Below are 115343 nucleotides of genomic sequence, written 5' to 3' on the forward strand. Positions count from 1 at the left end.
GGTGATATTTACGGCCAGATCGACACAATGGGCCACATCAATCATGCGGTGCTTGCCCAAGGTTACTCTCGCGGTGCCGAATATGTGGTGGATACCGTGAGCTTAAATGGACACCACCGCCTTGCCGGCATCTGGGCCTATGGCAAACCTGAGGCCGATTACGACACCATCGGCCTGATCAGCACCAAAGAATTGCTCAGCGCCGACAGCCCACTGGCAGAGCGTTTGTTTGCTTTTGCCGCTCAGGTGCTGGATGCCTTGGGCATTATGCATGGGGCGGGCCATTGCGAAATCATTATCGATCAGCACGGGCCGGTTCTGGTTGAAGCCGCATCCCGGCTGCACGGTGGCCCGGCCGCGCACCGCATGAGCCTTGAAGCCATGGGTTTCAGCCAGATGGATCTTCTTGTGCAATCCTGTTTACAGCCCGATCAATTTTTGGCCGATCTTCATCACCGCTATCATCTGCCGGGTGGAGCCGTGATGGCCTTGCTGCGTGATAAATCCCTCCAAGGCATGATCGAGACTTTGCCATCCGCCCGCACGGTCGGCTGGAATGATGAGGCCGACACCACACCCCACGCGGTTTTGGGGCTTGCCACCTTGATCCACCCGGAGCGCGCGGTGGTGGTAGCTGACCTCAACATCATCACCTGCGGTTACGACATTCTCAAAACCCGTGCCGCGGTTGAAACCCTTGCGCCTGAATGGCATGCACTTCTGCGCCGCTCCAATTGTAACCGCGCCTTTGGCAGTCCCGCCTGGTATCTTGCCGCACTCGACGCCCAGCCGCACATATCGCCGTTGGTGATAACGGCCTATCGCAACAATGCCCTTGTTGGGGTGCTTGCTCTTGTCGAGGACAGGCAGCTCTGCCGCTTTGCCACAAACCTCAGCGATTATAATGATGCTGTGGTCTCGGCTGGCGACCATGCCACCGTTCAGGGCCTGTTGCTCTATGCCAAACGGAATCTACCCCGGCTTGAGCTTGAGTTTGATTGCGTGAGAGCGGATGCCGCTCTTGCCGGGACTGCATCCTTGATTGACCCCACAACAGTCTGCCCGTTTGCGGATATCTCCAAGGGCTATCAAGTCTGGCTAGAAACGCGCAGCAGAGGTTTTCGCTCAACGCTGAAGGCTGCGGAAAAGCGGGCAGCAGCCAACGGCTTGTTTGTCGAAAGGCTTGACCCCTCCCGCCATGGTCATCTGGACTTGCCAGACCTGTTTATCGAATTTCACCGTGAGCGCTTTGGCGTAGCCAGCCTGTTTACCCACACGCCCTCGGCGGCGGCTTTTGTTAAAAATGCCCTGCCACGCCTCTTTCAAGCCGGGGATGCCATGGTTTTTGGCCTTTGGGCACAGGATCAACTGATCGGCCTTAACCTCTGCATGGTCGGCGCAACCAGTCTCGGCTATTGGAATGCCGGGTTCAAATCGGCCTTTGCACAATTTTCGCCGGGCACGCTGATGATCCATGCGGCTCTTCGCGAAGCTGCGGCCTGTGGCTTTGCGGAATTTGACTTCTTGCGCGGCCCGGAGGCCTATAAGATGAAATGGACAACGGACACCCGCACAATCGGGCGGTTATCATGACCAAAGTGGACTTGCCCAAAGATCCGTGGTCAATCAGTATCTATACGGGAGAAAGCCCCCTGTCACTCTCGCCGCACCCGGATATTGCCCATCCCGCTCTGGGTCGCGCACAGGTCAATGACGTTCCCGCCAGTTTCATTGCCGATCCCTTTTTTCTTCATCACGGCAATGCGTGGCATCTATTTTTCGAAATCTTGAACCATGATCGTGGGCTGGGTGAAATTGGCTATGCGTCAAGCCCGGATGTCTTGCACTGGACCTATCAGGGCGTGGTGCTGCGCGAGGCCTTTCATCTGTCCTACCCTTTGGTTTTTGAACACGCAGGCGAGATCTATATGGTGCCCGAAACACTGGGAGCCGGTGCCGTGCGTCTTTATCGCGCCGAGCCTTTCCCCATGCATTGGGTGCATGTTGCGGATCTTTTGAGCGGCACACTTGCCGACCCGACACCCTTTCACTTTAGTGGTCGCTGGTGGATGTTCGGCTGTGACACGCCACACACCCACGATCATTTGAGCCTGTTTCATGCCGATCACCTCTTCGGACCATGGCATCCGCACCCGGCAAATCCCATTGTTGCGCGCGACAACCGCCGTGCCCGTCCGGCTGGCCGAGTGGTGAGCATAAATGGGGTGCTTCATCGCTTTGCGCAGGACTGTGGGCAGCGTTACGGCGGTGCGGTGCGCGCCTTTGCCATCAGCCAACTGACGGCCGATACCTATCGTGAGCAGGAATGCCCAAACAATCCCGTTCTCAGTGCTGCGGGCGCTGGATGGAATGGCAAGGGCATGCACCATGTGGATGCGCAGCAACAATCCTCAAGCCGCTGGATTGCCGTGGTCGACGGCATATGCCACGCATAAGTCTGGTAGCAATGGTCTTGCGCAAACCTCGCAGTTTCAATAGTAAATTTTTACCAATTTATTCCTGACTATGGCGTGATGCTGTAGAATGTCAAAGGGGCAGCCCATGGTCACACTGCGCGAAATCGCCAAAGCCGTTGGTGTTTCCTCCGGCACCGTGTCGCGTGTGTTGAATTACGATCAGACTTTGTCGATCTCGGAAAGCAAACGGCAGGCGATCATCGAGACCGCAGAAGCCCTGAACTATGAAACGCCGCGCAATCGCAACCGCCGAAACAGCGCTTATGCATCACCCATTGCCGGTCCTGCTCTCAACGCTTCCATTGCTATTTTGCATTTTCTGGGACCGGACGAAGAGCTGAGCGACCCCTATTATGTTGGCGTTCGATTGGGCATTGAGGGGCGCTGCCGTGAGCAAAAACTGGAAATTTCCAAAATTCTCAACGCTTACGAGGTCAAGGATTCGCCTAATTTACAGGCGGCGTCCGGTATTATTGTGATTGGCAAACACCCGCCCGCCATTTTGAGCGACTTAACCCAGATGGCAAAACCCGTGGTTTTTGCCGATTTCAACCCAAAACTGGATGATTTTGACTGCGTTCTGGCCGATCTTGGCAATGCCACGAGGCGTATTCTCGATGGCCTCTCATCCTCTGGCTATCAACGCATCGGCTTTGTAGGCGGCTATGAACTAATGGACGACCAGGCCGTGATGTACGGCGAACAGCGCTGCAAGGCCTATGTCGAGTGGCACCAGAGTCGCAACCTGTTTGATCCGACCTTGATTGCTTTGGGACAAGGAGAAACCTGCGCCCGCAACTTGCGGCTGGAAACCGGTTATGAACAGGCCAAACAACTGCTTCTGATGCCAAACCGGCCCGATGCCATTCTCTGCGCCAATGACAATATGGCCATTGGGGCCTATCGCGCCATTCAGGAAGCGGGGCTTTCCATTCCAGCCGACATTGCCGTTGCCTCTTTCAACGATATTCCCGTGACGCAATTTCTCAATCCGCCGCTTTCCACCATGCAGATCCCCGGCGAACAGATTGGCGAGACCGCCGTTGACCTTCTGGTCGAGCGCTTGATTGGCCGCGATTATGCCAAGCACATCATTATCCCCACCAAAATGCGCTGGCGGGGCAGCTGCCGCGCGCCGCACACTGCGTAAGCACTATCCCTTTTTCGCACTCGCACAAAATATTTAGTAAAATTTTTCTTGCGCTTTTTCATTCCCTCAGGAATAGTCACAACACGGCAGCAGAGGACTGCCTCGGCGTTCATTTGGGAGGATGGAATGCAAAAAACTTTGCGCTGGAAAGCGGCAACATCTTTGGCGTTGGTGGGCGGGAGCCTGTTTGCCGCAAGCGCTGCCATGGCTGGCGAAATCATCGTCTGGTGCTGGGATCCCAATTTCAACGTCGCCATCATGAAGGAAGCGGGTGCGCTTTACACCGCAAAGCACCCCGGCACCACCATCAATGTGGTGGATTTTGCCAAGACCGACGTTGAGCAAAAGCTGCAAACCGGCCTTGCCTCGGGCGCATCAGATACGCTGCCAGACGTTGTGCTGATTGAAGATTATGGCGCGCAGAAATATTTGCAATCCTTTCCCGGCGCTTTCGCGCCCATGTCCGGCAAAGTCGATTATTCTGGTTTTGCGCCTTACAAAGTCAGCTTGATGACCGTGGATGGCAAGGTCTACGGCATGCCCTTTGACGCAGGCGTCACCGGATTTTACTATCGCAAGGATTACATTGAACAGGCAGGCTTCAAGCCTGAAGACATGCAAAACATCAGCTGGGACCGGTTCATCGAAATCGGCAAGCAGGTGCTGGCCAAGACCGGCAAGCGGATGTTGGCGCTGGACGCCAATGACGGCGGCATGACCCGCATTATCATGCAATCCGGCGGCACATGGTATTTCAACAAGGATGGCACCCTCAACATTGAAAACAACGCCCCCCTGAAAGCCGCTTTGGAAATTCAGGCCAAGCTCCTCAAGGAAGGCATTGCCAAGCCCACCAGCGGCTGGACTGACGGCGTCAATGCTTTCACCTCTGGCGATGTGGCCTCTGTTGTCACCGGTGTATGGATTACCGGCACCATCAAGGCGCAAAAAGATCAGGCTGGAAAATGGGGTGTTGCCCCCATTCCAAAGCTCGACCTGAAGGGGGCGGTGGCCAGCTCCAACCTTGGAGGTTCCAGCTGGTATGTGCTGGAAAATTCCAAGGAAAAAGACGAGGCCATTGATTTCCTCAATGAAATCTACGCCAAGAACATCGATTTCTACCAGAAAATTCTCACTGAGCGCGGTGCTGTTGGCACGCTGATGGCAGCCCGCACGGGTGCCGCCTATAATGCACTTGATGCCTATTTCGGTGGTGAAAAAGTCTGGCAGAGCTTTTCCGACTGGCTGGCCAAGGTGCCAGCGGTCAATTACGGCGTTTTCACCAATGAAGTTGACACCGCCGTCACCGCCAATCTGCCTGCTCTGATCAATGGGGCACCAGCGGATGATGTGTTGAAAGCCATCGCCGAGCAGGCCAAGGGCCAGATACAATAAGCCTTCCTCCCGGGCGGTCGTGCGCCACACTGGTGCGCGGCCGCTTTACCGTTATTGACCTCATCCCACTCCTTATACGAAGTGATTGCATTGATGGCAGCTGAAAAACGTGGCGGAATTGGCCGATATTACGATGTCAACGGCTGGCTGTTTGTGGCCCCGGCGTTGGGGCTGATTTCGCTGTTCATGCTTTATCCGATTGCCCGCTCCCTGTTCCTGTCGCTATATTCAGGCCGCGGGATGATGATGAATTTTGTCGGCCTCGGGAATATTGCCCGGCTGGTGAATGATCCGGTGTTTCTCACGGCCCTCACCAATACAATGACATTTTTCATCATTCAGGTGCCGATCATGCTCACATTGGCGCTGCTGCTGGCGGTGTCTCTCAACAATCCGAAATTGCGCTATTCAGGCCTGTTTCGCACGCTGATCTTCTTGCCCTGTATTTCGTCGCTGGTCGCCTATTCCATTCTGTTCAAAAGCATGTTTGCGGTCGATGGCGTGGTCAACAACACGCTGATCATGATCGGCGTCATGGAAGCACCAATCAATTGGCTGACAGATCCTTTCTGGGCCAAGGTGTTGATCATCATCGCCATCACCTGGCGCTGGACCGGTTACAACATGATCTTTTATCTGGCGGCGCTGCAAAATATTGACCGCTCGGTTTATGAAGCGGCCCGCATTGATGGCGTGCCGCCTTGGCGGCAGTTTATTCACCTCACCGTGCCCATGCTGAAACCCGTGATCCTGTTTACCACCATCACCTCCACCATTGGTACGCTACAACTGTTTGATGAGGTCTATAGTTTGACGGCAGGCACGGGCGGGCCGGCCAATGCCACGCTGACGCTCTCGCTTTATATTTACAACCTCACCTTCCGCTTCATGCCCAATTTTGGCTATGCCGCAACCGTGTCCTACGTAATTGTGCTGATGGTGGCGCTGCTCTCTTTCGTGCAATTCTATGCTGCAAAGGAGCGCCCATGAGCCGCCGCTTTGGAATGCTTTTGCAATATGGCTTTCTATCGCTAGCCGCCTTTCTCTCGGTTTTCCCGTTCATCTGGATGGTGATCGGGGCCACAAACACCACATCCGATATTATTCGCGGCAAGCTGTCGCTCGGTGCGGAATTCAGCGCCAACCTGACCAGCTTTTTCACCAAGGTCGATGTGCCGCTGATCATGTGGAACTCCGTCAAAATCGCGGTGTTCGGAACGCTGATCACACTGCTGATCTCCTCGCTTGCCGGTTATGGTTTTGAAATGTTTCGATCACGCTTGCGCGACCGCATTTACACGGTGGTTTTGCTAACGCTGATGGTGCCGTTTGCCGCCTTGATGATCCCGTTGTTCTTGCTGATGTCGAAAATGGGGTTGATCAACACCCATATTGCCATTGTACTGCCAAGCCTCGCCTCCGCCTTTATCATTTTCTACTTCCGCCAGGCCTCAAAAGCCTTTCCATCAGCGCTGCGCGATGCAGCAAAAGTCGATGGCTTGAAGGAATGGCAAATCTTTTTCTACATCTACTTACCCGTGATGCGCTCAACCTTTGCAGCCGCCTTTGTCATCGTGTTCATGCTGAACTGGAACAACTATCTCTGGCCGCTGATTGTGCTGCAATCCAACGACACCAAGACGATCACCCTCGTCGTGTCATCCTTTGCCTCGGCCTATTATCCTGAATATGGCACCGTGATGATCGGTACCATCCTTGCCACTCTTCCCACATTGCTTGTGTTTTTCGCCATGCAGCGCCAATTTGTGCAAGGCATGCTTGGCTCAGTCAAATAGGGTTTTACCATGCGTCGTTATGAAAATTTCAATGCCAACTGGACCTTTGTGGAAGGGTTTGAACCCGCTTGGGTCAACACCCTCCAGAGCGGAGAAACCGTGCGCCTGCCGCACACCGCAGTTGAGCTGCCCTATAATTACTTTGATGAAAAGCTCTATCAAAAAGCCTTCACCTATCAGAAGGTCATTGCCTGGGAACCGGGCTTTGAGGGGCGCGAAGTTTCCATCGTGTTTGATGCCGCCATGGCGGATTCGGTGGTCACGCTGAACAGCCATGAGATTATTGCCCACAAGGATGGCTACACACCGTTTGAAGCCCGCCTCACGCCGCATTTGAAGCAAGGCGATAATCTTCTGACCGTGAAAATCGATGGCTCGGAAAACCCGGAAATCCCGCCCTTTGGCGGGCAAATTGATTATCTCACCTATGCCGGGATTTACCGCGATGTCTGGCTGAAAGTGACCGATAAGGTCTCAATCAAGAACATCAAAATTGAAACGCCAAATGCCTTGGCGGACAGCAAGGTTGTCACCGCCAAAATCATCCTCGCAAACCCCGAAACGCTGGATGCCTCCGGCTCGGTGCACGTCACCATCACCGACAAAGACGGCGCAACCATTGCGCAGGTTGAGACCCCTCTCACCGGCGCGGAAACACTGGTGACACTCACAGGCATCAAGGCAGCAATCTGGGATCTCGACAATCCGGTGCTTTACACGCTGACCGCCGAGATCAGTACCGCCAATGGCAAGGACAGTCTCTCCAGCCGCTTTGGCTTCCGCACCGCCGAATATCGCGCCGATGGTTTTTTCCTCAACGGCAAAAACATCAAGCTCCGCGGACTGAACCGCCATCAGGCATGGCCGCATCTGGGCTATGCCGTGGGGCGGCGGAGTCAGGAAAAGGACGCTGATCTTTTGAAATTCGATCTGCGCTGCAATATTGTCCGCACCTCTCACTATCCGCAATCCAAGTGGTTTCTGGATCGCTGCGATGAAATTGGCCTGCTGGTGTTTGAGGAAATTCCCGGCTGGCAGCATATTGGCGGGCTGGAATGGCAGCAGGAATCCATCAAAAACGTTCGGCGGATGATTGAGCGCGACTGGAACCACCCCTCGATCATCATCTGGGGCGTGCGCATCAATGAATCGCAGGATAGCCATGATTTTTATGCGGAAACCAACCGGCTGGCACGAGAGTTGGACAGCACCCGCCAGACCGGTGGCGTGCGCTACATCACCAACAGCGAAATGCTGGAAGACGTTTACACCATGAACGACTTCATTCTCGGCATGGAGGAAATGCCGGGCAACAATCGTGGCCGCGTGGTGATCCGCGAGCAGGCCGAAACGACCGGGCTTCAAGCCAAAGTGCCTTATATGATCACCGAATATAACGGCCATATGTATCCCACTAAGCGCTGGGATCAGGAACAGCGGCAGGCCGAACACGTCACACGCCACCTTTTAATGTTGAATGCGGTGGCAGGCGAACCCTCCATTTCTGGCTGCACCGGCTGGTGCATGTTTGATTATAACACCCATAAGGATTTCGGCTCCGGCGACCGCATCTGCTATCATGGCGTCATGGACATGTATCGCGAGCCCAAGCTTGCAGCCTCGGTTTATGCCTCGCAAGGCGATGCGGACGGCGGCGTGGTGTTACAGCCTGTGACCTTCTGGGCGCGTGGTGAGCGCAACATTGGCGGCGTACTACCACTGATCATTCTGACCAATTGCGATTATATCGAGCTGACACTGGGTGAAGCCGAAGACAAACCATTGACGAAGCGCGTTTATCCCGACCGGGATACCTATCCGCATCTGCCGCATCCGCCTGTCATTATCGATCAGCGCAGCATGACCAAGGAGGAATTTGGCAGCTGGGGCCTGACCTGGATGGGCGGCACCATCACCGGCTATCTTGATGGCAAAGCGGTCAAGACCGTTGAAATGCCAGCCGATCCGCTGCCGACAACCTTTGAGATTGCGCCGGACTCGACCGCGCTGCGCTCTGGCGAGAAAGACACCGTGCGTGTCATCATCCGCGCACTCGATCAAGGCGGCAACGTCCTGCCGTTCTTTGATGATCCGGTTTCTCTCACGCTCAGTGGCCCCGGCCGACTGATCGGGCCGGAACTCTCCAGCTTCAAGGGCGGCGTCACCGGCCTGTGGATCGAGGCGGGCGACACAGCAGGCACCATCACCCTGACCGCGACCTGCCGCCCGTTTGGCAGCCAGTCTGTCACCTTTACCGTGGAGTGAAGCAAGCCTCTGGCGCATGTCTTCCTTGCTGCGATCCGCAAAATCTGTGGTGCCCTTGACGTGATCAAGGGCATCAATTTCGAGGTCAAATCCGGTGAGTTCGTGGGTCTTGTAAACTGACCGCCTTGAACGCAACATCTGCGCGTGAAGCTGCGCGATTTGGTGCCATGCTTGCATGGCAGCTGTTCGAAGATCTCAATGGTGATTGCTTGGAATATCGTGGTGGAGAATGTGAAAAAGGTTGGTGGTCGGGTCATGGATGGAAACGAAACGCTGAAGATGTCGTGTTGACTTGAAGCGCTTCATAATCCTCTCCCGTCGTCGGACGGGCTGATGAGAGTTTTCCGCCTGATTGTTCAATCCCTTGTGAGAACGATACTCAACGCCGCACCAAAGCCGGTGTTTCCTTCCACCGATGGCGATGACAACCTCATCAAAATGCCATTTCGGCGGGAAATCGGCGGCGACGATAAAAGGGATCACGGCTAGATCTGGTCATGAAGCCAGATCCTACATTTTGATCGATGTCTGGTTAACGTTACGATGCCCTGTGCCCCTTTCATGTTCAGGGGCCGTTGACTGGCAAATTTGCCGCAGCAAGCGCATCACTTTCACTCTCGAACAACTGTCGTGTCCGTGTGCTGAAGATCGTTCTCTATAATAACGGCGGTGCGCTCATAATGTTGTTGAAGCAAGTCAACTGCTTCAGCCACATCGCGATCCAGCACAGCTTTCAGGATGCGCGTGTGCTCATCGTTGACCTTGCGTTCGCGAAAGGCCTTGCGAATGGACAGGGCGCGGTAGCGGTAAAGACGATCCGCAAGCTGTTCACAAAAGCTGATCAGTGGGCGCGAACCGCAACCGCCGATCAGCAGCGCATGAAACGCCCGGTGAAGCCGTTCCCATTGCGGGTTATCCTCGAAGTGATCGGGATGGAGCGAACGCGGCATGCGTTCCAGCCGGTGATGGGCAATGACCAAAGACTCTTCCCATTGCGGTGAGCTATTCGCCATGGATTCACGCAGTGCCAGCCCTTCCACCCAACAGCGGGTCTTGGTCAGTTCGCGCAATTCTTCCAGACTGATCGGTTTCACGAAGAAACCACGTTGTTCCTTGCCGATCACAAGATCTTCGGTGGAGAGCCGATTGAGCGCCTCCCGCAAAGGGGTTTGCCCAGCCTCATAGTGCTGCATCAGAAAGCGCAATTGCAACTTGCGCCCAGGCTCAAGTGCGGTGGAAAGAATATCCGCCTTCAGCCGCTCGTAAACATTGGTGGCAAGCGTTGCCGGGCTTTCTGCCCCTTTGTTGATAAAATCGACGTTCATGAAAATCCCGATGATCGCAGTCGCTTATTTATATACACACTCACACAACAAATAAAATTTATAAATTTCGTCTTTACGAGGCGAATTTTGTATATTACGACTCTGCTCCAGTGATGGAGGATGTGATGGCTGAAACAGGGAGAATGCCGCGCCTTTACCGGCGAGGCTGCGGATGCACGGGCATAGACGTTCACTGCCATGTGGTACCGTCCAGCTTTCCGGCCGCACCCGGTGGCAAAACATTGAAGGGCTGGCCATCAATGACAGCCGTGGTCGATTGCCATGCCACCGTGGTGATCGATGACAAGCCTTACCGCACCATCAATGATGCCTGCTGGGTGGCAGAACGCCGCATTGAAGACATGGACAAGGCTGGCATCCAGATTCAGGCGCTTTCGCCCATGCCAGAGCTGTTCGGTTATTGGATCGACGCTGATGCCGCCGATCACCTGACCCGCCATGTCAATGACGTGATTGCAGCTTTGATGAGTGAGGGTAAAGGACGTTTTGTGGGTCTCGGCGGCGTTCCACTTCAGGATATTGACCGCTCGATTGTTGAACTGCATCGCATCATGGAACTTGGCTTCCAAGGTGTTGAAATCGGCAGCAATATCAATGGCATTCCGATTGGCGATCCGCGTTTTCATCCATTTTTCGCCGAAGCCGAAAAGCTGGGTGCGGCCATTTTTGTCCACGCCGTTCGGCCTGCGGGCATGGACCGTCTGGTTGGCCCCGCTCCTTTGCAGCAGGTGCTTGCCTATCCCACCGATGTGGGTCTGGCGGCAGCATCGGTGATTACCGGCAATCTTTTGTCGCTGTTTCCGCACCTGCGCATCGCTTTCAGCCACGGCGGTGGTACGCTGGCATCGCTTCTTCCCCGGCTGGAGCAGGGATATTCCACCTTTCCGGCCCTCAAGGAGGCGCTGGTTGAACCGCCTTCCGTGCAGGCGCGCCGTCTCTATGCCGATACGCTGGTGTTTGATGCAGACACGTTGCGCCGGGTTGTCTCGGTGTTCGGCGAGGACAAGGTGATGCTGGGCACTGATTATCCCTTTAATTTTCGAGATAAAACACCCTTGGCAAGCGTTGAAGCCGCCTTTGCCGATGACGCGACACGGGAGCGTCTGACATTCGCCAATGCCCTGACGTTCATGGCTGTTGAGGAGACGACAAATGCATAATTTTCCTGTCAGCGCCCTGCGCAGCGTTGAGCTGTCCACACCTGATCTGAGCGGATCGGTTGATTTTTACACCCGGGTCTGGGGCCTGAGCGTCGCCGCTGAAACCGGCGGCAAAGTGTATCTCGCGGCCTCCGGCGATGATTTTCATGTGCTGGAATTGAAGGCGGGTGACAAGGCCGAGCTTCGCAAGGTCACGTTTCGGGCTACATCTCCAGACCATCTCACGGCGCTTTTTAAAAAATGTGAAGCCGCTGGCTGCACTGTCATGCGCCCACTTGGTCCGGCCGACGCCCCCTCTGGGGGGCAGAGGTTTGTGGTGCGTGAGCCACAAGGGTCTGTGATTGAATTCGTGCATGGTGATCTGCGCAAAGAGGGCAAAGCCATTGCCAATCAGGTGCAGCGCCTGGCGCATGTGAACATCAACAGCAGCCAGATCGAAGCGCTCTCATCCTTCTATCAGAATGTTCTGGGTTTCCAGCTCACAGATCGCTCGAAAATGATGGCTTTCCTGCGCTGCAATGATGATCACCATGCCGTGGTGCTGGCCGAAGCGCCTGTGAATGGCCTCAACCACATTGCCTTTTTGATGCCAGACCTTGAATCCGTCATGCGTGCCTCGGGTCGGGTGGTGGATCACGGCCATTCGATTGGCTGGGGCGTTGGGCGGCACGGTCCCGGCGATAATGTCTTTGCCTATTTTGTCGATCCGACCGGCGTGGTGGTGGAATACACCGCCGAGGTTTTGCAGGTGGATGACAATTACCGCTTCAAAGGCCCGGATGAATGGGTCTGGCCACCAGGCCGTACCGATCACTGGGGCATTGCTCCGCCCAAGAGCGAGGCCTGCAAAAAAGCCCAGCTTTCCATCGGCTTTACTGGTGCGTGATCCTTATCCATTGCAGAGGCATTTTTCCGTGAACACCAAACACGAAATCACAAACCGTTATGATGTGCTGATTGTCGGCTTTGGTCCGGCTGGCGCGGTTGCGGCCAGCATGTTTGGCCAGCGCGGCCATTCCACGCTGGTGATTGACCGCATGACCGGCATTTATGAAAAACCCCGCGCCATTGCCGTGGACCACGAAATTCTGCGGCATTTCGACAATATGGGCATTGCCGATGATGTTTTGCCCTTCGTGGCACCCTTCACCGCCTCTCAGCATTATGGCGCGCAAGGCCAGTTGATCCGCCGCATTGATATGGTGCCGGAACCTTACCCGCTCGGCTATACGCCCAGCATGGTCTTTACCCAGCCGCCGGTGGAACAGGTATTGCGCCGCCATGCTGCCAGCCTGGACACTGTGACCATTGAGCTTGGCACCGAATTAATAGACCTCACCGACACCGGCGATGAGGTTGTTGCCACCTTGCGCAGCAGTGATGGTACCGTGCGCAATGTGGCCGCCAAATATGCCATTGGCTGTGATGGTGCCTCCAGCACCGTGCGCCAGCTTGCCGGCATCGTGCTGGAAGATCTGGTGTTTGACGAGCCGTGGCTGGTGGTGGATGTGCAGGTCCATGACGAAGCCCTTGCAAAACTGCCGCAAACCTCAGTGCAATTTTGCAATCCAGCCCGTCCGACCAGCTTTATCATTGGCCCGAACAATCATCGCCGCTGGGAAATCATGCTGCTACCGGGCGAAGAGGGGCGCGAGATGGAAAAGCCGGAGAATGTCTGGCGGCTTCTCTCGCCATGGCTTTCACCGGACGATGGCGATTTGTGGCGCGCTGCCTCCTACCGTTTCCATGCCTTGGTGGCCGATGACTGGCGACGCGGGCGGGTGATCATTGCAGGCGATGCCGCCCATCAGCAACCACCCTTCATCGGTCAAGGCATGTGTCAGGGGCTTCGGGATGTGTCCAACCTTGTCTGGAAGCTGGACCGGGTTCTGAAAGGGCAATCTTCGGACACGCTTCTGGAAAGCTACACCGTTGAGCGCAAACGCCATGTTCGCACCTTGACCGGCAAGATCAAGGCCATCGGCCAGGTGATCTGCGAGCGCGACCCAACCGCCGCCGCCGAGCGTGATGCTCGCATTATTGCCGAGGGTGGCGGCCAGCCGCTGACGATCACCCGTCAGGAAATTGTACCGCCGATTGAGGAAGGCTTGATTGGCGCAGACGGCACACCGGGGCGTGGCCTTTTGTTTCCGCAACCAGCCATCGTCACCAATGGCGAAACGGTTCTAATGGACCGCCTGATTGGCAATGACTGGCGGTTGTTGCTCGATGGCCGGAAAATCTCCATTGAAGAGGTTCGCACGCTGGCGCAGGAAGCACACGGCATCACGGTTTGCGCCATTGTGCCTGCTGGCTCCCCCTTGGTGATTAACGGTGCTCTGGAGGAAAAGGATGGCATTCTGGCCCACTGGTTCGATCGCCATGGCGTGATCGCCGCCCTTGTTCGGCCCGACCACTACGTCTTTGCGGGAGCCGCCGACATTGCCGCCCTTCGCCAACAGTTAGACGACCTGCAAACGCGCCTCGCCTGACCGGCGCGCTCCATTCCACAATTTTCATTTCATCGGTTCTGGGAGGAAATCATGACCGAAACAACACCGGGCACTTTGAGACCTTATATGGTCCTGCTGATGCTTTTTCTGTTCCAGACGTTGAATTTTTTCGACAAATTGGTCTTTGGTCTCTCCGCCGTGCCGATGATGACAGAATTGGGAATTAGCCCCCAGCAATTCGGCCTGATTGGCAGCAGCTTCTTTCTGCTGTTTTCCATTTCCGGTGTGCTTGTCGGGCTGTTTGTGATTGGCCGCATTCCGGTGAAATGGATTTTGGTGATTCTTGCGCTCATCTGGTCGGTTTCGCAGATTCCGATTTTCTTCAGCAGTTCCATCACGGTTTTGATCGGCTGCCGCATTCTGCTGGGTCTCGGCGAAGGCCCCGGCCTGCCAACCGCGCTGCACGCCTGCCAAAACTGGTTTCATCCGCAAAGGCGCAGCGTGCCAAGCGCCATTGTGGTGCAGGGCATCAGCGTCGGCCTTTTGGCGGGCGGACCGATCCTCACCTATATCATCGTCAATCATGGCTGGCGGTCTGGCTTCCTGTTTTGCGGCGTGATTGGTCTGGTGTGGATTGCCTGCTGGTTGATGGTGGGTGGCGAAGGCCCGTATGCCAAAGAAGATCACAAGGCCGATCACAAGGCTGATCACAAGGGGGCCGTTGTCAGTGATCAAGCGCCTGTGCCCGCCCGTAATCTGTGGCTTGATCCCACCGTCATCGGCGTGATCATCATGTCCACCATGTCCTATTGGATTGTCGGCATGTCAGCCACATGGCTGCCGCCCTTCCTGCAACAGGGGCTTGGTTATTCCCAAGGCCAAACCGGCTCAATCATCTCTGCCGTCTATGTTTTCCAGTCACCGCTTCTGCTGCTTGGTTCATGGGTTGCGCAGCGCATGTTGCAAAAAGGCGTCAGCAAGCGCACCACCCTTGGCAGTGCCTCCGGCTATGCCCTTCTGATCGCGGGGTTGGCGCTGGTTGGTTCCGTCTATACCAGCGGTGCTTTGCAGCTGGCGCTGGTGGCCATTGCCTTCGCAGCCCCGAGCCTGACAACGATTTACGGGCCAATCACGCTTGGCGCTATTGCCCCCGCCGTTCAGCGTGGCCGGTTGATTGTCGTAATCTACTCCGCCAACGCCATTTCCGGCCTCGCCTCCAATGCCGTAACCGGCATGATTGTGCAGGCCGCAGGTCCCGATCATCTCACCCAAGGCTATGATAACGCCATGCTGTTTACCGCAGGCATTCTGCTGATCGGTGCTGTCTCGGCCTTTGCCCTTATTTTCCCCGAGCGCACCATCGCGCGCTTTGGCCAGATCACCCGCTTTTCCACACGAACACAGGAAGCCTAGAGTCCTTTGTTTGAGTTTGTCTTTTCGGGAAAACCGAATTCCACTTTTCCCTGACAAACTCTAAGGGCTTCCACCCCTCTCATGACAGGAGACGCATTATGAGATTATCCACAGTGTCCATTGCCGGAAAGACGACGTGGGGCGTCGTCAAGGGCGATGAATTTCTGGATGTCGGCACGGTTCTCAAAGCCCGCTATGCTGACCTCAAGGCCGCCGTAAGCGCAAATTTTGACGGCGTGACCGACGCCATTGCCTCTGCGGTGGCAACGCCATTGAGCGCCGTGACATGGTTGCCGGTCATTGGCAATCCGGACAAAATCCTCTGCGTCGGGCTGAACTATGAAACCCACCGCAAGGAAACCGGACGCACGGAAGTGGAAAATCCCACCATTTTCGCCCGCTACGCCAACAGCCAGACGGGCCATCTCCAGCCGATCATCCGGCCAAAAGTGTCCACGGACCTTGATTATGAAGGCGAGTTGGCCGTGATTATCGGCAAACCCGGACGCTATATTTCAAGGGAAGACGCGATGAGCCATGTGGCCGGCTATGCCTGCTACAATGACGGCAGTATTCGTGACTTTCAGCGCCATACCCACCAGTTCACACCGGGCAAGAATTTCCCCGACACGGGTGCCTTCGGGCCTTGGATGATGACACCGGACGAAATCGGACCGCTGGATGATCTGCGCCTGCAAACGCGCCTGAACGGCACTGTGGTGCAGGACGCTACTTTTGGCCAGATGATTTTCGACATCGCCCGCCAGATCGAATATTGCTCCAGCTTCACTCGGCTCGAAGCCGGAGACGTTATCGTCAGCGGCACTCCCGGCGGCGTTGGTGCCAAGCGCACTCCACCCCTATGGATGAAGCCCGGCGATGTTGTTGAAGTAGAAATCGACAAGCTCGGAATCCTGCGCAATCCGATTGTGGATGAGGCCGCTTAACGCTGGCCCTGCGCTTTCCGTCCGTTACGAGTTCGGGTTTCAGTCTTTGACTGAAACCCGATGAAACCCAAGAATACAGTGCAGAAAGGTTCGCTATAATATGACCACGCCGTGGTTTTTTCAAACACACGGCGCGGCCAAAACGAACCTGATCGAGAGTCTGTCTGGTTTAATATGAGCCTGACAGACTCTAGACAAACATGTTTCGAGCCATCGCGCCATTGCAGGCCAAGATGAAATGTCGATACCGGCGATTGGAATGAGATGCATGACTGCGGCGACATTGAGATCAGCCACGGTAAAACGCTCGCCAAGCATAAACTGCCTGTCCTGAAGATGCCCGTCTTGAAGATGTTTGTCCTAAAGATGCTTGTCCAGCTCGCTCAATGGGCGCGAAAATTTACGAAGAGCGATGTCCAATTCTTCAGAGCTTTCAACGCGGGGCTGGAAAAGATGGAGAATGGCCGACGTATAATGAGAACCTGAGACGGTGCAGTGATATGACGGTCTGGGTGAGCGATGCGCCTCTTTCTGAGTGGTCGGCGTCGCTGAGGGCGTCGCGTGGTGGTCAGCCGAAATATTCAAGCATGGCAATTGCCATGTGTCTCGACGTGCGTACTGTTTACGATCTGCCTTTGCGCCAAACCCAGGGCCTGATGCGCAGTATCGCGGCGCTGATGGGCGTTGAAATAGCCGTTCCAGCTTTCTCGGCCCTGTCGCGCCGGGATAGAGGTTGGTATTGCCCTCAATGAGGCCAGGAACCAGAGCATCGGGGCCGGTTCATCTGGTGGAGGACAGCACCGGCTTGAGAGTCTTTGGTGCGGGTGCGTGGCTGCAAAACAAACGCAAAATCAAGGTGTGACGATGCCACAGAGCTATCAGCTTCGCGGCTTAACAAGCTGGCATACTGCAAACCTTTTATTGAAGACCCCAACTTGCGAAAAGTTGGGATCGTTCGTTGTCACGGTCTATCGGTAGCGCGCATCTTTTCGGACCGGCTTCATGCTGCCATTACCAGCTATATTTGAGCGAAGCCTTTGCGCCGATGGCTGTCGAGGCCGAGGAGAAGGAACCCTTTAGTTCGCCCGAAAGTGACAGGCCACTCTTCGAGGCAAAGGTCAAGCCAAGGCGCAGGTCTGCGCTGTCCTCAGCGGCGCGAGGTCCGGACATTGTAAAAGCATTCGCCGGGATAGCGGCAAGAGATGCTGTCATGTCACGGGCTGGTTTGAACTCGTGCACATAGGCGGCGGAGGCCGTAGGTGCAACAGTCCAAGAATCGTCAAGGCTGAAACTTCCCGATGTGCGCAATCCGACCGAGACTGGCAGAGAAATTGTTGTCCTGTCGGCAAAGCTCAGAACAAAGGCGCTGGAGGGCGCAGAGCTGCGCTCCGAATAGCCGTTCGTCCGATAGGACGCATATTCGACTGCGGCAAACGGCGTCAAGGTGAGGTTGCGTTCCACGTCGAAAGAATGTCCACCTTCGACACGCGTGCGCCATTCGCTGGAGGCAAAGGATGCCGAGAGATGTTCCGAGCCCAAAAGCCCGAAGCCTTCGACGCCACGTGACGTGTCGTTGTCGAAGTGGCTGAAGGTCTCAGACAAGGTGATATAGGATCGATCAAACCGCAGCGACGAATAAGCAGCGATATGCAGACCCGTTGCATCACCCGAGGCACCGACTCCATCCGCATGGGAACGAGACGACGTTTCGCCCACAGCCGCACCGATCAGCACATTGGGAGAAACCTGATAATCGATGCCGCCAAGCCCTCCACCGAAAGAGCCGTTCGCATGGGGTGCTCCCGAGGTATCGTCGGCGTAACGATTGACGCCGCCCCCGAGGGCCGAGATCCAGGCGCGACCGGTCGGCGCAAGGGTGGATTGGCCCTGTGAAGCTTTCACAATCGAGGGAAATGGATCGGTTTTCTTTGTCTCCTCGGCATAGCCGAGCACGGGGGTGACCGGTGCTGCATCGCGATCCTCATCGGTTGCGACCCAATTTGCTGAATTGTCGCTGGCAAGCGCGGAGATGGTTGAAGTCGTATTGATATTGCTGGTAACCTCTGCGCCAGAACCTGCCCCGGATATCATCGCCAGTGCCGCTTGGGATTGTTGCGCCGTCAATTGGTTGAAGGCTGACAGCAGCAGTGCCCCATTTGGGCTGGTTGCGCCACGGGATGCCGCATCAAGTGCAAGGCCGACAGCACGCTGATTTCCGTTTGTGCCAAAGGTTGAATAGGACACGTCATTGCGATTGAGGTTCAGATAGGCATTTTTGGCGTCATAGCTCAGGTAGGGCGTCAAAAAGGCCAGATTGGTCAAAGCCTGGTCAAAGCGCCCTGACAGGCTGTTGCCGGTCACAATGGTATAGCGGGTCGCGCGATCGAACACGCCGTTGCCAGCGGCCACGGAGACCGTGCCACCCCCGAGTGTGACCGCCCCCGTTGCCACCACGCGGTCGTTGGCTGCAGACATGGCGCGAATGGACAGAGTTGAACCTGAGGCCATCGAAAGCGTACCATTGACCGTCATGGTTCCAACAGCGGTGGTTGCTCCCGGTGCAAGCGTACCGCCGGAGGCGACCGTCACAGTTCCGACCTTGCCTGTACCGGCCAGCATTCCGCCGGCGTTGACGGTTGTCGCAGAGGTCATGGAGCCCGCAATTTCCAATTTGCCACCATTGATGGTCGTTGGGCCGGCATAGGTGTCGTTGCCGGTCAGCGTCAGATGACCAGTGCCGTTCAGCGTTAGGCCACCTGCACCGGAAATGTCGTTTTTCCAGCTGTCCGCGGCATTATACCCCCCCTTGGACGCATTCATCGTAATGGAAACGTCATGTGTAAAGGCCCCATAACCATCGGCGGCGGCATAGAGGTTCAAACGATCATAACCGGCAAATTGCGGATCCGTTACACCATCCATCGGCCCTCCGGAGGCAATTTCGGTCGAAGCCAGCACGTCACGCCGCTGGGTGGCATTCAGATATGGAAACCGTGTTGCCAGAAGGACTTCGGCACCCGTTGGGACGACCGGCGCGAGATGTGTTGAACCAACGGCGGGAAGGCCGTAGGTGAGGCGAAAGGTGAAATCCGCCTTGTTTTGCGCCGCATTGCCGAAGCGATAGGTTGGGTCGGCATTATCCGCCTCAATGCAGTTGCTGATTGCTCCTCCGCATTCGCTGGCAAGGGCAGCGCGCAGTTGCCCAGTTGCCGACGTTGCAAGGCCAGCAAAATCCGAAACCGGCGCACCACTCGATACTCCCGATAAACCGAGGACTTCCGGGTTGTTATTGAGCAGCGTGACGAGTTCATAAAGTCCGCTGATACGCCCGGCGATAACATCGATCGGTGAGTGCAGACCCAGAACGATACGGGCATTGGCGAGTTCCGAGCCGCGGGTAATCATTTCCTGGAAGCGCTCAGGCACCATGATTCCCATCAAGGTCGATGTTGCGACAGCGTAGCGTGTGTGGCCACTTGGGAAGGATGGGCTCTTGTAGGCATCAGCCCACAGTTTCTGGCTTGTCATCGGATTGCCATAATAATCGACGCCGCTGAATGCCTTGTAGCTGTTGGGAGCGTCAATAAAAGGCCTTGAATTACCATTGGGACTTGGATTGGCAGGATTGTAGAACTTGTCATAGAGATCGAAAACGCCGCCATACGGCAAAGAAACGTCTGTGATAGGCTTGCCACCACGGGTTCCTGTTGCGAAGAAGCTCTTGGTATCGGCCACCAGACCATAATTATACTCAAACAGATTCCTCATATCTGTTGAGAAATACCCCGAACTGCCGTCTCTATTGTCCGGGTTCAGCTTTTTGTAGGCAGCGCCAAGCCGCGTTCCGAGCCCATCGGCAAGATTTGTGCCGTTGGAATAGGGTGTCGCGTCATAAATCGCCTGCTGTGCTTGCGCCTGGCTCACAGCATTGTTGATGGCGATGCCAGTTTGCAAATTTGCCGTTAGCGCTGCCCTCCCTTCGGCTGTGTTGCCCAGCACCGAAAATTGCTCAAGGACCCGAAGTTGATTGCTATACCATAGCGGCGTCGGCGCTGACTGTGCGTGAGCCTTAGGCGAAACAAGCATTGTTGTCGCCAAAAGCGAAAAATGAAGTATAGATTTAAATGAAAATTCATATTTCATTTAAAAAACTCCATTTTCTAAATCGCATTTCATTATTATTAATAATATTTCATTTTTATAATTTATATTTCCACTCATTGCAATCAGCTCCTTTGGTAATGATTCAAGTTTGCTGATTGCATTTCGATATAAAGGATTTGTGACGTGATTTTTTTAAAATTTATGAAGAATAACTATCTATGTATATTTATGCGTGTAAAAAATTTATTTTTTTACTTGTAAATCGGCGCGGTAGACATCTTCTGGATGAGCGCGTTCGACTGCTCCAGCCCCCTCGCTTTCGGGGTAACCTCAATCAGGCTATGGAAAATCAGCCAATTGGGTGCTTTTCAGTCAATGGCATGATGCCTCATTCCGCTCCGAGATGTGATGCATAAATATCACGTGTCGTTTTTTGTTGATATCGATGACATTTTTTTGCCAGCAGGAACAAAAGGCGTTGGTGCCAATTTTCGTTCTGGTTGAATTGATACGCATGAGCACATCAATTATCATGCAGAATGGCGCTCTGTGAGGTTCTCATCGGCAGGGTTTGGCGGCACCAGAGCCTTTAATTGCCGCTTGTCTGCCTCAAGATTTGAAATCATGAAATATCATAATTACTTTCTTAGTTGACATCGATATCATTTTAATTCTTACTAAAGATGGAGTAAGAGGAGGCAATGCGGTGGGAGAATTCGTTCGCCTTCACGGCGTGAGTAAACGTTTCGGGAATATTCACACAGCGGTCAATTCCGTTGACCTCTGTGTCAAAAAAGGTGAGTTTATTGCTCTGCTGGGCCCGTCCGGCTGCGGCAAGACCACGCTCTTGCGTATGATCGCAGGCCTGGAGCCAATTTCAGCTGGAAGCCTCGTCATAGATGGCGAAGCAATGCAGGATAAGCATCCGCGTGATCGTGACATTGCCATGGTCTTTCAAAATTATGCGCTCTATCCGCACATGACTGTTCGGGCCAATCTTGAATATCCACTGAAGCTGCGCGGTATTGGGCGCGAGGCAAGGGCCAAACGGGCCGACGAGATCGCCGCGCTTCTTGAACTTGGCACCCTTCTGGAGCGAAAGCCTGCCGCCTTGTCGGGTGGTCAGCGCCAGCGCGTTGCCATGGGACGCGCATTGATGCGCAATCCGAAAATCTTTCTGATGGACGAGCCTTTGTCCAATCTCGATGCCCGGCTGCGCATGCATATGCGCGTTGAAATCGCCGGTCTACAGCGGCGACTGGGAATCACCACTCTCTATGTCACCCACGACCAGATCGAGGCGATGACAATGGCCGACCGGGTGGTGATCATGAACGCCGGGCGGGTTCAACAGATCGGGCCGCCGCAGGAGGTCTATGATCGACCGGCCAATCTCTTCGTTGCCACATTCATCGGCGCACCGCCGATGAATGTGTTCAGGGCCGTTGATCTGCCTGCCTCAGTCTGCTCGTTACGGCCGGATGTTGTCCATGTTGGCGTGCGGCCAGAAGATATTGTTTTCGATGCCGAAGGCGATAGGCCAGGGTTCCAGTTCGATTGCACAGTTTCGCTCGTCGAAACCCTTGGCGCAGATTCCATCCTTCACCTGAGAGCTTCGACAGGACATGGTGAGCCAGAATTGTCGATCATCGCGAGAAAGCGCGACAACGCGCGCGCGCTTGAAGGGCAACGCCTTGGGATCTGGCTACCGTTGTCTCGCATACACCTGTTTGATCAATCGGGATCGCGTATAGAGCCCGCGCTGCAAGAACCATAAGAGGTTCCATAGGCGCCATGCACTTTTGGGGAGGAAACATCGTGCATATCAGAAAACTTGCAGCCTTCACGCTTTCACTCGCCGCCTCATGCGCCTCTTGGGCGGTTGCGGCAGATAAGACGGTGATCAACGTATGGACATGGGCACCGCCTGCGCCGGTTGTTGACAAGATGGTTTCAGCCTTCGAGAAGGCGAACCCGAATATAGACGTCAAGCTGACGTTCCTGGAATCGACTGCCTATCAGAAGCGCCTGCCGCTGGCACTATCCTCGGGTGATCCGGTAGATGTTGCGGCAGTACAGACGAGCAGCATGGTCGCGCAGGTCAAGGATTATCTCGAGCCGCTGCCTGAGCTTTACAACCAATATGGCTCGGCTCCGATCGATAGGCAATTGACGGCCAAGACGATTGATCAGGCAAAGCGTCTGTCTGGAGATGGAAAGTTGTACATCGCGCCGATGGGTACGCTTGGATCGGTCGTCGCCTACTACAACCTCGATCTGATGAAGGAACTTGGCTTGACGGTTCCCAAGGACCGGGCCGAGCTGGCGGCCTTCGTCAAGACAGTCAAGGAAAAGCGGCCCGATCTCGTCCCGGTGGCCTTCACCGGCGCGAACTGGTTCCTTGACGAGATCTGCGACACCATCATCGAGCAAGGCTCGCAAGGTTGGTTCAATAAGCTGCGCTACAACAAAGGCGGCAGATTCGACTCGACTGAAGCCAAAGCCGGTTTTGATGCGACAGTGAGCCTTTTCAAGGATGGCATTTTCGGCAAAGACATGCTCGATCTGGATTACGGTCGGTCCGTGGAACTCTTCCAGCAAGGCAAGGCAGTGATGTTCCTTCAGGGCACGTGGGAAATGGGCACTCTATCCGCCCCCTTCCGCAAGGCAAACGGCGTAAAACTCGACAATGTCACCGTATCGCCGCTGCCGGTCATGCTGGAAGGTGGCAAACCTGCCATTCGCAGCTTCATCGAAGTCGGACTCGCCGTGCCGAAGAATTCCAAGCACAAGGCCGAGGCGATAAAGTTCCTTCAGTTCATGACATCAGGCGAAGGCGTATCACAGTGGGACGACACCTTGTTCGTGGTGCCATCCAAGCAGGCTTATGTGCTGCCGAAGAGCATTTTCTCGAATGATCAGACCGCCAAGGATTATAGTGTCGTGGCCGATCTGCTGCTCAATGCTTCGAGCGACCGGAACAATGTCTCGGATTTCTCGAATGTCGTCGGAGATGCGCTGATCAAGTCAATCACATCAGGCACACCGTCTCAAGAACAGCTGAAATATTTACAGGGTGAATGGGAAAGCGGACGCTATTCAAACGCCATGTGATGCCAGATGCCCCGACGCCGCCACTGGCAAGGGGCAATTTTTCCGAGGACCATCATGTCTAAGCAGAAGTCGATCATACACAGGCTTCGACCTCTTGAAGCTGTGTTGTTTTTTGGCCCGCTCGCACTTGTCTTTGCGGTCTACTACGTGTTCTCTACAGGTTTTCTGCTTTATACCAGCTTGCAGCGGATCTCGTTGGCGCTTGTCAATGGCAAGTGGGTCGGTATGCAGAACTTCGAGCTTCTGTTGAGCGATCCGCGCTTTCTGAAGGCCTTTCTCAACAATATCATCTTTGCCTGCGTCAGCGTGGGCGCGGCCTTGACCATCGGCTTTTTCATCGCCGTAACGCTTTCAGCGACTTGGCGGGCGAGAACCCTGCTGTATACGATCTTCCTGTTACCGGCGCTGATGCCCCTGTCTCTGGTTGCCTCGGTCTTCCGCACCATCCTGGAAACCCGTTTCGGCTTGGTCAACGTGCTCCTGTCCGATATCGGACTGGGCTGGATGGCGCAGAACTGGCTGATCGACCCGACACTCGCCTATGGTGTTGTCATCATCCTTTTCGTTTACATTATTGGCCTGCCGGTGCTCTACTACACGGCAAATCTCAGCACGATCAACACGTCGCTGATTGAATCAGCTGTCATTGATGGTGCGGGTACGTGGCGTCTCTTCGTGGAAATCCTGTTTCCCATCATGAAGGGAACCCACAGGACGATCATCGTCTCAACCATGCTCACCAGCTTTCGCGCCTTCGATATCGTGTTTTTCTCCACGGGTGGTGGGCCAGCCGGAGCGACTGAGATCACCGGCACCTATGTCTACACCTTCTCCACGTCCGGCGCGAACGTCGGATATGGCTCGGCAGCGGCGGTCGCCACGCTTTTGATCACGCTGATCCTGTCTGGCCTGCATTCGCAGTTTTCACGCAAGGATCAGCACCAATGAACGCAAGCCATGACATGCTCTATCGCCGCCGCCATGAAAAGTTTGCAATGACAGCCTTTCTTGTCGTGTTGGCAATACTCTGGGCACTGCCCCTCATCGCTGCGGTTTCACGCGGCTTCGCGTTCAATGGTTTGCAAAACTTCATCGACGTGCTGACACAGGATATCGGTGGCGTGTCGCTGTTGCGCACATACATGAACTCCTTTGCCATAGCCTTGATGCATGCTCTTGTGGTCGTCACCATTTCGGCACTGGCCGGCTACGGGTTTACCTTCTTTGAGTTCCGCGGTCGTGAATTTCTATACCAATGCGTTCTCATCTTCATGGCTGTGCCGCTGACCTCCATTCTGATCCCGTTGTTTTTCATTACGAGGGAAGCCAACCTGCGCGATACGCTGATTGGCGTGGCGCTGCCGGAAGCAGCCATGACCTTGCCGTTTGGCGTGCTGCTGGTGCGAAACTACGCCGAAAGTCTTCCGCGCACGCTGATCGAAGCGGCGCTGATGGACGGAGCTTCACATTTCCGCGTCTTCGTGGACATCTTCGTGCCGCTCAGCAAGCCCGCATTGGTCAATCTGGGTGCCTTGTCGATCATGTGGTCGTTGCAAGATTTTTTGCTACCCTCGCTCTTCCTCTCCGATGTCCACCAAACCACAGCAGCCCAGGCCGTACTGCGGTTCAAGGAGGTTCTTGGGGCAACCCCAACCGGCATCGGGCGCTACAATGCAAGCCTGGTGATGCTTGCTGTTCCTGCCCTTCTGGTCGTGCTGTTCGGTCTGCGTTTCATCACGCAAGGGTTGACCACGGGCGGCGTCAAGGAGTGAATGGATGCAGAGCGAAATCAAGCTTTCCAACCATCGGCGATCCCTCGACGATGAGTTTCACATATTGCGGTATAATGCGCCGGGGCGCAATTTCAACGAGGCTCTGCCCCTGGGCAACGGTCGGCTCGGCGCGATGATCAGCGGCGGTACGGGTGAGGATGTCATTTGCCTTAACGATGACAGGTTCTGGGCAGGGCGCGAAGCCCCAGCTCCAGCGGTCATGGGTCCTGTCGTCCTGGCCGAGGTGCGTCGCCGCCTGTTTGACAACGATGTTGCGGGTGCCGAAGCGCTGGTGGAGCAGAAGCTCCTGACCGACTTCAACCAGCCCTATCTTCCTGCCGCAGATCTCACAATCGATTGGAAACATCAGACGGTCTGCGATTATGCCCGCCGGCTTGATCTGCGCACCGCCGTGGCTGAGGTCGAGTATCGTGCGGCGCATCTCGGCCAGGTCCACCGTCGCGCGTTTTCCTCGTTCGCGGATCAGGTTTTCGTGCTGCGGGCCGAATTCGAGGCTCCCGATATGGCGGCGACCGCTCTTTCGCTATCGTCCAAGACGCGCCATACGCAACAGCAGATCGGTCGTGACCTCATCGTCGTCGCCGATGCGCCTTCGATGGTCGACTGGCCCGGGGTCGACGACCGTGTCCGCTGCAGTGAAAACATCTTCTATGAAGAGGAGCCGCCTTTGCGGTGTCTTACCGCCGTGCGCGTGGTTCAAGGAGACCTGCGTACGGACGATTACGGTTTGGCTGTGACTGGCGATTTCTCACTGCTGGTTGCGACCGCCGTCGGCAACGACGTCGAGGCCCTCGTGCTGGATTGCCAAAAAAGGCTTGAAAGTGCAGAACAAAAGGGCTTCCCGGCGCTTTTGGAACGGCATATCGATGCCCATAGGGCACTGTATGATCGGGCATCTCTCAAGCTTGAAAGCGATCCGGAGCGCGCCAGACTGCCAACCGACGAGCGATTGCGCCGCAAGACCGATGGAGACCACGATCCGGGGTTGGAAGCCCTGCTCTTCAACTATGGGCGCTACCTGATGATTTCCGCCAGCCGGCCCGGTGCGCGCGCGATCAACCTGCAAGGCATTTGGAACGACCGCGTGCAGCCGCCCTGGTGGTCGAACTACACGATCAATATCAATCTTCAGATGAATTACTGGCCGGCTGAACCTTGCAATCTGGCGGAATGTCACTTGCCGCTTTTTGATTTCATTACAAATCTCAGCATTGCCGGACAGCGCACCGCTACCATACACTATGGCATGCACGGCTGGGTGGCGCATCACCAGGTGGATGGGCGCTACCAGACCACGCCAATCGGCGCATTGAACGGGCGGGCCTATGACTTTCCCATCCGCTACGGGATGTGGAACATGGGCGGGGCATGGCTATGCCAGCATTTCTGGCAGCATTATCTGTATGGTGCCGACGAGCAGTTTCTACGCGATACCGCCTGGCCAGTCCTGCGTAGCGCTGCAGAATTCTACCTCGACTGGGTCATCGCATTGCCCGACGGCAGCTTGACAACAGCGCCATCGACATCGCCCGAAAACAGCTATTTCCTGGCCGACGGACGGCGACATGCGCTGAGCATTGGTGCAACAATGGATATCGCGATCCTGAGAGAATTTTTCTCAACGATCGTACAAGCGGCAGCTGTGCTGGGTCTGTCACAAGACCCGGTTACGGTGGCAGCCGCAGCCGCCCTACCGAGATTGCCAGCCTACGGCATCGCCAAAGACGGGCAGCTTCTCGAATGGCGCGAAGACTTGCCACAGGCAGAACATCCACATCGCCATGTATCGCATCTTTACGGTGTCTTTCCCGGCAGCGAGATTTCTCCTGAGAAAACGCCACAGTTGGCCGATGCCGCCGCAAGAGTGCTTGAGGAGCGAGGCGATACCGGCACAGGCTGGTCGTTTGCGTGGAAAATTGCTCTCTGGGCGCGGTTGGGCCGGGCCGATATGGCGTACAGAAATATTGGCCACCTCTTCAACTCCGTCGATCCTGCGATCGAGTTGCAGGCCGATATGGGCGGTGGCCTTTATCCAAACCTTCTCACCGCGTGCCCACCATTCAACATCGACGCAAACTTTGGTTATACCGGGGCTGTCGTTGAAATGCTGGTGCAAAGCCAATCTGACGAAATCGTTCTGTTGCCCGCCCTGCCACCAGCTTGGAAAGCTGGTGAGATTCGTGGTTTAAGATGCCGTGGGCAGATTGAGATCGACATGCAATGGCATAACGGCGTGCTTGAAGAGTTGCGCATTAGAAGTGAAATCGGGCAAACTCGTCAGTTCAGGCTGCAAGGTGAATTGCTCCTGTTGAGCCTTAAGGCTAACGAAGAGACGCATATTGTCAGGGCTTCAGACGGCCGCGTGAAGGAGAAAGATACTGATGCCAAAGGCTGAGTCCGGTCTAAAGCCGGAGCGGCAACGTAAGCCGACGATCCACGATGTGGCGCATACGGCAGATGTCGCGGTTGGAACGGTCTCACGTTTCCTCAACGGCAGGCCAATCCGCATGTCTAGCCAGACCCGCATCGAAACTGCCATTGAAGAGTTGGGATTTGTCAAGAATGTTGCGGCGGCGACCATCCGCAAAGAGGCAAGCCGCATGATTGGCTTTTTAGTGTCCTCATATGATGAGTTGCAGATCACCATTCTGGCGGGGTTAACGGCTCGGATGCAATCGCGTGGGCGTACCGTCTTGCCACTCACCCATGATGGTAGTTCTGAAACCATGGTCCAAGCACTCAAATTTTTTGAGGAGCACCGCATTGAGGCACTGGTCGCCTCAGGCGATTTTACCGCCATGCAGGGGTCTCCGCTTCTAAAGGGCCTCGATACGCATATCATTCTCTTCAACAACGACATACCGGAACTCGCCTGTGACAGAGTCCTGTTCAATGATGCCATTGGCATGCAAAAGGCAGTCGATCACTTGCTAGGCCTTGGTCATACCCGAATTGGTTTAATCGCTGGTCGGCCAGACCATAGCTCCGGCGAAGGCCGACTTGAGGGCTATATGCGCGCCATGCGCGACGGACCCGGCGTCGATGAAACACTTGTCGTTGGCCATGAATGGTCCCGCCAGACCGGCTATTTCGCTGGCATGGAGTTGCTGGATGGAGAGGATCCTCCAACGGCAATCGTCTGCGCCTCCTATCTCAGTGCCCTCGGTCTGCTCGATCTGGTGCGCGAACGCGGTATTGTTGTACCTCGTGAGCTCTCGATAATCAGTTTCGGAGATTGCGATACGTTTGGGCTGGTTGGCCCTGGTATCGATGCGCTCAGCATGCCAGCGAAGCGGATCGTCGATCACATCGACCACCTTTATGTGAATCGCGCAAAGCTCCGCAGCCCAACGCGCGCCTTCGTTGACGTGGAACTGATCATCCGTGGTTCATCTGCACCACCAATCCAGCGATCCGGTTGAACATTTTGATAGGTTGGAAAGCCCGTTCGTGCAGTAGGCCTCGGTAAAGCGCATCAGGATAGCGGGATTGACATAGGTGCCGGCGGACAGAATGATTTCACCAGCGACCCTTTCATGACCGGTTTCCAGCCGAATACCTGTCGCATCTAGCCCGTGACCAGTTCAGTCAGGAGCCATGTCTCGAAATCCTTTGCGATGGGTTGCGTTTGCTTGGTGTCAGGCCGCACGATATAATAAGCGTTCTCAGTGGAAATCGGCAGATCAGCGACGAGCGCCAGTGTGCCGGATGCAAGTTCCTCTTCGATCAGGTAGGTCGGCAGCAGCGCCACTCCAAGTCCCGCTATTGCTGCAGATGTCAGCATTGAGAACTGGTCGAAACGCAAACCTTCAAAAGCGTGCGGCAGAACAATTTTATGGTGTAGCGACCAATCGGACCACAGTTTCGGGCGGGTGTTGAGGTGCAAAAGCGGAGCGCGCTCAAACACATCCAGTGCTGGTTGCGTTGCGTAATTTTTCAAGTGTCCAGGGCTTGCTACTGGCACCACGGTTTCATTGCAAAGGAAACTGCATGTTGCATTAGCCCAAGCGGGTTGTCCGAAATGGATTGCGAGGTCGAAATTTTCCTCAGCGAAGCTAAAAGGGCTCGAACGCGATTCAATCGACAGCGCGACATCGGCGTGGCTGTGCAAAAAACGGCCAAGCCTTGGCACCAGCCATTTTGCGCCAAAGGTTGGAAGGGTGGCAATACGCAGGTTTGCGTTCATGCGCCCCGTCGCGACAGCGCCAATCATCAGTCGTTCCGACTGTATGAGCAGCTGCTTCACCTCAGGCAAAAGCCGCTGGCCTGCTTCTGATAGGACCACCCGCTGGCGTATCCGCTCAAACAGCTTGAGGCCCGTCTGAGTTTCCAACTCAGCGACTTGTCGGCTTATTGCACTTTGCGTCAGATGCAGCTCTTCAGCGGCTCTTGAAAAATTTTGGTGGCGTGCGGCGCATTCAAACGCTTGCAGATTGACGAAATCGGGGATCAGGCTTCGGCGCATAGTTATTCCGTTTCCGCATCAACTTAGCTAAATTCTTCACAACATAAGCCAGTTGATCTCGACTATAGTGCGTGTTTAGAATGATATTGCATGATTTCGAGAAAGTAACCACCATGTCGAACAAGATTTCTCCCGATGACATTCGCGCCCGGTTTTCCAGCGCTATGTCTGCAATGTATCGTGATGAAGTGCCTGCCTATGGCACGCTCATGGAGCTCGTGGCGAGGATCAATGATGAAACACTGGCCGAACAGCCGCAGCTGAAGGCAAGACTCGATGCCACCGACACGCTGGAGCGTATCTCCGAAGAGCGCCACGGGGCTATCCGTTTGGGAACGGCCGAAGAACTGGCCATGATGCGCCGCATCTTTGCTGTCATGGGCATGTATCCGGTTGGCTATTATGATCTGTCCGAGGCGGGCGTGCCTGTGCATTCCACTGCCTTTCGCCCCGTTGGCGAGGCGGCGTTGAAGCGCAATCCCTTCCGGGTCTTTACCTCGCTGCTGCGTCTTGATCTCATTGCAGATGAAGCACTTCGGACTGAAGCTGCCGCTATTCTTGCTCACCGCCAGATCTTTACAGACGGCGCGATTGCGCTGGCCGAAAAGGCAGAGGCAGACGATGGATTGCAAGAACAGGACGCCGCCCGCTTCGTTTCGGAAGTGTTGGAAACCTTCCGTTGGCACGACAAGGCGAATGTTGAGCTTTCGATGTATCATCGCCTGCATGACGCGCATCGGCTGATTGCCGATGTGGTGTCGTTCAAGGGTCCGCATATCAACCATTTGACACCCCGCACGCTCGACATCGATAAAGTGCAGGCGAAGATGCCCGATTACGGCATTGCGCCAAAGGCCGTGGTTGAAGGCCCGCCGACGCGCAAATGTCCGATCCTGTTGCGCCAGACCTCGTTCAAGGCGCTGGAGGAGCGGGTCTCCTTCAAGGATGGCCAGGGCGGCTGGCAAACGGGCACCCACACGGCCCGTTTCGGCGAGATCGAGCAGCGCGGTGTGGCGCTGACGCCGAAGGGCCGAGCGCTTTATGACACGCTGCTGAATGATACGCGCAAGATCGTGCGGCCTGCCGCCGATGGCTCCAATGCGGATGCCTATGAAGCGGCGCTTTTGGATGTGTTCCAGGCCTTCCCGGATGATTGGGCCGCAATCCGCGCAGAAGGGCTTGGCTATTTCAGCTACTACCTGACAGACAAGGCATCAAAAGACTTACCAGCCTCGCTTGATGCGGAACAGCTTATTGCAGACGGCTATATCGGCTTTGATCCAATTGTTTACGAAGACTTTCTGCCAGTCAGTGCGGCTGGTATCTTCCAATCCAATCTGGGTGATGGCGCACAGCAGGATTTTGTCGCAAGCCCCAATCAACAGCGCTTCGAGACCGATCTCGGCGCGAAGGTGCTAAACGAATTTGATCACTATGCTGGCATTGAACAGGCATCGCTGGATGCCTGCCTTGCCGCCTTTTCCCGGCAGACCGCCGCCGAATAACGGACACTTTTTGGAGACCATTTTATGACCATCGCAGCAAAGCCCGCATCCATCACCGCTGAAGCGGTTGCCATTCTGGACCGTCTCGGTGTGGACAAGGCTGCCTATACCGGCGGCGATCTCAAGTCGTTTTCCCCCATCACCGGCGAGCAAGTTGCAAGTCTGAAAAGCGTTTCGGCATCGGAGGCAACAGCAATCATTGACCGCGCCGATGTGGCCTTTCGTGAATGGCGGCTGACGCCTGCGCCAAAGCGCGGCGAGTTGGTACGCCTGTTTGGCGAGGAACTGCGCGCCGCCAAGGCGGATCTTGGCCGTCTTGTGTCCATCGAAGCGGGCAAGATTCCGTCCGAAGGCTTGGGCGAAGTGCAGGAAATGATCGACATTTGCGATTTCGCAGTTGGCCTTTCCCGCCAGCTTTACGGCCTGACCATAGCTACTGAGCGCCCCGGACACCGCATGATGGAAACCTGGCATCCGCTGGGCGTGATTGGCGTCATCTCTGCCTTCAACTTTCCCGTGGCCGTTTGGGCGTGGAATACGGCGCTGGCATTGGTGTGCGGCAATAGCGTTGTGTGGAAACCGTCTGAAAAGACGCCCCTGACGGCGCTGGCGGCTCAGGCCGTGATGAACCGCGCCATCAAGCGTTTTGGTGATGCGCCAGAAGCGCTGACACAGGTGTTGATTGGCGACCGCATGATTGGCGAAGTGCTGGTGGACCATGCCAAGGTGGCATTGGTTTCTGCCACAGGTTCCACCCGCATGGGCCGCGAGGTTGGACCACGTCTTGCCAAGCGTTTTGCCCGCGCGATTCTGGAACTGGGCGGCAACAATGGCGGCATCGTTTGCCCCTCTGCCGATCTTGATATGGCACTGCGCGCCATTGCCTTTGGTGCCATGGGCACAGCTGGTCAGCGCTGCACCACGCTGCGCCGTCTTTTTGTGCATGACAGCGTTTATGATCAGCTCTTGCCGCGTTTGAAAAAGGCCTATGCCAGCGTTTCCGTTGGCAATCCTTTGGAAGGCAAAGCGCTGGTTGGTCCGCTGATCGACAAAATAGCGTTTGATGCCATGCAAAAGGCGCTGAGTGAAGCCAAGACCCATGGTGGCACCGTGCATGGTGGTGAGCGGGTGGATACAGGCAGCGCTGACGCCTATTACGTCAAACCGGCGCTGGTCGAAATGCCTGACCACACAGGCCCGGTTTTGGAAGAAACCTTTGCGCCCATTCTGTACGTGTTGAAATACAGCGATTTCGACGCTGTTCTGGCTGATCACAATGCGGTTGGGGCTGGTCTCTCCTCCTCCATCTTCACGCTGAATATGCGTGAGGCTGAGCGCTTCCTCTCAGCAGATGGCTCGGATTGCGGTATCGCCAATGTTAACATCGGCACATCCGGTGCGGAAATTGGCGGTGCCTTTGGCGGCGAAAAGGAAACCGGTGGCGGTCGTGAATCCGGCTCCGATGCCTGGAAGGCCTATATGCGTCGCGCCACCAACACGGTGAACTATTCCACCTCCCTGCCGCTGGCGCAGGGCGTGTCCTTTGATATCGAATAAGGCAAAAGAGCCATGACCATCACGGTAAAAGTGGAAGAGGCGGGTTTTCGGCCCGCCTCACGGATCGCCTCTGTTGGTGTGTCCAAGATCCTGCAAATTGGGGCCAAGGCCGCTTTGATGAAGCGCGAAGGCCTGCCGGTGATTATCCTCGGCGCTGGCGAGCCCGATTTCGACACGCCAGACCACATCAAACAGGCGGCGAAAGCCGCTATCGATGCCGGTGAAACCAAATATACCGCGCTGGATGGCTCGCCTGCGTTGAAACAGGCAATCTCTGCCAAATTTGCCCGCGAAAACGGCGTGGATTACGCTGTGGATGAAATCACCGTTGGCACGGGCGCAAAGCAGATCCTGTTCAACGCCTTCATGGCCACCATTGATGCAGGCGATGAGGTGATCATCCCCACGCCCTATTGGACCTCCTATTCCGATATTGTCGAAGTGTGCGGCGGCACATCGGTTCTGGTGCCCTGCTCTGCCGAGGCTGGCTTTCGTCTTCAGGCCGAACAGCTCGAAAAAGCGATCACGTCGAAAACTCGCTGGGTGCTGCTGAATTCTCCCTCCAATCCATCGGGTGCCGCCTATAGCGCCGCCGATTATCAGCCGTTGATTGAGGTGTTGTTGCGCCATCCGCATGTCTGGCTGATGGTGGATGATATGTATGAGCATATCATCTATGACGGCTTTGATTTCGTCACCCCGGCAGCATTGGAACCACGCCTGAAAAGCCGCACACTCACCATCAATGGTGTGTCGAAAGCCTATGCCATGACCGGCTGGCGCATTGGTTATGCCGGTGGCCCGAAGGCACTCATCAAAGCCATGGCGGTTATTCAAAGTCAGGCAACGTCCTGCCCCTGTTCTGTCAGCCAAGCGGCAGCGATTACGGCTTTGAACGGCCCTCAGGACTTTTTGAAGGACAGGCAAGAGAGCTTCAAGCGCCGCCGTGATCTGGTGGTAAGCCGCCTGAATGCCATTACCGGCCTCGATTGCCGCACGCCAGAAGGAGCGTTCTACACTTTTTCCGGCTGTGCAGGTGTGTTGAACAAGGTGACGCCCAAGGGCAAAACCTTGCTGAGCGATGCAGATTTTACCGATTATCTGCTGGAAGAGGCGCATGTTGCCGTGGTTCCCGGCTCGGCATTTGGTCTTTCGCCCTTCTTTCGCATTTCCTATGCCACTTCCGAGGCGGAACTGATACAGGCATTGGACCGCATTGAAAAAGCCTGTGCGGACCTGAAATAACAGACTGTTGCACCATGATCCCACGCCTTGAACGCCGTCAATCCTTGGTAGAGCCCTCGATCCGGTTCTTTGATCGCCTGATCGAGGCAGGTTTTCAGGGCGATCTTGAGCGCAAGACATCAACGCGCACCGTCTATGCCACCGATAATTCCATCTATCAGGTGGAGCCGCAGGCCGTGGTTTTTCCGCGTCATGCGGGCGACATGCAAATTCTGGCCCGAATTTTATCCGAGCCGGAATTTCAAAACATTGTCATTGCGCCGCGCGGCGGCGGCACAGGCACCAATGGCCAATCACTGACCGATGGCGTGGTGGTCGATTGCTCGCGCCATATGAACCGTATTCTGGACATAGATCCGGTGCGGCGGGTGGCAAAGGTTGAAGCGGGTGTGGTCAAGGATCAGCTCAATCGCGCCTTAAAGCCGCACGGGCTGTTTTTTGCGCCTGAACTTTCCACCTCCAACCGCGCCACAATTGGCGGCATGGTCTCCACTGACGCTTGCGGGCAAGGCTCTTGCCTCTATGGCAAGACCTCCAATCATGTGCTGGGGCTGCGTGTGGTGCTGATGGATGGCAGTGATTTTTGGTCACGCCCCTTAAGCCCTGCCGCCCTCGAAGAGACCATGCAGCGCAAGGACCGGATCGGCGATATTCACCGCGTGGTGGACCGGATTACCCGGGAAAAGCAAGAGCGTATCGGGCAGGTTTTTCCCAATCTCAATCGCTATATGACCGGCTATGATCTGGCCCATGTGCAGCGCGACAATGACATGTTTGATCTCAACGCCATTTTGTGCGGATCCGAAGGCACACTGGCGCTGATTGCCGAGGCGGAATTGAACCTGCTGCCGCTGCCTGCCGAAGTCGCACTGATCAACATCCGCTACAATGACTTCAATGCAGCACTTGAAGATGCCCGCAATCTCACCACCCTCAAAGTCGCCTCCGTTGAGACGGTGGATGAGAAAGTGCTTGGCCTTGCCAAAGGCGATATCGTCTGGACGGCGATCAATGCGTTTTTTCCCGATGATGCCGGCAAAGCCGCCAATGGCATCAACATTGTTGAGGTGCTGGCTGAGACAAAGGCGGATCTGGAGCAAAAGCTGGACGCGGTGATTGCCGCCCTTGATACCGTTGCAAATCCAAACCGCCTTGGTCTGACGGTGGCGCGCGGCCATAAGGATGCGGAAGCCATCTGGACCATGCGCAAACGCGCCGTTGGCCTTCTGGGCAATGTCGACGGCCCGGTCAGGCCCGTGGCCTTTGTGGAAGATACGGCCGTGCCACCGGAAAATCTGGCCGCCTATATCCGCGAATTTCGTGCTCTTCTCGATAAGGCTGGCGTGGCCTATGGCATGTTCGGCCACGTCGATGCAGGTGTTTTGCATGTGCGTCCAGCGCTTGATCTGGCAAGGCCAGACCATGTGCCGCTGGTGCGAGAGATCAGCGATGCGGTGGTGGCACTGACGCGCAAATATGGCGGTGTGCTGTGGGGCGAGCACGGCAAGGGTGTGCGCTCGGAATATGTGCCCGAATTTTTCGGTGATCTCTACCCTTGCCTGCAAGAGATCAAGCACGCTTTTGATCCGAACAATCGCCTCAACCCCGGCAAGATTGCCAGTCCAAGTGACAAGCCGCTGCTCAAGATCGATGCCGTTCCTCTCAGAGGTGACGCGGATCGGGTGATTGGCAACGACATCCGCGCTGCCTTTGACAACGCGCCCTATTGCAACGGCAATGGTGCCTGTTTCGACTTTGATGAAACAAGCCCCATGTGTCCTTCTTATAAGGCAAGCCGTGACCGTCGCCTCTCGCCCAAGGGCCGGGCATCCTTGATGCGCGAATGGCTGAGGCTCCTAGCCGAGAGAGGAGTGGACCCGCGCCGTGAGAGACGAAAGCAAAGCGGCTTTACAGTGGTGCGCCGCGTCCTGAACACCTTGAACCCGAGAAACCGCACGGATTTTTCCCACGAGGTCAAGGTAGCCATGGATAGCTGTCTGTCTTGCAAGGCCTGTGCGGGGCAATGTCCGGTCAAGGTCAGCGTTCCGGCCTTTCGCTCGAAATTTCTCGATGTCTATCATGGGCGCTATCTGCGCCCGTTGAAAGATCCGCTGGTGGCTTCGATTGAAAGCCTTTTACCGTTAATGGCAAAATTCAGCCCGCTTTATAATCTGACGGTAGAGACAACAGCAGGCAAGGCAATGATGCGGCTGGTGGGGCTGACGGCCCTGCCCCGTCTTGCCGATCATTCGCTTGAAAACCACGCTCGGCGTCTCAATGTTCCGATTGCCGATGTGGCGTCTTTGGCAAGGCTGACACCGGAGCAAAGAAAGGCCATCGTTGTCTTTGTGGTCGATGCCTTTACCGCCTATTTTGATCCTGCGGTTGCGGTTGCCGCCATCAGCCTTGCTTGCAAGATTGGTTTGAAGCCAATGCTGGCCCCCCATATCAATGGCAAGGCACTGCATGTCCATGGCTATTCTGCACGCTTTGAAAAAGCAGCCCGAAAAACCGGAGCCTATCTGCAAAGCCTTGCCGATCTTGGTATTCCGCTGGTTGGGCTTGATCCGTCCATGACAATCACGTTTCGCAGCGAATACAAGGCGCTGAGTGGAAATCCGCTCAAAACCACAATTGCCTTGCCGCAGGAATGGCTGGTGAGCGCCGCATTGCCGAACATTGCCGATGCACCCGAGGGCGGTAAGCTAACCCTGATGGTTCACTGCACGGAACGCTCCAATGCGGCAGCTTCCCTTGGTCAGTGGAAGGTGGTGTTCAAGGCATTTGGGCTGACGCTGGACATTGCCGATACCGGCTGCTGCGGCATGGCGGGCACATTTGGCCATGAGACCCGCAATCGGCCTATGGCGGAGCAGCTTTACGCCATGAGCTGGGCGGATATTGTCAAGCGTCAAGGGCTTACGGACATTTTGATGGTCACCGGCTATTCCTGCCGTTCGCAGGTCAAAATCATGAATGGTCGTCGCCTGCCGCATCCGCTTCAGGTTCTAGACCAGCTTTTGACAGCTACTCATCAAAAAGAGCAGAACATCTCCTCTAGTCATCCTCGGGTTTGACCCGAGGATGACGCAGAAGTGCGAGGATAGGTTTGTCAGTCGTCTGAGGGCAGCGTATGACGCTGCCCTCATCTCGTTTGATCGGTTTGCCGCTCAGACGGCTTCTTTCAGCCGTAGCGCTTCGGGATTATAGGCGCGGCCAAAGCGGTTGTTCAGCACATCATCAAGGGTAATTTCTTCCTGTCGCACGAAGCCCTTTTGCGGAAGCTTGCCGTCTGCCAGAAGATCGAGAACCGTCGCGATGCCTGCTGCTGTGGTAATCTGGATGGCGCTCATCTTCTTGCCTGCCACAACACCAGCATAGACTTTGTTGGCATAGGTTTCCTGCAAGTAACGCCCGTCTTTCCAACCACAGACGGTGACAAAAATCACCACCACATCCTGCATGGTGGCAGGAAGCGCATTTTCAAACAGATCTTTCAGCACATCGCGGCGGTTCTTGAGGTTGAGATCATTCAACAGCGCCTTGATGATGGCTTGATGGCCGGGATAGCGGATGGTGCGGTAATTCATGGTTCGCACCTTACCGTCCAGTGTCTTGGCCAGTGTGCCAAGCCCGCCTGAGGTGTTGAAAGCCTCATAGGTCACGCCATCCAGCGAGAATTCTTCACGCTCTTCCATGGCCGGAACGGTGATCAACTTGCCTTCGACAATGGCTTCGCAAGGCTCGATATATTCATTGATCAGACCGTCTGTGCTCCAGGTGAGGTTATAGTTCAGCGCGTTAGACGGATATTGCGGCAGAGCGCCGACGCGCATACGGACGCTGTCCAGGCTGTCGAAATGCTTTGCCAGATCATTGGCAACAATTGAAATGAAGCCCGGTGCCAAGCCGCATTGCGGAATGAAGGCGACATCCGCACCTTTTGCCAATTGCTCAACCTTTTTGGTCGTCGCGACATCTTCGGTCAGATCAAGATAATGCACGCCTGCGGACTTTGCGGCTTCGGCGATCAGACCTGTCAGGTTGAAGGGAGCGGCAGAGAGAACAGCAAATTTGCCCGAGAGCGTTTTGACCAGTTGAGCCTGATCGGCAATGTCGAGCTGGGAGGTGGAAATTGCTGGATGCTTGTCGACCTTGGCAAGCTGCTCGGCACTGCGATCTGTCACCGTGACCTTGTAATCGCCAGTATCGGCCAGCATAAGCGCAATAGCACCGCCAATCTTGCCTGCGCCAATAACGATAATGTCCTTCATGATATTCCCCTTTAAATGCTTTTCTGACCACCATTTTGCGCCGTCTGACTGTTGATTCACAGTGTTGAAGTGAGCATAATAAAGGGCAATTTTCGACAATATGCCGATCAAAATAGACAAAGTGACACACCATGCTGAATGACAAGGACCGTGAACTGCTGGCCCTTCTGAGCGAAAACAGCCGGATGCCGGTGGCAACGCTCGCCAAGAAGCTTGGCCTGTCGCGCACCACTGTGCAGGCACGGATTGAGCGGCTGGAGGCGCAAGGCGTGATTGCCGGTTATGGCGTGCGGCTGTCAGATCGCTATGCCTCGTCACTAATCCGCGCTCATATTCTAATCACCATCGCGCCAAAGGCGCTTTCACAAGTGGTGGGTGCGCTTGAGCGGCTGAAACCCGTCACCGCGCTGCACTCGGTCAGCGGCAATTTTGATCTGATTGCCCTTCTCGCGGCCCCATCAATTACCGAGCTAGATCAAACCATTGACGAAATCGGCACCATTGATGGGGTGGAGAGAACCTTGTCATCGATTATCCTGTCGACACGGATTTCCAGATAAAAAAGCGCCAGCATTGCTGCCAGCGCTTCAGTTTTTGTCGGTTGCAAAAGAGATCAGAAGTACCGTACTTCCTCGGCTTCCACGCTAAGCGGGTCTTTGCCACGCTTGGTCAGCCAAGAATAGACCGGCGGAACGCGGTCAGCAATCGATTCCACATGGATATCAATCAGGCATGGCCCGTCTTTATAGGCAAAAGCTTCTGCCAGAGCCGCATCCAGTTCTTTGGCATTCTTGGCTGTCCATGCTTTGACATCAAAGGCTTCGGCGATTGCCTGACCTTTTGGCGGCATAAAATCCACGCCAAAGCACTGGTTATGACCTTTCAGCCGGTGCAAACCTTTGATCCAGCCAAACGTGCCGTTGTTGAACAGCAGCAGAATGGCTGGAACCTGAAGCCGCACCAGCGTTTCCAGCTCACCAACGCTCATGCCAAATGAGCCATCGCCAAACATGCCAATAGGGCGGCGTTGCTTGTCGGCAAACCATGCACCAACCGTCGCAGGCAAGGCGGAACCAAGACCACCAAAAGCACGCGGAATGGCAAAGCGCGTGCTCCGGTCTTTAAGCTTCAAAAAGCGCGTCATATGCGGTGTCGGCGTTCCCGCATCAGAATAGATATGGGCGGGCTTGCCATAGGCTTCCAAGGCTTCGTTAAAGCAACGCACCGCACGCTCTGGACGCAGCGGCGTGGCATCAGAATTAAGCAGCGCTTCCGCATTTTCCCAAAAACGGCCACGCAAGTCATTGAGTTCATCGACCCAGGATTGCGTGCGGCTGGCATCATTATTGGCTGGAGCCATAGCGATCAATTGCTCCAGCACCAGTCGTGCATCGCCTTGAACCGACACCACATTCTCGTAATTGTTGGCCATGATTTCGGGATCGATATCAATTTGCGCCACGCGCTTGTTCAGCGTGATTTTTGGGAATGTCCAGCCGATGGTGACGACACTTCCCATGCGCGAGCCAACAAAGAGAACGAAATCGGCGTGTTCCAGTGCCCAATTGGCGTGGGGGTGGAAGCCGTTATCGCCAATCACCCCCACCGCAAGACGGTGGTCATCTGGCATGGTGCCCTGTCCGGTCATGGTGGTGCAAACCGGAATGTTGAGCTTTTCCGCAAGGGCTGTAACCTCCGGACCTGCGCAGGAGCGATTTACGCCGCCGCCAGACACGATCAATGGCTTCTTGGACGAGGTCAGCAGCGCAAGGACATTTTCCAGCTTTCCGGGTGCCGGAAGGGTTGGATAGGCCGGGAATTGTTGGCATTCGGTTTCGACATGCAGCGAAACACGGGCGGGATCGACCTCGGCCAGCAGCATGTCTTCCGGGATTTGCAAATGTACAGCACCCGGCTTGCCGGAGCAGGCGACGCGGAAGGCGCGGCGGATGATTTCGGGCAGCTTTTCCGGGCTCTTTACCTGCACGGACATTTTGGTAATCGGCTCGAACAGGCGGGCGCAATCGAGTTCTGTTAACACACCACGGCCTTCTCCCGGCAGCGGAATGTCAATTGTCAGCAAGATCACCGGAACCGAAGAGGAGTTTGATTCCGCCACTGGCGGCAGGGAATACATGGCACCTGCACCCGACGGGCACTCGAACACGCCCGGCTTGCTGGTGAAACGGCCATAGGCATCGGCCATATAGCCAGCGGATCGCTCATCGCGGGCCATGACATGCCGGATTTTTCCCTCACGCTCCTGCAATGCTTCGTAAAAGGGAACATTGGTATCGCCTGGAACGCCGAAAATGACTTCGACGCCATAGCCTATAAGCATTTCGACAAGTATGTCTGCACCGCGCACGGCAATCTCCTGAGTTAAATGATACGGGTATGTCACATGCAGTGACGATGAGTTCGGCAGCACTTCTGATGTTCGGACAGGGTGAAACCTCTCACCCGGGTCCGCCATCCAAAACGATCAGAAGCGCTGCGGTGAAAAGGGTTTGAGATCACGCTCTGGCGGTTTGCCGCTGACAAGATCGGCGGCCAGCCGCCCGCTGATAGGACCGCTGGCAAAGCCCACATGCCCGTGACCGAAGGCATAGATCACCTGCTCACAGCGCGATGCCTTGCCGATGACGGGCAGACCATCAGGCGTCGAGGGGCGGTGCCCCATCCATCGATCAACGGCAATCTCACCAGCCTGTGGCAGACCGGAGTAGGTTTTGCGCGCGTGATCGAGTAGAATATCGACCCGCTTCCAGTTGGGCGGCGTATCCACGGTGGCCAGTTCCACCTGTCCGGATAGGCGAAGGCCTTGTACCGTGGGCGTGTTGGCCATTTTACCATCGCTTGGCATAACAGGATGCGCAGGTCCGCTCACCGGTGCGCTGATCACACCGTGATAGCCGCGCTCAGACTCCAAAGGAATCCGATCTCCGACCATCCGCGCAAGCGCCTTCGACCAGACACCGGCTGTGATGACTGTCCGATCACAGGCAATATCACCCCTGTCTGTTTTCACGGCCTGAAGATTGCCGCCTTGCATGGAAAAACCTGTTGCCTTGGCTTTGATGACCCGGGCACCCCGCGCCACCGCTTCTGCAACAAGGCTGGCCACATAATGGCTGGGATCAATGCAATGCGCGCCAGCTTCCGCGAGAATGCCGAAACGATAATGGCTGGAAAGCGCTGGTTCACGATTTTTGATGCCGAGTTCATCCAGCTCCTGCCAGCGAAGGCCGGTTAGCTGACGTAAATGCCAGGCAAGCTTTTCCCTCTCAAAAGCGGAACGGTCCGGGTAAGCGTAAAGAAGGCCTTCGCGCCGAATAAGCTCTGGTTGCTCAATGCTCTGAGCGAGCGCAATATGTCGCTCCGGGCTGTCTTTCAGCAAAGTGGACAGAGCTTTTGCTGTTCGCTCAACCTTTGCCAAAGTGGAGCCAGCCATTAAAAAGCGGGTCAGCCATGGCAAAAGCTTGAAAATATGCTGCCAGCGGATCACCAGCGGGCCGTCAGGATTGAGCAAATAGCCCGGGACCTGTTTCCAGAGACCGGGTGTTGACATGGGCACCACGGAGGCCGGGCTGATCCAGCATCCATGCCCATAGCTTGCGGCCTGTCTTCCGCCCGGCTCGCCCGCCTCGATAATTGTGACCTCATGGCCGTCACGCAGCAATTCCAGAGCGGTGCAGGCTCCAACAATTCCAGCGCCAATGACAATAACTTTCATTTTCGGCCCCTTATAAAGTGCCATTTCATTCTTGAAGCAAGGCAAGCCTTCACCTTCGCGCTTTCCAAAGAAAGAACGGAGCAGAGAGCAAACCGGGGTTCGTATCACTGGGAGACGGACGAGATCGTCGCGCCCCTGAGCGCATCGGACCGAAAATCGGAATCGTCACGATGCTCTCAGTTTTTTTCCGCATCGGATTTAACTGAAAACCGGTTCCCACGTTTCAGCCGATGCTTTCGTTTGTCGTGTCAGGTCAAAGCACCATGAAAATGAGCAAGAAAGGCCTGCGTGGCTGGCTCTTTCGGGCTGCCAATCACTTGCCGCGCCTCGCCCTCCTCCACCACGCTTCCGTCACGCATGAAGATAACCCGGTCGGCCACATCTCGGGCAAAGGCCATTTCATGCGTGACCAAAAGCATGGTCATGCCTTCTGCGGCCAGTGAGCGGATTACCGAGAGAACCTCTCCAACCAGTTCCGGGTCGAGCGCGGATGTTGCCTCATCAAACAGCATGACTTCAGGCTTCATGGCCAGGGCTCGCGCAATGGCAACACGCTGCTTCTGTCCCCCAGAAAGGCTTTCAGGATGCGCGGTTGCCTTGTCGGCAAGGCCCACTTTGGCCAGTAAATCATGCGCCAGCGCTTTTGCCTCCGCCTTTGGCATCTTGAGAACAGTCACCGGCCCTTCCATCACATTTTGCTCAACACTCATGTGGGGGAACAGGTTGAAGCTCTGGAAAACCATGCCGGTGCGAGCGCGAAAGGCTGCCAGCGCCTTATCGCCGGGCAGACTTTTTGCAGTGGAAAAGTCAATGGTCTGGCTTCCAACCCGGATCACACCCTTTTCCGGCGTGGTCAGCAGGTTCACGCTGCGCAACAGGGTTGACTTGCCCGAGCCGCTGGGGCCAATCAGCGCGACGACATCGCCTCTTTTCACGTTCAGCGTAATATCCTTCAGCACCATCAAGTTCCCGAAGGACTTTTGGACACCAATCAGTTCAATCATGACATCAGTGGTCATATCCATACCTTTCACCTGCCTCAGTGGCTTTTGCGCGCTTCAAGCCGATGAGCGAAGCGCGTGAGGGGGAAGAGAAGAATAAAATAGATCACCGCGATCATCGTGTAGGTTTCCAGCGGCCGATAGCTTGCCGAAGTGATCAACTGCCCCTGGTAAAGCAGATCAGGAACCGCCAGAACTGATAGCAAAGAGGTGTTCTTCAATTGCAAAACGGTCTGGTTCATCAGCGGGGGAATCATTCTGCGAAAAGCCTGTGGCAAGATGATCCGTGCCATCAACTGGTGACGTTGCATTCCCAGCGCGCGGCCCGCATCCCACTGTCCGAGATCAACGGATATGATGCCGCCACGAATGATTTCGCCAAAAAAGGAGCCGCCATAGAGCGTCAGGGTGACAAATGCCGCCGTTCCTGCTGACATTTCGATCCCTGTCAACATCGGGAGCGCGTAATAACACCAGACCAATTGCACCAGAACAGGCGTACAACGGAAGATTTCCGTAAAGCCGATAATGACAGAACCGAGGAAGCGGATGGTGGACAGCCGCGCCAGCGCAATCACGCACCCAAGCACAAGACCCGAAAGGGCCGTGCCGATCGTAAAGCCAATGGTGTAAAGAACGCCCGTCCAGATCAGGCTTTTATATTGGATAAGGAACCCGAAGTCCCATTGATACTGCATCTTTGAACCCCTTTTATAATTTGGTGTCTGACATCAAGCGGCTGTCTGGCTGGAATACAGCCACTTGCCGAGCGTCAGAATATCGAAGACAGGAAGCCCGAAGCGTTGCGAAATGAGCGATGAGAATGGCGGCAGGTTGGTGCATTCAAAAACCAGCGCCCCGACATCAGGATGCTGCTGAATCAGCGTTTTGACGGTCAGCACCATTTCATCGGCCATCGCAGATGCATCGTAGGGCGTTCCTCCTTCGATCAGTCCATGAAAGGCACCACCTTTTGGCAGCCCCTCAATGGGTGGAATGTCGCAGACACCGACCTCTTCGAAATGCCGATGGGTGAGAGAGGCGCGATCATAGGTGATAACGCCCACTCTTTTGCCCTTTGGCAACATCGCGGAAACAGACGGAATCTGCAAAAGGCTGGATGTGGCGACAGGCACGGGCAGCCTTACTGAGAGCTGTGATTGACGCTGGGCCAGAAAGCCGCAGGATGTTGTCAGCGCACAAGCACCTTCCGTCACCAGCTCAAGTCCTGCCGCAACAAAAGCCTCCAGCAAATCCTCATCCTGCCCTGAGACCACCTTATGCGCTGACGCACCCGCTACCCGCTTGAAAAGCACGGGAAACGGCCAGCTTCCAGCATTGCCGACGTCTCCGACCGGACGCTCGAAAGCCGTATCAAGCATCATGATGCCGAGAGGTCTTTTCATGTTTTCACCATTTATACCAAGGCTCGACGATGCGAACGCAACCGGGCTTCTGCCCGGATACGGTGCGGCGGCCTACGGAAAAAAGCCGGCAACGATCAGAACTGGATATCGGCTGGAATATCCTGCTTCTGCACGCCCACAAGCGCTAGGCTGTTCGTGATCCATTCGGTGACCACACCGGATGAGCGGTTATACTCCAGCCAGTTATCAACAAATGTGCGAAAACGCGGGCTGTCTTCGGCACGCACGCCGGCACAGGTTGGCTGACGAACGATCGGACCGGGAACCACAATCTTTCCGACCCGCGGGTTTTTCTTGACCGTCACCAAAGACAGCATGGCAACCTGAATAACCGCATCGGCGCGGCCCGCCTGCACGGCAAGCGTTGCATCATCCGGAGTTTTCAGGGCAACCAGTGTCGCCTTGGGCAGGACGCGGCGGGCAAACAGATCATGCGTGGAGCCAATATCAACCGCAATGCGCACTTCGGGCTTGTTGAGCTCTTCCCAGGTTTTGGGTTCAAGGCCCGGCTTGGCAATAATTGTGAAGGTATTTTGCATGATCGGGCGTGTAAACTCGACCACCAGCGCACGCGACGGCGTCGGGCTGAGGCCAAACATGATGTCGATCTTGTTGGATTGCAGATCAAGCACCGCATTTCCCCAAGTCGTTTCGCTAATTTCCACTTCGGCTTCCAGCGACTTGGCGAGATCGCGAGCCATGCTCATGCAAAAGCCGGTCCATTCACCCGTTGCAATATCCTTGTGATAGTATGGTTCGGTACCAACAATACCTGCCACACGCAATTTTTTGCTGCTGCGAATCTTGTCGAAGGTTGAACCTGTTGCCTGCTGCGCAATCGCTGGCGTCGCGAGAGCCGTTGCGGCAATTCCTGCTCCTGCAAGACCAAACAGGCCTGCGAATTCACGTCTATTCATGTTGAACCCCTTTTTATCTTTATTGGTGCCGTTCATTGACCAAAGTCGCCCTCAAGCATGAACCACTCCCATGACTGCCAGGTGCATTCGATACTCAAAAGCCGGACGGTGATTAATTTTTGCGACATATTGCCGCCAATAGGAAATTGCGAATACTACATCTTGCATGAGTTTTAGTCATGATGGATGGGTTCCTGGATGAGACGCTACCTCCCTTCGCTTTCAGCCCTGCATGCGTTTGAAGCGGCCGCACGTTATATGAATTTCACCAAAGCGGCAGAAGATCTCGGCCTGACGCAAAGCGGGATCAGCCGTCAAATCCGCAATCTCGAAGATTTTCTGGGCACACAACTTTTCCATCGCTCGGGTCCGCGTCTTGTTTTGACAGAGACAGGCGCAAATTATTACCGTGACCTTGCCCTGACACTCGACCGATTGGAGGAAATTTCGATTGATGCCGTGCGTGGTCGAAGCGTTGACACGTCCCTGATGATCGGCACACATCCTACTTTTGCATCGCGCTGGCTGCCGCAGAGATTGGGCTCGTTTGTTTCAAGCTATCCTGACATTCCTGTCGAAGTCACTCTGGCAACACCATCGACAGATTTTGAAACAACACGGTTTGATATTGCAATTTTGCGCGGCGCGGGTACGTGGCTTCATGCCCGCTCTATCGAACTCTTTCCCGAAACTTTGGCTGTTGTTGCATCGCCAAATCTCGTTCCGCTGGATGCAAAGCTGGATCCACTGCAATTTTCGGAGTATCCCTTGATTCAGAATGCGGGCCGCCCCAGCCTTTGGCTTCACTGGCTAAGGCTCGCAAAACTTTCTTATAGTGGTCGCATCCAGGGCACCCGCTTTGCTCATCATGAAATGATCATAAACGCGGCCGTCCACGGACTTGGTCTTGCTGTGGTGCCAGTGCTCTATGTGAGGGAAGAACTAAAAAGCGGTCAGCTTCACATGCCCTTTGGCTCACCGCTCCGCTCGGACGACTCCTATTTTCTCGTTTATCCCGAACGAAAATCCCACAATCCCAACATCATTGTCTTTCGGGACTGGATGCTCCGCGGCATTCGCAGAGATTCGATGGAGCCATTGAAAGCCAATTTTTAGTCGCCAACACGCTGATAACCAAGGCCCGCAATCAGCGAATTTGCGGAGTTTGGTCTTTGATGGGCTTGCTTATGGGTTGCTCCCGCCGATGTTCAGCATAGATCCGATTTCAACCATCCACAGGTTCCGCGCAATTGAGCCAAATGGCATGGGCAATCGCCTCGGCTGGAAATCGGTAACGGCAACAGAGTGGCTCACGATCTGTCATGGACCTTCAGCCCGCATCGAATTCTAAATTCCGTTTCGTTGGCGATGCATTCGATTACATTTTGTGCGGAATTTTCCACCGATTAAAAATTAGCCCTAAGGTTGCTTGACAAAAAATGGATCTTCATATGTATTTTGTAAAGCGATTTACTAAAGCGCTTTACAGGATGGCAATGGCCAAGATGCGGGTAACAGGATTGAAGGATGTTGCGGCAGCAGCTGGCGTTTCGGTGACAACCGTTTCACGCATGCTGAACGGCTCACTCGAGCTTCCATCCGAGACCCGCAAGCGGATAGAGGACGCTATTGTCGCCCTCAATTATCAGCCCAATCCGCATGCACGCCGCCTTAGTCGTGGGCGATCAGATGCCATCGGCCTGGTGGTGCCCGATATCGCCAATCCATTTTTTGCAACTCTCGTCGCCGCCGTTGAAGAAGAGGCGGATGCTCGGGGACTGGCGCTATCGCTCTATGCCACGCTCAACCGGCCAGGTCGTGAAATGGTGTACTTGAGTTTGCTCGAGCGCAATCACGTCGATGGCCTAATCTTTGTCACCAATCACCCTGATGACGGCGAGTTGGCAGCAATTATCAACCGCACCGGAAAGGTGGTTGTTGTCGATGAAGATGTGCCGGATGCGACGGTGCCAAAACTGTTTTGTGACAACCGGCAAGGGGGCGAATTGGCTGGGCAGCATTTGGCTGGTTTTGGCCATAGGCATGTTCTCTACATCGGTGGCCCGGATGTCATGATCAGCACCGAACGCCGCTTTATTGGCTTTGAAGCTGCCATGCGTGCCAAGCATGGTGAGAATGCTGTCATCGAGCGTTACTGCGGTGATTACACCATCGAATTCGGACGGCAAGCGGCCCTGCGCTATCTGTCGGGTCGGCGCGAGGCGACCGCAATTTTTGCCAGTTCCGACGAAATCGCCATCGGCGTCATCGAAGTGCTGCGGGCGCAAGGAATCTCCATTCCTGAGCAGATTTCCGTCATCGGCTTTGACGATGTTGGACCCTTGCATCTTTTTGCTCCGCCGCTGACGGCCATTCGTCAGCCAGTGCGGGGAATGGGAAGTCGCGCCCTGTCGCTGCTTCTCGACACCGATTGGCAGCAGCCCGCGAAAGCATCGGAAGAACTGTTGCCAGTGGAAATCGTTGTGCGGAACTCCGTTGCACCGCCAGCGAAATAACAAAAAGCAACGGGCAAACCTATAACCAGAGGATGGAATGATGACCCGGACTTTTACACGTAGAACCCTCAATGCAGCTTTGGCGGTCACGGCCCTCACCGGCCTTTGCTTCACAGCAGGCATGGCCAATGCCGCACAAAAAACTTTTGCGCTGGTGCAGATCAACCAACAGGCGCTGTTTTTCAATCAGATCAATCAGGGTGCTCAGAAGGCTGCGGATGCGGCTGGTGCAAAACTGGTGATCTTCAATGCCAACAATGATCCTGCGGCGCAAAACAGCGCGATTGAGACCTATATTCAGCAGAAGGTGGACGGCATTGCCGTTGTCGCCATCGACGTCAACGGCATCATGCCTGCCGTCAAGGAAGCCGCCGATGCTGGTATTCCTGTTGTGGCCATTGATAGCATCTTGCCTGCAGGTCCTCAGAAGGCTCAGATTGGTGTCGATAACGCGAAAGCAGGGGCTGATATTGGCAAATTCTTCGTCGATTATGTCAAGAAGGATATGGGCGGCAAGGCCAAGCTGGGCGTTGTTGGCGCGCTGAACTCCTTCATCCAGAATATCCGCCAGAAGGGCTTTGAAGACACCATCAAGGGCGTTTCCGGCATTTCCACTGTTGGCGTTGTCGATGGGCAAAATGTACAGGACAATGCTTTGGCTGCCGCCGAAAACCTGATCACCGGCAACCCGGACATGACCGCCATTTATGCCACCGGCGAGCCTGCGCTGCTGGGCGCGGTTGCCGCCGTGCAAAGTCAGGGCAAGCAGGACAGCATCAAGGTATTCGGCTGGGATCTGACGGCCCAAGCCATTGCTGGCATTGATGCCGGTTACGTTGCCGCCGTGATCCAGCAGGACCCTGCTGCCATGGGTGAAACAGCAGTGAAGGCGCTGAAGACCATTGCGGACGGTGGCAAGGTCGAAAAGACCATTGCCGTGCCTGTGACCATTGTCACCAAGGCCAATGTTGCGCCTTACCGGGCTGTGTTCAAATGATTTCCGGTGGACAGCTCCCAACCGCTGTCCCTGGAGCCGGGGGAGTTGATCTCCCCCGGCAACCCGGAGAAAGCGGCGCGCGTGAACCCCGAATTTCGCTTCGTGGTATCCGCAAAACCTTTGGTTCCCATCAGGCACTGCGTGGTGTTGATCTCGATCTCTTTCCCGGCGAGTGCTTAGGGCTGGTTGGTGATAATGCAGCGGGCAAATCAACGCTGACCAAAGTGATCTCCGGCACCTACCTCCCGGATGATGGCACCATCACGCTGGATGGCGAGGCGGTGCGTTTTTCCGGACCCGCTGATGCACGGTCGCGCAACATCGAAATGGTGTTTCAGGATTTGAGCTTGTGCGACCATATTGATGTGGTTGGCAATCTGTTTCTGGGCCGGGAATTGACCAAAGGTCCATTTCTGGATCGCGCCCGAATGCTGGTGGAAGCTCGCAAGATGCTGGATGCGCTGGAAATTCGGATTCCACGCCTCACCGCCAAGGTCGAGAAATTGTCGGGCGGCCAGCGGCAGGCGATTGCCATTGCCAGAGCTGCATCTTTCAATCCCAAAGTGCTGATCATGGACGAGCCAACCTCGGCGCTGGCCGTGGCCGAAGTGGAAGCGGTGCTGGCGCTGATCAATCGCGTCAAAGCCAGAGGCGTTTCCGTGGTGCTTATCACCCACCGCCTGCAAGACCTGTTTCGCGTCTGCGACCGGATTGCGGTGATGTATGAGGGCACGAAAGTCGCCGAGCGGCAGATTGGCAGCACCAACCTTGAAGATCTGGTGAAATTGATCGTCGGAGGGGAAAGACATTGACCGCCTATACTGAACGCGCCAAAGGCTCACCCTTCGCCGACTTTATCACCGAGAATGCGCAAGTTCTGTCGATTGCGATTTTCTTCTTTGCCTGCATGGTGTTTTTCTCGATCACCACAGAAACGTTTTTAACACTGGGCAATATTCTCAACGTGGTGCGACAAGCCGCTCCCATTTTGATTGTTGCCGTTGCCATGACACTGGTGATTGTCACCGGCGGCATCGATCTTTCCGTTGGCTCGCTGGTAGCGCTGATCAATGCAACCGTTGCCATTGTGCTGGCAACCGGAATGTCGTGGCCGCTCGCAGTGCTGCTCATGCTTGTTCTGGGCGGCGTGATTGGCCTGATACAGGGCTGGTTTATTGCCTATCAGGGCATCCCGGCCTTCATTGTCACGCTGGCAGGCCTGTCGATCTTGCGCGGCGTGGCGCTCTACATCACCCAAGGCTATTCGATTCCTATCAATGACGTGCCGGGCTTTTTCACGCTGGGGCGCGGCGAGTTCCTGAGCCTTCCGGTTCCGGCTTTGATTGCCATTGCTGTGACAGTCTTAGGCTTCGTGCTGGTGTCATCGACCAAATACGGGCGGCAAGTGGTGGCCGTTGGCTCCAATCTGGAAGCAGCCCGCCGCGTGGGCATGCCCGCCAAATGGATTGTTGCTTCTGTCTATCTGGTCTCGGGTGTGGCTTGCGCCCTTGCCGGATTGCTGATTGCAGCGCGACTTGGCTCTGGCTCATCCAACGCTGCCGTGGGCTTTGAATTGCAGGTGATTGCCGCTGTGGTTCTCGGTGGCACATCGCTGACAGGCGGGCGCGGAACCATGCTGGGAACGCTGCTGGGCACCATGACCATTGCGGTGATCGGCAACGGTCTCATTCTCATGCATATCTCGCCGTTTTTCACCCAGATTGTCACGGGCGCGATTATTCTGGTGGCAATCTGGCTGAACACCCGGATCTTTTCCGCAAACTTCCGCTTTGGCGCAGCAAAGAAGAGGTGAGATATGACCAGTGAACTCTCAGAAGGCCATATTCGCTCGGGCAAGGTGATGACTGTTGCAGGTCCGATCACTGTTGACGAGATGGGCGTGACCTTGATGCACGAACATATTCTCAACGATTGCCGTTGCTGGTGGCATGCGCCCAAAACGCTTGATCGGCAATATCTGGCGGAAGGCTTTGTCTGCATGGAGATCCTTGGCGAATTGCGTCAGGACCCCTTTGTCAACAAGCACAATATCACACTGGATGACGAGCCTTTGGCCATTCTTGAGCTGATGGATTTTGCCAGGGCGGGTGGCAAGACGGTGGTCGAGCCTACCTGTCAGGGCATTGGCCGCAACCCTCAAGCGCTCCGCCGCATTGCCAAAGCCTCCGGGTTGAATATCGTTATGGGCGCTGGCTATTATCTGGCCTCATCCCACCCGGCCAAGGTGGCCGAGATGACGGTGGAGGCCATAGCCGATGAAATTGTGCAGGAAGCGCTGGTTGGCGTTGATGGCACCGATGTCAAAATCGGCTTGATTGGTGAAATTGGCGTCTCTTCCGATTTCACACCTGATGAAGAAAAGTCGCTGCGGGCAGCCGCCCAAGCGCACCTACGCACCGGCCTGCCACTCATGGTGCATTTGCCGGGCTGGTATCGGTTGGGCCACAACGTGCTGGATATTGCCGAAGAAGAAGGGGCAGATCTGCGCCACACGGTGCTGTGCCACATGAACCCGTCCCATGACGATCTCAGCTATCAAGGCGAACTCGCCAGCCGGGGTGCCTTTCTTGAGTATGACATGATCGGCATGGATTTTTTCTACGCTGATCAACAGGTGCAATGCCCCAGCGATGACGATGCCGCCCGCGCTATCGTCAAGCTGGTGGAGATGGGCCACCTTGATCGCATCCTGCTATCGCATGATGTGTTTTTGAAAATGATGCTCAGCCGTTATGGCGGCAATGGCTATGCCTACATTTTGAGGCATTTTTTGCCGCGTCTTCAGCGTCATGGCCTCAATGCTGACGCTCTTACCACCCTCATGCGGGGCAATCCCCGTTCGGTCTTTCAGGCTGCCGCCTGAGATCTGATATATTCGATAAGGAACACATATGATGACAAAGAAAATTCTTCTCGTGGGTGAAAGTTGGGTCAGCTCCGCCACCCATTACAAAGGTTTTGACCAGTTCGGCAGCGTGACCTTTCATCTTGGCGCAGAACCATTGGTGAAAGTGCTGGAAGGCAGCGAATTTGAGCTGACCTATATGCCCGCCCATGAAGCGGTGGAAAAATTCCCCTTTGAGATGGCGGGACTGGATGCCTATGATGCCATCATCCTCTCTGACATCGGGGCCAATTCGCTGCTGCTGCCGCCTGCTGTGTGGCTGCATTCCAAAACCGTTCCCAACCGCCTGAAGCTGATCAAGGCCTGGGTGGAAAAGGGTGGAAACCTGCTGATGGTTGGCGGCTATTTTTCGTTTCAGGGCATTGACGGCAAGGCCCGCTGGCGTCGAACGGCAGTGGAAGATGTTCTGCCCGTCACCTGCCTGCCCTATGATGATCGGGTGGAAATTCCCGAAGGCTCGACCGCCGATGTCATCAAGCCTGACCATCCAACTGTGGCCGGTTTGAGCGGCGAATGGCCGCTGCTGCTGGGCGTCAACGAGGTTGAGGTGCGCGAAGGTGCGGAGGTCATCGTGCGCCTGCCAAAAGATCAGGGCAGCCATCCGCTGTTGGTTACCGGATCGTTTGGCAAGGGCCGCACTGTGGCCTGGACCTCGGATATTGGCCCCCATTGGCTGTCGCCTGCGTTTTGTGAATGGGAAGGCTATGGCAAGCTGTGGAAGAACATCCTGGGCTGGATGACGCAAGCGCGCTGATTCATTCACTTGGCGAGGATAGCGGCCAACTCGGCCTGTGATGGAAAGGCAGACCGGGTTCCACGGCGACTGACGGTGAGGCTGGCGGCCTTTGCGGCATGATGCAGCGCAAGGCCATCAGGCATGCCATGGCGTAAACGGCTGGATGCCAGCACAACCGCCATGAATGTGTCGCCAGCCCCCGTGGTATCAACAACGGCAGACGAAACAGCAGGGATTGTCGCAATACCGTTGTGATCGACCAGCAGGGCACCATGGCCGCCAAGGGTGACGATGACAGAGCCAACACCGGCATCGCGCAAGGAGCGGGCAGCGGTTTCGCCGCTCTGCCCGGTCAGTTTTTCGGCCTCGCCCTGGTTCAAAAAGGCGATGTCGATCAGCGGCCAAAGAGAAGCAAAACCGGGCCTAAGCGGCGATGGGTTAAAAACGGTGATCATGCCAAGGCGTTTGGCCTGGTGGAGAATGGCGGCTGTGGCGTCATCGCTAAGATTGCCTTGCAGAACGGCAAGATCACCGGGTTTTGCTGTCTGCAAGGAGATCAGAACATGCTCTGGCCGGATGCTTGCGGCACAGTCTGTTGTGGTAACAATGGCATTTTCACCATCCGGTGTGGTGAAGATCATGGAGACATCACTGGCTTTATCGGCACATTCGATCAGGCAGGTGTTGATCGGCTCAAGAGACAGGCTTTGCCGGATCATGGCAGCACGAAGGTCACTGCCAACAGCGGCAATCAGCGTGGTGTTTAAACCGGCGCGGCTCAGCACAATCGCCTGGTTGGCACCTTTGCCACCCAGATCCGTACTCTGCTGGCGGCCAAAAATCGATGCACCCGCCTCTGGCATGGCCGGAACAGACATGATTTCATCGATTGCCACATTGCCGATAACGAAGGCACGCATGGTAAACTTTCAAAAAGACCGGACTTTCAAAAGGGAAGAGAAATGGTGACCATATCCGACAAGACCTCAAGCACTATGCGAGAAATTTTTAGCCGCGACAAGGCGTTGATCGGCATGATCCATTGCCCGGCCTTTCCCGGCGCCCCGCGCTATCAAAGTGCCAGCATGAGCGAGATTTACGATGCCTGCATGCGAGATGCCGAGGCGCTGATTGAGGGCGGCCTGCATGGGCTGATCATTGAAAACCACGGCGACATTCCCTTTTCCAAGCCGGATGACATCGGGCCGGAAACCTCCGCCTTCATGAGCGTGGTCACGGACCGCATCTGCCGCGCCGTTGGCGTGCCGCTCGGCATCAATGTGCTGGCCAATGCGCCCATTCCGGCCTTTGCCATTGCCATGGCGGGCGGGGCCAAATTTGTGCGGGTCAATCAATGGGCCAATGCCTATGTGGCCAATGAGGGATTCATGGAAGGACGCGCGGCAGAAGCCATGCGCTACCGTTCCATGCTGCGAGCCGAGCATATCAAGGTGTTTGCGGACAGCCACGTCAAGCACGGCGCGCATGCGATTACTGCTGACCGGACCATTCAGGAATTGACCCGCGATCTCGCCTTTTTCGATGCCGATGCGGTGATTGCCACCGGCCAACGCACGGGCAATACGGCGACGATGGAGGAGATCGAAGAGATTGGAGCCGCCACCCATTTGCCGTTGCTGGTTGGTTCCGGGGTTTCAAAAGACAATATCGTTGACATTCTCAAACGCACCAATGGCGTGATCGTTGCCTCATCACTCAAGCATGGTGATGTCTGGTGGAACCCGGTGGATATTGAGCGCGTCAAGGCCTTTGTGGCAGCAGCGCAACCGGGTTTAGAGGCGTGAACACAATGGCAGATGCTGGAAACGGACGGTTAGAGGTCAATGGCGAGCGTCTTTTGGCCCGATTGGATCAATTCGCCGCGATTGGCGCAACGCCCAAAGGCGGTGTTAATCGGCAGGCCCTGACGGTGCTTGATCGTCAGGCGCGGCAATTGCTGGCCAATCTTGGTCGGGCGCGCGGATTTTCGATCTATCAAGACCCGATCGCCAATCTGTTCGTTCGACGCGAGGGGCTGGATCCGAATTTACCGCCGCTTTTGATCGGCAGCCATCTCGACAGCCAACCCTCTGGCGGGCGGTTTGATGGTGCGCTTGGCACGCTCTGCGCTTTTGAAGTGCTCGAAACATTGCAAGATCATGGCATAGAGACCGAGCGCACAGTAGAAGTCGTCGCCTTTACCAATGAGGAAGGCTGCCGTTTTGCGCCGGGATGCATGGGCTCCATGGCTTTTTCGCAAAAATCCATTCCACAAGCCTGGCAGAGCGCAAAGGCGACAGATGGCGCGCTGTTTGCTGATGAATTGGCGCAAACCCTCGCTGATTTGCAAGGTGCCGCCATGAGGCCGCTTGGGTTTCCGATCTCGGCCTATCTCGAGGTGCATATCGAGCAAGGGCCGTCTTTGGAAAAAGAGGGCCTCCCCATCGGCATCGTCACCGGCATACAGGGGACCCGCTGGCTGCAAGTCACCATCTCGGGCCAAACTGCCCATGCGGGCACGACGGCGCTCTCCTATCGCAAAGACCCCATGCGGGCGGCCGTTTCTAGCTTGAATGTGCTTTACGATGACATCATGCCGAAAGATCCCCAATCTCGCCTGACCGTGGGTCGGTTTTCGCTGGAGCCGGGAGCCATTAATGCCATTCCGGCATCTGTTACGTTTTCGCTGGATATCCGCCACCCGAATTCCGAGCAACTGGAGCTGATTGAAGCGAGGATACGCAAAGTCTTGCAGGACCATGCAGCTGAGAATGGATGTGATCTTGCCGTCAACCAGCTCTTTGATATGGCTCCTGCCCGTTTCCCGGACGCGCTGGTGAGCGTACTAAAGAACGCCGCCACGACTGCCAATTTTGCCTATAAATCCATGGTATCCGGGGCATTTCACGATGCGCTGTTCATCAATCGTGTCGCACCCTCTGCCATGATTTTCACACCATGCCGTGACGGACTAAGCCACAATGAGGCGGAATATGTGAAACCTGTCCATTGTATTGCAGGCGCGCAAATGCTGTTGGCATCCAGCTTGATACTCGTAGGGGGCTAATGCCCAAGCACATTGCGCCCAAACGCCTTTATTTGGATCGCTGTTGGCCGACGTGCTGCCGATCGATTGCCGTGCCAATGCAACGACAGTTCGGCAGCATAGGTTGCGCGCGGCACGTCGTATCGAGGGGATCTACATCCGAAACCGCGACAATCGCAAAAAAAATGTCGAAATGAGTTTCTCGGTAGCGCAATTTCCGGCACGACGTTTATCGTGATGACCCCAACGGTGCACGCCTGCCGCAATCTTGTTGCCGATTTTCTTGCAGGCAGGACGTGGCATTGCCATGTGGCTCAAAAAGTTAAATAGTCAATGCGGCATAAGTCCCCAAAATGAGTATGGACACTTCAATCAATCAAAGCAGCAGAATGACGCCACTTAACTCGTGCAATACATGCGAAAAGCTATCGATATCTGGCGATGTCGGGGCGGCATCTTTTTTGCCATGGATACAAAAACACGCCCAAAAACTTGGGCTAACGCAGAGGATTTCCCAGATGGGCAATGGCAGCATTGACCTGATCCTGGAGGGGCCGCCGGAGCTGATTGACGCAATGGAAATTGGCTGCTGGCTCGGTCCGATCGATGTGTGGGTGGAAACGATTGTACGCGCACCGACCGAAATGCAGCGCGAGGACGCACCTCTTTAACTCCTTACAACCAAAAGTAAAATCAGCGCAAAATTGTTCTTTGCACATATTATGGTCATTGTTGCAATTGCGGAGTTTTTGTGCAAACGTCGCAGATATATCAGTGTATTTAGCCCATTCAAGCTGGCTCTTTGCCTGACGTGACACCAGAGATTTCGGGTTGATGTGACCATGCTGCGGTATAAAAACGATCAATGGGTGCCGGTAGCATTGTCCGCCGACGTGCCGAAAGCAACCGTGGTTCCGGCCTGGATACCAGACAGCAGAATTGCGCTATGGCGAAGTCAATCTGGTGTGCTGGCGGCCAGTGCGGAACGCTGTCCGCATCGTGGCATGAGACTTTCCTATGGCTTCGTGCGTGGAGAAACGCTCTCCTGCATCTACCATGGTTGGAGCTTTGCGAGCGATGGACGCTGTCAGCGTATTCCCGCACATCCCGGCCTTGTTCCGCCTGAAACCATTCATCTGCACAATAGCGTGGTCAATGAGCGTGATGGCATCATTTGGGTTGCACGCGAACAACCCAGCCTGGAACCTCCGACGTTCCCGTCAAGGATTCCGTTGAAGACCATCATGGTTGAAGCCGGGATCACGGCTTTGGAAACAGCCGCCGGGGCGAAAGCCGACGACAATGGCGTGATCTCCTGCACCCTTGCCGGAGAAAACATCTGTCTTCTGCTGGTGGCGCAAAGTGCGTGTGAGACGCTGACGCATATTCTTGTTGATCAGGACACACCGGTCAGCACCCGCATCACACTCTCGCGTCATATTGAAGCCTTGCGCAGAACAGCTGAAGCGATCGATTTGAGGAAAGATGCATGTTGAGTGGGCCAATGGTGGATGAGTGGTATCCAGTCGGCATGATCAGTCAGCTTGATACGGCAGGCCGCAACACCGTTTTGATGGGTCATCCGATCCGTGTTGCAAAAGGCATTGACGGCAAAGCTGAAGCTGTCACCGGCGAGGGACGCGCCCTGCCCGTCATCGAGCGTTACGGACATGTTTGGACCTCGCTTGGCACGCCCAACAAGCCATTGTTTGACATTCCAGAAGCCGAGCAAGCCGGTCGTCGTCTGGTTGATGTGGGCGTTGTTAGGGTGCGGTGTTCGCCTTTGAGGGCGGTTGAGAATTTTCTCGATATTGCACATTTTCCGTTTGTGCATACCGATATTCTGGGGGCGGAACCCCATACAGAAGTTGAGAATTACAAGGTTGAAATCCGCGAGGATGCGGACGAGGTCTGGGCAACACAGATCAAGTTTTTCCAACCGCAAGCTGCAAAATCTGCGGAAAATGGCATCACGACAGATTATATGTATCGTGTGCCTGCACCAACATGTTCGGTTCTTTATAAAACCTCCCCACCACGGCCCGGCGAATGGGATGTGATCACGCTGTTTGTACAGCCGTTGGCGGAAGATCTGTGCGATGTCTGGCCATGGATGGCATTGTTTGATGACACCACGCCCATGACGGACCTGATCCACTTTCAGCAGATGATCTTTCTGCAAGACCGCTCAATCCTCGAAAACCAGATCCCGCGTCTTTTGCCGCTGGACCCCGGCATGGAAATTCCCACGCGGGCCGATCTCACCTCTGTTGCCTATCGGCGCTGGCTGAAGCGGCATCATTATACCTATGGCGCACAGCTGGTGGCCCAATGAAACTCTACGATTATATTCTCTCCCCAAGCTGCTATAAGGTTCGCCTGCTGGCCGCATTGACAAAGACTGAGCTGAGCTTGCATGCGGTCGATTTTCATCCCGGCCGTGAACATTTAAGCCCAGATCTTCTCGCGCTGAACCCGGCTGGCTCCATTCCCATTCTTGAAGATGGCGATCTTTTGCTAACGGAATCGTCGGCCATGTTGGCTTACATTGCCGCTCAAAAGGCTCCCGAATGGCTCGGCAATGCAACCCCGCAGCAAACAGCGCGTGTGCATCAATGGCTGTGTTTTTCCCAGCGCCTGACGGCATCTCTGGGCGCTGCCCGCCTGATCGAAATGTTGCAACGCCCCGGTGATCTTGCGGCCGCTCAGACGGCAGGCAAAGCAGCGCTTCGCGAACTGGAAGCGGCTCTGGTTGAGCAGCGCCTGCGCGGCGAGGCCTTTCTCACATCAGATCGCCCCACGATTGCAGACATTGCCTGCTTTCCCTATGTGGCGCTGGCACCGGATGGCAGTGTTTCGCTGGACCATTATCCATCCATTCGCCTTTGGCTTCGTGCCATTCGCGCGCTCGACGGCTTTATTGAAATGCCGGGCATACACAGGCTTCACGAATTGAAACCGGAACCGGTTTGACATGGTGCGCTATCTTTTCAAAAACTGTGCAGCCGTGGTGGTAGAGGATGGGCTTGGCCCATCTGTTTTGCGCAATGTCGATATTTTAACCGATGGTCCCGCCATTCACACCATTGGCGCCGACATCCATGTTGATCACCAGGCCAACGACACCATCCTCAAGGATGCATCAGGCTGGTTTGTGTATCCGGGCCTTGTCAACACGCATCACCATTTCTTCCAGACGTTCGTGCGCAATCGTGCGGAGCTGGACTGGACGAAACTGTCGGTGATCGAATGGCTCGATCGCATCTATCCGATCTTCTCAAGGCTTACGGAAGATTGCTTCTATCACTCATCTGTCACGGCCATGGCCGAATTGATCAAGCATGGCTGCACCACGGCCTTTGACCATCAATATTGCTTTCCCCGCCATGCGGGAAAACGCTTGATTGACCGACAGTTTGAGGCAGCAGAGCTGTTGGGAATGCGCTTTCACGCAGGGCGTGGCGGCAATACGCTGCCAAAATCCGAAGGCTCGACCATTCCAGATGCCATGCTGGAAACCACCGATGAATTCATTGCTGATTGTGCACGATTGATTGATAGCTATCACGATGCCTCCCCTTTTAGCATGCGCCAAGTCGTCGTGGCTCCGTGCCAACCAGTCAACGCCTATCGCGAGACATTTGTGGAATCGGTTGCGCTGGCGCGAGACCGTGGCGTGCTGCTGCATACCCATGTCGGCGAAGGTGAAAGCCCCGTCATCGAAGCACGGCATGGCATGCGCACGGTGGATTATCTGGAAGAGATCGGCTTTGCCGGACCCGATACATTCTATGCCCATTGCTGGGAGCTGCACCACAGTGAGCTGCAAAAGATGGCGTTGAGCAAAACCGGCGTCTCCCATTGCCCGGAGCCGGTGTATCTGGTGGGTGCCGAGGTCACCGACATTCCGGCCATGGCGGCTTTCGGGGTGCGCCTTGGTCTGGGATGTGACGGCGCAGCATCGAATGACAACTCCAACCTGATGCACTGTGTCCATTCTGCCTATATGCTGCAATGCCTTGTGGCATCAAAGCGCAATCATGCCGTGCCGCCACCTGCCGATTTCCTCGATTACGCCACCAAGGGCGGGGCCGACCTGCTTGGCCGCACGCACATCGGGCGGTTGGCACCGGGCATGGCGGCTGATTTGTTCGCCATTGATACCCGGCGGATGGACTATGTGGGCACACGCCATGATCCGCTAAGCCTGATTGCCAAGGTTGGCATTGGCACGACCACCGATTTGACCATGATCAACGGCCGGATTGCCTGGGAAAAGGGAGAGTTCCCAGGCCTGGATGAGGCCAAACTTGCGGCTGACGCGGAAGCCACACTTTCAACCATCGAAATATAGAAAAAAGGGAACTGGAATGCGCGATCGATTGACCCGTAGAACTTTGATGAAAAGCGTTGCCTTGGGCGGTGTCGCCGCCACGCTTGGCGTGCGCAGCGCGGCAGCCGCTGCTCCGCTTGGCATTGCGCTTGTTGTGCCGTCGCCGATTGGTGATGTGGGTTGGGGGCGTGCCCTTGCCGATGGTTTGGAGCCGATCAAGGCTGCCTATGGCGACAAGGTGAAGGTCACCATCATCGAGAACATCGCTGAAGGGCCTGATGCAGACCGCATCATGAACAAGACAATCACCGACGGCAACAAGTTCCTGATTGCAGGATCTTTTGGCTATCAAAACGGCGCTTTGCAGCTGGCCAAACGCCATCCCGATGTGTCTGTGCTGCATGCGTCCGGCTTTAAGGTTGCGCCGAACTTCTCGCCTTTCGCTGCAAAATATTTCCAGGGCACCTATCTCATGGGCATGGCGGCAGCGGCCCTTTCAAAAACCGGCAAGCTTGGCTCTGTTTCGGCTTTTGCCATTCCAGAACTGATCACGTCCATCAACGCCTTTGTCCTCGGTGCGCAAGCCGTAAACCCAAAAATCGAAGTATCGGTTGTCTGGGTAAACTCATGGTTTGACCCAGCCAAGGAACAGGAAGCCGCCAAATCGCTGATCGCGCAAAAATGTGACGTGATTTTCTCCAATGCCCAGGATACACCGTCGGTGATTGCGGCATGCGAAGAGGCAGGTGTTTACGCCTTCAACCTCAACTCATCCATGAAGAAATATGCCCCGAAATCCTATCTCGGTTGCGTGCTCACCGATTGGTCGCCCTTCTTCAAGGCATCGGTGGACGCTCATCTGGCGGGCAAATTCAAGGGGGCAAATGCCTTCCTCGGCGTCGCAGATAAAGTTGTTGAGGTTGTGGATTGGAACCCGGCCATCCCGGCCGATGTCATGAGCAAAATCAAATCTGTTGAAGCAAAAATTGCTGATGGCAGTTTCTCGCCCTTCACAGGCCCAATTAGCAAACAAGATGGCAGTGAGGGTGTTGCTGCGGGCAAAACCATGACCGATGGCGAGATTGTCGCGATGAACTGGCACGTCAAGGGCGTCACGTCGCCACTGCCGAAATAACCATGGCAACACCTCTTCTGGCCTTAAAGGGCATTTCGAAAAGCTACGACCAGATCCATGCCAATCGTGGCATTGATCTGGAAGTAGCCCCCCAATCCATACACGCAATTTTGGGCGAAAACGGCGCGGGCAAATCCACGCTGATGAAGCTGATCTATGGCGTGGAAACCCCGGATGCTGGCGAGATGATCTGGCAGGGAAAGCCCATTTCCCTACCCTCCCCTTCGGATGCCAGGCAGCAGGGCATTGGCATGGTGTTTCAGCATTTTTCGCTGTTTGAAACGCTGACCGTGGTAGAAAACGTATCGCTGGTCGTGCCCGGCCGGCGAGCCGTTCTGATAGAGCGCATACAAGCCCTGGGTCGAGATTTCGGTCTCACGGTTGATCCGCTTGCACATGTCCATATGCTGTCAGTGGGGGAGAGGCAGCGGGTTGAGATTATTCGATGCCTGATGACCAATCCCAAGCTTCTCATCCTGGACGAGCCGACCTCGGTATTGCCGCCGCAGGCGGTGGAAAAACTGTTTGACACGCTGCGACGGCTACGCGACGGCGGCGTGTCCATTCTCTTCATCTCGCACAAACTGGAGGAAATCCGCGCCCTGTGCGACCGCGCCACCATCTTGCGTGCAGGACAGGTGACTGGAAATATCGACCCACGCGATCACGACGCCAAAGACCTCGCGCGCATGATGATTGGCCGCGATATGCCGCAGCCCATCGCAGCCCAGCCAATGCCAGTGGGCGAGAAACGGCTGGAATTGATCGGACTTGATTATCAACCCGACGATCCCTTTGCCGTCGCGCTCTCCAAAGTCACGCTGGAAGTCAGAGCCGGAGAAATTCTGGGCATTGCTGGCATATCCGGCAATGGGCAAGGTGAGCTGGCGGCGTTGATTTCCGGCGAGAGCGTTTTATCGGAGCAAAAAAGCGACCAAATACAGATGATGGGACAGCCGGTTGGCACATTCAATGCCGCCGAGCGCAGAAAGTTGGGCTTCGCGTTTGTGCCCGAAGATCGACTTGGCCGTGGTGCCGTGCCGGAGCTGTCTCTTATCAAAAACGGGCTTTTGACCGCCCATGGTACGGGCCTTCTCCACTACGGTCTCATCAACAACACTCAAGCGACAGCCTTTGCAGAAACCTGCATTCGTGATTTCGACGTTCGCACCTCGGGGCCAACATCCGAGGCTGGTTCACTGTCTGGTGGCAACCTGCAAAAATTCATTGTCGGGAGAGAAATCATGCTCGCTCCGAAGCTTTTGTTTGTCGTACAGCCGACTTGGGGCGTTGATATTGGGGCGACCATCGCCATTCGTCAGCGGCTAATGACCCTGCGCAATCAGGGCGTTGCCATTCTGTTGATCTCCGAAGAGATAGAAGAGCTTTTCGAACTCTCTGACTTTATTCAGGTTCTGAATGGCGGCACGCTCAGCCCTCGGCTTGAGACGGCACACATCCAAGTGGAAGACATTGGCCGTTACATGATCGGCGCAGACAATGGTGCGGAGAGCCTTCAGCCATGATCACAGCAGTTCTGGATCGTTTGCCGCACCTCGTTCGTCGTGATCAGGCCTCTCTTGCGGTGGCATTTACAGCTCCACTCATCGCGCTTTTGGTGGCAACGGTTTTAAACCTTGCGCTCTACCTGATCATCGGCAAAGACCCGCTCGCCGTGTTTCACGCCATGCTGGTGGAGCCGTTTTTGTCATGGGCGACGTTTTCTGAAGTTCTGCTCAAAACAAGCCCGCTGTTGCTGATCGCACAAGGGCTCGCCATAGGCTTTCGCGCAAAAGTCATTAACATCGGTGCCGAAGGCCAATTTATCATTGGCGCGATTTTCGCATCCTCCATCCCGGTCTGGTTCAATGATATTGAGGGCGGCTGGATCTGGCCCGCAATGCTGCTTTTGGGCGCACTCGGCGGGGCATTATGGGCCGCGATAACCGCATTCTGGCGTGTCAGGCTCAATGCCAGCGAGATTCTCGTGTCCCTGATGCTCAGCCTCGTTGCTGAACAGCTTTTGAATTACCTGCTGCTCGGCCCCTGGAAAGACCCAGATGGCTTTAACTTCCCGCAATCGGTGATGTTTCAAGCGGATGCGATGATTCCCATCCTGTTTGCCAATACACGGGTTAACCTTTCTTTGTTGATTGCCTTGGCCTTGTCGCTGCTGGCTTGGTTGTTCATGCAGCGCAGCTTTCAGGGCTATAAATTGCAGGTTGGCGGCCTTGCCCCAAGAGCCGCAAGCTATGCGGGCTTTTCAGGCGGTCGGGCAATCTGGATTTCTCTCCTCATCGGCGGTTTTGCCGCAGGGCTTGCGGGTGCCGCGGAAGTGGCAGGCCCGATTGGCCAATTGCAACGCTCAATCTCCACAGGCTATGGCTATGCGGCAATCATCGTCGCCTATCTGGGCGGATTGCATCCGCTGGGCATCCTTGTGTCTTCACTGGTGATGGCCGTGCTTTATATCGGCGGCGACAATGCCATGGTGTCGGCAGATTTGCCAATTGCGGCTGTCCGGGTGTTTCAGGGCAGTCTTCTGCTGTGTTATCTCATCGCGGCAGCTTTTGTGCGCTATCGACTGGAATGGCACAATGCTTCAACGAGGATGCCGTCATGAATGCAATTGAGTATATTCTGGCAGGCATGCTCGCGGCTGCCACGCCGTTTCTGCTGGCAGCATTGGGAGAAATGGTGGCTGAGCGCGCAGGCGTCATCAATCTCGGGGTTGAGGGCATGATGGCGCTGGGCGCATCATTGGCCTTTATCATCGTTCACAATGGTGGCGGGCACGTCTTGGCATTTCTGGCCGCCGCTGTGGCAAGCGTGGCGCTGTCCCTGGTCTTTGCGTTCGTAGCGCTCGGCTTCCGGGCAAATCAGGTTGCGACGGGGCTTGCGATTGGTATTTTCGGACAGGGGCTCTCGGCATTGTTTGGCAAAGCCTATGAAAGCATGACCGTTAAAGCCTTGCCGAAACTTGAAATTCCGTGGATTTCTGATCTGGCCGTCATTGGCGGATTGTTTCGGCAGGATATCATCGTTTGGCTCACCCTCGCCGCCACATTGGCCATCGGCATTGCGTTTTCCAGCTCTAAAGTGGGTCTGATCCTGCGGGCGGTGGGTGAAAACCCCAAAGCGGCCCGCGCCATTGGATATCCCGTCATTGCCATTCGCGTTGCGGCCATCGCCTTTGGTGGTGCCATGGCGGGCTTCGCAGGGGCCTATGCGTCAACAGTCTATACGCCACTTTGGGCAGATGGCATGATCGCCGGGCGCGGCTGGATTGCCATTGCATTGGTGGTGTTCGGAACCTGGCTTACGGGTCGAATTTTCCTGGGCGCTTGTCTCTTTGGTGCCGTGTCTCTCATGGGCCTAGCAGCGCAGACAACCGGGATCGCCATCCCCTCCCAGCTTCTTTCAAGCCTGCCCTATCTGGTCACGATCCTTGCTCTCGGTGTTATTTCCTCCAACCGCCGCCTTCTCAAGCTCAACAGCATCGCTTCGCTTGGCGAAACATTTGAACGTTAGTTGTTGAATCGGCATCGTCATGTCTGAATAGTGCCGGTTTGGCATTTGTGGACAGTCCCTGATTTGGGCTCTGTTGCAGGGACCGAATTTGGAACGAGTGCCCCCTACCCTGTAAATTTTTCATGCTGCGCGCTTGAAATCTCGCTGTAGCCTGCTGCCAGGTTTCCTGGACACGGAATTAGAGCATCGGATTTATTCGAAAATGGGCGGAGTTGCATCGCGATCTCAACTGAATTCTGCGGCCCATGGTGACCGCAAAGCCAACCCCACACCCGGAAGCTCAGTCTCGACGACCTAACGCTTAACGCGCGGGCCGCGATGAGACCACTTCAATAGGTGCGTCGACAGATTTCCGCTCAATCAATTCGGTGGGCAGCACAATACGCCGGGCCTGAAGCTCGGCACCATTGATCCTCTCGATCAACAGAGAGGCCACAGTCTCACCCAGTAGATACACAGGTTGACCAATAACCGTAATCGGCGGCGATGTCACCGCTGTCCAATCAGCATCATGGAAAGCAATCAGTGAAACATCCTTCGGGATGGATAGGCCGAGTTGTTGCACAGCTTTAAAGACTTCCAAGGCAATCAGACTGTCTGATGCGATAATCGCGCTGGGTTTTTGTGGAGATTGCAGCAGTTCAAGGGCGATTTTTGCGCATTTCTCCCGACCATTGGCTCCGAGATGGACCATCTCAAGCGGAGCTGCGATGCCAGCATCCGCACAAACCGCAACAAAACCTTCGACACGCTGCCGAACAGAGCCCGTTTGCAGATCATTGAGCGTATGAAGGCGGTGATCCGGTGTATCACAAGCCGTGATGTAAGCCATGGTACGATGGCCTTTACGAATGAGAATATCTGTCGCCTGTTCCGCTGCGGCGCGGTCGTCCGTTGTCACCGTATCGACTTCGATGCCGGAAATAGCACGATCCAGCAAGACAAGCGGACAGCCAGAGTCCGGAATCTCCAACAGATGTTCGAAATCGCTTGTGCTGGCCGCCGAGACGATCAACCCATCGACACGCTTGGCCAACAGTGTTCGGATGGCTGCCTTTTCCGCCGCGATATCCTCGCCAGAATTGGTCAGAATCACGGTAAACCCAGCCAGTCTCGCCACATCGGCAATGCCGCGCACCGCAGAGCTGAAAAACGGATTCTCAATATCACCCACCACGACACCGATGGTGCCAGAGCGCCCTGTTGTCATGCTGCGGGCCAATTCATTGGGTCGGTAACCCAACGCGGCCGCCGCTTCCGAGACCTTGGCGCGAACAGCATCGCTCACGGTACCGTAGCTGCCCAGCACGCGTGCAGCCGTGGCTTTGGAAACACCTGCGGCTCTGGCCACATCGGCAACGGTGACGGATGATTTTTTGATCGGCGACTGTTCCATGATAATAGCTCTATAAGGGATATTGACGGCGGGTCAATGCGAATATAACAATTATCAAATCGGAAAGAGACCGGTCTCAATCTTAAAAGAGACCGGTCTCTATTTAAAAAATAAGAAACCGGCATGCAACACGCATTGGCCGGATGGGTGGTCGCAGCCATTCATCCGGGTGGGAAGCCTGCGCCTGATCCACGCATGTATCCAGGCTATAAAAACAATCACCAGAGCGGAGAACAATGACAATGAGCATCATCAGAAGCGAAATTTCACGAAGGGCACGCGGCACGGTTATGGCGGTTGCTCTTGCCCTCACAGGATTGATGGGACAGCAGGCGGCTGCCGCTGACAATCCCTATGGATTGATTGATCCCAAGGTGATCAGTGTTGGCACCATGGGCGATGCCAAGCCCTATACATTCATCACGTCGGATGGAAAATTCACCGGCTTTGACATCGAGCTTTTTCTCAATGTTGCCGAGCGCATGGGGTTTAAGAAAGACCAGGTTGTTTTCACCGGGCAGGAATTTTCGGCCTTGATGCCATCTGTGGCCAATGGCCGTTTTGATGTGGCAGTTGCAGCGATTGGCACCACTGAAGCACGCAAGAAAACCGTCGATTTCTCCGATGGGTATCTGGCAGGCTATCTCTCGGTGCTGACGCCCGACGCAAAAATCACGGACGCTGCCAGCCTGAAGGGCAAGCGCTTGGGCGTGGTGCAAGGCACGTTGCAGGAAATTTATGCCACCAAGAATTTCAAGGACACAGACCTTGTGAAATTCCCGGATAACAATTCTGCGGTCTCTGCCTTGAACAATGGCACAATCGATGCCCATTTCCTCGACTACGAGGCCGCCAAGGACTACACGGCGCGTTTCAAGGCGCTGAAAATTGCCATCAACATTCCAAGCTTCGATGCACCTGCGGGCTTTGTGGTGCGTAAAGGCAATGACGCGCTGCGCGAGGGCCTCAACAAGGGTCTGCACGCCGCCATGCAGGATGGCACCTGGAAAAAGCTTTACGAAAAATGGTTCCCCGGCTCGCCGATGCCTGCCGAATACCTTCCCAAGCCTTGATGGAGCAACGCCCGGTTGGCTGCGAGTGCCAACCGGGGGCTTTCAGGCACATCATTATCATCGGGAAGGACGTTTGAATGGAATGGCTTGAAACACTGCGTCGCAGTTTTCTCGATTGGGATGCGATGGCAGAAGTGCTGCCTGCCATGATTACGGTTGGCTTGAAAAATACCCTGATTTTGGCCTTCGCCTCGACGGTGATTGGCGTGGTGATTGGCATGATCCTCGCCATTATGGGCATTTCGCGCTCGCCGTACTTACGCATTCCAGCGCGGATTTATACGGATATTTTTCGCGGCCTGCCCGCTATTGTTACCATTTTGCTGATTGGACAGGGCTTTGCCCGCATCGCACGTGACCTGTGGGGGCCTTCGCCTTATCCGCTTGGCATTCTGGCTCTGAGCCTGATTGCCGGGGCCTATATTGGCGAAATCTTCCGCTCCGGCATTCAAAGCGTTGATCGAGGCCAGTTGGAAGCCTGCAGGGCACTGAGCATGAGCTATGGTCAGGGCATGCGGCTGATCATTGTGCCGCAAGGCGTGCGCCGGGTGTTGCCAGCCTTGGTCAACCAGTTCATCGGCAATGTGAAAGATTCAAGCCTCGTTTATTTTCTGGGTCTTTTGGCATCCGAGCGTGAGATTTTTCGCGTCGGGCAAGATCAGGCCGTGGTCACAGGCAATCTCTCGCCGCTGCTGCTGGCAGGCGTGTTTTATCTGATCATCACCGTACCCCTCACCCATCTGGTCAACACCATTGATACGCGTCTGCGGCTCGGTAAAAAGCCCGCCAGCGAAGCTGTCAGCGGTCTTGCAGAAGTCAGCGAACTGGCAGAAGCCGTTGATCATACAAAGGTTGCGGCCAAGGAGATCACCTTTACCGGCGGCAGCCTGGATGTGCGTGGGTTGACGATGGCCTATGGCACACTGGACGTGCTGAAAGGTGTTGATCTCACGGTCAAGCCCGGCACGGTCACCTGCATCATTGGCCCTTCAGGCTCTGGAAAATCCACGCTTTTGCGCTGCCTTAACCGATTGGTCGAGCCAAAGGGCGGCGATATTTTGCTGGATGGCAGCAGCATTCTGACCATGAAGCCCGAAAAGTTGCGCCGCAAGGTCGGCATGGTGTTTCAGCATTTCAACCTGTTTCCCGATCATTCCGCGCTCGACAATGTCATGTTGTCGCTCACCAAGATCAAAGGTCTGTCGCGCTCGGAAGCCGAGCGGATTGCCTTGGCCAGATTGCGCGATGTCGGGCTGGAAAGCCGCAAAGATCATCGTCCCGGTGGGCTCTCGGGCGGGCAACAGCAGCGGGTGGCCATTGCCCGCGCATTGGCGATGGAACCGGAGGTGATCCTGTTTGATGAAGTCACCTCGGCGCTTGATCCAGAACTGGTCAAAGGTGTTTTGAACCTGATGGCCGATCTGGGTGAGCGGGGCATGACCATGGTGGTGGTCACCCACGAAATGGGCTTTGCCCGCCGGGTGGCCGATCAGGTGATTTTCATGGACGAGGGCAAAGTGGTGGAAGCGGGTTCACCGGAAGCCATTTTTGACAATCCTCAAAGTGCGCGATTGAAGCACTTTTTGGCAGAGGTTTTGTAAGTCATTGAAAGAAGGCAGATAACGTTATGAGAAAACTTCGATGGGGCGTGTTGGGCGCTGCCAATATCGCCATCAAAGCGGTTATTCCGGCCATTCAAGCCGGAGAAACAGGCATTGTTGCCGCCATTGCCTCGCGCTCACTGGCCAAAGCGCAAAGCGTGGCAGCCGAGCTTGGCATTGCGAAAGCCTATGGCAGCTATGAAGACTTGCTGTGTGATCCCGATATTGATGCCATTTATAACCCGCTGCCCAACCACCTGCATATGCCGATGACGCTGGACGCGATCCGCAATGACAAACCGGTGCTGTGCGAAAAGCCGATTGCACTGACAGCGGAGGAAGCGATGCAAATCGCTTCAGCCTCCCGCACATCGGGTGTGCTGGTGGCTGAGGCCTTCATGGTGCGCCATCATCCCCAATGGCAAATGGTGCGGGAATTGGTGCAGGCGGGGCGCATTGGCACGGCCCTTGCCATTCAAACCATCTTTTCCTACTATCTTGATGATCCAGCCAACGTTCGAAACCAGAAAGCCATTGGCGGAGGCGGGCTTTATGATGTGGGCTGTTACGCCATCAACACCGCACGCTTCGTGTTTGATGGAGAGCCGGAGCGGGTTATTGGTCTATTTGATCAGGATGAGACATTCCAGACCGATAGAATGATGAGCGGCTTGGCAGAATTTTCCGCCCACCGCCACCTCACTTTTACATGCGCAACGCAGCTTTCCCTATGCCAGAAAGTGACCGTGCTTGGCACGCAAGGGCGCGTTGACATCGCCATTCCCTTCAATGCGCCAACGGATACACCCACCACCATCACCATTGATGATGGCCGCGACCTGACCGGCGGCGGGCGCGAGATCGTCGAGATCAACGCTGCCAATCAATATGGCCTGCAATGTGATGCTTTTGCGCGGGCCGTGCTGGCGGGCACTCCTTTGCCGACAGGGCTAGACGATGCCGTGGCCAATATGAAGGTGATTGATGCGTTTTTCCGCTCCAACCGCAGCAACAGCTGGGAAAAACCCTGAGCCGATTTGAGATCCAGAGAATGAAAGACTGAGAGAAAACCTATGTTTGAAAACAGAATATCCAGCGTTGTCGTGATCGGCGGCGGTATTTTCGGAACCTCCACGGCGGTGCAATTGGCGCGGCGCGGTATCAAGGTGACATTGATCAACGATGGGCCGATTGCCAATGGGGCATCGGGGCGCTCCTTGTCCTGGCTGAACTCATCACGGATGCGTTCCGAGCCTTATCATCGCTTGCGCATGGCAGGCATTGATCGATACCGCACACTGGCTGAGCGCTTTCCGGGAGCGGATTGGCTCTCTTTCAAAGGCGGCCTGACCTGGGATGCCGATGATAGCAGCAATGAGATTGTGGCCGCTTTTGAGCATGAAATCACGCTGGCCTATGATGCGCTTCATCTAGCAGCAGATGAGGTTAAAACCGTCACGCCCGGCGTCAATGCCAATGCCATCACGCCACAGGGGGCGATTTTTAATGCGGCGGAGGGCTGGGTGGATTTGCCATCCCTGATCAAGCTGCTGGTCGGTGAATTTTCGGAGCGCGGCGGCAAAGTGATTACCGATGCCGGGGCGGCCAGTGTGGTGATTGAAAACGGGCGCGCTGTTGGTGCCCGCACCACAAATGGCGCGGTTTTTCTTGCCGATGCCGTGCTGGTTGCTACCGGCCCATCGGTGCCCAAAATGACGGCAGATGTCGGGCAGAAAATTGATGATGGCACGCCCATTTCCCTGCTGGTCACCACCAAACCAGTCGATCTTGCGCTGAAAGCGGTGCTGAACACACCGCGCATTGCCATTCGGCCCGGCCCGAACAACACATTTGCGCTGGATTCTGCCTGGTCCGAGGAAGAGGTCGGCACTCTGGAAGATGGCAGCTATCGGGTGAGGCAGGAAACGCTGGATGGCCTTCTGGCTGAAGCCTCGAAAGTGTTGGAAGGCAATCCGAAGCTTGAGCTTGAAAGCTATGGCGTTGGCCGCAAACCCATTCCAGGTGATGGTGAGCCGGTGCTGGGCGAACTTCAAGCCATTCCGGGTTATTTCGTTGCCTTCAGCCACAGCGGCGCAACGCTTGGTCTGATTGTCGGTGAGCTTCTGGCCTATGAAATTGCCACGGGAGAGCGTCACTCAATGTTGGCCACCTTCCGGCCTGAACGCTTTGCCTGACATTCGAGCGCGCTGCCGATTTAGAGCGCCGATCTGATTCACTCAGATCGAATAGCGCTCTAAATCGGCGGCTCACATCCCGATAAAAATAGTTGTAAGTGTCCACTATTTGATTTAGGCTTTTGAGTAACAAGGGCGCAAAGAACGCTCCGTTTGGGTGGGAAACACAGACCGAGGGCATCAATTCAGCGTCTTGTCAGGAGCCGAAATGGTCCGCTCTCCAGCCTCGCACACAATGCCATCTGCAAATGTTCTTGCCGTTCGCAATCTCACCGTCAGCCTGCCCAAGGGCATGGAACGAAGCTATGCTGTGCAGGATATTTCCTTCTCGCTTCTGGCGGGGGAAATCCTGTGCATCATCGGTGAATCCGGCTCGGGCAAGTCGGTGACGGCCAGTGCCGTCATGGGTTTGCTGTCGCCGGTGATCAAAGTGACGAGCGGCAGCATTGAGCTGAACGGCATGGATATTTTGCAAGCCAAGCCGGATGTGGTGCGGGGTCTGCGGGGGCGCGTGGTGTCGATTATCTTTCAAGACCCGCTCTCGGCGCTCAACCCATTGATGACCATTGGCGATCAGATCATTGAGGTGATGCAAGCCCATAACATCGGCACGCCAGAAACCCGATCTGTGAAACTGCTGGAATTGCTCGTTGAAGTCGGCCTACCAGAGCCAAAGACGCTTCAGCATCAACATCCGTTCCAGCTCTCTGGTGGTCAGCGCCAAAGAGTGATGATTGCCATGGCCTTGGCGCTGGACCCGGATGTGCTGATTGCCGATGAGCCAACCACCGCGCTGGATGTGACCACGCAAGCCCAGATTTTGGAGTTGATCCGCAAAATCCAGCGCCGCAAAGGCATGAGCATGATGTTCATCACCCATGACTTTGGCGTTGTGGCCGAAATTGCTGATCGGGTGATTGTGATGGAAAAAGGCAAAATCGTTGAACAGGGCGTGGCTGCCGATGTGCTGGAACGCCCAACACATCCCTATACGCAAAGGTTGATGGCCGCCGTGCCCCGCATGCGCAGCGTTGATGAGATGCGCGAGGGGCAGACCCCGATTGTGCTACAGGTGGAAAATCTGGAAAAGACCTACCGCCCATCCGGCAGCTTTTTTGCCAAAGCCCGAGCCGTGAAAGCCGTTGATGGCGTGAGCCTGACAATCCGCGAAGGTGAAACTCTTGGTATTGTGGGAGAATCCGGCTCCGGTAAATCATCGCTTGGGCGTATTTTGATGAAGTTGATGGAGGCTGATAGTGGCCGCATCCTGTTTGATGGGCGCGACATTCGCCCCATGACTGAGCAGGCCTTTCGCCCGCTTCGACCCTATATCCAGATGGTGTTTCAAGATCCGTTTGCATCCCTCAATCCGCGTCACACCATTGAAACTGTGCTGACAGCGGGGCCGATTGCCCACGCAATGTCGAAACAGGAAGCCAAAGCGAAAGCACTGCGGTTGCTCTCACTCGTCGGGTTGGATTCTGGTGCCTATGACCGTTACCCCCATGAATTTTCCGGCGGTCAACGCCAACGGATTGGCATTGCGCGGGCCTTGATGTTCGATCCGGTGCTGTTGATTGCCGATGAAGCGGTCTCGGCGCTGGATGTCTCGATTCAGGCGCAGGTGTTGACGCTGCTCAAAGAGATTCAGAACAAAACCAAAATTGCCATGATGTTCATCACCCATGATCTGCGCGTCGCAAGCCAGATTTGTGATGACGTGGCCGTGCTCTACAAGGGCAAAATTGTCGAGCAAGGCCCGCCTGCCCGCATCTTTCGACACCCCGAAAATGACTATACCAAACGGCTGGTAGCGGCCATTCCCGGCTCGGATTGGGAGATTGCCGCAGAGCCTGCATGAACATGTTTGCTCGTTTTGCAGGCAGAAATTTTCCTGCGTATTTTTCTGGCACGAGAGCGAAATAATAGTTGTAATCATCCACTAATTTTGTATGCTCTCACTATCGAGAAAGTGAATAAAAACAAGGTCTGAAGGTTTCAAGGCATCGTGCCATATGCTATTGGCGGCGAATGGATTTTTGCGCGTCTGAGGAGGCAATGGCATGGGGATGGAGACAAAAAATGCACCGCCGGTGACGGTGGATGAGGTTGAGCTTGGCGTTCTGGATGAGATGCTGAGCTTCTTTATCCGCAGCCTCAGCATTGTGGTGTCGCGTGATCTGGATGAGAAACTGGGCGATCTGGAAGTGGCCAAAGGCACCGGCAAGGTCAGCACCTTGTTGCTGGTCGATCGGCATCCCGGCATCCGGCCCTCGGTGATTGCGCAGATTATTATGCGCGATCGTTCGGCCATGGGCCGTCTCGTTGACCTGATGGAAAGTCAGGGGCTGCTCCGGCGGGAAGTCTCCGCCGAAGATAGTCGTGCGCAGGAACTGTATATTACGCCAAAGGGTGCCGAGGTCGCGCAGCAAGTGCGCGCGATTGTTGGGCCACAGTCTGAGGCGTTTTTCTCGGACCTGACCTTGAAAGAGCAGCGCGTCGTTATCGACGCCTTGCGAAAAGTCTACCGGCGAAAGGTCGGGTTTACGTCTTAAAAGCATCGGACCGAAAAGTGGTCGCCGGTTTTTTTTGAAAATCCGATGCTAAAGATTGCGCGGGGGCGCGTATTGTATGAACAAAAACCGCGTCGCAATGATTTCCGGTGCCAATCGCGGGATTGGCGCTGCTATTGCCCAAAAATTGAGTGACGAAGGCTGGCGTTTATCGCTTGGCATGCGCCAGCCGGTGATGCCGGAGTGGGCTGATCCTGCCAAAACGCACCTGTTTGCCTATGATGCCACCGATGCCTCGGCGGAGGGCGCTTGGGTGGCGCAAACCCTTGAAAGATTTGGCGCTATTGACGCAATTGTCGCCAATGCCGGGATTATCATTGCCAAGACGGTGATTGAAGCAGACGACGACGATATTGATGCGTTGCTGGACGTGAATGTCAAAGCCCCGCGCCGTCTTGCCAAGGCTGCCTGGGATGCGCTGTCTGCCAGCGGATGCGGGCGGGTGATTATCATTGGTTCGCTCTCAGGCAAGCGGGTTAAATCCGCAAGTTCCGGCCTTTACTCCGTGTCGAAATTTGCCGCCGTGGCGCTGGCCCACGCCATCCGCCATGCGGGGTTTGATCTTGGCATTCGCGCCACCGCCGTTTGCCCCGGCTTTGTCGCCACCGATATGGCCCGAGGCCTGACCAACCGAGCGGATGAGCACATGACCGACCCGCGCGATCTGGCTCGCATTGTCACCATGCTGATCGACCTGCCGAACGAGGCAAGCATTGCCGAATTTAACATCAACTGCCAGCTGGAAGAGTCCTACTGATGCCCGGTCCTTATGTTGTACCTGTTCACGGTGATGCCGAATTGCCGAAGGAAGTCGATGTTGTCGTGATTGGCGGCGGTATCATTGGCACGTCAACGGCGTTGGAACTGGCCGAAGCCGGATTGCGCGTTGCCCTTTGCGAAAAAGGTGGCATTGGTCAGGAACAATCGAGCCGCAATTGGGGCTGGGTGCGGATTTCAAGGCGCGATCCGCGCGAAGTGCCGTTGATGGCCGAAGCCTTGCGCATCTGGAGCAATCTCGACAAGCGCATTGAGGGCGATACTGGCTATAAGCGGGCCGGAATTATCTTCACCTGCGCCAATGCGAAAGAATATGCCGACCACGCGCGCTGGAACCGCAATCTGGAAGGCTATCAGCTGGATTCACGCATGTTGAGCAAGGCGGAATTCAACGCCATGTTCCCCGGCTCCAATCTGCCTTTGGAAGGCGCGCTCTACACCTCAAACGATGGCCGCGCCGAGCCGCAAAAGGCCGCCCCCGCCATCGCCGAGGCTGCCCGCCGCAAGGGTGCCAGCATTCTCACCGAATGCGCGGTGCGCGGCATTGAAACCTCTGGCGGCAAAGTCTCCGGTGTGATCACCGAGCGCGGAGCCATCGCCTGCACATCTGTGGTGTTGGCCGGCGGCGCGTGGTCCAGCCTGTTTGCGGGCATGTTTGGCCTGCGGCTACCGCAGCTGAAGGTGATGAATAGTGTGCTGCGCACCAAGCCCCTGGAAGGAGGGCCGGAACAGGCGATCTGGTCCAATGGCTTTGCGCTGCGCAAGCGGCAGGATGGCGGCTACACCATTGCATCTGGCCACGAAAACGTGGTGGATATTGTGCCCAAATCTTTCCAGTTCGCGCTCGATTTTCTGCCAGCCCTGAGCAAGGAATGGCGGTCGTTGAAATTCCGATTGGGCGGCCGGTTTTATGATGAAGCCCGCCTCTCAACCCGCTGGCGCATGGATGAGCCAAGCCCGTTTGAATATTGCCGCGTGCTGGACCCTGTGCCCTCGAAAAAGCTGTCTGATCTGGCGCTCGCCAATCTCACCAAGGCCTTTCCGGTCTTTGCGCAGGCCCAGATTGCCCAGCGCTGGGCGGGCTATATTGATGTGACGCCAGACGCTGTGCCGGTGATTTCGGCCATTGATGCCATTCCGGGCTTCCATATGGCCACGGGTTTCTCCGGCCATGGTTTTGGCATCGGGCCTGCGGCGGGGCGGCTGATGGCCGATATTGTGCTTGGTCGCGCGCCGATTGTTGATGCCCATAACTTCAGATTCTCCCGCTTTTCCGATGGATCGAAGATCGAGATCATCAGCGGTTTTTAACCCAGACATCAAACACGCATACGGGAGACTACAACTCGCCTCACAAGAAGGCAGACCAAAAAGACGCAAAATGGATCAGCTCAAAAATAAAATAGGGAACAGCTCCATGTCTAAAGAAATGTCCGAAATTCAAAACATCTCCATCCTGCAACCCACTCGCCGTCAAGCCTTGTCGATGATGGCGATGATGACAGCCGCTGGTGTGGTGACGCCGGGCCTGTTGGGCCGGGGACAGGCCTTTGCCGCACCACCGGCAAAGCCAACCGGCCAACTTGTCATCGCCTTTTCGCAGGAGCCAACCAAGTTCAATCCACACCTTCTGCATATCGAAGTGGATGAGGGCATTCACTTCAGTGTGTTTGATCCGTTGTTTTTTATCGACGAAAAGGGCGTGTTCAAACCATCGTTGGCTGTTGAAGTGCCCACGGTTGCCAATGGCGGCATTTCCGCAGATGGCCTGCATTGGAAAATCAAACTGCGCGATGGTGTGAAATGGCATGATGGCAAGCCATTTACCGCCGAGGACGTGAAATTCACACTGGAGCTTCTGGTCGATCCGAACTTCCTGAGCTGGCGGCGCACCGGCCACGAGCTGGTTCGTGACATCACCGTGGTCTCGCCCACCGAAATCACCTGGCGGATGGATAAGCCCTTTGCCCCTTATGCCTCGATTCTCGCGTCCACCTTCATTGTGCCCAAGCATATTCTGGGGCCAGAAGCGGATAAAAATAACGCCCCCTTTAACAACGCACCGGTGGGCACAGGCCCCTTTAAATGGCTGGAGCGCGTGGCGGGTGACCATATTACCCTTGCCGCCAACACGGATTATTTCGGCGATGGCCCCTATCTGGAACGGATCATCTATAAATATATTCCAGACCTCACCGTGATGTACACGCAGTTTGCCGCAGGCGAAATTGATGTGGTTGGCCTGCAATGGATCACCGCCGATCATTATGAGGATGCCAAGAAGCTGCCCGGTAAGGTGATTGAGGTGATGGAGAGGTCGACGGTCGAGACCGTGACCTTCAATCTGGGCAAGCCGCAGTTTCAGGATCTGGCTGTCCGGCAAGCACTTTACCATGCCATCGACAAACAGACGATCATGGATGCGCTCTATTACGGCCTGCCGAAGTCGACCGAAACCTACATGCCAACGCAATCCTTCTACTTTAACCCGGATTTGCCAAAGCATGAGTATAGTCTTGAAAAGGCAAAGAAACTGCTGGACGATGCGGGCTGGGTGCCGGGCGGCGATGGTATCCGGGTGAAAAATGGCGTGCGCCTATCCTTTGCCAATTCCACCACATCGGGCAATCATCTGCGCGAACAGATGCAGCAATTCATGCAGCAATCTTTCAAGGATATTGGCGTCGAGATGTCCATCTCCAACCTGCCACCCGCCGTGATGTGGGGTGATTTCTGGATGAAGTCACAGTTTGACTCGGCCATCGCCGGGATTGACTTCCTCACCGGGGCCGACCCGGATACATCCGATTATTTCCGCTCAACCTCCACAGTCGCCAAGGGTGGTGCAGGTCAAAACGTCTGGCAATATGCCAACCCGGAGGTGGATAAACTTCTCAGTGAAGGTGGTACGTCCTTTGTGCCGGAAGAGCGCAAGAAGGTTTACCTGAAAATTCAGGAGATTGTCCGTCACGATCTGCCCTTCCTGCCGATGTTCCCGTTCACGGTGGTGCGTGGCCATAAAGCCGGGGTTGAGAATGTCATTGCCAATAGCAATGTGCGCATCGACAGCTGGAATGTGGGGAGCTGGTACAGGGCATAAGCTGCGGCGAAAGATAGCCCCCTCTTGCTGGCAAGGCTGAGGGGGAAGCGCCATAGGCAAATTGCCTCTACGCAACACCTCTCAGCTGGAGAGCCTCCTATGACTCATTATCTCCTCGGAAGATTGTGGCAGAGCCTTGTTCTGCTGCTTCTGGTCTCGATTATCGGTTTTGCGGCACTCACGCTCGCACCCGGCGGGCCTTTGTCGCAATATGTGCTGACACCCGGCATGACACAGGCCACGCTGGATCGCGTGGCCGAACAAATGGGCCTTAATCGACCTCTGCCAATCCAGTATCTTGATTGGCTCTGGCATCTGGTGCGTGGTGATTGGGGCAAATCCTATCGCGATGGACAGCCCGTGCTGAACATCATTTTCAGCCATCTGGGCGCAACTTTGCTGCTGATGGGAACGTCGACCGTGCTCTCTATTATCATCGGCACCTGGGTGGGTATCAAAGGTGCTGTCAGCCGTTATTCGTTGTTTGATTACGTGGCCACCATCGGGGCCATGATTGCGCTGTCCATCCCGACCTTCTGGTTCGGGCTGGTGGCAATCTATCTGTTCTCTCTGAAGCTGAAATGGTTGCCCTCCGGTAGCATGTACACAGCGGGCGACGGGTCGTTTGCGGATTTCGCGATCCATCTGATTATGCCTTCGGTCGTGTTGGCGCTGGTCAATGTTGCCATCTGGAGCCGCTATATGCGCACGGCCACACTGGATGTGATCCATCAAGACTTTGTCCGCACCGCAAAAGCCAAAGGGCTCACTCCGCGCCGAGTGCTAATGAGACATGTTGTTGGCAATGCTCTTTTGCCGATGATCACGCTGGCGGGCATGCAATTGCCGACCATTCTCGGCGGCGCGCTGGTGACTGAGACCGTGTTTACATGGCCCGGCATGGGGCGGCTGTTTCTCGATAGTCTGGGTTATAGCGACTACCCTGTGGTGATGGGGCTTTTGATGTTTTCCGCCATTTTTGTGCTGGCGGGCAATCTGATTGCCGATCTGCTGGTTGCCTTTATCGACCCACGCATTCGCCTCGGTTAAGGAGAACAACAATGTCCCAAGCCGCCACCATTCCCGCCGCTGCCTCCCACCATTGGTGGCAAAACAGAACTTTGCGGCGCTTTGCCCGCCACAAGCTGGCCATGGTTGGACTGGTGATGATCACCGTTTTGACGCTGGCCTGTGTTGTTGGTCCATGGCTTTTGCCGTTCAATGATCTTTATATCGACCTTCGCGCCCGCTTTGCCCCACCGTTGACCGGCTATCATATCTTCGGCACTGACCCTTTGGGACGCGATCTGGCGGCGCGCTTGTTTATGGCCGGACGAATTTCGCTGCTGATCGGCTTTTTTGCCATGGTGCTCTGCACCGTGTTTGGCACCATCATCGGTGTGGCGGCGGGCTATTATGGTGGGCGGATTGGTGCCTTTCTGATGCGTTTTGTGGATGCCTTTCTGGCCTTTCCCAGCATTTTTCTGCTGCTGGCGCTGGCAGCTTTCATCAAGCCAAGCCCGTTCATGATTACCGTGATCATTGCCGTCACCAGTTGGATGGAAGTGGCTCGTATTGTTGAGGCCGAGGTACGCTCCCTGCGGGAGCGTGATTTCATTCTGGCGGCGCGGATGCTGGGCCTTCCCAACCGCTGGATCATGTTTCGGGAGTTGCTGCCCAATGTCATGGGTCCCATCATTGTGGCCGCAACGCTGACTGTTGCCCGCGCCATTCTGCTGGAAGCCTATGTCAGCTTTCTGGGTTACGGCATTCAGCCACCGCTGCCTAGCTGGGGTAATATGCTCAATGGCGCACAGCAATATCTGGCCTCAGCGCCTTGGCTGGCGATTGTGCCGGGCATTGCCATTACCCTTGCTGTGACCAGTTTCAACTTTATCGGCGACGGATTGCGTGATGCGCTGGACGCGCGCGGCGATCTGCATTGAGGATGATAACGATGAGCAAATTCTCTCCCTTTGAAGACAGCCTGTGGTTTGCAACCGCCGCCCCTGCCCCGCAGACCCTTATGCTGGAGGAGCGCGTGCAGGCCGATGTCTGCATTGTTGGTGCAGGCTATACCGGCATGACCACGGCGCTGGAATTGGCAAAGAAAGGCGTCAAAGTGGTGCTGTTAGAGGCACAACAGGCTGGTTTTGGCGGCTCCGGCCGCAATGCTGGCCACTGCACCCCAACATTTACCCATTACAGCCTGCCGCAATTGCGCAAATTGCTGGGCGAGCCTTGGGCGGAACGGCTGATTGCCCGCCAGACACAAGCCAATGCCAAAGTGTCCAGCATGATCCAGCATTATCAAATCCAGTGCGAATGGCAGCAGAATGGCTATATTCAGGCGGCATCGCGGCCTAGCGCCATTCCACTCATTCAGGAAAAGGTTGGTCAATATAACGCCGTTGGTGCGAAAACGCGCTTTGTGAATAAAGCCGAAGTGGAAGACATCACCGGCAGCCCCCGCTTTTTCGGTGGCTGGTTTCACACCGAAGGGGGCCATGTTAATCCCCTGGGCTATGCCCGTGGTCTCGCCCGTGCTGTGATGCAGGAGGGCGCAGCCCTCTACACTGGATCACGCGTGGATGACATCAAACCCGAAGGCGGGCGCTGGTTGGTGAAAACCGAGAAAGGCTCTGTTGTTGCCGATAAGGTGATTTTTTCCACCGGAGCCTACACCGTGGGTGGCTGGCCGAAGCTGGATCAAAGCTTCAAGATCATGAAAGTGTTTGTGGCCGCAACCCAGCCCCTGTCCGATGATGAACGCCAATCCGTGCTGCCACAAAACACCACCATCCACGATGGTCGGGGCGACATCTATGTTTACAAATACAATGCCGAGGGCCGCATCGTGGCCTCCATGTTTCCCATGGGTCGCCGTGGCCGCGACATGGCCTATACGCGGCAGGTGATGAGTGATCGGCTGAAATGGCTGCACCCGCAAATCAAACAGGATATCCGTTGGGATTACTTCTGGTTCGGTGAACTGGATATGCAATACCGGACAGTCCCTCGCCTTTACGGCCTCGCCCCCGGTGTTGTAGCACTCACGGGTCTTTCAGGACGCGGAGTGCCCACCGGCAGCATGTTGGGTGGCATTTTGTCAGAGTGGGCGCTGGACGTGCCGGAGAAAGACCTGTCACTCAAAATCGAGCCGTTGCACAAGGCACCGTTTTACATGAGTTATGGCCCGCAATTGACCTTACGCTATTATCGGGCGGTGGATTGGCTTAAAAGTCGTATGGATGGAGCCACACTACCACCGCACCCCTGATCACGCCCAATAGGGTTCTGTTGCAAAAATTCCGATGATGCTCAAAAGGCAGCGTAACGTTAATCGGACTCGATCAAAATGTAGGATCTGGCCGCATGACCAGCTCCAGCCGTCACGGCCAGTCGTGATAATCCACATTGACGCGGGTGGCGGCTGGCGCGGATGTCTGGCGCACGGCTTTACGATAACGGGCGGGTGACAGGCCGGTTTTACCTTTGAAAAAATGACTGAAATGCGCCGGGTCTTTAAAGCCCAGCCCGTCGGAGATGTCGCGCACACTGCGGTCTGAACGTTCAAGCCGGATGCGGGCCTCCTGCGCCAAGCGCTCATGCAACAGCTCCAGCGGAGCGCGGCTGAGACTGCGGCTGCAAATCGCGTGCAGGCGATCCATGGAAATGCCAAGCTGCTGTGCATAATAGGATATAGGCCGGTGCTGGCGAAACTCGGTTTCGACCAATTGTCGAAATTGTTGCAACAGCGTGCCACCACCCACTGAGAGCACGGCGGCAGGCTCATCCGGCGTGTTGTAGCGCCACGCCCAGAGCAAAAGAAGTTGCAGATGCGCGGAAACCGCCATCTGCGACGGCTGGCTCTGGGCTTGAACCTCAGCAATCAGCGCCTGAAATTGCGTCTCCAAAGAGCGGCACGCGCCAGCATCCATTCTCTTAAACAGACTGAAATGGCCTATAAACTGGCGAATGGCAGGTGATTCAGGATAATCACCCACGGCTTGCGCCATAACGTCCATCGCGGCACCCGCCACATAGGCGCGCGAACCCGCAGCCAGGCGCAAACGCCTGCTATCGGAGGGCGGTACAACTGCCAGACTTGGCCCCTCCAGCACCTCCTGTTGCTCGGCACGCTCTATTGTCATGCGGCCATGGCTGAGAAAAACCAGATGGACAAACCAACGGTGGGGTGCGGCACCGGTGCGAAAACTGCGCTCGGACAGCGCGGGTTCCCACACTTCCGCCCGCAGATGCCGCATCAAGGCGAAATCATCGGTCATCCCATCCCCCTTGGTTTTACAAGGATACCCATTTTTCTATAATTACAACCCAGATATAAACATTCTTATAGAATCGCAATGCTGTAAGTTCACATTGAGCCTTTGGGAGGAGGCAATGAGCATGGGGTCAGGGCGGGGTTTTCCTTCAGATGTGAACATCGCGAGTGCGCCCGCGCAGGGGCATGCCAATGCCGAGCCTTTTCGCGCCGATCTCTTGGTGAGCGGCAAAGCTGTTGGCTCTGTCTCACACGCCACATTCACGCGCATCAACCCGCTCTCTGGTGATGTTGTCACCATTGCCAGCGCGGCCACCGTTGCGGATGTGGACAACGCTGCCTTGAGTGCGGCCTCCGCCTTTCCCGACTGGTCAGCAACCGGCCCGTCAGCGCGCAAAACCCTTCTGGAAAAGGCGGCAGAGCTGCTGATCCAACAGAAAGAGGCTTTTATCCCGGTGATGATGGCCGAGACGGGCGCGACCCGGCAATGGTGCGAATTCAATGTTGAGTATGGTGCCAAAATCCTGATCGATGCCGCCAGCATGACCCGCTACATGGCGGAAAGCCCCCTGCCCGATCCGCTGCCAGAACCCTATTCCGTTTCCATTCGCCAACCCGCTGGTGTCTGTCTGGCAATAGCACCATGGAATGCTCCCATCTTGCTGGCTGTGCGCTCTTTTGCGCTGGCGCTGGCCTGCGGCAACACGGTCATTTTGAAGACCTCCGAGCTTTGCCCCGCAACCCAGAGACTTTTGGGCGATGTGTTGCAGCAAGCGGGCCTGCCGGATGGCGTGTTGAACATCATCTCCAATGCGCCCGCGGATGCGTCTTTGATTGTCGAAGCACTGATTGCCCATCCCGTCGTGCGCCGGGTGAATTTTACCGGATCCACCCGCGTTGGCCGCATCATTGCCCAGATGGCCGCCCGCCATCTCAAACGCTGTCTGCTGGAATTGGGCGGCAAGGCACCGTTGATCGTGTTGGACGATGCCGATCTGGAAGAGGCAACAAAGGCTGCCGCCTTTGGTGCGTTTTTCAATCAGGGTCAGGTGTGTATGTCCACAGAGCGTATCATCGTGCTTGATGCGGTGGCAGATGCCTTCGTGGGTCTGTTTGTCGAAAAAGCCAGAGCGCTGACTGCCGCCGATCCCATGGCCGTGGCCCACCCGCTTGGTACGCTGATTTCAGTCGATTCCGGCCGTCGCATTGCCGCAATGATTGATGACGCCGTGGCCAAAGGGGCGAAAGTGGTGGTTGGTGGGCAGGTTCATGACGCGCTGATGGATGCGACCGTGATTGATCATGTCGCACCAACCATGCGGCTTTATCGCGAGGAAAGTTTTGGGCCCCTCGTTTCCATCATTCGCGTAGGCGACGATGAAGAGGCGATCACCATTGCCAATGACTGCGAATATGGCCTGTCTGGTGCCGTGTTCAGCCGCAACGTGGCAAAGGCCATGGCGTTGGCGCGGCGGGTTGAAACTGGCATTTTGCACATCAATTCCGCAACCGTCGAAGATCATCCGCATATGCCCTTTGGCGGGGTCAAGGCATCAGGCTATGGCCGCTTTGGAGGAGAAGCGGCGCTGGATGAATTCACGGAATTGCGCTGGGTAACCGTCTCATCTGGTGAAAAACACTACCCGATTTAAACACAAAACATAACATGCAGGAGGAAAACCATGTTTGAAATCAAACAAATAATCAACGGCAAAAAGGTCGACGCCATTTCGGGCAAGACATTTGACCGCATTGATCCCTTTACGGGCAAAGTGGCCAGCCGCGCCCCGGCTTCAAGCATCGAGGATGTGAAGGCAGCGGTTGCCGCAGCGCAAGCCGCTTTCCCGGCCTGGTCTAAAACCGGACCCAATGCGCGCCGCGCACTGCTGTTGAAGGCTGCCGACATTATGGAATCCAAGGCTGGCGAATTTGCCAAGCTGATGATCGAGGAAACAGGCGGCACAGCGCCTTGGGCAGGCTTTAACGCCATGCTGGGTGCGGGCATCTTGCGCGAAGTGGCCAGCATGACCACCCAGATTCAGGGCGAGGTCATTCCCTCTGAAAAGCCCGGCACGCTGGCGATGGCAACCCGGCAGGCTGCCGGTGTGTGCCTTGGCATTGCACCATGGAATGCGCCGATTATTCTGGGCACCCGTGCGGTTGCCATGGCCATTGCCTGCGGCAACACCGCCATTTTGAAAGCCTCCGAGGCCTGCCCTGCCATTCATGTGTTGATCGGCGACGTGCTGGTGGAAGCCGGTCTTCCCGACGGCGTTATCAATGTCATCACCAATGCGCCGGAAGATGCAGCCCAAGTGGTGGAAGCGCTGGTGTCGGCACCGGAAGTGCGCCGGGTCAACTTCACCGGCTCCACCAAGGTTGGCCGGATCATTGGCGAGCTTTGCGGCCGTCATCTCAAGCCAGCGCTGTTGGAACTTGGCGGCAAGGCTCCGCTGATTGTGTTGGAAGATGCCGATATTGACGGTGCGGTCAATGCTGCCGTGTTTGGATGCTACGCCAACAACGGCCAGATCTGCATGTCCACCGAGCGCCTGATTGTGGTGGATTCGGTTGCCGATGAATTTGTGCAAAAGCTCGCCGCCCGCGTCGCCTCGCTGCCCGCCGGTGATCCGCGCGGCCATGTGGTGCTGGGCTCGCTGGTGAACCCAGAAGCAGCCGTGAAAATGCAGGCCTTTATTGATGATGCAACGTCAAAGGGTGCAACCCTTGTAGCAGGGGGCCAGATCACCGGCAGCGTTGTTGCCGCGACCTTGCTGGATCATGTCAAGGAAGGCATGCGCAGCTTTGATGAAGAAAGCTTCGGCCCCGTCAAGCCGGTTATTCGCGTCAAAGACGAGGAAGAGGCCATTCGCATCGCCAATGATACCGAATACGGCCTGTCAGCCGCCGTGTTCAGCCGCGATATTCAGCGCGCTCTGGCTGTGGCCGCCCGCATCGAATCCGGCATTTGCCACATCAACGGCCCAACCGTTGGCGATGAAGGCCAAATGCCGTTTGGCGGCGTGAAGGGTTCTGGCTACGGCCGCTTTGGTGGCAAGGCTGGCATTGCCGAGTTTACCGATCTGCGCTGGATTACCATTGAAGATCCAAACCAGCATTATCCGTTCTGATAAATGAGTAAATCCGGGAGAGGCTTTTCGCCTCTCCCGGATGTTTATCGCATAATCTGCGAGCTTGACTTATTTTTTGGCTTTGGATGCAGGCTGCTTCATGGTGCGCGCATCTTCCTGCATTTCCAGCCACATGGCGTTCAAAACGGCAAACATGGCGGCAAAGGGCAATCCGAGAAGCCAGGCGAAGTACCACATGATATTTCCTTTCTCGGTCAATAAACCGATTCTGAATTGGCTTTGACGTCGGCTTCCGTGACCTTGCCCCACAGAACCTTGTAGACCCATGAGGTATAGGCAAGGATAATCGGTACAAAAATCACCGCAGCCACCAGCATCACAAACAAGGTCTGTTGCGAGGATGAGGAATCCCACACTGTCAGCGATGAGCGTGGATCAATGGTGGATGGCAGAATGAAGGGGAACATGGTCAATCCCACCGATGAGACCACGCCAATAATCGACAGCTTCGAGAACAACAGCGTCGACACTTCCCGACCAGCACGAAGACCAAGGAATGTCAGCAGACCACCCAGAATGCCCACAATGGGTGCAACCGCAATCCAGGGACGGATGGCATAGGCAGACAACCACGATCCGGCCTGAATAGCCTCCTTATACAGCGGGTTGGATGGACCATCTGCCACGGCTGGAAGGGTGACCTGATAGCCCACAATCCCCTTTGCCAGCCAGACACCAGCGAGAATATAGGCCACAACAGTGATCAGCGATGTGACCGAGCCAATTTTACGGGCGCGATCGCGCACGGCACCTTCTGTTTTGAGGTTGAGCCACGCCGCACCATGGGTCACCAGCATCATCAGCGACACCACGCCCGCGAGTAAGGCAAAGGGGTTCAGAAGACCAAAGAATGTGCCGTCATAGAAAATCCGAAGGTCTTCATCAAAGCGGAACGGCACACCCTGCAAGACATTGCCCATGGCAACACCAAAGATCAGCGCTGGCACAGCACCACCCACAAACAGCGCCCAATCCCAGCAGTTCCGCCATAAAGCGCTGTCACGCTTGGAGCGATATTTGAAACCAACCGGACGTAAGATGAAGGATGCCAGAATGGCAAACATCGCCAGATAAAAGCCCGAAAAGCTGGCTGCATAAAGCGGAGGCCAAGCGGCAAAGATGGCACCACCGCCCAGAATGAACCAGACCTGGTTGCCTTCCCAAACAGGGCCGATGGTGTTGATGGTCACGCGACGCTCCAGATCGTTGCGACCAACAAAGGGCAGCAGCGCGCCAACGCCCATATCAAAGCCATCGGTGAGGGCAAAGCCCGTGAGCAGAACGCCCAGCAGCACCCACCAGATCACGCGCAAGACGTCAAAGTCGATGAGTAGATTGAGGATCATGATGATTACTCCGCAGCAGGAAGGGTGGCGGGAGCAAGGCGAGCGCTGTGCTGCTTCTGCCAGTTTTCAGTTTCATGCACGTCGATATGCGGGCCTTTGCGGATATATTTGAGCATCAAGCCCATCTCGACCACGAACAGCGCCGTGTACAGCAGCACAAAGCCTGCCAAGGTGAGCAAGAGATCTGTCACGCTAAGGCTGGAGGCCGAAAGCGCCGTTGGCAACACGCCATCCACGGTCCAGGGTTGACGACCAAACTCGGCAACAATCCATCCCAGTTCAGCAGCAATCCAGGGGGCAGGAATGATGAGAACGGCAATCCACAGGGCGTAACGCGGAAACTGCATCTTGCGAAACGACACCATGTAGAAGAACCAGATCATCACGCCGATGAAGGCAAAGCCGAGGACAACCATCAGGCGGAAGGCCCAAAACAGCGGCCAAACCGTTGGCACGGTATCATTGGCGGCCTTGACAATTTGCTCTGGCGTGGCTGTGCGTGGATCATCGGTGTAACGCTTCAGCAGCAAGGCAAATCCCAAATCCGCACTGTGATTTTCGAAGGCGGCCTTATCGGCATCGGTCATTTTGCCCCTGTTGGCGCGCACATTCATCAGCGCGTCATAGGCAATCAGGCCAGAGCGAATACGCACCTCTGCCTGGGCAACCAGTTGGTCGATGCCCGGAATTTCCGTGGTGAGCGAGCGTGTGCCAATCAAGCCCATGACATAGGGAATATGAATGGCGTAATGGGTTTCGCGCGCTTGCTGATCGGGAAAACCAAACAGGGTGAAGCTGGCGGGTGCGGGTTGGGTTTCCCACATGCCTTCAATGGCTGCCATTTTCATCTTCTGCGAGTGGCTGACACCGTAACCCGACTCATCACCCAGCACCACAACCGAGAGCGATGCGGCAAGGCCAAAGCTGGCGGCAATGGCAATCGAGCGTTTGGCAAGGTCCACATGACGATTCTTAAGCAAATACCAGGCAGAAACACCGAGCACGAAGACCGCTGCCGTGACATAACCCGCCGACACCGTATGCACAAATTTGGCTTGTGCTGTCTCGTTGAAAACAACGTCGTAGAAGCTGGTCATTTCCATGCGCATGGTCTGCGGATTAAAGACAGCGCCAACCGGATTTTGCATCCAGCCATTGGCAATCAAAATCCACAGCGCCGACATGTTGGAGCCGATCGCCACCAGCCAGGTAACAATCAGATGCGCCCGCGCCGAGAGCTTGTCCCAGCCGAAAAAGAACAGGCCAACAAATGTGGCCTCCAGAAAGAAGGCCATCAAGCCTTCAATGGCCAAGGGCGCGCCGAAAATATCGCCGACATATTGGCTATAGTAGCTCCAGTTCATGCCGAACTGGAATTCCATGGTGAGACCGGTGGCCACGCCAAGGACGAAGTTGATCCCGAACAATGTACCCCAGAATTTCGTCATTTGCCGCCAGATAGGCCGTCCCGTCATGACATAGACGGTCTCCATAATGGCGACGATAACGGAAAGTCCGAGTGTCAGGGGAACGAAAAGGAAGTGGTAAAGCGCCGTTGCAGCAAACTGCAAGCGCGATAGCTCAATGATATTGAGTTCCATTGTCTTTGCTCTTTCTGACCCGAAAAAATGCATTTTGCAATGCACATGCGCTGTGTTTACGCTTGGCACCCCATGCTGGAGTTGATCGAAATCAAAAAGCGATTATACAATATACAAATGCGCCAATGCGCCGCACCCTGCCGCACTATGGTTGTTTCCAGGTAAGCGACACAATCCGATCGGCTGCGGATTTTTCCACGGCCTGGTGCGAGGCCATCAAAATTGCAGCGTCTGGCAACATGGCGCGAATGCCCAGCAAAACGGCCTGCGCCGTGGCGTGATCGAGGCCTTCAGTCGGCTCATCCAGCAAAAGCAGACGGGGATTGCGCAGCAACACGCGGGCAAGCACCAAGCGCCGCTGCTCTCCTCCTGACAGACCAGAACCGCCTTCGCCCAGCGTGCTATCAAGTCCGCCGCGATCGATAATAACATTGGCAAGCTGCACCGCCGTGAGCACCTTCCACGCTTGCGCTTCATCAAGATTTGGCTGCGAAAGGCGCAAGGCATCCATCACCGTGCCGCTCATCAGCGCACTTCGCTGTGGCAACAGTGTTGCAACAGAAAACAGCTGCGCCTCAGACAGGGCAAAAACATCTTGACCGGCGATATGGATATGGCCTGCCTGCGGCGTGAGCTGTCCGAGAGCCAGCAGCAGCACCGTGCTCTTTCCAACGCCACTTGGTCCCGTGAGAGCCACCGTTTCGCCGGCATGAAGGGTGAGAGAAAAATCGTTTAAAATCGAGCGGCCAAACTGATCGTAACGCACGCCCGAAAACGCCAAAACCGGTTGATCTGCATTGCCCGCAAATGCCGGTTTGGCTGCTTGCTCGGCCAGCGTTTCGCCTTGATGCATCTGCGCATCAACCCGCCGTGCGGCATCTTTCATACGGCCAAGCTCAGTAAGACCGCGATGAACCGGCGCAATGACTTCAGTGAGAGCAAGGGCTGTGAAAAAGCCGAACGCCGCCATGGGCGCATCTATCAAACCCCGCTGGGCAAGGGTGATGCCGAAATAAAGACTGGCAGACGCCGCCACCGTGCCGGCACCGCTTAAGCAAAGACCCGCAAGCCGCTCAAACCGGTCAATCTTGCCTTGCGCGTGCTGCAATCGGTCTTGCGCATCCAAAACCTTGCGGCTGTGGCTTGCCAGCGCGCCCGCCACCATCAATTCGGGCCGCGCACGCAGCACTTCAATATAGCGCTCACGCAGCGCCTGAAGCGCTTTTTGCGCCAGGCGCGACGGTTGGCTGGTGTTTTTCAGCACCAGCGTGGCGGCAAGTGTTAGCCCCAACAGATAGCTAACAGCCTGAATAGAAGCAACCAAACCACTCTCAAGCCACCACACCAACACAATAAAGCCTGAGAGCACCACAACCATTGACGTCAGCGGAATGATCAGCCGCAAGGCCAGCCCATCCAGCGCATCAACATCCAGTGTCAGATGGTTCAGCCGTTCCGATCCGCGCAAAGCTGCCAGCGCCCGAAGCGGAGCCTTGGTCATGGCCGCCAGCAACTGGCCGCGCAAGGCCGCAAGCCCTTTCAGCGTCGCATCATGGCTCAGCACTCGTTCGCCATAGCGCGTCACGGCTCGGCCCAACGCCAAGGCACGAATGCCAGCGCTTGGCCCAAACACGTTAAAGGCAATGCCAATACCCATCAGCCCGGCCATGCCTGTTGCGGTGATAAACCAGCCAGACAGGCCCAACAGGGCCGTGCCTGCGAACAGCACCAGCACAGACAAGAAAGTGCCGAGCAACAAAGACCCAAGATGCGCACGCCAAATGCGCAAAAACAGACGGAAAAGACGGATCATGCCACCTGCTCCAAGGGCTGAACCGCACAAAGCTTGATCTCGCGCCCCAATTGCGCCACCAGCCGCGCATCATGGGTGGCAACAATCAATGTTTTGCCGCGCCGCGCCAAGGCCAGTAGGCTTTCTGTCACGCGCTTGGCATTCTCACTGTCCAGATCGGCCGTTGGTTCGTCGGCCAACACCACATCGGCATCAGTATAAAGGGCACGGGCCAACATCACGCGGCGCGCTTCACCACCAGAAAGCCCACTGCCGGTTTCACCAAGGCGGGTGAGTTCGCCACGCGGCAGCGTGACTACGAGGCCATCCAGCCCAACTGCCGCCATCGCGGCAGCCCAGCGCTTCTGATCAAACGCTTGCCCTTCTGTGACATTGGCGCGCAGGCTTGCATTGTGAAAATGCGGATTTTGCGAGACCCATGCAAGGCGCGTTCTCCAAGCATCAGCCGTTTCATCATCGAGCGCAACTCCGGCAACGCTGATGACACCAGCACTTGGCTGCACCAACCCGGCAAGCAGTGCCAGCAATGTGCTTTTGCCCACCCCACTGGGGCCGGTAATGGCTACCGTTTCGCCAGCACGAATATGGCAATTGGCATAGGCAATCACCCCACCATCAGGCCGCTGATGGCAAAGGCCGTGGGTTTTGATAGAAATGGCATTGCTGAGAGCAAGGGCTGCGTCACCCGATCCTAGCATGAAGCTTTTGGGTTTTGCCTCCAGCTCCGCCAACTCTTCTGCCACCCCAAGAGCGCTGGCGCGGTCATGCCATGCGGATGCCAGATCGCGCAGCGGAGCAAAAAAATCAGGAGCCAAAAGAAGCAGAAAAATGCCGCCGCCAATGGAAAGCGGCGTGCCATAAGTGCCAAAATTCAGCTCACCCAAAAGGGTAAAACCAACGTAGACCGCGACCATGGCAATGCCAATGGCGGAAAACAGCTCCAGCACGGTGGAGGACAAAAAAGCAATGCGCAGCACGGCCATGGTGCGCTGGCGCAAAGCATCGGCTGTGTCAAAAAACTGGTTGACCATGACCTCACGACCATCCAGCAATTTGATATCAACCAAGGCATTCAGGCGCTCAAGCAACAAAGCGTTCAGCGAGCCGGTTTCCTTGAGATGTTTCAGGCTGGCATCACGTGCCGCATAACCAATCAAGGCCATGAACACGGGAATCAAAGGCCCGGCAATGATAAAAATCAGCACCGCCACCCAGGAATACCATGCTGCAATCGCCAAAATAACAAATGGAACTGTGCGGGTTTTGAACGACGCAATATGGTAGCGCGACAGATAGGGCAAAAGCATATCGAGCTTATTGGCGATCAGCTGCGCACCCAATGCCGATGAAAACCCGTAACCGGACCAGGGCGAAATCCGGCTTTCGCGCTCAAGCAAGATCTTGCGCTCCTCGGCAATGACCTTTTGGGCCGCAACAAAAGCAACGCGCCCGCCCAAAGAATCAAGACCATGACGCAAAAAGCCAAGCCCGAGATAGATCAAAGCCGCAAGCCCGGTTGCAAGAAAAGAGGCTGATTGACTTGCAAGCGCGCCAAGACTGACACCGACAATCATGCTTTGCGCAACTGCAAGCACACTTGCGCAAAAAGCCAGCAGACCAGCGTGCCGAAGCTGCTTAGCGACACGTTTCTCGATCGATTTCAATCTCTCGGAACCGGGGTCAAGGATGTTTTTCTTGCTCAAAGTCACGGCCAAACCTGAAAATACGTGGATTTACAGTGCCTTTTTAACGGCTGCGGCCTTTCGGAACATGACATAGATCAATTTTGGCAGAGCAAAGCCACATTAGGCCGATTGTGAGCGCATACGTGAAAACCCTCATGGCCGGGTTGCGGCCATGAGGGTTGGCGTTTTGGCGTTAAGCCACGCGCTTCAGCGCGTCGCCGAGGATGGAGACGATATCGCTGATCTGAGACTTTTCGATAATCAGCGGTGGCGAAAGAGCGATGATGTCGCCGGTCACGCGGATCAGCAGGCCTTTTTCAAAGCAATCGACAAAAACGTCATAGGCGCGCTTGCCCACTTCGCCGTTGCGGGTGCTGAGTTCAATACCGGCAATCAGGCCAATGGTGCGAATATCGATGATGTGGGGAACGCCCTTCAGCGAATGGATCGCATCATGCCAGGCATCCTGCACGTCAGCTGCGCGGGTCAGCAAGGATTCGTCGCGGTAAATATCCAGCGTGGCAATACCGGCCGCACAGGCTGTCGGATGGCCGGAATAGGTATAGCCGTGGAACAGCTCGATCTGCCCGTCAGGACCATGCATCAAGGCATCATGCACTTTACGCGCCGCAAACACCGCACCCATGGGGATGGAGCCATTGGTGATGCCCTTGGCCGTGGTGATCAGGTCTGGGGTAATGTTGAAATAATTGGCGGCAAATGGGCTGCCGAGACGGCCAAAGCCGGTGATGACTTCATCGAAAATCAACAGGATGCCGTGCTTGCTGCAAATGGCGAGCAGGCGCTCCAGATAGCCTTTTGGTGGAGGCAAAACACCGGTGGAGCCTGCCACAGGCTCAACAATGCAGGCCGCAATGGTTTCAGCACCATGCAGCGCTACCATGCGTTCCAGATCATCCGCCAATTCCATACCATATTCCGGCTGGCCCTTGACGTAGGCATTGCGCTCCAGATCAAACGTATGGCGCAAATGATCCGCCGGGATCTGCGGGAACACGCGACGATTGTTGACCAGACCGCCAACCGAAATGCCGCCGAAACCCACGCCGTGATAGCCGCGTTCGCGACCAATCAGACGGGTGCGGGTGCCCTGACCAATCGAGCGCTGGTAAGCAATGGCAATCTTCAGCGCCGTATCGACCGATTCAGAGCCAGAGCCCGTGAAGAAAATGCGATCGAGCTTGTTCTCGCCGTCACCGGGGGCAATCTCGGCCAAACGCTCAGCAAATTCAAAGGCAATCGGATGGCCCATCTGGAAGGTTGGGGCAAAATCCAGCGTCATCAGCTGCTTTTCAACGGCAGACGAAATCTGGCGGCGACCGTGGCCCGCGTTGACACACCAAAGACCTGCGGTGCCATCGAGCACGGTGCGACCGTCAACAGACGTGTAATGCATGCCCTCGGCACTGGCGAGCATGCGCGGTGCGGCTTTGAACTGGCGATTGGCGGTAAATGGCATCCAGAAGCTGTCGAGGCCCGGCGCATTCGGTTTGGCATGATCGGTCATGGGAATCTCCTTGTCTGCGGCTATCACCGCCATGATTTTATTTTCTGAACAAGTCCTTTTCTTGATATTCTTAATCCATTGAAATTTAAGAACTGGTGTGTCTATGTTTGCGATATTTCGAACAACAGAAACGGATGCGCCATGACAGTCGATATTGGCAACAGGTTGCGTTACTTACGCATACGCAACAACCTGTCCCAAAGGCAGTTGGCAAAGCGGGTTGGCGTGACCAATTCGACCATTTCGCTGATCGAGTCCAATGCATCCAATCCGTCCGTGGGGGCCTTGAAGCGCATTCTCGATGGCATCCCGATTGGCCTTGCCGAGTTTTTCGCCTTTGAGCCAGACAAGCCCAACAAAGCCTTCTATCGGGCTGACGAGCTGACCGAAATCGGCAAGGGTGGCCTGTCCTATCGGCAGATCGGCGACAATCTGTTTGGCCGCAGCCTGCAAATCTTGAAGGAATGCTATCAGCCGGGGGCCGATACCGGCAAGGTTCTTCTCACCCACGAAGGTGAGGAAGGCGGCATTGTGCTATCCGGTCGGCTGGAAGTGACGGTGGATGACGAGCGCCGCATCCTCGGCCCCGGCGACGCCTATTATTTTGAAAGCCGACGGCCCCACCGTTTTCGCTGTGTGGGCCCCGTGCCCTGTGAAGTGATCAGCGCCTGCACGCCACCGAGTTTTTAAAATCAAACACCCGTCATTTTTCGCGAGGCTCGTGCGTTGACATCAGCGCCGACTCTGCCGTATTCAAGTGTGATTAATCGTTTAATCAAAGCGCCCTGCCATGTCCGCCACGCCAAACCCGAAGCAGACGCCCAATCTTGGCGATATTGCCCGCGCCCTTGGCGTGTCTGTGGCCACGGTGTCCAATGCGCTTTCCGGCAAGGGTCGGGTCTCGGCAAGCCTTGTGCCGCGCATTCGCGAAATGGCCGAGACCATGGGCTATGTGCCCAGCCAGGCGGCGCGGGCTTTGCGCACCGGCAAAAGCGGCGTGCTTGGTCTGGTGCTGCCCGATATTGCCAGTCCGCTGTTTCCGCAAATTGCCCAAGCCATTGAGCGGGCCGCAAGTGCGAGCGGTTACGGCATCTTGATTGCCGACTCCCGTGGCGATGTCAGTTTGCAAACGGAAGCCATCAACCGGTTGATTGAACGCGGCGTTGATGGGTTGATCATCGTACCAAGGCGCGGAACCCGCATTGCGTCGATGGATATTCCCTTTGCGGTGATTGATAGTCCTTCAACGCCGGGCAATACCGTATCAGCCGATCACTGGCAGGGTGGTGGGCTTGTGGGTGCGCATCTTGCAGCACTTGGCCATCGAAAAATCCTGCTGATTGGCAATAACCCCGCATCCAACGTACAGAATGACCGCATTGGCGGCATTCGTGCATCACTTGCAGGAGCTGCCTCGATTGAGGTTCTCTGGATCGAGCAACACGAGGCCCAGCATGGCATAGGTGCCCTTTTGGGACTTGCCGAGGCATTTACGCGGGGCACCACCGCTTTTGCCGCCGTGTCCGATCTCCACGCACTGCGGGCCATGACAGAACTGCATCGGGCCAATATTCGTGTGCCCGAAGAGGCCACCATCATTGGCTTTGACGATCTGTTTTGGGCGTCCGCCATTACGCCTGCCATGACCACAGTGCGCATGGACATGCCCCGCATTGCCGATATTGCCATCGCCTCGCTTATCCGCACCATTGATGGCAAATCCGGTGACGACATTGGCGAAAATGCCCGCATTCCCATGTCGCTGATTGTCCGCCAGACCTGCGGCCCCGCACCATCCATCATCAGCCCATCACCATAAAAGAGGAACAGGAACATGCTGAAAACAGCTTTGAGTGCATCCGTCTTGGCTCTGCTAGCAAGCACGGCGCAAGCCGAGGAAAAGACCCTGACAATTTCGGTCTATGCCTTTGCCCAAGACGAGTTCAAGGACATTGTTTACACCCCGTTTGAGCAAAAATGCGGCTGCAAGCTGGTGGTGGAAACCGGCAACAGCGTTGAGCGCCTGGCAAAGATGGAAACCAACAAGGCAAGCCCGGTGGTGGATATGGCCGTTGTTTCCATGGCCGATGCCTTGCAGGCCAGCCGCGCTGGCTTGATTGACAAGATCGACACCTCGAAGCTGTCAAACTTCAACAAGCTTTATGACATTGCCAAAGACCCCAATGGTGATGGCATGAGTGTTGGCTATACCTTTTACGCCACCTCCATTGTCTATCGTACGGACAAGATGAAGATCAATTCCTGGGCCGATCTGCTCAAGCCGGAATATGCATCGCATGTGGCCTTTCCAAACATCACCACCAATCAGGGACCGCCAGCGCTCTACATGCTGGGCAAGGCCTTGGGCAAGGATAGCCCGGACCTGAAGGCTGCCATTGCCGCCCTTGGTGAAAAGAAAGACGACATCGTCACTTTCTACGTCAAATCCTCGCAGCTGGTGCAATTGATGCAGCAAGAAGAAATTTGGGCCGCCCCGATTGGCCGTTTCTCCTGGGCTCCCTTTACCAAGCTGGATTTGCCGCTGGGCTGGGCCACGCCCAAGGAAGGCCAGACCGGCGGCATGAATGTGATGGTGCTGACCAAAGGCTCAAAACATCAGGATCTCGCCCTGCAATTCATGGATTTCTGGCTCTCCACCGAGGTGCAGACCAAACTGGCCGAAAAGCTGGTGGATAGCCCCGCCAACAAGGAGGTGAAGGTCTCTGATGCGGTGGCCAACAACATCACCTATGGCGAAGACACCGCCAAAAGCCTGAAGCTCATTCCATCAAGCGTCGCTCTCGACAACAGAGATGCCTGGTTGAAGGAATGGAACGCCAAGGTTGGGCAATAAGAGCTTAAACGCTGCGCGTTTTTTGATGTGTCATGACACTCGAAAAGACCCCCTCCCCATTGTGGGGAGGGGCTTCACAACGCCTCAAAAGCCCGTGCCCTGTATGATGATCAGAAGGACCACCCATGTTTCAAAACCGCACTGAAGCTCTGATGCTGGCCCTGCCCGCCGCCCTTTTTGCAGGTCTTGTTTTTCTGGTTCCGGTCATTCTTCTTTTGTCGGAAAGCTTCCAAACTGGCACCGGCTGGAGTCTCGCGGCCTACACCAGCTTCTTTTCCGAAACCCTGAACCGCACGGTTTTCTGGCGCACACTGAAGCTGGGATTGGAGGTAACCGCCGTTGCTGCCATTCTTGGCTATGCCGCAGCTTACGCCATTGTATCGATGCCGGCGGGCTCCAAAGGCCGAATGATTGGTCTGGTGATGCTGCCGATGATGATCTCGCCGGTGGCGCGCACCTATGCATGGATTGTGATTTTGGGCCGTACTGGCATTATTAATCAAGCCCTTCAAGGGCTTGGCATTCTCGACAGTCCAGCCCGCATTCTATTCACGGAAACCGCTGTGTTCATTGGCCTGTTGCAGCTGTTTTTGCCGCTGATGATTATTTCGCTGATCAGTGCTTTGGAAAACCTGCCAAAGGATGTTGTGCCTGCCGCTCGCGTGCTGGGGGCCAATTGGTTTCAAATCTTCTGGAAGGTGATTTTGCCGCTGACCAAGGAAGGTTTGGTGATTGGCGGCACACTAGTGTTCACCGGCTCACTCACCGCCTATATCACCCCTGCCATTTTGGGTGGCTCAAAAGTGCTGATGCTGGAAACCCTGCTCTATCAGCGCGTCACCGTTGCCAATGATTTCGTCTCGGCCAGTGTCATCGCCCTTGTGCTGGTGGCCATGAGCTTTGCCGCCAACCTGCTGCTCAAACGCATCGCAACAGCAAAGGCCCACGCATGAGACAGTTGCGCTTTTCGCTCACCCCATCGAGCCTGATTTTATGGCTGGTGATTGCCTTTTTGATCGGCCCTTTTCTGATCATTGTTGCCGCCTCGTTCTCGGCGGGTGATACGCTGGCCTTTCCGCCACAAGGCCTGTCACTCAAGTGGATATTCAAGGTCTTCACCGTGGAAAGCTTTCGCCAAAGCTTTGTCACCTCAATGATCCTGGCGATTGGCGGCACGCTGGTGGCGCTGATGCTGGGTGTTCCCGCCTCTTACGCCATGTCGCGTTACCGCCTGCCATTTGCGGAAACCGTACGCACCATTGTCTCGGCACCGGTGATTGTGCCGGGCATCATCGTCGGTCTTGCGCTGTTGCGCTATTTTGTCGTGCCGATTGGCATGCCAATCACGCTGGCGCTGTTTTTGGCCCACACGGCTTTGGTCTTGCCCTATGCGGTGCGGGTGGTGTCGGCAAGCCTTGGCAATCTGCGCTCTGATATGGAAGAAGCGGCGGTGCTTTTGGGCTGCTCCCGCCTTGGTGCCTTCTTTCGTGTGGTGCTGCCCAATATTCGCGGCGGCATTCTCTCGGCCTTCATTCTCGGTTTTGTCACCAGTTTCAATCAGGTGCCGGTGTCACTGTTTTTGTCTGGTCCAGGGGTGAGAACCCTTCCCGTTGATATGCTGGGCTATATGGAAATCGTGTTTGATCCTTCCATTGCCGCCTTGTCCTCCCTGCTTGCCTTTCTCTCCATGGGCATAGTCCTTCTTGCCGAACGCTTCCTTGGATTTTCCCGCTATGTCTGATGCAACCGCCCTTTCTCTCGAAAAACTGACGCTGCGCTACGGCAACACCACAGCCGTTGAAAGCCTTGACCTCACCATTGGCAAGGGCGAGCTGGTGGCCCTGCTTGGCCCATCCGGCTGCGGCAAAACCACAACCATGCGGGCAATCGCCGGCCTTTTGGCTCCAAGCGGAGGCACCATCCGCCTCGATGGCGTTGATATTACCCGCGTTGCTACCAACAAGCGGCACATTGGCCTGATGTTCCAATCCTATGCGCTGTTTCCGCATCTGACCGTGTTCGACAATGTTGCCTTTGGCCTCAAGCTCAAGGGCATCAAGGGTGCAGATCTGCGCAATCGGGTGGAGAGCGGGCTTAAATCTGTGGGTCTGATGGATTATGCGGCGCGCAAACCGCCAGAGCTGTCCGGCGGCCAACAACAGCGGGTGGCGCTGGCCCGCTCCATGGTGATGGAGCCAAAAGTGCTGTTGCTGGATGAGCCTTTGTCCAACCTTGATGCCCGCCTGCGGCTTGATATGCGCACCGAACTCCAGCGTGTGCAAAAAGAAACCGGCGTCACCATGATTTTCGTCACCCATGACCAAGCCGAAGCCTTGGCGCTTGCCGACCGCATCGTGGTGATGCGCAAAGGTGCCATTGAGCAGATTGGCACACCGGAAGAGATTTACAACGCACCTGTTTCACATTTCGTTGCCGATTTCGTCGGTTTTGAAAACATCTATTCCATTCGCGATGGAAGGTTGCATTCAGACACTGCAACGCTGCCGATTGATGGCCCCTTGCCCGATGCGGCAGGGCTTGCCTTTCGCCCCCGCGCCGTTGTGCTCGGTCAGGGCAATTTGCGCGGCACGGTGCGCGGCGTCTCCTTTGCGGGCGGCACCCGCGAATATGTGTTGGAAACCGCATTTGGCACGGTGAAGGCTGAGGCCGATGCGGCTTTGCCCGCCTATCGTCTGGGCGAGGAGCTGGTGTTTGATCTGCCAATCCAAAATGCCGCTATCTTATCGCGCCAATAGAGGGGCAGACCATGGGTGTTTGGATTGATACTGACATGGGCTTTGATGACATTGCCGCCATTTTGGCGGTGATGCATCACGGCACAACAATTGATGGTATCTCGCTGTGCTTTGGCAATGCGCCCCTAGCACAGGTGCGTCGCAATGCTGCGGGAGCTGCAAAAGCATTTGGCTGGACATGCCCCATCCATACGGGCCGCGAAAAGCCGGTGCTGGCAAAGCTTGAGACAGCAACCGCAATTTTGGGTGAAACCGGCATTCCAACCATGGGGCTGAGCCTGCCAGAGGCTGCTGACTTGCCACAAAGCAATGCTTTTAACGCCCTATGTGATTGGCTGAGCCGAGATGATGAGACAAAGCGTATTTTGGCGCTCGGACCTTTAAGCAATATTGCCGCCCTTGCGCTGGCGCGGCCCGATCTGGCCGCAAAAATTGATGAGCTGGTCTGGATGGGCGGTGGGCTGACCCGTGGCAATCACACCGCATCGGCGGAGTTTAACGCGCTGGCCGATGCGGAAGCATTGGCAATTGCGCTTGCCCATAATCTTCCTTTTAAAATGGTCGATCTCGATTTTTGTCGCAAAATCACCGCCAGCATGGAGGATGCTGCCCCCATCCGCGCAGCAATGGGCAAAAATGCAGCCCTTTTGGCTGATCTCACCGCAGGTTTTATCAACATCGCCGTCTCGCGTGGCCGCGACCAAATGGCGCTTTATGATCCGGCAGCCGCTGTTGCGTTTCTCCGTCCCGATCTTGTCACTTTTGAACCCGCGTTTATCGGGGTCGAACTTTCCGGCACCCTGACACGTGGGCGAACCGTGGTGGAAACACGTGCGAGCCACGCCGCATTCAACGCCGCTTATGCTGCGGACTGCAATGCAAACGCCATCCGTTGCATCATTTTGGATGCCCTGAAAACCGAGGCGGCAAAGCCATGACCCATCCTGAGCCCTTCGATCTTGCCGATCCCGCCTTGCGGCTTCGCGCTACAGCGGCAGCCAGAGGTGCTGCTGCCTTTGATCAATTGATCGTCAATGGCATAGTGGTGGATATGGTCACCGGCGAGCAGCGCGCCGCCGATATTGGCCTTGTTGGGCCACTGATTGCCTCCGTGCATCAGCCGGGGTCACGTACCGATGCCATAGACATCCTTGACGCGAAGGGCGGTTTTATCAGCCCCGGCCTTATCGACACGCATATGCATGTGGAAAGCTCGATGATAACGCCTGCCACCTATGCGGGAGCCGTGGTGGCGCGCGGCGTGACCACCGTGGTCTGGGACCCGCATGAGTTTGGCAATGTGCATGGTGTGCCAGGTGTCGATTGGGCCATTGCTGCCACCCGCGATCTTCCTTTACGCTTCATTGTGCTGGCCCCATCTTGTGTGCCATCGGCACCGGGCTTGGAGCAAGCGGGGGCGGATTTTGATGCCACCATTATCCGTGATCTTCTCAAGCGGCCAGAGATGGGCGGCATTGCCGAGGTGATGAACATGCGTGGCGTGATTGAAGGTGATGTGCGCATGAGCGCCATTGTCCACGCTGGTCTTGCATCCGGCAAGCCGGTCTGCGGCCATGCCCGCAGCCTCACCGGCTCTGACCTTATGGCCTTTATGACCGCCGGTGTCAGCTCAGACCATGAGCTGGTATCTAGCGATGACCTGATGGAAAAACTGCGGGCTGGCCTCTCCATCGAGCTTCGCGGCTCCCACGACCATCTTTTGCCGGAGTTTGTAGCCGCCCTCAACCACTTGGGCCATTTGCCGCAAACCGTCATACTCTGCACAGACGATGTCTTTCCCGATGATCTCAACAACGCGGGCGGGTTGGATGATGTGGTGCGGCGCTTAACCCGATACGGCCTGAAAGCCGAATGGGCCTTGCAGGCAGCAACCCTCAATGCCGCGCGGCGTCTTGGCCGCGATGATCTTGGCCTGATTGCCGCAGGCCGCCGCGCCGATCTGGTGATTTTTGACAATCTGGTGGATTTTCAAGCGCAATATGTGTTGGTCAGTGGAGCAACAGTGGCGAAATATGGAAAACTTGACCAAAGCTCCAGACAGATTTCTGCAGGTTCCTTTACCGATTCAATGAAAATTACCTCCCTCGCGCCAGAGGATTTTCGTGTTCGCTCCGAAGGCGAGCGTGTGCGGGTGGCAACCATTGACCGTCCCCGTTTTACCCGCTGGGGCGAGGCAGAGACGGACGTGATCAACGGCTTCGTTATCCCCCCGGAGGGGGCCACTTTGATCGCGGTTGCCCACCGGCATGGGCTTTCCAGCAGCGCGCCCAAAGTGGGATATTTGCGCGAATGGGGCACCTGGAATGGCGCATTTGCCACCACCGTTTCCCATGACAGCCATAACCTCACTGTTTTTGGCGGTAATGAAGAGGATATGGCGGTGGCTGCCAATGCCGTGATTGCGGCGGGTGGCGGCATGGCATCTGCCTCTGGCGGTGTGGTGCAGGTGCTTTTGCCCTTGCCGATTTCCGGTCTGGTGTCTGAAGCGCCGTTGGCCGAGGTGGCCGATGGCTTTGCCGCCCTTCGCGCCAGCATGGATAACATTGTTGATTGGCAGCCGCCCTATCTGATTTTCAAGGCCTGCTTTGGCGCAACGCTTGCCTGCAATGCGGGACCGCACCAAACCGATCTTGGCATTGCCGATGTGCTCACTGGGACGGTGCTGGCATCGCCAGTTCTTGACATCATAGAATAGGATCGCCCGATGACAGATGACATCGCCTTTCTCACCGCCCTTCGCCAAGATCTGCACGCCCACCCCGAACTGGGGTTTGAAGAGGAGCGCACGGCGGGCATTGTCGCAAAGCTGCTCGAAGAGGCTAGCCTTTCCGTACATCGCGGCTTGGGCGGCACAGGCGTGGTCGGCACCCTGAAAGTGGGCACCGGGACACGCACAATTGGCCTTCGCGCCGATATGGACGCGCTGGCGATGCCGGAAATGGCCGATCGCCCCTATAAATCAAAATATGAGGGCAAAATGCATGCCTGTGGCCATGATGGCCACACGACCTTGCTGATCGGGGCAGCTCGCAAGCTTGCCAAAGCACGCAATTTTTCCGGCACGGTGCATTTCATCTTTCAGCCCGCCGAAGAAGGGCGTGGTGGCGCAAAGCGCATGGTGGAGGATGGCCTGTTTCGGCTTTTTCCCTGCGATGCCGTCTATGGGCTGCACAATATGCCCGGCCTTGATACCGATGAAATGGCGGTGGTGGAAGGCCCGCAACTGGCCTCGTCCGATAGCTGGCGCGTCACCTTTCGCGGCACCGGCACCCATGGCGCAAAACCGCATCTGGGCCGCGATCCCATCACTGCCATGGGCACGTTTCTCTCTGCTCTGCAAACCATTGTTGGCCGGGTGGTTGATCCGCTTCAGCCCGCCGTGGTCAGCGCCTGCTCGGTGCAGGCAGGTGATCCCAAGGCATTGAATGTCATTCCCGATATGGTCGAGATTGGCGGCACGGCGCGCGCCTATAGCGCGGAGGTTCGCAACCAGCTGGAAGAAGAAGTTGGCCGCCTTGCCCATGGCACGGCCAGCATGTTTGGCATAGCGGCAGATTATCACTTCATTCGCCGCATTCCGCCGGTGATCAACCATCAAGGCACCACCGCCCGCGCACTCAAGGCGGCAAAAGACGTGTTTGGCGATAAAGTCCTAACCACATTTCCGCCCTCAACGGCTGGGGATGATTTTGCGTTTTTCGCAGGTGAAGTCCCCGGCTGTTATGTCTGGCTGGGCAATGGCCCGGCGGTCGATGGCGCGCTGCATCACAACACCGCCTATGATTTCAACGATGATGCGATTAAATCCGGCGTTCGTTTCTGGACACGATTGGTCGAGCGCGAATTGCCAACAGGATCAGAGGATCACAATGCAACCCCATGATTTTTGGCAGATCTTGCACCCACCCGGCAGTTTTGCATGTGACGTTGCCCATGAGCGCTTTTTCCCCGCGACATTGACGGATGGGCGGCAAGTGCAACTGCCAATCCGCCCGCTGTCCGATGGCCGCCACGCTCTGGCCTCGCTGATTATCAATCAGGCCAGTTTTGCGGTTGTTGATGCCTTGGCGGAGGGTTTGGCAACACGACTGCGCGCTTACGCGCCAGATGTGGTGATTGGCCTGCCAACGCTGGGCCTCACACTGGCCTCAGAAGTGGCCAAAAAGCTCGGCCATGGCCGCTATGTGCCGCTCGGCACTTCGCGCAAGTTCTGGTATGAGGACGCCCTCTCCGTGCCTCTGTCATCGATCACCACCCCGGATCAGATCAAACGGCTCTATATCGATCCGCGCATGCTGCCCATGATTGAAAGCGCGCGCGTCGCCTTGATTGACGATGTTATCTCCAGCGGCACCTCCATCAAGGCCGCTCTCACACTGCTGCAATCGCGCGGCATAACCCCCGTGGTGATTGGAGCCGCCATGCTGCAATCAGATCGCTGGAAACCTTCGCTTGAAGCCTTCGCGCCGGGCCTGCCAGAGATTGTTGAAGGCTGCTTTGCAACCCCTATGCTGGAGCGACACCCGGATGGATTTAAGCCGGTGAGCATAGCGGAATAGCTACGCCCACCAGATAGTTGTTATTGGCAGGTAAAGCTATCGGCCGACTTTGGATCGGAACCCGTATAGCGCGCCACCTGTGGATAGGGGCAAAGCTTGCGCTTCACATCGCCAAGGGTTTCCTGACCGTCCTTGTTACCTGCCGTGACGCCTGCAACAATGGCTTCCGGTGCCTGACCCTTTTCAACCCAATCGACCAGAGCCGCAAACATATCAAAATCATCGGTCGATGGACCCCCTGCACCATGCGGCATACCGGGCACTTCATAGAAGCGGGCGAAGTTTTTGGCCTTGCCGCCGTTGTTGGCATCCAGCTTTTTGTACCAGGCAATCGTATCCACCACTGAGAACACGGGGTCGCTGTTGCCGTGGAACACAATCATCTTCCCACCCGCATCGCGAAAAGCGGAGAGATCAGGATTGTCTGCGCCGGGCGGCACCATGAAGTCATAGGAGGATTCGGGATAGTCCGCTGTTTTATCAAAGATTTTCGGTGCGTCCGTATCGAAGTTGAAATGCAGCAGGAAATTCTCAACCTCATCTACGCTGCCACCGATTTTCACCGGCGGTGTCATGAATACATAGGCCAGAGACGGCCCGCCCAACGCCACAATGCGAGGCATGGCGAGGGTGCCATCGGCTGCTTTTCCGCCGTCCAGCTTCCATGCGCGCCAATTGCTGGATGCCATGCCAGTGTCCCATATCCAAGAACTATAGAGCTGCTCGCCTTTGCTGTTGTGCGGCCCCTTTTCCATGGTGGAGAGCGCCTTGATCTGGGCTGCACTCAGGCAATCATCCGCTTGTCCGGACTTGCATTCCAATTTAGCAATATCAAATTTTTGCTGGCAGGCCACACTGTCGGCCACAAAGCCATCTTTCAGCCCATCCAGCGCGTCGCAGCTGGCCAGAATTCCTTTTTTCAAGACATTCATGGCGGCTGGCGTAAAAGCGGTGCGAATATCGCCGGTGATCGGCTTCATCGCCTGCACATCCCATGCATGTTGAATGGCCGCCTTTGGCAGATGATAACCGGGATAACCAACCAAAAGCCCATTAAACGCACCGGGCATGCGCGAAGCCTCAACAAGTGCATGGCGACCGCCGTTTGAGCTGCCAATACCATAGCGAAACCGCACAGGCTTGCCATAATAGGTCTCAACAATTTTCAAAGCCGCAGGATTCAAGGTCTCAATGGCGCTGTAACCATAATCACGCCGTGCTTGCGGGTCCAATCCAAAGAGCGTTCCCGTGGCAAGCCCCGCATCCTTATCGGCCATTGCATCATGACCGGAATCGCTGGAGACAACAGCAAAACCGCGTCCAAGCGCCGTTTGCGTGCGATCACCCCCCATAACCTGCCCCAGAGCCGGCACGACAAAACCGTCGCTGCCACCATTGAACTGATGCACAAAATCACCGTTCCATTCATCGGGCAAACGCACCTCGAAGGAAATGGCGTATGGTTTTCCATCGACACCCGTATGAGCCCCAATCTGGCCGCGCAGAACACAATGATTGATGGGCGATTTGTCTCTTTTGTCGATTATATCACCAAGAGAGACGGTTTTGGTTGATTCAATTTTGAGGCCCGGAATATCAAATGCGGTGCGGCCCAACTCAACACAGGCCATTTTGCCCGCCGCCATGGCAGTTGTGCCGGAACCCATGATGGCAGCGGCGACAATGAGATTGCCGAGATGAAATGCAGTCAGTGGTTTCATACTCCGGGTCCTCCTCACCCAAATCCCTCACGTTCATCGTGAATGTCGATTGCTCGTTCTCCCGACGAGCAATCTTCAATTTCACACTAAAGAACGATTTGGATTAGTATGCAACACTTATTAACTGCACCCTTCAAAGACCAAAGGCATCCTTGAACTGGTACCACCACGACCCAATCGTAGAATATTGTGCCCTGAACATGCGACCACCGGGGAAGGGAATCCACGGCAATTTGGCAAATTGATCGAACCGGCTGGAATCCGCACCGCTGATCACTTCACTCAGGATCTTGCCAAACAGATGCGATCCGGTTACGCCATGGCCGCTATAACCATGAGCAAAATAGGTGTTTTTGCCAATGCGGCCCATCTGCGGCACTCGCGAGAAGGACAGGGCAAAATTGCCGTTCCAGGCATAGTCAATCTTCACGCCCTTCATTTGCGGAAACACTTTTTCCAGATTGGGTCGCAATTTGGCCCGCACATCGGCCGCATCTGTGCCGCCATAGACTGTGCCGCCGCCAAAAATCAGGCGATTGTCAGCAGACAGGCGGAAATAATCCAGAATATAGCGCACATCTTCAACGCACATATCGCTTGGAATTAGCGCTCTGGCCCGCTCCTCGCCCAAAGGCTCGGTGGCCATCATCTGGGTGGAAACCGGCATGACGCGCGACACCAGTTTGGGCACCACATGGCCTAGATAGGCATTGCCGCACAGCACAACGGTATTGGCAATCACCCGGCCCTTGGCCGTGATGATAGACGGCTTTTCCGCCTCATGATTGACCCTGACCGCCGGTGATTGCTCATAAATCACGCCGCCCAGACTTTCAAATGCAGCCGCCTCGCCAAGAGCAAGATTGAGCGGATGCAGATGTCCACCTGTGGTGTCCAGCATGCCGCCAACATAGGCGTCGGTGTTGACCAGTTTTCGGATCATCTCTTTGTCGAGCAGTTGATGATCGTCCATGCCGTGGGATTTCCACAGCGCTTTTTTATGCTCCAGTTCTTTCATATGCGCAGCCGTGTAGGCGGCATAGACATTGCCGGGCTTCAAGTCGCACTGAATATCATACTGGCTGACAAGGCGGCGGATGGTCTTGCCGCCTTCCTGAATGAGGCTGCCCACAAACGCCCCGGCCTCCTTGCCGTAGCGTCGCGTGATGGTATCGAGGCTGGCGTTCAGACCGTTGACCACTTGCCCGCCGTTGCGGCCCGATGCGCCCCAACCAATGTTGGCTCCTTCAACGATGACGACCTTATAGCCCTTTTCAGCCAGGTGAATGGCCGTGGAAAGGCCGGAATAGCCAGCGCCAAGCACCGCCACGTCCGCAACAACCTCGCCTTCCAACACCTTCGGGTTTCGCACGATATTGCGCGAGGCCGCATAATAACTGTCGGGATAGGTGCCGTTTCCAGCATAGGATGTTTTTTGTGCGCTCATCATACAATTTCCAGATAGGCACCGAATTCAAAATCGGTCACTTGTTCAGCAAAACCAGCAATTTCCTGACGTTTGCAGGCAATCAACATGGCGCGAAGCTCCGCGTCGAAAATTTCCGGCACAATCGAGCCATTTTCAAAGGCGGTCACCGCAGCACCCCATTCACTTGGAATGCTCGCGCCCTTGCCCTGATAGGCGCGGCCCGAGGTTGGCTCGGCGGGCATCCATTTGTTGCGAATGCCCACCAGCGCCGCACCCAAAATTGCGGCCATCACCAGATAAGGATTAGCATCCGCGCCCGCCACGCGATGTTCAATACGCCGGGCCGAGCTTTTGCCGCCGGGAATACGGATGGCAGCGGTGCGGTTTTCATAGCCCCAGGAAATTCTGGTCGGCGCATGGGTATCGGGTCGCAGACGGCGGTACGAGTTGAAATGCGGCGCAAACAGCAGCGTGGTTTCTTCCATGCCGCGCAAAAGACCTGCAACAGCATGCTTCATCACGTCAGAGCCTTCAGCGGTGCCATCGTCAAAGATATTGTTGCCATCGGCATCAATAATGCTGAAATGCATATGCATGCCGCTGCCAGAGCGCCCGCCATAAGGCTTGGCCATAAAGGTGGCTGCCAGCCTGTGCTTGCGGGCAACGCCCTTGACGATGCGCTTCAAAAACAGGGCATCATCGGCTGCTTTCAGCGGATCGCTGGAATGGATCAGATTGATTTCAAACTGGCCGATGCCGTTTTCGGCAACCGCGGAATCAGCAGGCACGTTCTGGCGTTTGCATTCGGCATAAACGTCTGAGAAAAACTCACCAAAATCATCAAGCTCATCGATAGAAAGGATCGCGTCCGAGTCCAATCGCTTGCCGGTATAGGGCGAAATCGGCGGCTCGGCATGGTCTGGCTCAGGATCGACGAGATAAAACTCCATCTCGGAAGCCACCACCGGCTTCAAGCCCAGCTCATGATATTGCCGCACAATCGAGGCCAGCGCCTGCCGGGGATCGGCCAGAAAGGGCGTGCCATCTTCCTTCACCAACCACAGCGGCACAACGGCGCTGGGCTTCAGCGTCCAGCCCACCGGCAAGGCACCGCGCCCGGTGGATGCACAGATGCCGTCAATATCACCATTGGCAAACACATGGGAGCTACCGACAATATCCTCGCCCCAGATATCAACGCCCACGATGGACAGCGGCATGCGAATGCCCCCGCTGAGAACCTTCTCGATCTGATTAACCGGCACGCGCTTACCGCGCAAAATACCGTTCAAATCACAGACAACGGCCTGCACACTATCAATTGCAGACACATCAATGGCACTGCCGATCGCCTCGATATTCGAAGGCATGGGAAACTCCTGTCAAATGAATATCACAAAAGAAAATTTGTGATCACATTGATCGACTATGGCTTCTATTCATGAAGCCGTCAAGTTGCTAGAGTGCGCTTGGGAAAAGTGGTACCCGACTTTTCCGCATAGACACACAAACAAAATGCGAGACTTTACCAAGGGCACTCGGCACCTGATAAAGCCTGCAAACCATACAACCCGCATCGAGACTGCCATGAGCAAGCCATTTATGATGACCCTTGAGCAAACAGCAGGCATGACCACGCGCGAATTTGCTTACCGGCGGCTGCGCAAGACCATCATGGTCGGCGATATTCGTCCGGGCGAAGCGCTGACCATCCGCGGCATAGCCGATGCCATGGACATCAGCCCCACGCCGGTGCGCGAGGCCCTGCGACAACTGAGCTCTGAAGGAGCCTTGAAGGTTCTCGATAACAGACGCATCGTAGTGCCACATATGACGCCTGAGCGCCTCGGCGAATTGATTGCGCTGCGCTCAACCCTTGAGCAACATGCCGCGCGGCGGGCGGTGGCCCATATCACCGAGAGGCAGATCGACGAGCTTGTTGCCCTTGATAAAGCGCAGGACGAGGCCATCTTGAACAATGACAATGTCGGCGCTCTGGTTCTCAACCATGCTTTTCACCGTACGATCTATCAGGCCCACCCCGAGCAGATGATCATGCCCATGGTGGAGAGCGTTTGGCTGCAACTGGGACCGTTTCTGCGCATCGCAATGGAGCATGTCGCCGAGCTTTATCGGGTCGACCGGCACCAGGAGGCTATTGCAGCCCTGCGAAAACGCGACGAAGTGGCCGTTGCGCAAGCGATCCATGCCGACATTCGCGAAGGCATTGGCGGCTTTGACCGCGAGGCGATCGTCAATCTGCTGCGGATGTCCGCTTAAATTATCGCTTCAAAATTCAATCGCGCATAACACCTTCAATCGGCACCGATTTAAGAGATTATGTAGCAAAGAATGGAGCTTCAGCTTTTATGGAAAGCACTCGCATGCGGCAAACGGACAACAGCCTCGATTCCCTGTTTGAAAACGGGACATTGACCAATCCGCTCGAAGTTTTGCAAAAGATCTATGGTTATCCGTCCTTTCGCGGCAAACAGGCCGATGTCATTGGACACGTGGTGTCCGGTGGTGATGCGGTGGTGCTGTTTCCAACGGGAGCAGGCAAATCGCTCTGCTTTCAAATTCCGGCCCTGTGCCGGGAGGGTGTTGGCATTGTCGTGTCGCCGTTGATTGCCTTGATGCGCGATCAGGTGCAGGCGCTGAAGCAATTGGGAGTGCGAGCGGCGGCCCTGAATTCCTCCCTCACCCGCGAAGAGTTTGTCGAGGTGCGCCGCGCCATTGCCGATGGGGCGCTTGATCTTTTGTATGTCACGCCAGAACGTATTGTCACCCCCGCCTTCAAGGAGGTGATGGGCAATGCCAGAATTGCGCTGTTTGCTATTGATGAAGCCCATTGCGTTTCGCAATGGGGCCATGATTTTCGCCCGGAATATCGCGAGCTTGGGCAGCTTGCCGATCACTATCCCGGCGTGCCGCGCATAGCGCTCACCGCCACCGCCGATCCGCACACCCGTGATGATATTATCGACAAGCTCGCCCTTCACAATGCGGAGGTCTTCACCACCTCGTTTGACCGGCCCAACATTGCCTATGAGATTGTGGAGCGCGACCAGCCGCGCCAGCAGCTTTTGCGCTTCTTGTCGCGCCACAAAGGTTCCAGCGGCATTGTCTATTGCCTGTCGCGGGCGAAAGTGGAAGACACTGCCGAATGGCTGAACGCACAAGGCATCTATGCCCTGCCCTATCATGCGGGCATGGAGCGCGCGCTGCGCGATCGCAATCAGGATGCCTTTTTGCGCGAAGAGAACCTCTGCCTTGTGGCAACCGTTGCCTTTGGCATGGGCATTGACAAGCCCAATGTGCGCTATGTGGCGCATTTGGATTTGCCAGGCTCCGTTGAGGCCTATTATCAGGAAACCGGCCGTGCTGGCCGCGACGGGCTGCCATCAGAAGTGTGGATGGCCTATGGTATGGCCGACGTGATCCAGCGCGGGCGCATGATTGACGAGGGCAATTCCAGCAATGATGTCAAGCGTGTGGAACGCGCCAAGCTGAATGCGCTTTTGGCGATTTGCGAAACCCCCGGCTGCCGCAGGCAATCCATTCTGGCCCATTTCGGCGAAGCCCATGCCGGAGCCTGTGGCAATTGCGATACCTGCCTGAAGCCCGTTGAAACATGGGATGGCACGGAGGCTGCCATCAAGGCGCTTGCCGCCATTTATCGCACCGGTCAGCGCTTTGGTGCGGGGCATTTGATCGACGTGTTGATGGGCAATGAAAATGAGCGCACCATCCGCTTTGGCCATAGCGATATGCCGGTGTTTGGCGCTGGCAAGGATTTGCCGGTGAAAACCTGGCAATCCGTCTATCGGCAATTGCTGGCCGCAGGCCTCATCACGGTCAATCACGAGGCCTATGGTGCCCTGACGCTGTCCGAAGAGGCCCGCACTGTGTTCAAGCGCGAGCGCGAGGTGCGCTTTCGCAAAGACCGCCCCACCAAGGGCAAGGCGTCGCGCGGCGCATCACCCAGCTCTGCCAATGCCAAATCCGCACTTTCCGAGACCGATATGGCCTTGTTTGAGGCGCTGCGCGCAAAGCGCATGAGCATTGCCAAAGAGCTGGCCATTCCGCCCTATGTGGTTTTTCCCGACACCACGCTCGTGGCCTTTGCCACTGAGCGGCCAATGAACAGCAAAGACTTGCTCGGCATTTCCGGTGTCGGGCAATCCAAACTGGAACGCTATGGCGATGCATTTTTAGAGGTTATCCATGACCATCAAGATGCATCGTGACGGAATGATCAGACCTCCAGAATAGCCTTGATCACGCCGGCTTCCGGCTTTGACCATTCCGGCAGCAAGGTAACAGCATCGTCCAAACGGCCCCGATGGGTGTTGAGCGCCCGCGTTGGCACTTTGCCTGCCTCCATTTGCCGCACAACTTCGGCGAAATCATCCGGCTGGGCGTTGCGGCTGGCATAGAGGGTGATTTCACGCTTGTGGAAATCTGGGTCAGAAAAGGTAATATCCTGCCGCACGACGCTGAGCAGCACATAGCGCGCACCATGGGCTAGGAAGTTAAAGCCGCGCTGCATCGGGGTAGCATTGCCAGTGGCATCCACCACCACGTCAAAGCCATTGCCTTCGGTCAGGTGCTGCGCCTCTTCCTCGGCATGCTCGTCAGCCATCAAAATGGCATCGGCACCAAGCTGATCAACGGCAAAACGCAACCGGTCCTGCCGCGTATCCATCACCGTCACATGCGCGCCACGGGCTTTTGCAAAGATAATTGCCGACATGCCAATCGGGCCGGAACCGGTGATCAGCACCCGATCTGACGCCGTGACATTGCCGCGCTTGATGCCATGGGCACCAATGGCCAAAAACTCGATCATCGCCGCATCTTCCAGCGGGATATTACCGGTGGGCACCACATTGGCTTGCGGCACTGACACATATTCCGCCATGCCGCCATCGCAATGCACACCCAAAACCTGAATGTTGTAGCAGGCGTTGGTGAGGCCCTTGTTGCAGGCGTGGCAATGACCGCAAGACAGGTATGGCACGATATAGACGGGATCCCCGGCTTTCAGCGCGCTATCGGCAGGAGCCTCTTCCACAATGCCCGAAAGCTCATGGCCCATCACCCGCGGATATTCCAAAAACGGATGCTTGCCCGCGAAAATATGAAAATCCGTGCCGCAAATACCAACGTAGCGAATGCGCACCAGCACCTCGCCCTCACCCCGCACAGGCGCGGAACGCGAAACAAGTTTCAACTGGCCAGGTTCTTCGCACAGAAGTGCTTTCATGATGCTTTCTCCGCTCTGACGTCCAGCCGTCCATGCCACCAGACGATATTGGTTCGATGTAAAAACAACAATCCAGTGCCTCACCGCAGACAATCCTCGCGGTCTGCAGTGAGGCAACGGTCGATTTGGTTTATTTCAACATGTCCGCAGGCAGATCTATGTTGTTGTATTTCTTGTAGATGGCATTGAGTTTGCCATCTTTCAGATCGGCGTGAACCCATTCATTGATGGCCGCCTTCAACCCATCCTCACCCTTGCGCAGACCAACGGCATAGGGGTTCACTTTGAGTACCATTTTGGTTTCCAGGGGATCAGCCTTGCGACGTTCATTCACCGCATTCATGATCTGGGGAGCAGAGATCATGATATTGTTCTGGCCTGACACCAGCGCCGTCACCAGCGTGGCGTCGTCGTCATAACGCACAATGGTGGCACCCTTGGCCTGCGTTGTCGCTTCCTTGTCGTTGGTGGAGCCGCGCGTGGTGGCAATATCCTTGCCCACGAGGTCTTCAAGGCTGGAAATTTTCACCGCCTTGGGGGCTGCAACAATGATCTGGATAACCCCGTGCGGATCGGCAAAATCGATCACCTTCTGACGATCCGGGGTGATCGACAAGGATGCAATGACAATATCCGCCTTATTGGTCAGCAAAAACGGAATGCGGTTCGGGCTGGTAACTTCGACAATCTCCAGCTTGACGCCAAGATGGGCTGCCAGCAGACGCGCACTCTCCACTTCCGAGCCAGATGGCTGCATATTGGCATCTGCCATGCCAAATGGCGGCGAGCCGAGATCAATGGCCGCGCGCAACGTGCCACGGGATTTGATGTCTGCCAGCGCATCGGCACAGGCAATGCCGGGGATGGCCGACAACAAGGCCAGAACCACGGCACTCTTCATCAAGTTTCTACGTTTCATGCTTTTCCTCCTCCATAAATTTCGTGTCTGCCAGCTCACAAGCCGTTGCTGAGAAATGCCTTTAGCTCTGGTGTTTGGGGATCATCCAGCATCGCGCCCGGTCCAACCTCCCAGACTTTGCCGTGATGCATGAACACCACTTTATTGGCCACCTTGCGGGCAAAGGCCATTTCGTGGGTCACAAGGATCATGCTCATGCCGCCACGGGCGAGATCTTCCATCACCCGCAGCACTTCGCCGGTCAAATGCGGATCAAGCGCCGAGGTCACCTCATCAAACAGCATCAGCTTGGGCTGCATGGCCAGTGAGCGGGCAATGGCAACGCGCTGCTGCTGGCCGCCTGAAAGCTGCTCGGGATAATCATCGGCCTTTTCAGCCAGCCCCACTTGGGCCAAGACCATTTCGGCCAATGTTCTCGCCTGCGCTTTGCGAAGCCCCTTCACACAGGTGGGAGCCAGCATGATGTTTTGCGCAACAGTGAGATGCGGAAACAGATTGTAGCTTTGAAACACAATGCCGACATCTTGGCGCAGCATGCGCCGCTCCAGCTTCTCATCATGAATCTTGTGGCCACAGACGATGATTTCGCCACTGTTGATCTTTTCCAGCGCATTGATACAGCGCAGCGCCGTCGATTTTCCGGAGCCGGATGCGCCAATCACCGCCGTGACTTCGCCGGGCATCACCTCAAAGGACACGCCCTTCAACACTTCAATAGCGCCAAAGCTCTTGTGGACGTTGGTCAGACTAACGACGGCCGACATTGAGTTTCCTTTCCAGGCTTCGGCTCCAGGCCGAGAGTGGGTAGCAAATGGCGAAATAGAAGCAGGCAACGATGATAAACACCTTGAAGGGCTCGAAAATCGAGTTGTTGACCAGCTTTCCAGCCTGCGCCAACTCGACAAAACCCACCACGGAAGCAAGCGAGGTGTTTTTGACAATCTGCACCAGAAACCCAACGGTGGGGGCTGTGGCAATCCGCATGGCCTGCGGCAAGATCACCCGTGTCATGCGCTGCCAACGGGTGAGCGCCAGACATTCGGCGGCCTCCCACTGGGTCTTCGGCACCGATTGCAAGCACCCGCGCCAGATCTCGGCCAAAAAGGCGGAGGCATAAATCACCAATCCGGTGCCTGCGGCAAACAAGGCAGGAAGTCGATCAAGCCCAATGATGGCAAGGCCGAAATAGATCAAAAACAACGTCACCAGCAGCGGCGTGCCTTGCACGATCTGAATGTAACCACTGGCAAGGGTGCGAAGAAATACGCTGGGACTGATGCGCGCCAGCGCCAGCAAGAAACCGAGAATAGAGCCGCCAACAAATGCGATTGCTGAAAGACCAATGGTCCACAAGGCACCAAACGCAATAAATTCGAGATGGGTCAGACTGAATGACATCGCCGCACCTCTAAATTGCTGTTGCAAGTTTGCGGCGACGCGGAAACAGCACCAGACCAAACAGATAAAGAGCAAACCGCACCACAAAGGACAGCACGATATAAAGCAGGCCGGTGACGATATAGGTTTCAAACGAACGGAAGGTGTCGGACTGGATACGGTTGGCAACCGCCGTCAATTCTTCAGCCGAGATTTGCGATGTGATAGAGGATGCCAGCATGAGCAGCACATATTGGCTGGTCAGGGCCGGATAGACCCGTTCAATCGCAGGCCGCACAATGACGTGCCAATAGATCTGCGTCTTTGTCAGACCCAGACATTCGGCCGCCTCCACCTGGGATGCGTGAATGGATTCAAGACCCGCCCGCACGATCTCGCAGGTATAGGCACCGACATTGACCACCAATGCCGCAACCGCCGCCGTATTGGCTGACACTTTCACGCCAAGCGAGGCAAAGCCGAAATAGACGAGAAAAATCTGCACCAGAAGCGGGGTGTTGCGGATAATCTCAACATAGAGAGCAACCAGTTTTTTCAACCAGGGTGCACCATCCGCACGGGCGATGGCGCAAAACATGCCAAGCAGAAAGCCAAACATGGTGGCCAGAACCGAAAGCTTCAACGTGAGCCAGGCCCCTTGCAAAAACTCTGGCCAATAGGGTAAAAGTGACGCAAAATCAAACGTATAGCTCATAGGCTGCTAGCCAGCGCGGCTTTTGCACCCATGCTCATCGCGCCATTTGCGCATATGTGCGTAAAACATCCCGTTCCTGCTCGCATGATCTCCTCCTTCAAACAAGCTGGTTTTGTTCTTTTTGGATAAAAGACATCCAAAGTGAAAGCAATTTGTTTTTTATCGAAAAAAATCAAAGAGAAAAAACAGCCCGATGCAACTCTCTGACCATCAGACTCAGAGGGCGCAACGAAATACGGGCGTTATCGGACAAGGCCCGCTCCGTCGTCCTGAAATCAGGATGTGGCCTTCATGGTGGCGCGCAGAGCATCATTGATACGCTCTTGCCAGCCCGCTCCGTCTTCTTGAAAATGCGCGAGCACATCGCTATCGATCCGAATGGAGACTGTTTCCTTGGCATTGGGAATAGCAGGCCTTTCCACCGCTGGCGCGGCTGCCTTTTTGGCAGGCTTAAACAAGGCTTCTGCCGCATCCATTGGGTTGACGGGTCGCCGAGGTGTCTGTGCCATATTCCGATCCTTCATCGTGTGAGAGCAGATGTGACAGAGCGCTGCGTTTATCAGACGCAAAGGACTCTGTACCATCTCAAACCTGCTGCGTAACTTAAACCGAGGCCGATTTAAAACCAAGGCTCAACGATGCCAACGCATCACCTCGCAAACAGTGCGCTGAATTTTGAACGGTAGAAAAACAAACGCATTATGCACATAAGTGCAAGCCAGTCATCGCACTGTCATCGAAAGCCATTATCTCACGCGTCAGGTTGCTGACAGGAGATGGCGCAGAATGGCAGTGGGTGTTGACAGCGTGGCACAAAAAGCGGCGACAGGACGCCTAC

General features: G+C 55.7%; 97 protein-coding genes and 2 pseudogenes (2 of these 99 running past the window's edge). 69 read left to right on the forward strand and 30 right to left on the reverse strand.

The genetic code is table 11. The annotated features are described in order from the left end of the window. From BJF95_RS04605 to BJF95_RS04635, 7 genes are all read left to right on the forward strand, one after another. Window positions 1-1593, forward strand: partial view of a GNAT family N-acetyltransferase gene (locus BJF95_RS04605; RefSeq protein ID WP_075638286.1) — the 3' portion only. 570 nt of this gene lie to the left of the window's left edge; the window shows 1593 of its 2163 coding nt (coding positions 571-2163); its start codon lies off the left edge, out of view; its stop codon occupies window positions 1591-1593. Continuing rightward, window positions 1590-2456 (forward strand): glucosamine inositolphosphorylceramide transferase family protein, encoded by an 867-nt coding sequence (locus BJF95_RS04610; protein ID WP_075638287.1) that lies wholly within the window; start codon window positions 1590-1592, stop codon window positions 2454-2456. The genes BJF95_RS04605 and BJF95_RS04610 overlap by 4 nt, the downstream gene beginning before the upstream one ends. Before the next feature lie 106 nt (window positions 2457-2562). Continuing rightward, the gene (locus BJF95_RS04615; protein WP_075638288.1) at window positions 2563-3627 is read left to right on the forward strand and encodes a LacI family DNA-binding transcriptional regulator; all 1065 of its coding nucleotides are present in this window, start codon (window positions 2563-2565) and stop codon (window positions 3625-3627) included. Between the two features lie 126 nt (window positions 3628-3753). Beyond that, complete coding sequence (locus BJF95_RS04620; protein WP_075638289.1) at window positions 3754-5022, forward strand: ABC transporter substrate-binding protein; 1269 nt, start codon at window positions 3754-3756, stop codon at window positions 5020-5022. Between the two features lie 93 nt (window positions 5023-5115). Then, window positions 5116-6012, forward strand: coding sequence for a carbohydrate ABC transporter permease (locus BJF95_RS04625; protein WP_075638290.1), 897 nt, complete (start codon window positions 5116-5118; stop codon window positions 6010-6012). After that, window positions 6009-6818, forward strand: a complete 810-nt coding sequence (locus BJF95_RS04630) for a carbohydrate ABC transporter permease (RefSeq protein WP_075638291.1) — start codon at window positions 6009-6011, stop codon at window positions 6816-6818. The genes BJF95_RS04625 and BJF95_RS04630 overlap by 4 nt, the downstream gene beginning before the upstream one ends. 9 nt (window positions 6819-6827) lie before the next feature. After that, window positions 6828-9083 carry a glycoside hydrolase family 2 protein gene (locus BJF95_RS04635; protein ID WP_075638292.1) on the forward strand — a complete coding sequence of 752 codons (2256 nt, stop codon included), beginning with the start codon at window positions 6828-6830 and terminating at the stop codon, window positions 9081-9083. Window positions 9084-9278: 195 nt separating this feature from the next. Here the strand turns inward: BJF95_RS04635 and BJF95_RS04640 are convergent. Together BJF95_RS04640 and BJF95_RS04645 are read right to left on the reverse strand one after the other, a co-directional pair. Continuing rightward, window positions 9279-9467: pseudogene (locus BJF95_RS04640) on the reverse strand (DDE-type integrase/transposase/recombinase); the annotation flags it as partial. Window positions 9468-9694: 227 nt separating this feature from the next. Further along, the gene (locus tag BJF95_RS04645) at window positions 9695-10408 is read right to left on the reverse strand and encodes a GntR family transcriptional regulator (protein ID WP_075638293.1); all 714 of its coding nucleotides are present in this window, start codon (window positions 10406-10408) and stop codon (window positions 9695-9697) included. A gap of 125 nt (window positions 10409-10533) precedes the next feature. On the opposite strand from BJF95_RS04645, the gene BJF95_RS04650 reads away from it, so the two are divergent. The 5 genes from BJF95_RS04650 to BJF95_RS04670 all read left to right on the forward strand — a co-directional run bounded on the left by BJF95_RS04650 (window position 10534) and on the right by BJF95_RS04670 (window position 16402). Further along, on the forward strand, window positions 10534-11589 hold the full coding sequence (locus tag BJF95_RS04650; RefSeq protein WP_083638697.1) for an amidohydrolase family protein: 1056 nt from the start codon (window positions 10534-10536) through the stop codon (window positions 11587-11589). Further along, window positions 11582-12475, forward strand: coding sequence for a VOC family protein (locus tag BJF95_RS04655; RefSeq protein WP_075638295.1), 894 nt, complete (start codon window positions 11582-11584; stop codon window positions 12473-12475). Before BJF95_RS04650 ends, BJF95_RS04655 begins: the two co-directional genes overlap by 8 nt. A 28-nt stretch (window positions 12476-12503) precedes the next feature. Next, entirely contained in the window at window positions 12504-14081 is a 1578-nt protein-coding gene (gene mhpA / locus BJF95_RS04660; protein ID WP_083638698.1) for a bifunctional 3-(3-hydroxy-phenyl)propionate/3-hydroxycinnamic acid hydroxylase MhpA, read from the forward strand. Window positions 14082-14132: 51 nt separating this feature from the next. Continuing rightward, window positions 14133-15455, forward strand: a complete 1323-nt coding sequence (locus BJF95_RS04665; RefSeq protein ID WP_075638296.1) for an MFS transporter — start codon at window positions 14133-14135, stop codon at window positions 15453-15455. Window positions 15456-15553: 98 nt separating this feature from the next. Further along, the gene (locus tag BJF95_RS04670; RefSeq protein ID WP_075638297.1) at window positions 15554-16402 is read left to right on the forward strand and encodes a fumarylacetoacetate hydrolase family protein; all 849 of its coding nucleotides are present in this window, start codon (window positions 15554-15556) and stop codon (window positions 16400-16402) included. Window positions 16403-16522: 120 nt separating this feature from the next. Here the strand turns inward: BJF95_RS04670 and BJF95_RS24620 are convergent. Further along, a pseudogene (locus BJF95_RS24620) lies at window positions 16523-16735 on the reverse strand (glutathione binding-like protein); the annotation flags it as partial. Window positions 16736-16902: 167 nt separating this feature from the next. Here BJF95_RS24620 and BJF95_RS04680 point away from each other — a divergent pair. Next, the gene (locus tag BJF95_RS04680; RefSeq protein WP_075638299.1) at window positions 16903-17154 is read left to right on the forward strand and encodes a transposase; all 252 of its coding nucleotides are present in this window, start codon (window positions 16903-16905) and stop codon (window positions 17152-17154) included. Between the two features lie 259 nt (window positions 17155-17413). Here the strand turns inward: BJF95_RS04680 and BJF95_RS04685 are convergent, their stop codons facing one another. Beyond that, complete coding sequence (locus BJF95_RS04685) at window positions 17414-20488, reverse strand: autotransporter domain-containing protein (RefSeq protein ID WP_175577198.1); 3075 nt, start codon at window positions 20486-20488, stop codon at window positions 17414-17416. 724 nt (window positions 20489-21212) lie between these two features. Here BJF95_RS04685 and BJF95_RS04690 point away from each other — a divergent pair. The 6 genes from BJF95_RS04690 to BJF95_RS04715 are packed head-to-tail and all read left to right on the forward strand — an operon-like array spanning window position 21213 to window position 28835. Then, on the forward strand, window positions 21213-22283 hold the full coding sequence (locus BJF95_RS04690) for an ABC transporter ATP-binding protein (RefSeq protein ID WP_075638301.1): 1071 nt from the start codon (window positions 21213-21215) through the stop codon (window positions 22281-22283). Between the two features lie 41 nt (window positions 22284-22324). Further along, entirely contained in the window at window positions 22325-23620 is a 1296-nt protein-coding gene (locus BJF95_RS04695) for an ABC transporter substrate-binding protein (RefSeq protein ID WP_075638302.1), read from the forward strand. 54 nt (window positions 23621-23674) lie between these two features. Next, window positions 23675-24568, forward strand: coding sequence for a carbohydrate ABC transporter permease (locus tag BJF95_RS04700; protein ID WP_075638303.1), 894 nt, complete (start codon window positions 23675-23677; stop codon window positions 24566-24568). Continuing rightward, window positions 24565-25392 carry a carbohydrate ABC transporter permease gene (locus BJF95_RS04705; RefSeq protein ID WP_075638304.1) on the forward strand — a complete coding sequence of 276 codons (828 nt, stop codon included), beginning with the start codon at window positions 24565-24567 and terminating at the stop codon, window positions 25390-25392. The genes BJF95_RS04700 and BJF95_RS04705 overlap by 4 nt, the downstream gene beginning before the upstream one ends. Before the next feature lie 4 nt (window positions 25393-25396). Next, a complete protein-coding gene (locus BJF95_RS04710) occupies window positions 25397-27808 on the forward strand; it encodes a glycosyl hydrolase family 95 catalytic domain-containing protein (protein WP_075638305.1) in 2412 nt (803 codons plus the stop codon). Next, window positions 27795-28835, forward strand: coding sequence for a LacI family DNA-binding transcriptional regulator (locus BJF95_RS04715; RefSeq protein WP_075638306.1), 1041 nt, complete (start codon window positions 27795-27797; stop codon window positions 28833-28835). The genes BJF95_RS04710 and BJF95_RS04715 overlap by 14 nt, the downstream gene beginning before the upstream one ends. A 146-nt stretch (window positions 28836-28981) precedes the next feature. On the opposite strand, the gene BJF95_RS04720 is transcribed toward BJF95_RS04715, so the two are convergent. Continuing rightward, complete coding sequence (locus BJF95_RS04720) at window positions 28982-29884, reverse strand: LysR family transcriptional regulator (RefSeq protein ID WP_175577200.1); 903 nt, start codon at window positions 29882-29884, stop codon at window positions 28982-28984. Between the two features lie 107 nt (window positions 29885-29991). On the opposite strand from BJF95_RS04720, the gene hglS reads away from it, so the two are divergent. From hglS to ydiJ, 4 genes are read left to right on the forward strand one after another with little or no spacing between them, the layout of a single operon-like run. Further along, on the forward strand, window positions 29992-31383 hold the full coding sequence (gene hglS / locus BJF95_RS04725) for a 2-oxoadipate dioxygenase/decarboxylase HglS (protein ID WP_083638694.1): 1392 nt from the start codon (window positions 29992-29994) through the stop codon (window positions 31381-31383). Window positions 31384-31407: 24 nt separating this feature from the next. Then, entirely contained in the window at window positions 31408-32940 is a 1533-nt protein-coding gene (gene amaB / locus BJF95_RS04730; protein ID WP_075638309.1) for an L-piperidine-6-carboxylate dehydrogenase, read from the forward strand. A gap of 12 nt (window positions 32941-32952) precedes the next feature. After that, a complete protein-coding gene (locus BJF95_RS04735; protein WP_075638310.1) occupies window positions 32953-34185 on the forward strand; it encodes a pyridoxal phosphate-dependent aminotransferase in 1233 nt (410 codons plus the stop codon). 14 nt (window positions 34186-34199) lie between these two features. Further along, on the forward strand, window positions 34200-37262 hold the full coding sequence (gene ydiJ / locus BJF95_RS04740) for a D-2-hydroxyglutarate dehydrogenase YdiJ (RefSeq protein WP_075638311.1): 3063 nt from the start codon (window positions 34200-34202) through the stop codon (window positions 37260-37262). 93 nt (window positions 37263-37355) lie between these two features. Here ydiJ and BJF95_RS04745 read toward each other — a convergent pair whose 3' ends face one another. Beyond that, entirely contained in the window at window positions 37356-38459 is a 1104-nt protein-coding gene (locus tag BJF95_RS04745; protein WP_075638312.1) for a saccharopine dehydrogenase family protein, read from the reverse strand. A 131-nt stretch (window positions 38460-38590) separates the two neighbouring features. Here BJF95_RS04745 and BJF95_RS04750 point away from each other — a divergent pair, with 131 nt between their 5' ends. Continuing rightward, complete coding sequence (locus BJF95_RS04750; RefSeq protein ID WP_075638313.1) at window positions 38591-39019, forward strand: Lrp/AsnC family transcriptional regulator; 429 nt, start codon at window positions 38591-38593, stop codon at window positions 39017-39019. A 53-nt stretch (window positions 39020-39072) separates the two neighbouring features. Here the strand turns inward: BJF95_RS04750 and BJF95_RS04755 are convergent, their stop codons facing one another. From BJF95_RS04755 to BJF95_RS04780, 6 genes are all read right to left on the reverse strand, one after another. Next, window positions 39073-40827, reverse strand: coding sequence for a thiamine pyrophosphate-binding protein (locus BJF95_RS04755; RefSeq protein WP_075638314.1), 1755 nt, complete (start codon window positions 40825-40827; stop codon window positions 39073-39075). Between the two features lie 117 nt (window positions 40828-40944). Beyond that, complete coding sequence (locus BJF95_RS04760) at window positions 40945-42195, reverse strand: NAD(P)/FAD-dependent oxidoreductase (RefSeq protein WP_075638392.1); 1251 nt, start codon at window positions 42193-42195, stop codon at window positions 40945-40947. Window positions 42196-42443: 248 nt separating this feature from the next. Then, window positions 42444-43214, reverse strand: a complete 771-nt coding sequence (locus BJF95_RS04765; RefSeq protein WP_075638393.1) for an amino acid ABC transporter ATP-binding protein — start codon at window positions 43212-43214, stop codon at window positions 42444-42446. Between the two features lie 20 nt (window positions 43215-43234). Beyond that, a complete protein-coding gene (locus BJF95_RS04770; protein WP_075638315.1) occupies window positions 43235-43894 on the reverse strand; it encodes an amino acid ABC transporter permease in 660 nt (219 codons plus the stop codon). A 33-nt stretch (window positions 43895-43927) separates the two neighbouring features. Continuing rightward, window positions 43928-44602, reverse strand: coding sequence for an aspartate/glutamate racemase family protein (locus BJF95_RS04775; protein ID WP_075638316.1), 675 nt, complete (start codon window positions 44600-44602; stop codon window positions 43928-43930). Between the two features lie 95 nt (window positions 44603-44697). Further along, on the reverse strand, window positions 44698-45540 hold the full coding sequence (locus BJF95_RS04780) for a transporter substrate-binding domain-containing protein (RefSeq protein WP_075638394.1): 843 nt from the start codon (window positions 45538-45540) through the stop codon (window positions 44698-44700). 198 nt (window positions 45541-45738) lie between these two features. On the opposite strand from BJF95_RS04780, the gene BJF95_RS04785 reads away from it, so the two are divergent. The 7 genes from BJF95_RS04785 (at window position 45739) to BJF95_RS04815 (ending at window position 52733) form a co-directional block, all read left to right on the forward strand. Beyond that, a complete protein-coding gene (locus tag BJF95_RS04785; RefSeq protein ID WP_075638395.1) occupies window positions 45739-46656 on the forward strand; it encodes a LysR substrate-binding domain-containing protein in 918 nt (305 codons plus the stop codon). A gap of 380 nt (window positions 46657-47036) precedes the next feature. Then, window positions 47037-48056 carry a LacI family DNA-binding transcriptional regulator gene (locus tag BJF95_RS04790; protein ID WP_075638317.1) on the forward strand — a complete coding sequence of 340 codons (1020 nt, stop codon included), beginning with the start codon at window positions 47037-47039 and terminating at the stop codon, window positions 48054-48056. 40 nt (window positions 48057-48096) lie between these two features. Then, entirely contained in the window at window positions 48097-49053 is a 957-nt protein-coding gene (locus BJF95_RS04795; RefSeq protein WP_075638396.1) for an ABC transporter substrate-binding protein, read from the forward strand. Next, entirely contained in the window at window positions 49050-49865 is an 816-nt protein-coding gene (locus tag BJF95_RS04800; protein WP_075638318.1) for an ATP-binding cassette domain-containing protein, read from the forward strand. The genes BJF95_RS04795 and BJF95_RS04800 overlap by 4 nt, the downstream gene beginning before the upstream one ends. Continuing rightward, the gene (locus BJF95_RS04805) at window positions 49862-50866 is read left to right on the forward strand and encodes an ABC transporter permease (RefSeq protein WP_075638319.1); all 1005 of its coding nucleotides are present in this window, start codon (window positions 49862-49864) and stop codon (window positions 50864-50866) included. The genes BJF95_RS04800 and BJF95_RS04805 overlap by 4 nt, the downstream gene beginning before the upstream one ends. 3 nt (window positions 50867-50869) lie before the next feature. Beyond that, entirely contained in the window at window positions 50870-51937 is a 1068-nt protein-coding gene (locus BJF95_RS04810) for a phosphotriesterase family protein (RefSeq protein ID WP_075638320.1), read from the forward strand. A gap of 31 nt (window positions 51938-51968) precedes the next feature. Further along, window positions 51969-52733 carry a glutamine amidotransferase gene (locus tag BJF95_RS04815; RefSeq protein WP_075638397.1) on the forward strand — a complete coding sequence of 255 codons (765 nt, stop codon included), beginning with the start codon at window positions 51969-51971 and terminating at the stop codon, window positions 52731-52733. 5 nt (window positions 52734-52738) lie between these two features. Here the strand turns inward: BJF95_RS04815 and BJF95_RS04820 are convergent, their stop codons facing one another. Next, complete coding sequence (locus BJF95_RS04820) at window positions 52739-53635, reverse strand: ribokinase (protein WP_075638321.1); 897 nt, start codon at window positions 53633-53635, stop codon at window positions 52739-52741. Between the two features lie 42 nt (window positions 53636-53677). Here BJF95_RS04820 and BJF95_RS04825 point away from each other — a divergent pair, with 42 nt between their 5' ends. The 11 genes from BJF95_RS04825 to BJF95_RS04875 all read left to right on the forward strand — a co-directional run bounded on the left by BJF95_RS04825 (window position 53678) and on the right by BJF95_RS04875 (window position 64760). Further along, window positions 53678-54520, forward strand: a complete 843-nt coding sequence (locus tag BJF95_RS04825; protein WP_075638322.1) for a BtpA/SgcQ family protein — start codon at window positions 53678-53680, stop codon at window positions 54518-54520. A 5-nt stretch (window positions 54521-54525) separates the two neighbouring features. Continuing rightward, the gene (locus tag BJF95_RS04830; protein WP_075638323.1) at window positions 54526-55782 is read left to right on the forward strand and encodes a Zn-dependent hydrolase; all 1257 of its coding nucleotides are present in this window, start codon (window positions 54526-54528) and stop codon (window positions 55780-55782) included. A gap of 368 nt (window positions 55783-56150) precedes the next feature. Beyond that, on the forward strand, window positions 56151-56432 hold the full coding sequence (locus BJF95_RS04835) for an acylphosphatase (RefSeq protein ID WP_075638398.1): 282 nt from the start codon (window positions 56151-56153) through the stop codon (window positions 56430-56432). Window positions 56433-56603: 171 nt separating this feature from the next. Beyond that, entirely contained in the window at window positions 56604-57257 is a 654-nt protein-coding gene (locus BJF95_RS04840) for a Rieske 2Fe-2S domain-containing protein (protein ID WP_075638324.1), read from the forward strand. Next, window positions 57251-58096, forward strand: coding sequence for an aromatic ring-hydroxylating oxygenase subunit alpha (locus BJF95_RS04845; protein WP_075638325.1), 846 nt, complete (start codon window positions 57251-57253; stop codon window positions 58094-58096). The genes BJF95_RS04840 and BJF95_RS04845 overlap by 7 nt, the downstream gene beginning before the upstream one ends. Continuing rightward, window positions 58093-58734: a glutathione S-transferase family protein gene (locus BJF95_RS04850; RefSeq protein WP_075638326.1), complete on the forward strand. Its 642-nt coding sequence runs from the start codon at window positions 58093-58095 to the stop codon at window positions 58732-58734. Before BJF95_RS04845 ends, BJF95_RS04850 begins: the two co-directional genes overlap by 4 nt. A gap of 1 nt (window position 58735) precedes the next feature. Continuing rightward, complete coding sequence (locus BJF95_RS04855; RefSeq protein ID WP_075638327.1) at window positions 58736-60115, forward strand: amidohydrolase; 1380 nt, start codon at window positions 58736-58738, stop codon at window positions 60113-60115. 16 nt (window positions 60116-60131) lie between these two features. After that, window positions 60132-61229, forward strand: coding sequence for a BMP family ABC transporter substrate-binding protein (locus BJF95_RS04860; protein ID WP_075638328.1), 1098 nt, complete (start codon window positions 60132-60134; stop codon window positions 61227-61229). Window positions 61230-61231: 2 nt separating this feature from the next. Continuing rightward, on the forward strand, window positions 61232-62755 hold the full coding sequence (locus BJF95_RS04865) for an ABC transporter ATP-binding protein (RefSeq protein WP_075638329.1): 1524 nt from the start codon (window positions 61232-61234) through the stop codon (window positions 62753-62755). Continuing rightward, window positions 62752-63852 carry an ABC transporter permease gene (locus BJF95_RS04870; protein ID WP_075638330.1) on the forward strand — a complete coding sequence of 367 codons (1101 nt, stop codon included), beginning with the start codon at window positions 62752-62754 and terminating at the stop codon, window positions 63850-63852. Before BJF95_RS04865 ends, BJF95_RS04870 begins: the two co-directional genes overlap by 4 nt. Next, window positions 63849-64760, forward strand: a complete 912-nt coding sequence (locus BJF95_RS04875; RefSeq protein ID WP_075638331.1) for an ABC transporter permease — start codon at window positions 63849-63851, stop codon at window positions 64758-64760. Before BJF95_RS04870 ends, BJF95_RS04875 begins: the two co-directional genes overlap by 4 nt. Before the next feature lie 301 nt (window positions 64761-65061). Here BJF95_RS04875 and BJF95_RS04880 read toward each other — a convergent pair whose 3' ends face one another. Next, window positions 65062-66156 carry a LacI family DNA-binding transcriptional regulator gene (locus BJF95_RS04880; protein ID WP_075638332.1) on the reverse strand — a complete coding sequence of 365 codons (1095 nt, stop codon included), beginning with the start codon at window positions 66154-66156 and terminating at the stop codon, window positions 65062-65064. Window positions 66157-66476: 320 nt separating this feature from the next. Here BJF95_RS04880 and BJF95_RS04890 point away from each other — a divergent pair, with 320 nt between their 5' ends. The 12 genes from BJF95_RS04890 to BJF95_RS04945 all read left to right on the forward strand — a co-directional run bounded on the left by BJF95_RS04890 (window position 66477) and on the right by BJF95_RS04945 (window position 80755). Then, window positions 66477-67229, forward strand: coding sequence for an ABC transporter substrate-binding protein (locus tag BJF95_RS04890; RefSeq protein ID WP_139317410.1), 753 nt, complete (start codon window positions 66477-66479; stop codon window positions 67227-67229). Between the two features lie 77 nt (window positions 67230-67306). After that, on the forward strand, window positions 67307-68830 hold the full coding sequence (locus tag BJF95_RS24555; protein WP_075638335.1) for an amino acid ABC transporter permease/ATP-binding protein: 1524 nt from the start codon (window positions 67307-67309) through the stop codon (window positions 68828-68830). A 26-nt stretch (window positions 68831-68856) separates the two neighbouring features. Continuing rightward, window positions 68857-69861 carry a Gfo/Idh/MocA family protein gene (locus BJF95_RS04900; RefSeq protein WP_075638336.1) on the forward strand — a complete coding sequence of 335 codons (1005 nt, stop codon included), beginning with the start codon at window positions 68857-68859 and terminating at the stop codon, window positions 69859-69861. A gap of 42 nt (window positions 69862-69903) precedes the next feature. Further along, the gene (locus tag BJF95_RS04905; protein WP_075638337.1) at window positions 69904-71025 is read left to right on the forward strand and encodes an NAD(P)/FAD-dependent oxidoreductase; all 1122 of its coding nucleotides are present in this window, start codon (window positions 69904-69906) and stop codon (window positions 71023-71025) included. A 208-nt stretch (window positions 71026-71233) separates the two neighbouring features. Beyond that, window positions 71234-72886: a dipeptide ABC transporter ATP-binding protein gene (locus BJF95_RS04910; RefSeq protein ID WP_075638338.1), complete on the forward strand. Its 1653-nt coding sequence runs from the start codon at window positions 71234-71236 to the stop codon at window positions 72884-72886. Between the two features lie 202 nt (window positions 72887-73088). Further along, entirely contained in the window at window positions 73089-73580 is a 492-nt protein-coding gene (locus BJF95_RS04915) for a MarR family winged helix-turn-helix transcriptional regulator (protein ID WP_075638339.1), read from the forward strand. Between the two features lie 76 nt (window positions 73581-73656). After that, window positions 73657-74355, forward strand: a complete 699-nt coding sequence (locus BJF95_RS04920) for an SDR family NAD(P)-dependent oxidoreductase (protein ID WP_075638340.1) — start codon at window positions 73657-73659, stop codon at window positions 74353-74355. Continuing rightward, the gene (locus BJF95_RS04925) at window positions 74355-75686 is read left to right on the forward strand and encodes an NAD(P)/FAD-dependent oxidoreductase (protein WP_075638341.1); all 1332 of its coding nucleotides are present in this window, start codon (window positions 74355-74357) and stop codon (window positions 75684-75686) included. The genes BJF95_RS04920 and BJF95_RS04925 overlap by 1 nt, the downstream gene beginning before the upstream one ends. Before the next feature lie 118 nt (window positions 75687-75804). Then, a complete protein-coding gene (locus BJF95_RS04930; protein ID WP_075638342.1) occupies window positions 75805-77475 on the forward strand; it encodes a peptide ABC transporter substrate-binding protein in 1671 nt (556 codons plus the stop codon). A 99-nt stretch (window positions 77476-77574) separates the two neighbouring features. Then, window positions 77575-78525 (forward strand): ABC transporter permease, encoded by a 951-nt coding sequence (locus BJF95_RS04935; protein WP_075638343.1) that lies wholly within the window; start codon window positions 77575-77577, stop codon window positions 78523-78525. An 11-nt stretch (window positions 78526-78536) separates the two neighbouring features. Continuing rightward, window positions 78537-79421: an ABC transporter permease gene (locus BJF95_RS04940; RefSeq protein ID WP_075638344.1), complete on the forward strand. Its 885-nt coding sequence runs from the start codon at window positions 78537-78539 to the stop codon at window positions 79419-79421. An 11-nt stretch (window positions 79422-79432) separates the two neighbouring features. Then, window positions 79433-80755, forward strand: coding sequence for an NAD(P)/FAD-dependent oxidoreductase (locus BJF95_RS04945; protein WP_075638345.1), 1323 nt, complete (start codon window positions 79433-79435; stop codon window positions 80753-80755). 112 nt (window positions 80756-80867) lie between these two features. Here the strand turns inward: BJF95_RS04945 and BJF95_RS04950 are convergent, their stop codons facing one another. After that, on the reverse strand, window positions 80868-81764 hold the full coding sequence (locus BJF95_RS04950; RefSeq protein ID WP_075638346.1) for an AraC family transcriptional regulator: 897 nt from the start codon (window positions 81762-81764) through the stop codon (window positions 80868-80870). A gap of 115 nt (window positions 81765-81879) precedes the next feature. Here BJF95_RS04950 and BJF95_RS04955 point away from each other — a divergent pair, with 115 nt between their 5' ends. Both BJF95_RS04955 and BJF95_RS04960 read left to right on the forward strand, forming a co-directional pair. Beyond that, entirely contained in the window at window positions 81880-83412 is a 1533-nt protein-coding gene (locus BJF95_RS04955; RefSeq protein WP_245297232.1) for an aldehyde dehydrogenase, read from the forward strand. 30 nt (window positions 83413-83442) lie between these two features. Further along, window positions 83443-84891, forward strand: a complete 1449-nt coding sequence (locus BJF95_RS04960; RefSeq protein ID WP_075638347.1) for an aldehyde dehydrogenase — start codon at window positions 83443-83445, stop codon at window positions 84889-84891. Between the two features lie 69 nt (window positions 84892-84960). Here the strand turns inward: BJF95_RS04960 and cydX are convergent, their stop codons facing one another. The 6 genes from cydX to aptA all read right to left on the reverse strand — a co-directional run bounded on the left by cydX (window position 84961) and on the right by aptA (window position 92885). Then, a complete protein-coding gene (gene cydX, locus BJF95_RS04965) occupies window positions 84961-85089 on the reverse strand; it encodes a cytochrome bd-I oxidase subunit CydX (RefSeq protein ID WP_075638400.1) in 129 nt (42 codons plus the stop codon). Between the two features lie 17 nt (window positions 85090-85106). Continuing rightward, entirely contained in the window at window positions 85107-86258 is a 1152-nt protein-coding gene (gene cydB, locus BJF95_RS04970; protein ID WP_075638348.1) for a cytochrome d ubiquinol oxidase subunit II, read from the reverse strand. 5 nt (window positions 86259-86263) lie between these two features. Continuing rightward, window positions 86264-87859, reverse strand: coding sequence for a cytochrome ubiquinol oxidase subunit I (locus BJF95_RS04975; RefSeq protein ID WP_075638349.1), 1596 nt, complete (start codon window positions 87857-87859; stop codon window positions 86264-86266). A gap of 145 nt (window positions 87860-88004) precedes the next feature. Next, window positions 88005-89672, reverse strand: coding sequence for an amino acid ABC transporter ATP-binding/permease protein (locus BJF95_RS04980; protein WP_075638350.1), 1668 nt, complete (start codon window positions 89670-89672; stop codon window positions 88005-88007). Further along, window positions 89669-91375 (reverse strand): thiol reductant ABC exporter subunit CydD, encoded by a 1707-nt coding sequence (gene cydD / locus BJF95_RS04985; protein ID WP_175577199.1) that lies wholly within the window; start codon window positions 91373-91375, stop codon window positions 89669-89671. Before cydD ends, BJF95_RS04980 begins: the two co-directional genes overlap by 4 nt. Before the next feature lie 175 nt (window positions 91376-91550). Next, a complete protein-coding gene (gene aptA / locus BJF95_RS04990; RefSeq protein ID WP_075638402.1) occupies window positions 91551-92885 on the reverse strand; it encodes an omega-aminotransferase AptA in 1335 nt (444 codons plus the stop codon). A 141-nt stretch (window positions 92886-93026) separates the two neighbouring features. Here aptA and BJF95_RS04995 point away from each other — a divergent pair, with 141 nt between their 5' ends. The 10 genes from BJF95_RS04995 (at window position 93027) to BJF95_RS05040 (ending at window position 103075) form a co-directional block, all read left to right on the forward strand. Then, entirely contained in the window at window positions 93027-93575 is a 549-nt protein-coding gene (locus tag BJF95_RS04995; RefSeq protein WP_075638351.1) for a cupin domain-containing protein, read from the forward strand. Window positions 93576-93675: 100 nt separating this feature from the next. Further along, window positions 93676-94704: a LacI family DNA-binding transcriptional regulator gene (locus BJF95_RS05000; RefSeq protein ID WP_075638352.1), complete on the forward strand. Its 1029-nt coding sequence runs from the start codon at window positions 93676-93678 to the stop codon at window positions 94702-94704. Between the two features lie 18 nt (window positions 94705-94722). Then, a complete protein-coding gene (locus BJF95_RS05005) occupies window positions 94723-95739 on the forward strand; it encodes an ABC transporter substrate-binding protein (RefSeq protein WP_075638403.1) in 1017 nt (338 codons plus the stop codon). Between the two features lie 125 nt (window positions 95740-95864). Continuing rightward, window positions 95865-96692, forward strand: a complete 828-nt coding sequence (locus BJF95_RS05010; protein ID WP_075638353.1) for an ABC transporter permease — start codon at window positions 95865-95867, stop codon at window positions 96690-96692. Beyond that, a complete protein-coding gene (locus tag BJF95_RS05015; RefSeq protein WP_075638354.1) occupies window positions 96689-97480 on the forward strand; it encodes an ABC transporter permease in 792 nt (263 codons plus the stop codon). Before BJF95_RS05010 ends, BJF95_RS05015 begins: the two co-directional genes overlap by 4 nt. Then, entirely contained in the window at window positions 97473-98495 is a 1023-nt protein-coding gene (locus BJF95_RS05020; protein WP_075638355.1) for an ABC transporter ATP-binding protein, read from the forward strand. The genes BJF95_RS05015 and BJF95_RS05020 overlap by 8 nt, the downstream gene beginning before the upstream one ends. 11 nt (window positions 98496-98506) lie before the next feature. Further along, window positions 98507-99433 (forward strand): nucleoside hydrolase, encoded by a 927-nt coding sequence (locus BJF95_RS05025; RefSeq protein ID WP_075638356.1) that lies wholly within the window; start codon window positions 98507-98509, stop codon window positions 99431-99433. Continuing rightward, window positions 99430-101211 (forward strand): adenine deaminase, encoded by a 1782-nt coding sequence (locus BJF95_RS05030; protein WP_075638357.1) that lies wholly within the window; start codon window positions 99430-99432, stop codon window positions 101209-101211. Before BJF95_RS05025 ends, BJF95_RS05030 begins: the two co-directional genes overlap by 4 nt. Window positions 101212-101220: 9 nt before the next feature. Next, window positions 101221-102399: a M20 aminoacylase family protein gene (locus tag BJF95_RS05035; protein ID WP_075638358.1), complete on the forward strand. Its 1179-nt coding sequence runs from the start codon at window positions 101221-101223 to the stop codon at window positions 102397-102399. Next, complete coding sequence (locus BJF95_RS05040) at window positions 102386-103075, forward strand: phosphoribosyltransferase (RefSeq protein ID WP_075638359.1); 690 nt, start codon at window positions 102386-102388, stop codon at window positions 103073-103075. Before BJF95_RS05035 ends, BJF95_RS05040 begins: the two co-directional genes overlap by 14 nt. 20 nt (window positions 103076-103095) lie before the next feature. Here the strand turns inward: BJF95_RS05040 and BJF95_RS05045 are convergent, their stop codons facing one another. The 3 genes from BJF95_RS05045 to BJF95_RS05055 form a co-directional block, all read right to left on the reverse strand. Further along, entirely contained in the window at window positions 103096-104796 is a 1701-nt protein-coding gene (locus BJF95_RS05045; protein WP_210187722.1) for a tannase/feruloyl esterase family alpha/beta hydrolase, read from the reverse strand. 133 nt (window positions 104797-104929) lie between these two features. Then, window positions 104930-106243: an NAD(P)/FAD-dependent oxidoreductase gene (locus tag BJF95_RS05050; RefSeq protein WP_425348674.1), complete on the reverse strand. Its 1314-nt coding sequence runs from the start codon at window positions 106241-106243 to the stop codon at window positions 104930-104932. Next, window positions 106243-107595, reverse strand: coding sequence for a glutamine synthetase family protein (locus BJF95_RS05055; RefSeq protein ID WP_075638361.1), 1353 nt, complete (start codon window positions 107593-107595; stop codon window positions 106243-106245). The genes BJF95_RS05050 and BJF95_RS05055 overlap by 1 nt, the downstream gene beginning before the upstream one ends. 217 nt (window positions 107596-107812) lie before the next feature. On the opposite strand from BJF95_RS05055, the gene BJF95_RS05060 reads away from it, so the two are divergent. Beyond that, on the forward strand, window positions 107813-108505 hold the full coding sequence (locus BJF95_RS05060; protein ID WP_075638362.1) for a GntR family transcriptional regulator: 693 nt from the start codon (window positions 107813-107815) through the stop codon (window positions 108503-108505). 104 nt (window positions 108506-108609) lie between these two features. Further along, on the forward strand, window positions 108610-110475 hold the full coding sequence (gene recQ, locus BJF95_RS05065; protein WP_139317412.1) for a DNA helicase RecQ: 1866 nt from the start codon (window positions 108610-108612) through the stop codon (window positions 110473-110475). A gap of 8 nt (window positions 110476-110483) precedes the next feature. Here the strand turns inward: recQ and BJF95_RS05070 are convergent, their stop codons facing one another. The 6 genes from BJF95_RS05070 to BJF95_RS05095 all read right to left on the reverse strand — a co-directional run bounded on the left by BJF95_RS05070 (window position 110484) and on the right by BJF95_RS05095 (window position 115014). Beyond that, the gene (locus BJF95_RS05070) at window positions 110484-111494 is read right to left on the reverse strand and encodes a zinc-binding alcohol dehydrogenase family protein (protein ID WP_075638364.1); all 1011 of its coding nucleotides are present in this window, start codon (window positions 111492-111494) and stop codon (window positions 110484-110486) included. Between the two features lie 130 nt (window positions 111495-111624). Beyond that, a complete protein-coding gene (locus BJF95_RS05075; protein WP_075638365.1) occupies window positions 111625-112413 on the reverse strand; it encodes a transporter substrate-binding domain-containing protein in 789 nt (262 codons plus the stop codon). Window positions 112414-112448: 35 nt separating this feature from the next. Further along, window positions 112449-113177: an amino acid ABC transporter ATP-binding protein gene (locus BJF95_RS05080; protein ID WP_075638366.1), complete on the reverse strand. Its 729-nt coding sequence runs from the start codon at window positions 113175-113177 to the stop codon at window positions 112449-112451. Further along, entirely contained in the window at window positions 113161-113811 is a 651-nt protein-coding gene (locus BJF95_RS05085) for an amino acid ABC transporter permease (protein ID WP_075638367.1), read from the reverse strand. Before BJF95_RS05085 ends, BJF95_RS05080 begins: the two co-directional genes overlap by 17 nt. A 10-nt stretch (window positions 113812-113821) precedes the next feature. Then, entirely contained in the window at window positions 113822-114505 is a 684-nt protein-coding gene (locus BJF95_RS05090; protein WP_075638368.1) for an amino acid ABC transporter permease, read from the reverse strand. Window positions 114506-114780: 275 nt separating this feature from the next. Beyond that, the gene (locus BJF95_RS05095) at window positions 114781-115014 is read right to left on the reverse strand and encodes a BrnA antitoxin family protein (RefSeq protein WP_075638369.1); all 234 of its coding nucleotides are present in this window, start codon (window positions 115012-115014) and stop codon (window positions 114781-114783) included. A gap of 277 nt (window positions 115015-115291) precedes the next feature. Here BJF95_RS05095 and BJF95_RS05100 point away from each other — a divergent pair, with 277 nt between their 5' ends. Next, window positions 115292-115343, forward strand: the 5' portion of a protein-coding gene (locus BJF95_RS05100; protein ID WP_075638370.1) for an ABC transporter permease. Its footprint extends 1781 nt past the window's final position; only the first 52 of its 1833 coding nucleotides appear in the window; the start codon lies at window positions 115292-115294; its stop codon lies off the right edge, out of view.

This window comes from Rhizobium oryziradicis (assembly GCF_001939045.1).
Classification (GTDB): Bacteria; Pseudomonadota; Alphaproteobacteria; order Rhizobiales; family Rhizobiaceae; genus Allorhizobium; species Allorhizobium oryziradicis.

What these genes read in the sequence shown, in the direction of transcription:
- BJF95_RS04795 (WP_075638396.1), top strand. Translation starts at nt 48,097, where the DNA reads ATGACCCGGACTTTTACACGTAGAACCCTCAATGCAGCTTTGGCGGTC.
- BJF95_RS04815 (WP_075638397.1), top strand. Translation starts at nt 51,969, where the DNA reads ATGACAAAGAAAATTCTTCTCGTGGGTGAAAGTTGGGTCAGCTCCGCC.
- BJF95_RS04650 (WP_083638697.1), top strand. Translation starts at nt 10,534, where the DNA reads ATGGCTGAAACAGGGAGAATGCCGCGCCTTTACCGGCGAGGCTGCGGA.
- BJF95_RS04775 (WP_075638316.1), bottom strand. Translation starts at nt 44,602, where the DNA reads ATGAAAAGACCTCTCGGCATCATGATGCTTGATACGGCTTTCGAGCGT.
- BJF95_RS04865 (WP_075638329.1), top strand. Translation starts at nt 61,232, where the DNA reads ATGGCAACACCTCTTCTGGCCTTAAAGGGCATTTCGAAAAGCTACGAC.
- BJF95_RS04765 (WP_075638393.1), bottom strand. Translation starts at nt 43,214, where the DNA reads ATGACCACTGATGTCATGATTGAACTGATTGGTGTCCAAAAGTCCTTC.
- BJF95_RS04630 (WP_075638291.1), top strand. Translation starts at nt 6,009, where the DNA reads ATGAGCCGCCGCTTTGGAATGCTTTTGCAATATGGCTTTCTATCGCTA.
- BJF95_RS04610 (WP_075638287.1), top strand. Translation starts at nt 1,590, where the DNA reads ATGACCAAAGTGGACTTGCCCAAAGATCCGTGGTCAATCAGTATCTAT.
- aptA (WP_075638402.1), bottom strand. Translation starts at nt 92,885, where the DNA reads ATGACCGATCATGCCAAACCGAATGCGCCGGGCCTCGACAGCTTCTGG.
- BJF95_RS04855 (WP_075638327.1), top strand. Translation starts at nt 58,736, where the DNA reads ATGGTGCGCTATCTTTTCAAAAACTGTGCAGCCGTGGTGGTAGAGGAT.
- BJF95_RS05085 (WP_075638367.1), bottom strand. Translation starts at nt 113,811, where the DNA reads ATGTCATTCAGTCTGACCCATCTCGAATTTATTGCGTTTGGTGCCTTG.
- BJF95_RS05060 (WP_075638362.1), top strand. Translation starts at nt 107,813, where the DNA reads ATGAGCAAGCCATTTATGATGACCCTTGAGCAAACAGCAGGCATGACC.
- BJF95_RS05090 (WP_075638368.1), bottom strand. Translation starts at nt 114,505, where the DNA reads ATGAGCTATACGTTTGATTTTGCGTCACTTTTACCCTATTGGCCAGAG.
- BJF95_RS04685 (WP_175577198.1), bottom strand. Translation starts at nt 20,488, where the DNA reads ATGCTTGTTTCGCCTAAGGCTCACGCACAGTCAGCGCCGACGCCGCTA.
- BJF95_RS05035 (WP_075638358.1), top strand. Translation starts at nt 101,221, where the DNA reads ATGACAGATGACATCGCCTTTCTCACCGCCCTTCGCCAAGATCTGCAC.
- BJF95_RS04825 (WP_075638322.1), top strand. Translation starts at nt 53,678, where the DNA reads ATGGTGACCATATCCGACAAGACCTCAAGCACTATGCGAGAAATTTTT.
- BJF95_RS04925 (WP_075638341.1), top strand. Translation starts at nt 74,355, where the DNA reads ATGCCCGGTCCTTATGTTGTACCTGTTCACGGTGATGCCGAATTGCCG.
- BJF95_RS04620 (WP_075638289.1), top strand. Translation starts at nt 3,754, where the DNA reads ATGCAAAAAACTTTGCGCTGGAAAGCGGCAACATCTTTGGCGTTGGTG.
- BJF95_RS05080 (WP_075638366.1), bottom strand. Translation starts at nt 113,177, where the DNA reads ATGTCGGCCGTCGTTAGTCTGACCAACGTCCACAAGAGCTTTGGCGCT.
- amaB (WP_075638309.1), top strand. Translation starts at nt 31,408, where the DNA reads ATGACCATCGCAGCAAAGCCCGCATCCATCACCGCTGAAGCGGTTGCC.
- BJF95_RS04845 (WP_075638325.1), top strand. Translation starts at nt 57,251, where the DNA reads ATGTTGAGTGGGCCAATGGTGGATGAGTGGTATCCAGTCGGCATGATC.
- BJF95_RS04670 (WP_075638297.1), top strand. Translation starts at nt 15,554, where the DNA reads ATGAGATTATCCACAGTGTCCATTGCCGGAAAGACGACGTGGGGCGTC.
- BJF95_RS04655 (WP_075638295.1), top strand. Translation starts at nt 11,582, where the DNA reads ATGCATAATTTTCCTGTCAGCGCCCTGCGCAGCGTTGAGCTGTCCACA.
- BJF95_RS04745 (WP_075638312.1), bottom strand. Translation starts at nt 38,459, where the DNA reads ATGAAGGACATTATCGTTATTGGCGCAGGCAAGATTGGCGGTGCTATT.
- BJF95_RS04995 (WP_075638351.1), top strand. Translation starts at nt 93,027, where the DNA reads ATGACAGTCGATATTGGCAACAGGTTGCGTTACTTACGCATACGCAAC.
- BJF95_RS04780 (WP_075638394.1), bottom strand. Translation starts at nt 45,540, where the DNA reads ATGAATAGACGTGAATTCGCAGGCCTGTTTGGTCTTGCAGGAGCAGGA.
- BJF95_RS05010 (WP_075638353.1), top strand. Translation starts at nt 95,865, where the DNA reads ATGTTTCAAAACCGCACTGAAGCTCTGATGCTGGCCCTGCCCGCCGCC.
- BJF95_RS05045 (WP_210187722.1), bottom strand. Translation starts at nt 104,796, where the DNA reads ATGAAACCACTGACTGCATTTCATCTCGGCAATCTCATTGTCGCCGCT.
- BJF95_RS04770 (WP_075638315.1), bottom strand. Translation starts at nt 43,894, where the DNA reads ATGCAGTATCAATGGGACTTCGGGTTCCTTATCCAATATAAAAGCCTG.
- BJF95_RS04900 (WP_075638336.1), top strand. Translation starts at nt 68,857, where the DNA reads ATGAGAAAACTTCGATGGGGCGTGTTGGGCGCTGCCAATATCGCCATC.
- ydiJ (WP_075638311.1), top strand. Translation starts at nt 34,200, where the DNA reads ATGATCCCACGCCTTGAACGCCGTCAATCCTTGGTAGAGCCCTCGATC.
- BJF95_RS05015 (WP_075638354.1), top strand. Translation starts at nt 96,689, where the DNA reads ATGAGACAGTTGCGCTTTTCGCTCACCCCATCGAGCCTGATTTTATGG.
- BJF95_RS05095 (WP_075638369.1), bottom strand. Translation starts at nt 115,014, where the DNA reads ATGGCACAGACACCTCGGCGACCCGTCAACCCAATGGATGCGGCAGAA.
- BJF95_RS04830 (WP_075638323.1), top strand. Translation starts at nt 54,526, where the DNA reads ATGGCAGATGCTGGAAACGGACGGTTAGAGGTCAATGGCGAGCGTCTT.
- BJF95_RS04705 (WP_075638304.1), top strand. Translation starts at nt 24,565, where the DNA reads ATGAACGCAAGCCATGACATGCTCTATCGCCGCCGCCATGAAAAGTTT.
- BJF95_RS04800 (WP_075638318.1), top strand. Translation starts at nt 49,050, where the DNA reads ATGATTTCCGGTGGACAGCTCCCAACCGCTGTCCCTGGAGCCGGGGGA.
- BJF95_RS04625 (WP_075638290.1), top strand. Translation starts at nt 5,116, where the DNA reads ATGGCAGCTGAAAAACGTGGCGGAATTGGCCGATATTACGATGTCAAC.
- BJF95_RS04950 (WP_075638346.1), bottom strand. Translation starts at nt 81,764, where the DNA reads ATGACCGATGATTTCGCCTTGATGCGGCATCTGCGGGCGGAAGTGTGG.
- recQ (WP_139317412.1), top strand. Translation starts at nt 108,610, where the DNA reads ATGCGGCAAACGGACAACAGCCTCGATTCCCTGTTTGAAAACGGGACA.
- BJF95_RS04735 (WP_075638310.1), top strand. Translation starts at nt 32,953, where the DNA reads ATGACCATCACGGTAAAAGTGGAAGAGGCGGGTTTTCGGCCCGCCTCA.
- BJF95_RS05075 (WP_075638365.1), bottom strand. Translation starts at nt 112,413, where the DNA reads ATGAAACGTAGAAACTTGATGAAGAGTGCCGTGGTTCTGGCCTTGTTG.
- BJF95_RS04910 (WP_075638338.1), top strand. Translation starts at nt 71,234, where the DNA reads ATGGTCCGCTCTCCAGCCTCGCACACAATGCCATCTGCAAATGTTCTT.
- BJF95_RS04710 (WP_075638305.1), top strand. Translation starts at nt 25,397, where the DNA reads ATGCAGAGCGAAATCAAGCTTTCCAACCATCGGCGATCCCTCGACGAT.
- BJF95_RS05040 (WP_075638359.1), top strand. Translation starts at nt 102,386, where the DNA reads ATGCAACCCCATGATTTTTGGCAGATCTTGCACCCACCCGGCAGTTTT.
- BJF95_RS05070 (WP_075638364.1), bottom strand. Translation starts at nt 111,494, where the DNA reads ATGAAAGCACTTCTGTGCGAAGAACCTGGCCAGTTGAAACTTGTTTCG.
- BJF95_RS04850 (WP_075638326.1), top strand. Translation starts at nt 58,093, where the DNA reads ATGAAACTCTACGATTATATTCTCTCCCCAAGCTGCTATAAGGTTCGC.
- BJF95_RS24555 (WP_075638335.1), top strand. Translation starts at nt 67,307, where the DNA reads ATGGAATGGCTTGAAACACTGCGTCGCAGTTTTCTCGATTGGGATGCG.
- BJF95_RS04760 (WP_075638392.1), bottom strand. Translation starts at nt 42,195, where the DNA reads ATGAAAGTTATTGTCATTGGCGCTGGAATTGTTGGAGCCTGCACCGCT.
- BJF95_RS04940 (WP_075638344.1), top strand. Translation starts at nt 78,537, where the DNA reads ATGTCCCAAGCCGCCACCATTCCCGCCGCTGCCTCCCACCATTGGTGG.
- BJF95_RS04930 (WP_075638342.1), top strand. Translation starts at nt 75,805, where the DNA reads ATGTCCGAAATTCAAAACATCTCCATCCTGCAACCCACTCGCCGTCAA.
- BJF95_RS05055 (WP_075638361.1), bottom strand. Translation starts at nt 107,595, where the DNA reads ATGCCTTCGAATATCGAGGCGATCGGCAGTGCCATTGATGTGTCTGCA.
- BJF95_RS04960 (WP_075638347.1), top strand. Translation starts at nt 83,443, where the DNA reads ATGTTTGAAATCAAACAAATAATCAACGGCAAAAAGGTCGACGCCATT.
- BJF95_RS04810 (WP_075638320.1), top strand. Translation starts at nt 50,870, where the DNA reads ATGACCAGTGAACTCTCAGAAGGCCATATTCGCTCGGGCAAGGTGATG.
- cydX (WP_075638400.1), bottom strand. Translation starts at nt 85,089, where the DNA reads ATGTGGTACTTCGCCTGGCTTCTCGGATTGCCCTTTGCCGCCATGTTT.
- BJF95_RS04945 (WP_075638345.1), top strand. Translation starts at nt 79,433, where the DNA reads ATGAGCAAATTCTCTCCCTTTGAAGACAGCCTGTGGTTTGCAACCGCC.
- BJF95_RS04975 (WP_075638349.1), bottom strand. Translation starts at nt 87,859, where the DNA reads ATGGAACTCAATATCATTGAGCTATCGCGCTTGCAGTTTGCTGCAACG.
- BJF95_RS04890 (WP_139317410.1), top strand. Translation starts at nt 66,477, where the DNA reads ATGGGACAGCAGGCGGCTGCCGCTGACAATCCCTATGGATTGATTGAT.
- BJF95_RS04860 (WP_075638328.1), top strand. Translation starts at nt 60,132, where the DNA reads ATGCGCGATCGATTGACCCGTAGAACTTTGATGAAAAGCGTTGCCTTG.
- BJF95_RS04920 (WP_075638340.1), top strand. Translation starts at nt 73,657, where the DNA reads ATGAACAAAAACCGCGTCGCAATGATTTCCGGTGCCAATCGCGGGATT.
- BJF95_RS04645 (WP_075638293.1), bottom strand. Translation starts at nt 10,408, where the DNA reads ATGAACGTCGATTTTATCAACAAAGGGGCAGAAAGCCCGGCAACGCTT.
- BJF95_RS04875 (WP_075638331.1), top strand. Translation starts at nt 63,849, where the DNA reads ATGAATGCAATTGAGTATATTCTGGCAGGCATGCTCGCGGCTGCCACG.
- BJF95_RS04870 (WP_075638330.1), top strand. Translation starts at nt 62,752, where the DNA reads ATGATCACAGCAGTTCTGGATCGTTTGCCGCACCTCGTTCGTCGTGAT.
- BJF95_RS04935 (WP_075638343.1), top strand. Translation starts at nt 77,575, where the DNA reads ATGACTCATTATCTCCTCGGAAGATTGTGGCAGAGCCTTGTTCTGCTG.
- BJF95_RS04820 (WP_075638321.1), bottom strand. Translation starts at nt 53,635, where the DNA reads ATGCGTGCCTTCGTTATCGGCAATGTGGCAATCGATGAAATCATGTCT.
- BJF95_RS04700 (WP_075638303.1), top strand. Translation starts at nt 23,675, where the DNA reads ATGTCTAAGCAGAAGTCGATCATACACAGGCTTCGACCTCTTGAAGCT.
- BJF95_RS04980 (WP_075638350.1), bottom strand. Translation starts at nt 89,672, where the DNA reads ATGATCCGTCTTTTCCGTCTGTTTTTGCGCATTTGGCGTGCGCATCTT.
- BJF95_RS05050 (WP_425348674.1), bottom strand. Translation starts at nt 106,243, where the DNA reads ATGAGCGCACAAAAAACATCCTATGCTGGAAACGGCACCTATCCCGAC.
- BJF95_RS04665 (WP_075638296.1), top strand. Translation starts at nt 14,133, where the DNA reads ATGACCGAAACAACACCGGGCACTTTGAGACCTTATATGGTCCTGCTG.
- BJF95_RS04750 (WP_075638313.1), top strand. Translation starts at nt 38,591, where the DNA reads ATGCTGAATGACAAGGACCGTGAACTGCTGGCCCTTCTGAGCGAAAAC.
- BJF95_RS04715 (WP_075638306.1), top strand. Translation starts at nt 27,795, where the DNA reads ATGCCAAAGGCTGAGTCCGGTCTAAAGCCGGAGCGGCAACGTAAGCCG.
- BJF95_RS05025 (WP_075638356.1), top strand. Translation starts at nt 98,507, where the DNA reads ATGGGTGTTTGGATTGATACTGACATGGGCTTTGATGACATTGCCGCC.
- hglS (WP_083638694.1), top strand. Translation starts at nt 29,992, where the DNA reads ATGTCGAACAAGATTTCTCCCGATGACATTCGCGCCCGGTTTTCCAGC.
- BJF95_RS04880 (WP_075638332.1), bottom strand. Translation starts at nt 66,156, where the DNA reads ATGGAACAGTCGCCGATCAAAAAATCATCCGTCACCGTTGCCGATGTG.
- BJF95_RS04785 (WP_075638395.1), top strand. Translation starts at nt 45,739, where the DNA reads ATGAGACGCTACCTCCCTTCGCTTTCAGCCCTGCATGCGTTTGAAGCG.
- BJF95_RS04615 (WP_075638288.1), top strand. Translation starts at nt 2,563, where the DNA reads ATGGTCACACTGCGCGAAATCGCCAAAGCCGTTGGTGTTTCCTCCGGC.
- BJF95_RS05020 (WP_075638355.1), top strand. Translation starts at nt 97,473, where the DNA reads ATGTCTGATGCAACCGCCCTTTCTCTCGAAAAACTGACGCTGCGCTAC.
- BJF95_RS04635 (WP_075638292.1), top strand. Translation starts at nt 6,828, where the DNA reads ATGCGTCGTTATGAAAATTTCAATGCCAACTGGACCTTTGTGGAAGGG.
- BJF95_RS05030 (WP_075638357.1), top strand. Translation starts at nt 99,430, where the DNA reads ATGACCCATCCTGAGCCCTTCGATCTTGCCGATCCCGCCTTGCGGCTT.
- BJF95_RS04955 (WP_245297232.1), top strand. Translation starts at nt 81,880, where the DNA reads ATGAGCATGGGGTCAGGGCGGGGTTTTCCTTCAGATGTGAACATCGCG.
- BJF95_RS04680 (WP_075638299.1), top strand. Translation starts at nt 16,903, where the DNA reads ATGACGGTCTGGGTGAGCGATGCGCCTCTTTCTGAGTGGTCGGCGTCG.
- BJF95_RS05000 (WP_075638352.1), top strand. Translation starts at nt 93,676, where the DNA reads ATGTCCGCCACGCCAAACCCGAAGCAGACGCCCAATCTTGGCGATATT.
- BJF95_RS04790 (WP_075638317.1), top strand. Translation starts at nt 47,037, where the DNA reads ATGGCCAAGATGCGGGTAACAGGATTGAAGGATGTTGCGGCAGCAGCT.
- BJF95_RS04915 (WP_075638339.1), top strand. Translation starts at nt 73,089, where the DNA reads ATGGGGATGGAGACAAAAAATGCACCGCCGGTGACGGTGGATGAGGTT.
- BJF95_RS04835 (WP_075638398.1), top strand. Translation starts at nt 56,151, where the DNA reads ATGACGCCACTTAACTCGTGCAATACATGCGAAAAGCTATCGATATCT.
- BJF95_RS04840 (WP_075638324.1), top strand. Translation starts at nt 56,604, where the DNA reads ATGCTGCGGTATAAAAACGATCAATGGGTGCCGGTAGCATTGTCCGCC.
- BJF95_RS04905 (WP_075638337.1), top strand. Translation starts at nt 69,904, where the DNA reads ATGTTTGAAAACAGAATATCCAGCGTTGTCGTGATCGGCGGCGGTATT.
- cydB (WP_075638348.1), bottom strand. Translation starts at nt 86,258, where the DNA reads ATGATCCTCAATCTACTCATCGACTTTGACGTCTTGCGCGTGATCTGG.